This window comes from Sphingobacterium faecale (assembly GCF_016746095.1).
Lineage (GTDB): Bacteria > Bacteroidota > Bacteroidia > Sphingobacteriales > Sphingobacteriaceae > Sphingobacterium > Sphingobacterium faecale.
This window is the reverse complement of the sequence record NZ_JAERTY010000002.1, coordinates 57,672-173,014: the sequence shown is the minus strand read 5'-3', so window position 1 is coordinate 173,014 and position 115,343 is coordinate 57,672. Positions and strand designations below refer to the sequence as shown.

At 40.7% G+C, this 115,343-nt stretch carries 104 protein-coding genes and 1 other RNA gene (2 of these 105 cut by a window edge); 66 read left to right on the top strand and 39 right to left on the bottom strand.

Features of this window, described 5'->3' with window-relative positions:
* The 3 genes in view from JKG61_RS03680 to JKG61_RS03670 are tightly spaced (at most 2 nt apart) and all read left to right on the top strand, a layout consistent with a single transcriptional unit that may run on beyond the window.
* On the top strand, positions 1-256 hold the 3' portion of the coding sequence (locus tag JKG61_RS03680; RefSeq protein WP_202101650.1) for a histidine kinase. The gene continues 1,301 nt to the left of window position 1, outside the view; the window shows 256 of its 1,557 coding nt (coding positions 1,302-1,557); the start codon falls outside the window, past its left edge; the stop codon is at positions 254-256.
* The gene (locus tag JKG61_RS03675; protein WP_202101649.1) at positions 246-2,264 is read left to right on the top strand and encodes a tetratricopeptide repeat-containing sensor histidine kinase; all 2,019 of its coding nucleotides are present in this window, start codon (positions 246-248) and stop codon (positions 2,262-2,264) included. Before JKG61_RS03680 ends, JKG61_RS03675 begins: the two co-directional genes overlap by 11 nt.
* 2 nt (positions 2,265-2,266) lie before the next feature.
* Positions 2,267-3,022 (top strand): LytR/AlgR family response regulator transcription factor, encoded by a 756-nt coding sequence (locus tag JKG61_RS03670; protein WP_202101648.1) that lies wholly within the window; start codon positions 2,267-2,269, stop codon positions 3,020-3,022.
* Here the strand turns inward: JKG61_RS03670 and JKG61_RS03665 are convergent.
* The 4 genes from JKG61_RS03665 to JKG61_RS03650 all read right to left on the bottom strand — a co-directional run bounded on the left by JKG61_RS03665 (position 3,019) and on the right by JKG61_RS03650 (position 6,721).
* On the bottom strand, positions 3,019-3,594 hold the full coding sequence (locus JKG61_RS03665) for a non-canonical purine NTP diphosphatase (RefSeq protein WP_202101647.1): 576 nt from the start codon (positions 3,592-3,594) through the stop codon (positions 3,019-3,021). The genes JKG61_RS03670 and JKG61_RS03665 overlap by 4 nt on opposite strands.
* 118 nt (positions 3,595-3,712) lie before the next feature.
* Positions 3,713-4,246 (bottom strand): hypothetical protein, encoded by a 534-nt coding sequence (locus tag JKG61_RS03660; protein ID WP_202101646.1) that lies wholly within the window; start codon positions 4,244-4,246, stop codon positions 3,713-3,715.
* A 100-nt stretch (positions 4,247-4,346) separates the two neighbouring features.
* Positions 4,347-5,327, bottom strand: a complete 981-nt coding sequence (locus JKG61_RS03655) for a deoxyhypusine synthase family protein (RefSeq protein ID WP_021068774.1) — start codon at positions 5,325-5,327, stop codon at positions 4,347-4,349.
* 296 nt (positions 5,328-5,623) lie between these two features.
* Entirely contained in the window at positions 5,624-6,721 is a 1,098-nt protein-coding gene (locus JKG61_RS03650) for a mandelate racemase/muconate lactonizing enzyme family protein (protein WP_202101645.1), read from the bottom strand.
* A gap of 146 nt (positions 6,722-6,867) precedes the next feature.
* On the opposite strand from JKG61_RS03650, the gene JKG61_RS03645 reads away from it, so the two are divergent.
* Positions 6,868-8,154, top strand: coding sequence for a M64 family metallopeptidase (locus JKG61_RS03645; RefSeq protein ID WP_202101644.1), 1,287 nt, complete (start codon positions 6,868-6,870; stop codon positions 8,152-8,154).
* 128 nt (positions 8,155-8,282) lie between these two features.
* Here the strand turns inward: JKG61_RS03645 and JKG61_RS03640 are convergent, their stop codons facing one another.
* Entirely contained in the window at positions 8,283-9,389 is a 1,107-nt protein-coding gene (locus tag JKG61_RS03640; protein ID WP_202101643.1) for a serine hydrolase domain-containing protein, read from the bottom strand.
* Between the two features lie 165 nt (positions 9,390-9,554).
* Here JKG61_RS03640 and JKG61_RS03635 point away from each other — a divergent pair, with 165 nt between their 5' ends.
* From JKG61_RS03635 to JKG61_RS03610, 6 genes are all read left to right on the top strand, one after another.
* Complete coding sequence (locus tag JKG61_RS03635; protein ID WP_202101642.1) at positions 9,555-11,516, top strand: sensor histidine kinase; 1,962 nt, start codon at positions 9,555-9,557, stop codon at positions 11,514-11,516.
* Entirely contained in the window at positions 11,506-12,138 is a 633-nt protein-coding gene (locus tag JKG61_RS03630; protein WP_202101641.1) for a response regulator, read from the top strand. Before JKG61_RS03635 ends, JKG61_RS03630 begins: the two co-directional genes overlap by 11 nt.
* 149 nt (positions 12,139-12,287) lie before the next feature.
* Positions 12,288-13,298 (top strand): OmpA family protein, encoded by a 1,011-nt coding sequence (locus JKG61_RS03625; protein WP_202101640.1) that lies wholly within the window; start codon positions 12,288-12,290, stop codon positions 13,296-13,298.
* Positions 13,299-13,380: 82 nt separating this feature from the next.
* Positions 13,381-14,073, top strand: coding sequence for a hypothetical protein (locus tag JKG61_RS03620; RefSeq protein WP_202101639.1), 693 nt, complete (start codon positions 13,381-13,383; stop codon positions 14,071-14,073).
* A gap of 5 nt (positions 14,074-14,078) precedes the next feature.
* Positions 14,079-15,023, top strand: a complete 945-nt coding sequence (locus JKG61_RS03615) for a hypothetical protein (RefSeq protein ID WP_202101638.1) — start codon at positions 14,079-14,081, stop codon at positions 15,021-15,023.
* A gap of 125 nt (positions 15,024-15,148) precedes the next feature.
* Positions 15,149-16,153: an OmpA family protein gene (locus JKG61_RS03610; RefSeq protein ID WP_202101637.1), complete on the top strand. Its 1,005-nt coding sequence runs from the start codon at positions 15,149-15,151 to the stop codon at positions 16,151-16,153.
* Positions 16,154-16,650: 497 nt separating this feature from the next.
* On the opposite strand, the gene JKG61_RS03605 is transcribed toward JKG61_RS03610, so the two are convergent.
* Both JKG61_RS03605 and JKG61_RS03600 read right to left on the bottom strand, forming a co-directional pair.
* A complete protein-coding gene (locus JKG61_RS03605) occupies positions 16,651-17,151 on the bottom strand; it encodes a hypothetical protein (protein WP_202101636.1) in 501 nt (166 codons plus the stop codon).
* A 143-nt stretch (positions 17,152-17,294) separates the two neighbouring features.
* Positions 17,295-17,681, bottom strand: a complete 387-nt coding sequence (locus JKG61_RS03600) for a lipocalin-like domain-containing protein (RefSeq protein ID WP_202101635.1) — start codon at positions 17,679-17,681, stop codon at positions 17,295-17,297.
* 249 nt (positions 17,682-17,930) lie between these two features.
* On the opposite strand from JKG61_RS03600, the gene JKG61_RS03595 reads away from it, so the two are divergent.
* Positions 17,931-18,635, top strand: a complete 705-nt coding sequence (locus tag JKG61_RS03595) for a response regulator transcription factor (protein ID WP_202101634.1) — start codon at positions 17,931-17,933, stop codon at positions 18,633-18,635.
* An 11-nt stretch (positions 18,636-18,646) separates the two neighbouring features.
* Positions 18,647-19,426: a LuxR C-terminal-related transcriptional regulator gene (locus JKG61_RS03590; RefSeq protein WP_202101633.1), complete on the top strand. Its 780-nt coding sequence runs from the start codon at positions 18,647-18,649 to the stop codon at positions 19,424-19,426.
* Between the two features lie 115 nt (positions 19,427-19,541).
* Here JKG61_RS03590 and JKG61_RS03585 read toward each other — a convergent pair whose 3' ends face one another.
* The gene (locus tag JKG61_RS03585; RefSeq protein WP_202101632.1) at positions 19,542-19,997 is read right to left on the bottom strand and encodes a hypothetical protein; all 456 of its coding nucleotides are present in this window, start codon (positions 19,995-19,997) and stop codon (positions 19,542-19,544) included.
* Between the two features lie 371 nt (positions 19,998-20,368).
* A complete protein-coding gene (locus tag JKG61_RS03580) occupies positions 20,369-21,061 on the bottom strand; it encodes a LuxR C-terminal-related transcriptional regulator (protein ID WP_202101631.1) in 693 nt (230 codons plus the stop codon).
* Between the two features lie 381 nt (positions 21,062-21,442).
* Between JKG61_RS03580 and gltB the strand changes: the two genes are divergently transcribed.
* From gltB to JKG61_RS03520, 12 genes are all read left to right on the top strand, one after another.
* Positions 21,443-25,945 (top strand): glutamate synthase large subunit, encoded by a 4,503-nt coding sequence (gltB, locus tag JKG61_RS03575; RefSeq protein ID WP_202101630.1) that lies wholly within the window; start codon positions 21,443-21,445, stop codon positions 25,943-25,945.
* A 15-nt stretch (positions 25,946-25,960) separates the two neighbouring features.
* On the top strand, positions 25,961-27,433 hold the full coding sequence (locus JKG61_RS03570; protein ID WP_202101629.1) for a glutamate synthase subunit beta: 1,473 nt from the start codon (positions 25,961-25,963) through the stop codon (positions 27,431-27,433).
* A gap of 203 nt (positions 27,434-27,636) precedes the next feature.
* A complete protein-coding gene (locus JKG61_RS03565) occupies positions 27,637-29,694 on the top strand; it encodes an FUSC family protein (RefSeq protein ID WP_202101628.1) in 2,058 nt (685 codons plus the stop codon).
* A 191-nt stretch (positions 29,695-29,885) separates the two neighbouring features.
* Positions 29,886-30,959 carry a complex I subunit 1/NuoH family protein gene (locus JKG61_RS03560; RefSeq protein ID WP_202101627.1) on the top strand — a complete coding sequence of 358 codons (1,074 nt, stop codon included), beginning with the start codon at positions 29,886-29,888 and terminating at the stop codon, positions 30,957-30,959.
* Positions 30,960-31,123: 164 nt separating this feature from the next.
* Positions 31,124-31,684, top strand: coding sequence for a NuoI/complex I 23 kDa subunit family protein (locus JKG61_RS03555; RefSeq protein ID WP_031301315.1), 561 nt, complete (start codon positions 31,124-31,126; stop codon positions 31,682-31,684).
* A gap of 5 nt (positions 31,685-31,689) precedes the next feature.
* Positions 31,690-32,232 (top strand): NADH-quinone oxidoreductase subunit J family protein, encoded by a 543-nt coding sequence (locus JKG61_RS03550; RefSeq protein WP_202101626.1) that lies wholly within the window; start codon positions 31,690-31,692, stop codon positions 32,230-32,232.
* Entirely contained in the window at positions 32,229-32,534 is a 306-nt protein-coding gene (gene nuoK, locus JKG61_RS03545; RefSeq protein WP_202101625.1) for an NADH-quinone oxidoreductase subunit NuoK, read from the top strand. Before JKG61_RS03550 ends, nuoK begins: the two co-directional genes overlap by 4 nt.
* Positions 32,534-34,618, top strand: a complete 2,085-nt coding sequence (locus JKG61_RS03540) for an NADH-quinone oxidoreductase subunit 5 family protein (RefSeq protein WP_202101624.1) — start codon at positions 32,534-32,536, stop codon at positions 34,616-34,618. Before nuoK ends, JKG61_RS03540 begins: the two co-directional genes overlap by 1 nt.
* Before the next feature lies 1 nt (position 34,619).
* Positions 34,620-36,224: a complex I subunit 4 family protein gene (locus JKG61_RS03535; protein WP_202101623.1), complete on the top strand. Its 1,605-nt coding sequence runs from the start codon at positions 34,620-34,622 to the stop codon at positions 36,222-36,224.
* Positions 36,225-36,229: 5 nt separating this feature from the next.
* Positions 36,230-37,771 (top strand): NADH-quinone oxidoreductase subunit N, encoded by a 1,542-nt coding sequence (locus tag JKG61_RS03530; protein ID WP_202101622.1) that lies wholly within the window; start codon positions 36,230-36,232, stop codon positions 37,769-37,771.
* A gap of 45 nt (positions 37,772-37,816) precedes the next feature.
* Positions 37,817-38,533, top strand: a complete 717-nt coding sequence (locus tag JKG61_RS03525; RefSeq protein ID WP_202101621.1) for a glycosyltransferase family A protein — start codon at positions 37,817-37,819, stop codon at positions 38,531-38,533.
* A 1-nt stretch (position 38,534) separates the two neighbouring features.
* Complete coding sequence (locus JKG61_RS03520; protein WP_202101620.1) at positions 38,535-39,305, top strand: glycosyltransferase family 32 protein; 771 nt, start codon at positions 38,535-38,537, stop codon at positions 39,303-39,305.
* Positions 39,306-39,319: 14 nt separating this feature from the next.
* Here JKG61_RS03520 and JKG61_RS03515 read toward each other — a convergent pair whose 3' ends face one another.
* Together JKG61_RS03515 and JKG61_RS03510 are read right to left on the bottom strand one after the other, a co-directional pair.
* Positions 39,320-40,069 (bottom strand): glycosyltransferase family A protein, encoded by a 750-nt coding sequence (locus tag JKG61_RS03515; protein WP_262896188.1) that lies wholly within the window; start codon positions 40,067-40,069, stop codon positions 39,320-39,322.
* Between the two features lie 2 nt (positions 40,070-40,071).
* Positions 40,072-41,580 (bottom strand): phosphoethanolamine transferase, encoded by a 1,509-nt coding sequence (locus tag JKG61_RS03510; protein WP_202101618.1) that lies wholly within the window; start codon positions 41,578-41,580, stop codon positions 40,072-40,074.
* Between the two features lie 95 nt (positions 41,581-41,675).
* Between JKG61_RS03510 and JKG61_RS03505 the strand changes: the two genes are divergently transcribed.
* Together JKG61_RS03505 and JKG61_RS03500 are read left to right on the top strand one after the other, a co-directional pair.
* A complete protein-coding gene (locus JKG61_RS03505; RefSeq protein WP_202101617.1) occupies positions 41,676-42,509 on the top strand; it encodes a glycosyltransferase family 2 protein in 834 nt (277 codons plus the stop codon).
* Positions 42,510-42,522: 13 nt separating this feature from the next.
* The gene (locus JKG61_RS03500) at positions 42,523-43,536 is read left to right on the top strand and encodes a hypothetical protein (protein ID WP_202101616.1); all 1,014 of its coding nucleotides are present in this window, start codon (positions 42,523-42,525) and stop codon (positions 43,534-43,536) included.
* Here the strand turns inward: JKG61_RS03500 and JKG61_RS03495 are convergent.
* Entirely contained in the window at positions 43,533-44,348 is an 816-nt protein-coding gene (locus tag JKG61_RS03495) for a glycosyltransferase family A protein (protein WP_202101615.1), read from the bottom strand. The genes JKG61_RS03500 and JKG61_RS03495 overlap by 4 nt on opposite strands.
* Positions 44,349-44,368: 20 nt before the next feature.
* Positions 44,369-45,238 (bottom strand): glycosyltransferase family 2 protein, encoded by an 870-nt coding sequence (locus JKG61_RS03490; RefSeq protein WP_202101614.1) that lies wholly within the window; start codon positions 45,236-45,238, stop codon positions 44,369-44,371.
* 99 nt (positions 45,239-45,337) lie between these two features.
* Here JKG61_RS03490 and JKG61_RS03485 point away from each other — a divergent pair, with 99 nt between their 5' ends.
* The 5 genes from JKG61_RS03485 (at position 45,338) to JKG61_RS03465 (ending at position 50,753) form a co-directional block, all read left to right on the top strand.
* Positions 45,338-46,111: a glycosyltransferase family 2 protein gene (locus JKG61_RS03485; protein WP_202101613.1), complete on the top strand. Its 774-nt coding sequence runs from the start codon at positions 45,338-45,340 to the stop codon at positions 46,109-46,111.
* A 464-nt stretch (positions 46,112-46,575) separates the two neighbouring features.
* Entirely contained in the window at positions 46,576-47,319 is a 744-nt protein-coding gene (locus tag JKG61_RS03480) for a hypothetical protein (RefSeq protein ID WP_202101612.1), read from the top strand.
* Positions 47,320-47,329: 10 nt separating this feature from the next.
* The gene (locus JKG61_RS03475; protein WP_202101611.1) at positions 47,330-47,824 is read left to right on the top strand and encodes a SixA phosphatase family protein; all 495 of its coding nucleotides are present in this window, start codon (positions 47,330-47,332) and stop codon (positions 47,822-47,824) included.
* Positions 47,825-48,219: 395 nt separating this feature from the next.
* Positions 48,220-50,232, top strand: coding sequence for a thioredoxin domain-containing protein (locus tag JKG61_RS03470; RefSeq protein ID WP_202101610.1), 2,013 nt, complete (start codon positions 48,220-48,222; stop codon positions 50,230-50,232).
* Positions 50,233-50,252: 20 nt separating this feature from the next.
* Complete coding sequence (locus JKG61_RS03465) at positions 50,253-50,753, top strand: FKBP-type peptidyl-prolyl cis-trans isomerase (RefSeq protein ID WP_202101609.1); 501 nt, start codon at positions 50,253-50,255, stop codon at positions 50,751-50,753.
* 63 nt (positions 50,754-50,816) lie between these two features.
* Here JKG61_RS03465 and mnmD read toward each other — a convergent pair whose 3' ends face one another.
* Together mnmD and JKG61_RS03455 are read right to left on the bottom strand one after the other, a co-directional pair.
* Positions 50,817-51,482 carry a tRNA (5-methylaminomethyl-2-thiouridine)(34)-methyltransferase MnmD gene (gene mnmD, locus JKG61_RS03460; protein ID WP_202101608.1) on the bottom strand — a complete coding sequence of 222 codons (666 nt, stop codon included), beginning with the start codon at positions 51,480-51,482 and terminating at the stop codon, positions 50,817-50,819.
* Positions 51,483-51,559: 77 nt separating this feature from the next.
* Positions 51,560-52,504, bottom strand: coding sequence for a lipid A-modifier LpxR family protein (locus JKG61_RS03455; protein ID WP_202101607.1), 945 nt, complete (start codon positions 52,502-52,504; stop codon positions 51,560-51,562).
* 157 nt (positions 52,505-52,661) lie between these two features.
* Between JKG61_RS03455 and JKG61_RS03450 the strand changes: the two genes are divergently transcribed.
* From JKG61_RS03450 to JKG61_RS03430, 5 genes are all read left to right on the top strand, one after another.
* The gene (locus JKG61_RS03450) at positions 52,662-53,912 is read left to right on the top strand and encodes a dicarboxylate/amino acid:cation symporter (RefSeq protein WP_202101606.1); all 1,251 of its coding nucleotides are present in this window, start codon (positions 52,662-52,664) and stop codon (positions 53,910-53,912) included.
* Between the two features lie 288 nt (positions 53,913-54,200).
* A complete protein-coding gene (locus JKG61_RS03445; protein ID WP_202101605.1) occupies positions 54,201-54,605 on the top strand; it encodes a cytochrome c maturation protein CcmE domain-containing protein in 405 nt (134 codons plus the stop codon).
* A 48-nt stretch (positions 54,606-54,653) separates the two neighbouring features.
* Positions 54,654-57,128 (top strand): heme lyase CcmF/NrfE family subunit, encoded by a 2,475-nt coding sequence (locus JKG61_RS03440; protein ID WP_202101604.1) that lies wholly within the window; start codon positions 54,654-54,656, stop codon positions 57,126-57,128.
* 2 nt (positions 57,129-57,130) lie between these two features.
* A complete protein-coding gene (locus JKG61_RS03435) occupies positions 57,131-57,898 on the top strand; it encodes a Rossmann-like and DUF2520 domain-containing protein (protein ID WP_202101603.1) in 768 nt (255 codons plus the stop codon).
* A gap of 129 nt (positions 57,899-58,027) precedes the next feature.
* Entirely contained in the window at positions 58,028-59,584 is a 1,557-nt protein-coding gene (locus JKG61_RS03430; RefSeq protein ID WP_202101602.1) for an FMN-binding glutamate synthase family protein, read from the top strand.
* Positions 59,585-59,658: 74 nt separating this feature from the next.
* Here the strand turns inward: JKG61_RS03430 and JKG61_RS03425 are convergent, their stop codons facing one another.
* Positions 59,659-60,099, bottom strand: a complete 441-nt coding sequence (locus JKG61_RS03425) for a MarR family winged helix-turn-helix transcriptional regulator (RefSeq protein ID WP_237249363.1) — start codon at positions 60,097-60,099, stop codon at positions 59,659-59,661.
* Positions 60,100-60,210: 111 nt separating this feature from the next.
* On the opposite strand from JKG61_RS03425, the gene JKG61_RS03420 reads away from it, so the two are divergent.
* A complete protein-coding gene (locus JKG61_RS03420) occupies positions 60,211-60,606 on the top strand; it encodes a hypothetical protein (protein WP_202101601.1) in 396 nt (131 codons plus the stop codon).
* Between the two features lie 42 nt (positions 60,607-60,648).
* Here JKG61_RS03420 and JKG61_RS03415 read toward each other — a convergent pair whose 3' ends face one another.
* Together JKG61_RS03415 and JKG61_RS03410 are read right to left on the bottom strand one after the other, a co-directional pair.
* Positions 60,649-61,425 (bottom strand): amidohydrolase, encoded by a 777-nt coding sequence (locus JKG61_RS03415; protein ID WP_202101600.1) that lies wholly within the window; start codon positions 61,423-61,425, stop codon positions 60,649-60,651.
* A gap of 73 nt (positions 61,426-61,498) precedes the next feature.
* On the bottom strand, positions 61,499-62,491 hold the full coding sequence (locus tag JKG61_RS03410; RefSeq protein WP_202101599.1) for a polyprenyl synthetase family protein: 993 nt from the start codon (positions 62,489-62,491) through the stop codon (positions 61,499-61,501).
* 160 nt (positions 62,492-62,651) lie between these two features.
* Between JKG61_RS03410 and JKG61_RS03405 the strand changes: the two genes are divergently transcribed.
* Both JKG61_RS03405 and JKG61_RS03400 read left to right on the top strand, forming a co-directional pair.
* Positions 62,652-63,824, top strand: coding sequence for a glycosyltransferase family 4 protein (locus JKG61_RS03405; RefSeq protein WP_202101598.1), 1,173 nt, complete (start codon positions 62,652-62,654; stop codon positions 63,822-63,824).
* Entirely contained in the window at positions 63,821-64,150 is a 330-nt protein-coding gene (locus JKG61_RS03400) for a metal-sulfur cluster assembly factor (RefSeq protein ID WP_202101597.1), read from the top strand. The genes JKG61_RS03405 and JKG61_RS03400 overlap by 4 nt, the downstream gene beginning before the upstream one ends.
* Here the strand turns inward: JKG61_RS03400 and JKG61_RS03395 are convergent.
* From JKG61_RS03395 to JKG61_RS03385, 3 genes are all read right to left on the bottom strand, one after another.
* Positions 64,147-65,454 carry a cation:proton antiporter gene (locus JKG61_RS03395; RefSeq protein ID WP_202101596.1) on the bottom strand — a complete coding sequence of 436 codons (1,308 nt, stop codon included), beginning with the start codon at positions 65,452-65,454 and terminating at the stop codon, positions 64,147-64,149. The genes JKG61_RS03400 and JKG61_RS03395 overlap by 4 nt on opposite strands.
* Before the next feature lie 5 nt (positions 65,455-65,459).
* Complete coding sequence (locus JKG61_RS03390) at positions 65,460-65,939, bottom strand: cation:proton antiporter regulatory subunit (protein WP_202101595.1); 480 nt, start codon at positions 65,937-65,939, stop codon at positions 65,460-65,462.
* 76 nt (positions 65,940-66,015) lie between these two features.
* Positions 66,016-66,804 (bottom strand): MBL fold metallo-hydrolase, encoded by a 789-nt coding sequence (locus JKG61_RS03385; protein WP_202101594.1) that lies wholly within the window; start codon positions 66,802-66,804, stop codon positions 66,016-66,018.
* 116 nt (positions 66,805-66,920) lie between these two features.
* On the opposite strand from JKG61_RS03385, the gene recJ reads away from it, so the two are divergent.
* The 3 genes from recJ to JKG61_RS03370 all read left to right on the top strand — a co-directional run bounded on the left by recJ (position 66,921) and on the right by JKG61_RS03370 (position 70,969).
* Positions 66,921-68,621 (top strand): single-stranded-DNA-specific exonuclease RecJ, encoded by a 1,701-nt coding sequence (recJ, locus tag JKG61_RS03380; RefSeq protein ID WP_202101593.1) that lies wholly within the window; start codon positions 66,921-66,923, stop codon positions 68,619-68,621.
* A gap of 79 nt (positions 68,622-68,700) precedes the next feature.
* Positions 68,701-69,435 (top strand): LPS export ABC transporter ATP-binding protein, encoded by a 735-nt coding sequence (gene lptB, locus JKG61_RS03375; RefSeq protein ID WP_202101592.1) that lies wholly within the window; start codon positions 68,701-68,703, stop codon positions 69,433-69,435.
* Between the two features lie 16 nt (positions 69,436-69,451).
* Entirely contained in the window at positions 69,452-70,969 is a 1,518-nt protein-coding gene (locus JKG61_RS03370; RefSeq protein ID WP_202101591.1) for a GH3 auxin-responsive promoter family protein, read from the top strand.
* Here JKG61_RS03370 and JKG61_RS03365 read toward each other — a convergent pair.
* Together JKG61_RS03365 and JKG61_RS03360 are read right to left on the bottom strand one after the other, a co-directional pair.
* Positions 70,966-71,685 carry a tetratricopeptide repeat protein gene (locus JKG61_RS03365; protein ID WP_202101590.1) on the bottom strand — a complete coding sequence of 240 codons (720 nt, stop codon included), beginning with the start codon at positions 71,683-71,685 and terminating at the stop codon, positions 70,966-70,968. The two genes, JKG61_RS03370 and JKG61_RS03365, sit on opposite strands and share 4 nt — an antisense overlap.
* Complete coding sequence (locus tag JKG61_RS03360) at positions 71,685-72,251, bottom strand: RNA polymerase sigma factor (RefSeq protein WP_202101589.1); 567 nt, start codon at positions 72,249-72,251, stop codon at positions 71,685-71,687. Before JKG61_RS03360 ends, JKG61_RS03365 begins: the two co-directional genes overlap by 1 nt.
* Before the next feature lie 262 nt (positions 72,252-72,513).
* On the opposite strand from JKG61_RS03360, the gene JKG61_RS03355 reads away from it, so the two are divergent.
* On the top strand, positions 72,514-74,529 hold the full coding sequence (locus JKG61_RS03355; protein WP_202101588.1) for a PKD domain-containing protein: 2,016 nt from the start codon (positions 72,514-72,516) through the stop codon (positions 74,527-74,529).
* A gap of 3 nt (positions 74,530-74,532) precedes the next feature.
* Positions 74,533-77,109 carry a CHAT domain-containing protein gene (locus tag JKG61_RS03350; protein ID WP_202101587.1) on the top strand — a complete coding sequence of 859 codons (2,577 nt, stop codon included), beginning with the start codon at positions 74,533-74,535 and terminating at the stop codon, positions 77,107-77,109.
* 75 nt (positions 77,110-77,184) lie between these two features.
* Here JKG61_RS03350 and JKG61_RS03345 read toward each other — a convergent pair whose 3' ends face one another.
* Entirely contained in the window at positions 77,185-78,951 is a 1,767-nt protein-coding gene (locus tag JKG61_RS03345) for an OmpA family protein (protein WP_202101586.1), read from the bottom strand.
* A 154-nt stretch (positions 78,952-79,105) separates the two neighbouring features.
* On the opposite strand from JKG61_RS03345, the gene JKG61_RS03340 reads away from it, so the two are divergent.
* The 4 genes from JKG61_RS03340 (at position 79,106) to JKG61_RS03325 (ending at position 83,520) form a co-directional block, all read left to right on the top strand.
* The gene (locus tag JKG61_RS03340; RefSeq protein ID WP_202101585.1) at positions 79,106-80,173 is read left to right on the top strand and encodes a branched-chain amino acid aminotransferase; all 1,068 of its coding nucleotides are present in this window, start codon (positions 79,106-79,108) and stop codon (positions 80,171-80,173) included.
* A gap of 351 nt (positions 80,174-80,524) precedes the next feature.
* Positions 80,525-80,920, top strand: coding sequence for a hypothetical protein (locus JKG61_RS03335; RefSeq protein ID WP_202101584.1), 396 nt, complete (start codon positions 80,525-80,527; stop codon positions 80,918-80,920).
* A 27-nt stretch (positions 80,921-80,947) separates the two neighbouring features.
* On the top strand, positions 80,948-81,745 hold the full coding sequence (locus JKG61_RS03330; RefSeq protein ID WP_202101583.1) for a hypothetical protein: 798 nt from the start codon (positions 80,948-80,950) through the stop codon (positions 81,743-81,745).
* Between the two features lie 557 nt (positions 81,746-82,302).
* Positions 82,303-83,520: a TlpA family protein disulfide reductase gene (locus tag JKG61_RS03325; RefSeq protein ID WP_202101582.1), complete on the top strand. Its 1,218-nt coding sequence runs from the start codon at positions 82,303-82,305 to the stop codon at positions 83,518-83,520.
* Between the two features lie 192 nt (positions 83,521-83,712).
* Here JKG61_RS03325 and miaA read toward each other — a convergent pair whose 3' ends face one another.
* The 4 genes from miaA to pdxA form a co-directional block, all read right to left on the bottom strand.
* The gene (gene miaA, locus JKG61_RS03320; protein WP_202101581.1) at positions 83,713-84,624 is read right to left on the bottom strand and encodes a tRNA (adenosine(37)-N6)-dimethylallyltransferase MiaA; all 912 of its coding nucleotides are present in this window, start codon (positions 84,622-84,624) and stop codon (positions 83,713-83,715) included.
* Positions 84,625-84,633: 9 nt separating this feature from the next.
* Positions 84,634-85,215, bottom strand: coding sequence for an IS1096 element passenger TnpR family protein (locus JKG61_RS03315; RefSeq protein WP_202101580.1), 582 nt, complete (start codon positions 85,213-85,215; stop codon positions 84,634-84,636).
* A gap of 49 nt (positions 85,216-85,264) precedes the next feature.
* Positions 85,265-86,695, bottom strand: coding sequence for a CCA tRNA nucleotidyltransferase (locus JKG61_RS03310; protein ID WP_202101579.1), 1,431 nt, complete (start codon positions 86,693-86,695; stop codon positions 85,265-85,267).
* Between the two features lie 97 nt (positions 86,696-86,792).
* A complete protein-coding gene (gene pdxA / locus JKG61_RS03305) occupies positions 86,793-87,848 on the bottom strand; it encodes a 4-hydroxythreonine-4-phosphate dehydrogenase PdxA (RefSeq protein ID WP_202101578.1) in 1,056 nt (351 codons plus the stop codon).
* A 145-nt stretch (positions 87,849-87,993) separates the two neighbouring features.
* On the opposite strand from pdxA, the gene rsmA reads away from it, so the two are divergent.
* Genes rsmA through JKG61_RS03290 form a run of 3 tightly spaced genes read left to right on the top strand, consistent with a single transcriptional unit; the run spans position 87,994 to position 90,880 of the window.
* Positions 87,994-88,773, top strand: coding sequence for a 16S rRNA (adenine(1518)-N(6)/adenine(1519)-N(6))-dimethyltransferase RsmA (gene rsmA / locus JKG61_RS03300; protein WP_202101577.1), 780 nt, complete (start codon positions 87,994-87,996; stop codon positions 88,771-88,773).
* Positions 88,774-88,788: 15 nt separating this feature from the next.
* Entirely contained in the window at positions 88,789-89,949 is a 1,161-nt protein-coding gene (locus tag JKG61_RS03295) for an FAD-dependent monooxygenase (RefSeq protein WP_202101576.1), read from the top strand.
* A 1-nt stretch (position 89,950) separates the two neighbouring features.
* Entirely contained in the window at positions 89,951-90,880 is a 930-nt protein-coding gene (locus JKG61_RS03290) for an NAD(P)-dependent oxidoreductase (RefSeq protein WP_202101575.1), read from the top strand.
* Here the strand turns inward: JKG61_RS03290 and JKG61_RS03285 are convergent.
* Positions 90,863-91,732: a UbiA prenyltransferase family protein gene (locus JKG61_RS03285; RefSeq protein WP_237249362.1), complete on the bottom strand. Its 870-nt coding sequence runs from the start codon at positions 91,730-91,732 to the stop codon at positions 90,863-90,865. The genes JKG61_RS03290 and JKG61_RS03285 overlap by 18 nt on opposite strands.
* A gap of 182 nt (positions 91,733-91,914) precedes the next feature.
* On the opposite strand from JKG61_RS03285, the gene acs reads away from it, so the two are divergent.
* From acs to mnhG, 8 genes are all read left to right on the top strand, one after another.
* Positions 91,915-93,831 (top strand): acetate--CoA ligase, encoded by a 1,917-nt coding sequence (gene acs, locus JKG61_RS03280; RefSeq protein WP_202101574.1) that lies wholly within the window; start codon positions 91,915-91,917, stop codon positions 93,829-93,831.
* A gap of 261 nt (positions 93,832-94,092) precedes the next feature.
* Entirely contained in the window at positions 94,093-96,402 is a 2,310-nt protein-coding gene (gene mbhE / locus JKG61_RS03275) for a hydrogen gas-evolving membrane-bound hydrogenase subunit E (RefSeq protein ID WP_202101573.1), read from the top strand.
* A gap of 1 nt (position 96,403) precedes the next feature.
* Complete coding sequence (locus tag JKG61_RS03270) at positions 96,404-96,829, top strand: Na+/H+ antiporter subunit B (RefSeq protein WP_202101572.1); 426 nt, start codon at positions 96,404-96,406, stop codon at positions 96,827-96,829.
* Positions 96,829-97,185 carry a Na+/H+ antiporter subunit C gene (locus JKG61_RS03265; RefSeq protein WP_021068689.1) on the top strand — a complete coding sequence of 119 codons (357 nt, stop codon included), beginning with the start codon at positions 96,829-96,831 and terminating at the stop codon, positions 97,183-97,185. The genes JKG61_RS03270 and JKG61_RS03265 overlap by 1 nt, the downstream gene beginning before the upstream one ends.
* Positions 97,182-98,690 carry a proton-conducting transporter transmembrane domain-containing protein gene (locus JKG61_RS03260; protein ID WP_202101571.1) on the top strand — a complete coding sequence of 503 codons (1,509 nt, stop codon included), beginning with the start codon at positions 97,182-97,184 and terminating at the stop codon, positions 98,688-98,690. Before JKG61_RS03265 ends, JKG61_RS03260 begins: the two co-directional genes overlap by 4 nt.
* A gap of 4 nt (positions 98,691-98,694) precedes the next feature.
* Positions 98,695-99,171 carry a Na+/H+ antiporter subunit E gene (locus JKG61_RS03255; protein ID WP_202101570.1) on the top strand — a complete coding sequence of 159 codons (477 nt, stop codon included), beginning with the start codon at positions 98,695-98,697 and terminating at the stop codon, positions 99,169-99,171.
* Positions 99,168-99,440: a monovalent cation/H+ antiporter complex subunit F gene (locus tag JKG61_RS03250; protein WP_133585490.1), complete on the top strand. Its 273-nt coding sequence runs from the start codon at positions 99,168-99,170 to the stop codon at positions 99,438-99,440. Before JKG61_RS03255 ends, JKG61_RS03250 begins: the two co-directional genes overlap by 4 nt.
* Entirely contained in the window at positions 99,433-99,852 is a 420-nt protein-coding gene (mnhG, locus tag JKG61_RS03245; protein ID WP_202101569.1) for a monovalent cation/H(+) antiporter subunit G, read from the top strand. Before JKG61_RS03250 ends, mnhG begins: the two co-directional genes overlap by 8 nt.
* A 4-nt stretch (positions 99,853-99,856) precedes the next feature.
* Here mnhG and JKG61_RS03240 read toward each other — a convergent pair whose 3' ends face one another.
* From JKG61_RS03240 to tgt, 3 genes are read right to left on the bottom strand one after another with little or no spacing between them, the layout of a single operon-like run.
* Positions 99,857-100,768: a DMT family transporter gene (locus tag JKG61_RS03240; RefSeq protein WP_202101568.1), complete on the bottom strand. Its 912-nt coding sequence runs from the start codon at positions 100,766-100,768 to the stop codon at positions 99,857-99,859.
* A gap of 12 nt (positions 100,769-100,780) precedes the next feature.
* On the bottom strand, positions 100,781-101,863 hold the full coding sequence (locus JKG61_RS03235) for an LptF/LptG family permease (RefSeq protein WP_202101567.1): 1,083 nt from the start codon (positions 101,861-101,863) through the stop codon (positions 100,781-100,783).
* A gap of 41 nt (positions 101,864-101,904) precedes the next feature.
* Entirely contained in the window at positions 101,905-103,035 is a 1,131-nt protein-coding gene (gene tgt, locus JKG61_RS03230) for a tRNA guanosine(34) transglycosylase Tgt (RefSeq protein ID WP_202101566.1), read from the bottom strand.
* Between the two features lie 114 nt (positions 103,036-103,149).
* Between tgt and JKG61_RS03225 the strand changes: the two genes are divergently transcribed.
* Complete coding sequence (locus tag JKG61_RS03225) at positions 103,150-104,289, top strand: glycosyltransferase (protein ID WP_202101565.1); 1,140 nt, start codon at positions 103,150-103,152, stop codon at positions 104,287-104,289.
* 60 nt (positions 104,290-104,349) lie between these two features.
* Complete coding sequence (rsmG, locus tag JKG61_RS03220) at positions 104,350-104,985, top strand: 16S rRNA (guanine(527)-N(7))-methyltransferase RsmG (protein ID WP_202101564.1); 636 nt, start codon at positions 104,350-104,352, stop codon at positions 104,983-104,985.
* Positions 104,986-105,054: 69 nt separating this feature from the next.
* Here the strand turns inward: rsmG and JKG61_RS03215 are convergent, their stop codons facing one another.
* Positions 105,055-105,288 (bottom strand): hypothetical protein, encoded by a 234-nt coding sequence (locus JKG61_RS03215; RefSeq protein ID WP_202101563.1) that lies wholly within the window; start codon positions 105,286-105,288, stop codon positions 105,055-105,057.
* 113 nt (positions 105,289-105,401) lie between these two features.
* Between JKG61_RS03215 and dprA the strand changes: the two genes are divergently transcribed.
* The 3 genes from dprA (at position 105,402) to accD (ending at position 107,792) form a co-directional block, all read left to right on the top strand.
* Positions 105,402-106,502, top strand: coding sequence for a DNA-processing protein DprA (gene dprA, locus JKG61_RS03210; RefSeq protein WP_202101562.1), 1,101 nt, complete (start codon positions 105,402-105,404; stop codon positions 106,500-106,502).
* Positions 106,503-106,641: 139 nt separating this feature from the next.
* Positions 106,642-106,739, top strand: an RNA gene (gene ffs / locus JKG61_RS03205) — signal recognition particle sRNA small type.
* 210 nt (positions 106,740-106,949) lie between these two features.
* Positions 106,950-107,792, top strand: a complete 843-nt coding sequence (gene accD / locus JKG61_RS03200) for an acetyl-CoA carboxylase, carboxyltransferase subunit beta (protein WP_202101561.1) — start codon at positions 106,950-106,952, stop codon at positions 107,790-107,792.
* Positions 107,793-107,858: 66 nt separating this feature from the next.
* On the opposite strand, the gene JKG61_RS03195 is transcribed toward accD, so the two are convergent.
* Positions 107,859-108,209, bottom strand: coding sequence for a hypothetical protein (locus tag JKG61_RS03195; protein ID WP_202101560.1), 351 nt, complete (start codon positions 108,207-108,209; stop codon positions 107,859-107,861).
* A gap of 89 nt (positions 108,210-108,298) precedes the next feature.
* Between JKG61_RS03195 and JKG61_RS03190 the strand changes: the two genes are divergently transcribed.
* Positions 108,299-108,634 carry a MerR family transcriptional regulator gene (locus JKG61_RS03190; RefSeq protein ID WP_021068675.1) on the top strand — a complete coding sequence of 112 codons (336 nt, stop codon included), beginning with the start codon at positions 108,299-108,301 and terminating at the stop codon, positions 108,632-108,634.
* On the opposite strand, the gene fbp is transcribed toward JKG61_RS03190, so the two are convergent.
* The 3 genes from fbp to JKG61_RS03175 all read right to left on the bottom strand — a co-directional run bounded on the left by fbp (position 108,629) and on the right by JKG61_RS03175 (position 110,941).
* Entirely contained in the window at positions 108,629-109,636 is a 1,008-nt protein-coding gene (gene fbp / locus JKG61_RS03185) for a class 1 fructose-bisphosphatase (protein ID WP_202101559.1), read from the bottom strand. The genes JKG61_RS03190 and fbp overlap by 6 nt on opposite strands.
* A 36-nt stretch (positions 109,637-109,672) precedes the next feature.
* Positions 109,673-110,167, bottom strand: coding sequence for a metallophosphoesterase family protein (locus tag JKG61_RS03180; protein WP_202101558.1), 495 nt, complete (start codon positions 110,165-110,167; stop codon positions 109,673-109,675).
* A 66-nt stretch (positions 110,168-110,233) separates the two neighbouring features.
* The gene (locus tag JKG61_RS03175) at positions 110,234-110,941 is read right to left on the bottom strand and encodes a tRNA1(Val) (adenine(37)-N6)-methyltransferase (RefSeq protein WP_202101557.1); all 708 of its coding nucleotides are present in this window, start codon (positions 110,939-110,941) and stop codon (positions 110,234-110,236) included.
* An 83-nt stretch (positions 110,942-111,024) separates the two neighbouring features.
* Here JKG61_RS03175 and JKG61_RS03170 point away from each other — a divergent pair, with 83 nt between their 5' ends.
* Positions 111,025-112,131: a hypothetical protein gene (locus tag JKG61_RS03170; protein WP_202101556.1), complete on the top strand. Its 1,107-nt coding sequence runs from the start codon at positions 111,025-111,027 to the stop codon at positions 112,129-112,131.
* Here the strand turns inward: JKG61_RS03170 and mutS are convergent.
* Both mutS and JKG61_RS03160 read right to left on the bottom strand, forming a co-directional pair.
* Positions 112,128-114,734 carry a DNA mismatch repair protein MutS gene (mutS, locus tag JKG61_RS03165; protein ID WP_237249361.1) on the bottom strand — a complete coding sequence of 869 codons (2,607 nt, stop codon included), beginning with the start codon at positions 114,732-114,734 and terminating at the stop codon, positions 112,128-112,130. The two genes, JKG61_RS03170 and mutS, sit on opposite strands and share 4 nt — an antisense overlap.
* A 90-nt stretch (positions 114,735-114,824) precedes the next feature.
* Positions 114,825-115,343, bottom strand: the 3' portion of a protein-coding gene (locus JKG61_RS03160; protein WP_237249360.1) for an isoaspartyl peptidase/L-asparaginase family protein. It continues 471 nt past the right edge of the window; 519 of the gene's 990 nt are visible here — the last part of the coding sequence; its start codon lies off the right edge, out of view; it ends in the stop codon at positions 114,825-114,827.

The window sequence follows — 115,343 nt, the reverse complement described above, 5'->3', positions numbered from 1 at the left end:
AATAGTCGAAGATAACGGGGTAGGGCGCCTCTACAAAAACGGACATGTGCCTTCCAAAGAGCGGGGTGGACTCGGTATCAAACTGAGCCTGAAACGGGTAGAATTATTCAACCTAAACCACAAGACACAGCACATCAGTTGTCACATCCATGATCTTAAGGATGATGCGCAACGGCCAAGCGGCACACGGATAGAAATTATCATTAAGACAATCAACGGCCCGACCCCGCAGAAAGGAGTAAATAATGAGGCTTAAACGACACTTAAATATAACCGTACTGACCTTTGCCTTTCTCTTTTTAGCAGTACCCCAGGCCCTAGCATCTTCCCCTATCGACAGCTTGGAGCAGTTGCTTCGCGCCGAGCGGGATATCTCGAAGCGAGTAAGACTTATGGTCGATCTTTCCCGACATTTTCAAAAGCTAAAAGACAAGCAAGATACAGCTATACAGATCGCCACCGAAGCAGTAGAAATCGCCTCATCCAGAGACTCCATTTTATATGCCCACTGCCTCAATAATCTCGGACTATTACTACGGTTTAATGAACAATACAAATCCGCATTAAGCTTTCATACACGTGCATTTCATTTGATCGAACATGAAGATACCGTCACACTCGAAAAGATGATCTATGCCAACAACGCGGGGGTCGCTGCTCGGTACAACGACTCCTATGACGTAGCCGTTAGATACTATCTTCTCGCGCTGCGTATCGCAGAGGCCGAAAACGATATGCGCAATATTGAAATTGCCTGCAATGGTCTAGGTAATGCATATATTGCGATACCAGGAAGAGAGCAGCTAGCTCTGGAATACCTAGAGCGGGCACTGGCTATTGCAAAAAAAGAAGGAAATCAACGTGGTATCGCCATACAGTACCTGACCATAGGTGGGCATTACAATGCCATGCAACAATACGGCAAAGCGAGGGAATACTTTAGACTCCTGTTGGAGATCAACGAGAAGATCGAAGACAAAAAAGGCATAGGGATAAGCTTGAAAGCCCTTGCAAACAGCTATCAAGATGCGGCAGATGATCTTAACTTAGCTGAACAGTATTACGGTCAAGCATTAGCCTTATTTCAAGAAATCAACGACAAATTGCAACAAGCAGGCACCCTTTTACGGTTGGGCCAGCTCAGTTACAAACAAAAGCAATACGCGTTCAGCATAAAAAGGCTAAAACAGGCGACATTGCTAGCCGAACAGATCCACAATAAAGCACTATTACAGGCTACTGCCTCGACCCTAGCATCGGTATACGAAACAATGCAAAATTATCCATTAGCACTGGCTCATTACAAACTCTCCCAGGTGTATCAGGACAGCATTAACTTAGAAAAGCAGAACATAGAGATCGCTTCTATAAACCGTCAATATAATATCGCAAAAAAAGAGTCCGAAATTGAATTGTTGAAAGCCAATCAATCAATTAACGAAGCACAACTCTCTAAACACGCGAACAGCATACGCAACCGCACTATCATCATTCTATTATTTATTGCATTATTCATCACTTTGGCTATTGTATATGTTCTTCAAAACAGATACCGTCTAAATCAGGAAAAAACAAACAAACGCTTACAAGAGGCCGAACGAAAGCATCTCAAAGCAGTATATGAAAAAAACCTCGCAGAAGCAGAGATATTAGCAAGCCAGATGCGTATCACCCCCCACTTCTTGTTCAATTGCCTCAACGCCATAAAAATCCTAATCCAACAAAACCAGAACATAGAAGCTATAAAGTATTTGGTTATGCTTGCCCGCTTTTCTCGTTCGGTGCTGGAGACGACTAATCTACATACACATACACTGGACGAAGAGCTCGATCTAATAAAACACTATATTGAGCTCGAAAAGAACAGATTTGACAATACATTTTTATACGAGATCGACAATACATTAGGCGACAGTATACAAGCCATAGAATTACCTCCTATGCTGCTTCAGCCTTTCGTTGAAAATGCCATATGGCATGGTCTCATTCCCAGTGAAAGTAAGTTTAAGAAGCTTAAATTATCCGTTACCAAAACCGAAGATGGAGCCTGTATACTGATAGATGATACTGGAGTTGGCCGCTTTCAAGCCGCCAAAAGAATAAAAGATCACAAAAGTAGAGGCACAGAGATTACCAACAAACGTATCCAGTTATTTAATAACACACATACTACCTATATTAAATACCATTTTATTGACAAGGAGGACACGCAGGGAACCCCGCTAGGCACCTCTATTCAAATCCATATTAAAAACTACCAATAATTATGAATATAGCAATTCTTGATGATGAGACACATTGCGTTGAAAGCTTAGTAATCCATATCAACAACTTATTTCCCGAAGCGGTTATTATTTATAAAAGTACGAAGCCCCTAGAAGCAGTAGAAGTCCTTAAACGAATTGATGTAAATCTGCTCCTCCTTGATGTGGAAATGCCACTCATGGATGGTTTCGAATTTTTAGAACAGTTTGACAAACTTGACTTTGAAGTGATATTTACAACCGCCTACAGCCAATATGCGATAAAAGCATTCAGAGCTCAGGCTATCAATTACCTATTAAAACCAATAGATGAAGACGAGCTCAATGAAGCTATATTGCTGTGTATGGAGAAAAAACGTCAGACTATCGAACCTTCTTTAGATATAGACCAGCTTTTAGGTCAGCTGAAACAAGAGCACATATTGAAGGACAAGATCGCTATTCCCACCACAGATGGTCTGGAATTTATTGACGTATCAGACATTATCTATTGCAATAGTCAGAGTAACTATACCATGATATTTACACGTTCAAAAAGACCCATCACTATTAGTAAAACACTCAAGGAAATTGAAAAATCTTTAGAAAAGTTCTCTTTTTTAAGAGTTCATCAATCTTATCTGATAAATCCAAATCACATTAAAAAATACATCCGAAATGATGGTGGCTTTTTAATTATGAGCGATGACAGCCGGATTCCGATTAGTCAATCCAAAAAGAACACCGTCGTCGAATTATTTGAAAAATTAAAAAACTAATACTTCTTCAAAAAATCTGCCATCTTAGTCACTGCAATAGAGCGGTGGCTAATCCGGTTTTTTTCCGCTGCTGACATTTCAGCAAACGTACGGGAATATCCGTCTGGAATAAATATAGGATCATAACCAAACCCGCCATCTCCGCGACGCTCTTCGATGATCCGTCCTTCTATAGCCCCTTCAAAAAAGTATTGTCTACCTTCTAAGAAAAGTGAGATAACCGTTTTGAAACGCGCTTTCCTAGACGCTTGTCCATTCAATCGCTCCAATACCAAATCTATATTCTGTTCCATATCACGACTACCAGAATAACGCGCCGAATAAACACCTGGTTCGCCACCTAGTGCATCTATTTCCAAACCCGAATCATCACCAAAACAATTCACATCAAAACGTTTCACCAAGTAGTCCGTCTTTTGTTGCGCATTCTCTTGAAATGTCACTCCTGTTTCAGGAATATCATCGTGGCAACCGATATCCGTCAATGATTTCAAATTGAATTTATTTCCGATAATAGCTTGTACTTCTTCAAGCTTGTGTGCATTATTTGTAGCAAATACGAGTTGTAGCATATATATTATATTTTTGTTATCCTGTATCGAGTGATGTTGTTATCTAGTCCAATTGCCTAGTGAAACGAAGTCCCGACATCATCGGGAATAACTTGTTAACTCGTTCAGCTGATAACTACTAACTTCCGATAAAGTTCTTAAACTCTCCCCAAAAGAGCTTTTTCTTCTCGACATCGACAAACATCTCTTCAAAGGAGAACGTATTGAACACCGTCGCTACCCTACCGCGCATATACGAGTTATGAGCAATTTCAGGCAACTTTAATGAGGCCGGCTCAACCCCCAACAAAGTGATTTTCGTCGGTTTAAAGAATTCCATGATCCGTTTAAATTCGTTCGGGTTTTGAGGATTGGCCAAGTTGACCACTGCCACATTATGTGGTGTCAGTTGCAGGGCACCTATTGTCTTCACAAAAGCCTCCTCTGCCTGTGGTGAGAAATAAGGAAATTCCGGATAGCGAAGAATAAAAAGGACACCTGTACTTTTATCGCCCTGAAAAACAAACTCTTCCGATGAGCTATCAAAAGCAACCTCTTCCGTATTGCCTTGTTGGCTTCCTCCACCCTGACCCGTAGAAAATCCAGTCGAGAAAATCGTTTCCGACATTAGAGCCTGTAGTGCCGCGGGATTATCAGTAAGGAGATTGTTCATGGTTATAGATATGAGACTTGAGAGGTGAGAGACTTAAGATAGTAGATATGAGAAATGAGGCCATCTCAAATCTCACATCCAGTATCTCACATCTAAAATACTATTGTCCTAAAACATAAGCAAAGATCAACGGAGCGACAATTGTTGCATCCGACTCGATCATAAACTTAGGCGTATCGACATCTAACTTACCCCAAGTGATTTTTTCATTTGGAACGGCACCAGAATACGAGCCATATGAAGTTGTAGAATCTGAAATTTGGCAGAAGTACGACCAGAAAGGAACGTCAGTCCATTCTAAATCTTGGTACATCATCGGTACAACACAGATCGGGAAGTCCCCAGAGATACCACCAGCAACCTGGAAGAAACCTACACCTTTACCATCAGAGTTAGCACGGTACCACTCTGTCAAGTAAATCATGTACTCAATACCAGACTTTACTGTAGAAGCTTTCAGGTTACCTTTGATGACATTGGAAGCAAAGATATTACCAGTAGTTGAATCTTCCCATCCTGGGCAGATAATTGGCAAGTTCTTCTTCGCTGCTTCAACGATCCAAGAATTCTTAGGATCAATCTCGTAATATTGTTCTAATACGCCTGAATTCACCACTTGGTACAAGAATTCATGTGGCAAATAACGCTCGCCTTTCTCTTCAGCAGCATGCCATACATCTTCCAAGTGCTTTTGAAGACGACGGAAAGCCTCTTCTTCAGGGATACAAGTATCCGTAACACGGTTGAAGTGTGTATCCAACAATTCGCGCTCTTGCTCTGGAGTCAAATCTCTCCAATTGGGAATACGCTTATAGTGCGAGTGTGCCACCAAGTTCATGACATCCTCTTCCAGGTTGGCACCCGTACAAGAGATAATATGTACTTTATCTTGACGAATCATCTCGGCTAGGGATACACCTAACTCTGCAGTTGACATTGCACCTCCCAAGGAGACCAACATCTTTCCTCCTTCTAATAGGTGTGTTTCATAACCTTTTGCTGCATCTACTAAAGCTGCTGCATTGAAATGACGGTAATTGTGCTCAATAAATTGGCTGATAGGCCCTTTTTGTGTACTCATCTTTTATTGTGTTTTAACAAGTCTAGCAAAGGTACTGAATATAATTTATTTTAGCCCCTCCAGTACCTGCAAAGCCGTGGAGGGAAAGTGTTTTTTAACAAATGATAAAAAAGCTATTTTCTTCGGATAAGTTTCATCACAAAGAAAAATGCGCCTATCAGAATCAGCACCATCACTAGGAGGACAACCACCTCCGACATTCCTATATTCCAAGTCGTGTTATTCATATTCTTTATTTTGTGATCAAGTTATCGAGTGAACTAGTTAACAAGATAACAAGTTCACTCGATAACTCCTTAAATAACCCACTTCTCACACCTATCCAAAAACTCCTGTTTGATATCAGCGCCGATACCAACTTCCTCTGAAATAGAGATGCCATAGCCCTGGTACTGAATTCCACCTTCCACAGGATCTTCGAGATGTCCAACCATACAGGTGTCCAGATCATAAAACTTCACATTCGGTGCTGCATAAGCAAAATGAACCTTAGCAGCCAAGGCGAGCCTCGACTCCAACATACCACCGATCATGCAAGGCACTTCGTATTCTGCGGCCACCGCCTGTATTTTAAGCGCTTCGTGTATACCCGAAGATTTTGAAAATTTGATATTAATATAATCACAGGCATCCGCTTTACATAAGCGTTCGGCATCACGATGCGTGTACACCGACTCATCAGCCATAACAGGGACAATAGTTTGGGTACGCAATTCAGGCAACAAGTGATCATTATACGTGCGCATCGGTTGCTCACAAAACTGTATCTTATAGGCTTCCAATCCCTGCAATGCCTCCACAGCTCCCTCATAAGACCAACCTTGATTGGCATCAATACGGATCGGCAAATCAAAACCCACCGCCTTGCGGATAGCCTTAATCCGAGCGATATCATCAGCTGGCTTCTTGCCCAGCTTTATCTTCAGCGCAAAAGCCCCGCCTTCTTTTAGTTTTAATGCTTTCTCTCCCATCTCCTCTGCCGACGCTATCCCCAGCGTGATATCCGTAGTGATTTCACGTTTCTCCCCTCCCAAAAAACGATATAGAGGTAGTCCAGCATGCTTAGCAGCGATATCATACAGCGCCATATCAAAAGCAGATTTTATCGTAGCATTACCTGCGATATACAGATGCAGCTCCGCCAGACGGTCCTCCAAAGCCAACGCATCTTTTCCTTTCCAAATCTTAGCAAAATCCTGCGCTACCGCAATACAGGTATTCTGTGTTTCTCCAACAATCATCGGAAATGCCGAACATTCGCCGACTCCGTAGATTCCGGCATCGGTATACACCCGTACAAAAGTATTTTGGGCATAATCCATCGTACCTGTTGCAATAACAAAAGGCTCCATAGGAATGCTCAAACGATATATTTCAATGTGCGTAATAATCATTGATATGCTGTTTTAGGTTACTAAATGATGTCTCTATTTTAATGACGAAAGTTAAAGACTTTTGAAACAATAAGCAAGAAACAAAAGCAAACCTGTATTTTTGTCAAAACACAATAAAGAATAATCAATAACACACACACAAAAAAATGACCATACGTAAAACAGGTATTAAAATCATATTTGCACTGACTATTTTTCTATCCTACCTTTCGGTACAGGCACAACAGTTTAATGATTATTTTACGGAGCAAACACTGCGATTAGACTATATCTTCGGAGGGAACAAGGCTCAGCAGCATGCTTATTTAGCTGATTTGGTACAATTAAATCGATGGGACGGCAGAAGGGGCAACCTCAATACAACGCCTATTCAGGGCAATGGTCAGATAAAAGTATACGATGCAGCAACGGACAAACTGATTTACGTCTTACCTTTCAGCAGCCTGTTTCAGGAATGGCTGACCCAAGAGGAATCCAACCAAACGACTAAAAGTTTTGAAAACTCTTATTTAATACCATACCCAAAAGCAAAAGCCAAGGTTCAGGTTTCTTTCTTCGATCCCCAGCGCAAAGAAACAATCCTATTGACACATATTGTCGATCCCCAAGATATCTTAATCCGAAAAGTGACAACAAATGATATTCCTTACGAAACAATCCATAAAGCTACGATAGCCAACCCCATAAAAATAGCCATAGTAGCAGAGGGATACAAGGATACCGAAATGAATGAATTTATGGAGTATGCCAAGAAAACTGTCCATAGCTTATTCCAACACAAGGTCTTTAAGAAACATGAAAATGCATTTGAAATTGTTGCCGTAAAATCGCCTTCCAAAGATTCCAACGTCAGTGTTCCATCCAAGAACATATGGCGATCTACAGCCGTTCAGTCCAATTTTGACACCTTCTATGCCGAGCGGTACTTAACCACATCGCACACCAAATTATTACATACACTCCTAGAAAACATACCTTATCAACATATTATCATCCTCGCCAACACCGATGTATATGGTGGTGGCGGTATATTGAATTCCTATGCACTTACAACGACAAAAAACGAACAGTTTGAACCCGTTGTTGTCCATGAATTCGGACACAGCTTTGCCGGATTAGCTGACGAGTATTTTTATGCAGTCGATGTTTTTCAAAACAAAGCAGTCGATAAAACAGAACCTTGGGAAAAGAACAACACGTCACTGGTTGACTTTCAGAGCAAATGGGCCGATATGGTTACGAAAGGTACACCAATCCCTACTCCTGACAGCATGTTGGGAACGGTCAGGATCGGTGCATTCGAAGGCTTAAAAGGAAATGGACTATACATTCCTTCACACGACTGTCGGATGAAGGCCAATACACCGAAAGACTTTTGTCCGGTCTGTAGCCGGGCACTGGAGGAGATGATTTTGTTTTACACGGGTAAATAATCTTGGAAGGTGCAACGACAGGTTAAAAACTGTATCGTCATCTCGACCCTGTGGAGAGGTCTAGAAGCTATATATTAACCCTATAAAGTTCATAGACCTCTCCACTACGGGTGAGCTGACGTCATAACCTAATACTCCTTCGCCAATCGTACAAACTGCCGGAACCAATTGGCATTCACTTTATGTCCCAAGCGAATCATCACCAAGTTTTTATCCGGATTGACATAGATATACTGCCCCAAGATACCCTGTGCAGCAAAATCACCATTCTCCGTCGGTAGCCACCACTGATATTGGTAGCGCTTATAGCTACCTTCTGTACTGTCTACTTTAGTCGATTCCTTGACCCACTCCGCGGGAACCAGCTGTTGTCCTTCCCAATTTCCTTTATGGAGATACAAACGACCCAGCTTTGCAAAATCCCGTGCTCGTGCATTCAGACAACAAAATGTCTTCTCGATGCCATCGTCTTTTCGATCGATGCTCCAAGAAGCATCATACTCCATACCTATAGGTTTCCAAATTTTCTCGTCCAAGTATTGTGTGATCTTCTTACCATTTAGAACACGCTCCAGTATAAGTCCCAATATTTGCGTATTACCACTGGAATAGGCAAAATCCTTACCCGGTTCAGCTTCTAATTTTAACTTTTGGGTGTCCTTGCGCAAATCAGTCCCATAATAAAATGAAGCCACCTCGCCAAATGGATTGTAATAACCTTCATTGAATTTAATCCCCGATGTCATCTGCAGCACATGTGCTATCTTCACTTTATCAAAACCATTTTTGGCCATTTCGGGCAAATATTTACTCACAGGATCCTGTACCGAACCAATCAACCCATCGGCGATAGCGCATCCGATAAGCATAGAAGTGACCGATTTGGCCATAGAGAATGAAGGCACAATAGAGGCCTTCTCATATTTATCCAGATACCGTTCATATAGGATACTATCATTACGGATGATCAAGAAGGCTACTGATTTTGTCTCTTTCAGGAAATCCTCAAAAGACAGCTCTTTATCCTTGTACGTAGTACCAGTCGGCTTTGTCTCCACATCGAGACGATGGAAAACAAACGGATCGTCTGAAGCCTTTAATTCACGCTTCGGGAAAATTTTGTAATCATTGAGGTCTGCAAAATTATACCAGACAAAGCGCCCATACTTACAGGCGGACAGTAAGCTTGCCACAGCAATAAGCGCCACAACAAATTGAAAACGTATTCTGTTCATATCTACACATTTTAGGCATAACGACGGTTATCTACCCAAGATACAACTTATTTACTACTAATCCTGAATATCAACATTTAAAAGCCACCTCCTATATTTAGGATATTCCGATTTACCTATTTATTATGCATCTTTGATATCTTGTCCAAGCACTTGGCGTAAAACATGAAAAGATTACTTTATTTTCTATTTTTCACTCTACTCAGCAGCAAGCTTTCCTCGCAGATTCAACCTCGTGACCAATCGAAGAATGACAGCTTATTAATTATTCTAAAGGAGGGGAAAACGGACAGCATACGTGCCCGTGCAGCTTTTCACCTCTCCAAAATATGGATAAATATAGATTCAGCACGCGGTTTAAAGTACCTTCAACAGGGCAATACCCTCTCCAAAGGCAACGAATATCTAAATGCCATATATCGTTATCAGGCTATACCATCTTACAGGGACGAAAACGAAGTAAATGCCATTCTTGCCATATTTCGCAAGTACGATCATCCCGACGCGTGGGATTACACCTATCGGGTAGCTATAAATCGGGTTAGGTGGCTTATCAATCAAGCCCTAGCGGACAAAGCATTAGCTATCCTGCAAAGAGACATCATGCCACTCGCCCAGAAACTCAAGAATCCCGCATACGACGCAGAGACTGCACTAGAGATGGGGCGTTCTTTTGTCAATCAAAGCATGTACAACGAAGCGGTCCCTTACCTGGAAAAGGCCGTAGCACGCTACGAATCTATCCAACCCAAGGAGGAAAACCTGTTGTACAATCACATTCATACCTTAGGTTCCTTGGCCAATGTCTATAATCTATTAGAGAGAAGTCCCAAGGCAGATTCGATCATCCGTAGAGCAAACGAGCTACTACTTATACAGCCCAATCTAGCCCAGAAACTACGTATTACCTCATTCGAGGCCATGCATCTCCTACAAAATGGGAACTATCAAAAGGCCGAAAAATTGATCAATCACACCTTAGCTAACGCTAAGGGGGTGCCACCACGTTATCTCCTCAACCTTCACTTTCAAGGATACAAGGCCCGTGCAGGCTTAGGCGACAAACAAGGCGCTTTAAGTCTTCTAAAAAAGAGCCACCCTATCGACAGCATACACCTCAATCCCGAAAAATTCGGAGCGGTAGACCTGAGCGAACTACTACCGACCTATGCATTGGCCTATGAACAAATAGGCGACCATAAACAAGCCACATTTTATTGGAAGCGCTATATCAAACATCGGGACTCCGTCAGTAAAGACCAGATCGTTACACAGATCGCTAACCTCGAAGTTCAACTCCGCACACAAGAGAAAGACGCCGCTATCCAACATTTGAGGGCGGAGCAAAACGAAATCACATTACACCTGAAAAACCAACGTATCTTCACGGGGCTCTTTACCGCAGCCGCCATTCTGCTGTTGACACTATTGGGATTCATCCTATATATTTACAAGAGCAAACAAAAAATCAATGCAAATCGTATACAACAGTTGGAAACCGATAACCAATTAAAGGTTACCAGAGCGCTGCTAGAAGGCGAAGAAAGAGAACGCCAGCGTATAGGCCGGGACCTTCATGATGGGCTTGGTGGAACACTGGCCGGTATCCATATCCAACTTTCGGAATCGCAACAACAGCGACAAGGGCCACCCCTCGACCGTGCTATCACACAACTCGAAGGCTCTATAGCCGAGATACGTCGTATCGCCCGTAACATGGTACCTGAAAACCTCTTCCACCAAGGACTTGACACCGCCTTGCGTGATCTTTGCATAAGCTTTTCAACTACAGAAACTCAGATTGAATACCAGTCTTCCGAACTCTCTGACAATCTCTCCAATAGTATACAAACTAACCTGTACCGGATTGTCCAAGAACTGTTGAACAATGCACTCCGCCACGGCAAAGCAAAAAACATTATTGTACAGTGTATACAAAACGAAGATACCTTACTACTCACTGTGGAGGATGATGGTCTGGGATTTGACACGCAGAATAAACAGAATCTCCAAGGTATAGGACTTAAAAATATACAAAGTCGCGTCAACTATATGCTGGGGCAATATGCCATAGAAAGTGCACCAGATCAAGGCACAACCATTAATATCGAAATACATGTCAGCTAGAAAAATAAACATCGTCATACTGGACGATCACCCTATTGTATTAGAAGGTTTGAAATCTTTGCTCCTGAATCACAGTGCAACTATTGCTGTACAGACTTTCAGCAGTGCATTAAACTTTAACAAGTTCATGGAAGAACGACCTTCCGTTGACATCCTCCTACTGGACATCAACCTGCCTGATGGAAACGGTCTTGATATCTGTAAACACCTCCAAGTCCAACACCCATCGATCAAGGTCATAGCTCTTAGCAATCAAATCGAGCAGAGTATTATCCGCCAGATGTTCGACAACGGGGCTTGTGGCTTCTTACTCAAAAGCACCCCCTCTGAAAAAATAATATCCAGCATACTGGATGCCCTACAAGGGCAAATCGTTATGGATCCCGAGGTCATGCGTATACTTACCACCCCCATACAGACAAAGACATTCCCAGCTCTCACCAAGAGAGAAAAGCAACTGATAGCGCTCCTAGCACAGGGAAAAACAACTTCAACCATAGCTGAAGAACTTTTCCTCAGCAAATTTACCATAGATACCTATCGTAAAAATCTCCTCCAAAAGTTTAAAGTAAAAAATACGTCAGAGCTACTCATGCTTGTTATGCAAGAAAACCTATTGTAATCACCCCCTATTATTAGGAGGGTAAAAACCCCTAATAACGGGTATTCCAAATTATTGCATAGTCAACTACTTTTGTAAAAGAAGATAATTCTATGTATTTTAACAGGATTAATCCATAGAGATCAGTCGGTATTTAAAAACAAAGATCAATGAAAAAGACGACATTATTATTCGCTTCAGCTGCATTGATGATTGCGTGTAACAATTCGCCCAAACAAGGGGAACAAGACAATAACCAAGACAGTCTGAACAATACAGCAACAAGTAGCGCCCCCCCTAACAACGAAGAAGCGGCCACGGCTTTCGATATTTCAAATATCCCAGTCACCACAACAGCTATCGGCGACTTTCCTTTTATTAACCTTCCCAAGGGATTAGAAGAAATGAACAAACCCATGCTGCGTAAATTTGATGTATGTTTTTTCCCTATAGATGGCATCATGACTCCCTTTGAGGGCAGACTATATAAAACTTTTGTATCCCCTATACGCGGTGAAGATTTTTCGCAACACTTCTTCGAAAAGAGCATGGCAGAATACCTGCAATCCATAGGGGCGGTAAAGATATTTGATGGCGAGATCACCAAAGAAGAATACGACAGATACAACAAGCAAGACCCAGATAAGGGTGGTGAAGGTGATATAGGCTATGCAGGGCAAAACATAAAGTTCTGGGCACTTCGTACAAAAGACAAAGGAAACATTTACATACAATACCTGTCAAACAACGCTGGAGCGTCGCTCAACGTTTTACAAGAAGAAGCATTTCAGCAAACCATCACCAAAGTCACAGCCGATGAAATTGCCAAAGATCTAAACGAAAAGGGGAAATCCATTCTTTATATCAATTTTGATATTGATAAAGCTGACCTCACTACAGATGGAAAAGAGGTAACAGACCAAATTGTCGCCGCTTTAAAAAAAGACGCAGTGGTAAAAATCACTATTGAGGGGCATACTGATAATACTGGTGATGCTGCACACAATAAAAAGCTATCCCAAGCACGAGCCGAATCCGTAGTAAAAGCACTGGTTGCAGATGGTATTGATAAGTCACGGCTTACCGCAAAGGGCTTCGGTGCTGATCGTCCCCTAGTTGCTAACGACAGCGAAGAAAACAAATCCAAAAACAGACGAGTCGAACTCATAAAGAACGACTAAATAACAAATCATTTTACGCTTTATATAACCATATCTCTATCTATTTAAAACTAGATGGATAGAGATATCTATTTTAAAAATCATGATAAAAAACACCATTCTTTATTCGCTTTTAGCCATTGTATGCCTATTCACTTCCTGTAGCAAATCCGACGATGGTGCCGAGCCCACTCCCGGAGAAGGCGGCTATGTCAGCGGTACATATTGGCCCTTTGCCATAGGCAACCAATGGAACCTTGTAAACACGGAAGATACTGAAGACACGTATCAATATCTAATCCACAAATCATTAACGCATGAAGGCAAAACATACTTCCAGTTCAAACCTCTTGGAATCGATGCCGACGTAGAATTAAATGACGGCTTTCGTGAAGAAAACGGCGTATTTATCTCCCTCCATGGTGCGACTTCGCAAATGGGGATAAACACCTCAGCAGGTACCGCAACCTATATCAATACCAACCTGAAAGTAGGTGAAATATGGAAAGAAGAAGTAACCTTACAAATCTCGGGGCAAGCTTCTGGCACAATCACACACCATAATGAAGGTCGAATATTAGAAAAAGCCGCTAATACCACCATCAATGGAAAAACATATAAAGATGTTTTAAAATCAGAACTCAAAAAAACTATTTACAACAGCATAACCGGTTACACCGAAAAAATCACCTATGAAACTTGGCTAGCCAAAGGTATCGGTATCATTTTCGAAAAAACAACCTATAACGATTTAGACAGCGAGAGCTACGGTTTGGTCAACTACACGGTTAAATAAGAAAAATGAGATTCAGAAATATAATAAAAAGCGGCATAACAGTTGCCGCTCTCGCCTTATTTGCGCACTGTAGCAAAGACAAGAATGAAGATATCGTCGATCAAAACATCAAAACAGAGACTTTTAACCAAGGAACAATAGAAATGGGCATCTTCTCTCAAGAAGTAGAGTTGAGCAAGCTCGTCGGTAAGGTCGATTTCTCTCAAGCTGATCCCAAGTCGCAATATCAAAATCTATTACAAAAAGACAAAGACGTACAGGCTATTGTTAAAACAGTGGAAGAGATTGCATCCAAAAATCCACTCGCTGGGCTCGCTTTATCCATGAACACAACTTCTTGTACCTACTACGTCAAGGACAACAAAGTGCTCGGCAAAGTGAAAGGATTTGGTTGGGAAATGGACAACTACCACGATGAGCTTCTGGATAAAGGCAGTCTTTATCTCGAAACACTGACAAAAACAAGTGAAATTGCTGAAAGTGATCGAAAAATATATGCACACTACATACCCAGTAAAAATCCTGGTGCAGGAGCAAACAGCAATATTGAGCTCGAGAACTTCAACAGAACCGAGCTTAATAAAACCGAGGTTGTAAATGGCTATCTGTGCAACGTATCTCAACTCACACCAAAAGCCATAGACCCAGACGCCCCTATGAACATGCGGAAACTATTGGTCTACACTTCTCCTCTATTTAATAAAACCATTAATTTTACACATCCATTTTATCTAGAAGAAGAAAACGGCATTCTGCGCATAGACATCTATTTCATTGATGATAAAACCCCTACACTGGTCATGAAACCCAAAAACATTGAACAGCGGATTGTTAAAAACGATGAATTACAAAGCCGTACAGCTCAGCCTGTATACACGGATTTAAGTGCCGAATGGGCTTTCAAAGCATTACCAATCATGATGAGTGGATGGGGAGTATTATCAAAATAGAAGATTCGTCCTATCAAGCGGCATATATAGACCTAGTAGAGGTATCGAGATCTATCAAATTAATAATTTAACTTGGTTTGTCCCATGATTTTACAGAAATTAGAAATCAATTTATATTGAAATCTATGATAAAGACCACACTATTGTTTGCTTCGGCAGCACTACTTATCGCTTGTAATAATCCCCCTAAGCAAGAAAACAACACTATGCAAGATAGCGTATTATTCACGCAAAGTGCCGAGAGTGAAAATGCTCCAGCGAACCTTAACACGACATTGGATATGGGGAGTATCCCTGTAACAACATATGATATAGGAACCTTCCCTTATTTTACGTTACCAAAAGGACTAAAACACAACAACAGACCTTTTCAAAAAGATTTTGGTGTGTGCTTTTTCCCAGTAAATGGTGTGATGACGCCATTCGAAGGGAAGCTTTACAAAATCAACGTTGATGCTGAACAAGGAGAGCAGTTTTCCAAACGCTATTATGAAAAAAGTATAGAAGACTATCTACATTCGGTAGGTGCTGTCAAAGTATTTGACGGAACAATAGGTCGTGAGGAATATGACCGCTATAACAAACAGGATCCAAATAAAGGCGATGAGGGTGACATGGGCTATGCCGACGAAAACATCAAGTTTTATGTAATCCGTACCAAAGATCAAGGCAATATTTATATACAATTCAGTGCCAACAATGCTGCTGGAAAACTAAACATCCTTCAAGAAGGGACAATGACGCAGACGATCACCAAGATTACGGCCGATGAAATTGCAAAAGACCTCAACGAAAAAGGGAAAACAATCCTGTACATCAACTTTGACACCGACAAATCTAACCTGACAACGGACGGGAAGGAAGTCGTACAACAAATCGCGACTGCATTAAAAAAAGAAAGTACACTCACCATAAGCATCGAAGGACATACGGACAATACGGGGGATGCTGCACATAATAAAAAACTTTCCGGAGAACGTGCCAACGCGGTATTGAATGCATTGACTGCTGATGGTATTGACAAGTCTAGACTAAAAGCCCAAGGATTCGGAGCCGATCGCCCACTTGTAGCCAACGACAGTGAGGGCAATAAAGCTAAAAACAGACGTGTCGAATTGGTAAAGAAGTAATTATCTCATTTATATTTAAACACCGATGAGACTGTCTAATAGCAACAAATCATCATCATTGCGAACCTGAGGAATAGCCTGTCCCGAGAATCGGGAATGGTGTGGCAATCTAACTTACTTAAAAACAGATTGGTTTGCTACGCCTATGCCCTCGGCGGTCGTCGTACTTCCTACCAATGACAGATTTGTAAACATGCCGTCCTCCCGACCGTAGTGGAGGGATCTAGAAGCTATATATTAACCCTATACAGTTTGTAGACCTTTCCACAACGTGGGGGTGACGTTTACTTTTACTGTCATTAAAACTACGCTGCTGCAAATCCCCCTAAAGGCCATACTTTCGGCAGCGTAGCTTTATTATCCCAAAAACCAAATAAACACACCTGAAATAAAAATAAATGCAGAAATAACACCTATAATCAAATCTTCGTTAACCTCTTTCTTAATCATATAGTTCCTTCAATTGTTCAAAGATTTCTGTTCTTAACTACAGTGTATCACCTATTTTTCGCATTAGCGATCAGTCGCAATACGTACTCTCGATTTTTAGCTGCACTCACCCACTTGGGCAGTCGGCTCGCGATGCTATTATTCTGATAGGGCATCCCCTTTCGCTCTCGCAAAGAACCTATCACATACGCTTCGATAACCGACAGATGCTCAAGATTATAAGCCCAGAGTACACCTTCATTCGCCTCGATACAATACCACAGCGCGAATCCGAAGAAAGGATCTATTGGTGCATTTCGGTGCAATACTCGAGTATACTTAGGCACTCCACGACTTTCGACGTACACAGCAACCTTTGGCGTACTTCCGTATTTAATAGCGTAACCACAGGATACGCAAGAAAAACGTCCCCTTTCTTCATGTACAGACATCGATTCATAGATATTTGCTCCGATGATCAACGCTCTCTTTTCGCAGCGCGGGCATACCACCTCGATACGGCCAGTAAAGTCCTCATTACAGACTGTATAAGGGTTGGGTATTTTCATAATGGAACTTCTAGCTCGTCTTTAATAGGCTTTGTGGTGTTTAAGACCACCTAGTGTGGGAGCTCTCGAGACTATCATTTCTAGCAAACAACGTGTGACAACCGACCTGATCATCAAAATACTAATAATTCCACTGCCTCACTTTACTTCCTCACCAAAATGGTCACTTCACCTGGCTGTTCCATGGTTAAAATCTTTCCATTGATCTTGAACGTGTAAGTCTCCGTACCAATATCTACACTACGGAGCGTAACCTTATCCCCGTCGATCGAATACGTCCCCTTGTCTACATCTTCTGAACAATCATCTTCGTATACGAAATTCTTCAACTCTCCCCCTAACTTAAACTCAACATAGTCCTTTTTAGAACTGCAAGAGTGTCCGTAATCTTCTTTGACACCATCAAAGGTAGTAGACTGAAATACCCAGCTTCCCAAGAGGCTAGCCTCCGGCTCTACCAGATTTCTATCTTCCTTACAGCCACTAAAACCAAAAATTAAAGCCAAGATAAAAAGGCTTATCGTTTTCATTATTTTCATCAATTTATACTTATTAATATTTATAACAGAGGAGGACATCTAACTACTCCTATTAATCTTTGACAAAATTAAACAGAGTTTATGTTGAAGTAAATACCTAGATCTGGGTATTTACTTCAACATAAACTTGCAAAACCAGTTTTATTTTCTATATTAGCATTGATTTGCAATTAATTATACCAAACAAATATTGTAAACAGGAAAAATAGTAATTTTTACAACCATTTTAGATTAGAAATTATGGATACCTTGGCCACACAATTACATGGCATATCCAAAGGACTCAAATACGGCGACTTCAACATCCCCGACATTGGCGATATCGTTCCGGCCTCGCTCATGATTCAGGACCTGGATGGTCTACGTCCTACCGGTTGTAGCTATATGAACAGTTGGGGCTGTGAACATCTAGGCTCATCAGTAGATGAGGTCAATCAATTAGGAGAAGCATACTACGATCGTTACTTTGTCAAAGAAGAAACCTATGGCATTTTTGAAGGCATGAACAATTATCTGGTATTAGGTGACTTTGACAAGCAATATAACTTCTTTCAACGGGTCAAGCTTTACGGCGATACCGATTACACCTGGTTTTATACCGTATTAAAAGTAGTACAAGTGAAAATGTTCAATCAATTGGAGTATAAAATCATACTGCTTTCTTCGCCCGTTATTGGGATGGATCACCTCATATCACGCGTCAACAAAACCTTGGATCAGGACCAATACATCCGAAATAACTATAGGCGTTTTGCTGAACTCACGACCAGAGAAAAAGAGATTATAACGCTATTAGCAAATGGTAAATCGAGTAATGAAATCGCTGATCAACTTTTTATCTCCCCGCATACCGTATCCACACACCGTAAAAATATCGTTCGTAAAATCGAGTGTAATTCTTTTGCTGATTTATTACGGTTCGCAATGGCTTTTGATTTGATTTAAAAGAAAAGCATATGGATCTATCGAAATATAACCAAGCAAAACAAACCTGGCAGGAAATTGCAAAATATGCACCCGAAGCTGATTTACCTTATTCATTTCAACTCGAAATATATAAAAAGCTATTGGCTAGATTTCATCTGGACGCCTATTATTACTATATCTTCAATGTAGGGAACGTTGAAATGGAATTTGTCAGTGAGAGTCTAAGCACTATTTTGGGATGGTCAATAGATAACTTTTCTACCGAATACTTAGTGACCAATATACATCCTGAAGATCAATCCCGTTTCATCATGTATGAACAAGAGGTTACTGCTTTCTTTTCAAAACTCACACCGGATCAGGTCTTGAAATATAAAGTCAGTTACGACTATCGCTTACGCTGTGCTGACGGCTCATACAAATGGATATTACAGCAAATCAGCACCATACAAACCAACGAAGATGGAGCCGTCGTCAGAGTGCTCGGCGTTCACACCGATATTTCTCACCTTAAAACGGAGGACAAAGGTATTAATCTCTCTTTTATAGGATTAGAGGATCAACCTTCATACTACAGCGCACTAACCCCTTCGGGAAAACGTAACACAAATCCGCCCTCTTTATTTACGGCTCGGGAAAAAGAAATAATCCAATTAGCTCTTTTAGGAAAAACGACTCCCGAAATCGCATCTTCACTCTACATATCCCAACACACCGTAAGTGTACACCGCAAAAACATTCTCAGAAAATCCAACTGTAAATCTTTTGTTGAGTTAGGTTCGAAAGCCTTACGCGAAGGATGGATATAGCATATCAGACAGACACCATAATCAGAATTTTATCTAATGCAACTGTTTTTCGGGACTCCTCAACTAATGAGATAAACCGTCATGTAGGATATTTCTGTATTAACATACAGTATTGCTATTGCCTTCCATAATAGGTTCTAATAATTCTACCGTCCAGAGTTCCCGCTTCATGAGTAAGAACCAAGCCTTCTTTATTTACTTCTGTTATTGTTCTGACAAGCGTCCCTTCTATACCATTGACATTAAGTAAGAGCCTATCAGTTTCTGGCATATAAGTCCAACTCCCTCTCTGAATCTCCCCCCCAGCTGAACACCCCGGAGTGACCAAATGCCAACTCCGATTAGCATTGAACTTTTCAGTTGCACCTAAAGAACATCCTCCAGTATCATCTTTCCAGTCTTGATCCGGCAGTTTAACTTCTATTTTTATCCTAGACCAGTCTCCAATTAACATTTTTTCGGTCAAAGTTAATGTTTCTACGTCTTGCCCCGACTTTTTGTCACATGCTCCAAAAGTCAATACTGTAATCAATGTGGCTACCTTACCAAAAAAAAATATTATTTTCTTCATATCTAAAACATTATGAGCAATTAAAATTCACACCTATCAGTTGAGACGTTTTCTTTTATAAAACCTGTTACATTAAAAAACAAGTGACAAGCCAAAAAAACGGGATTATAGTTTCGTCCCGATTGTCTTCGAATCCAATTTGCTTTCATCAATCCTTGTGTTCAGCAATCGTGGATATTTCATATTTATAATTTACACAACTAGCTATCAGCAATAATATTTTACAAAGAAAGCCCACTTCTCCGTATTGGTAAATACCTAGGGCTAGGTATTTTGACATAATGTCACACCTCGATGCTAATAAAACATTCCTTTTTTAGGTATGTATACGCACGAAAACATCTCCTATTTTCTCTGCTAAGGAATTTTATTTAAATCATATTCAACCGTTGCCTGAGCTCAAGGAAGTTATCCGCATTAGTTTTCGTCAAGATTCTTCTCCTATGCGTATTCACGGTATGTTCACTGATAAAAATAAGCGCTGCAATATCCTTACTGCTTTTCCCCTGAAGAATCAGATCTAACACTTCGACCTCCCGCTTAGAAAGATCATAATGATTTTCTACGTGGACAGGCCTGTTCTTCATGCGATCAATCATTAAAAAATCATTTTCCTTTCTTTGAAAGCCGTCCTCCGCAACGTCATGGAAAACTAAAGAACGCTTCATATGTCCCCGTTCGTCAATTTCGATTGCTTGATAAGATTGTTTAATAAATATATAATCGCCTGTTTTTTTACAGACTCTGTAGGAATATTTAAAATAAAAACGATAATGATCTTCAAAATATAGCTTATCCATCAGTTCGATAGCCTTTCTTTCAGATTCCATACAGTAAGCAACATCATCAGGATGAATAATAGACATCAAAAATTCAGACGTAAACTCAGCAGTTTCGTAGCCTAAAATAGATTTTAATGATGAACTTACAAATTCAAAGTTATTACCAAAACAGTTCATAATAAAATGATAGCGCTTTAGACTAACTACCTCAGTCTTCACAACAGGTCTTTCCGAGAAAAGCTGCCCATGATCAAACCAAAAATCCCAACCTTTATCCACCATGTTATAAATTGGCTTATGTAGCTTCTTTATGCTACAATATCAAAGGTACAAATTATAATCACTGCTTGGTTAAAAAACAACCACAACCAGCTACTGTTCTAAACAGATTATATATACACAACCAGCTTACGGAACTAAATTTCCAATTCTACAACAAAACAAGAAAATAATACAAAAAACAATCTAAAAAACAGAACTAATTACAATAAAAGCAATTAAATCATTTTTTTATTGAATTATTAATAAAACATAAAACATTTTATTTCTATATTTGTAAACGCAATAGCTGATAGCTCAAAAACTATTAACCATTAGGCATCAACCTAGTTCCTATAGCACTAGATTATCACTATAGCACAAACACACTCAACCAAAGAAGCAATGCAACAAAAAGAAGGACTGTACCACCCCGAGTTTGAACACGATGCCTGTGGTGTAGGGTTTGTGGCCCACATCAAAGGACGTAAGTCACATGAACAGGTAAAGGATGCACTAACTATGCTGGAGAACATGGAACACCGTGGTGCTTGTGGATGCGACCCTGAAAGCGGAGATGGCGCCGGAATTATGATCCAATTGCCGCACGAGTTTTTATGGGAAGAGTGTATACAATTAAACATACAGCTTCAAGAACCTGGTTATTACGGCGTAGGAATGGTATTCTTACCTAAAGAAGAACAGTTGAACCAGATTTGCCGTACCGTGATACAGCAAGCGGCCGCCGATCGCAATATGGAATTCTTAGGCTTTCGAACAGTACCAGTAAATCGAGAAGGTATTGGCCCCACTGCACTAGGAGCAGAGCCCGAAATTGTGCAGTTTTTTGTTGCACGCCCTCATGGTGTAAACAATACCGAAGACTTTGAACGCAAACTATATGTACTGCGAAGATTGATCATTCAGAAAATCAAAGCTCACCAAGCCTATCCATTACCGCTCTATATTGCTTCACTATCCTGCAAAACTATTATTTATAAAGGACAGTTAACGACCTATCAAGTCGGCTCCTACTTTGAAGATCTACGGAATCCAAAGGTAGTATCTGCTTTTGGATTGGTACATTCCCGCTTCTCGACCAATACTTTCCCATCCTGGTCATTAGCGCAACCCTTCCGTATGATCGCCCACAATGGAGAGATCAATACGCTGACAGGCAACCTCAACTGGTTCTATGCCGGTGTCCGTTCGCTGTCATCCCCCTACTTCACCGAGGAGGAAATGAAAATACTCCTGCCCGTCGTAGACCGAGGACAATCCGACTCCGCGTGCCTGGACAATGTTGTCGAACTATTATTGCATTCCGGACGGAGCCTGCCTCACGTCATGCTGATGCTGGTACCTGAGGCCTGGGACGGAAATACACAGATGGATCCTTTGAAAAAGGCATTTTACGAATACCATGCCACCTTAATGGAACCTTGGGATGGTCCTGCAGCATTGTGCTTTACCGATGGTAATACTATCGGAGCTACCCTTGATCGCAACGGATTGCGACCATTACGGTATGCAATCACATCCGATGACCGTGTTATCGTGGCATCTGAAGCAGGAGCTTTGCCGATAGAAGAAGCCAGCATCATCAAAAAAGGACGCCAGCAGCCCGGCAAAATCTTCGTTGTCGACATGCAAGAAGGAGTAATACGTTCGGACGAAGAAGTAAAAGGCCAATTGATCCGCCAGCAACCCTATGGCGACTGGATCGACCAATATAAAATAAGACTGGAAGAACTTGCAGAGCCCAGGGTCACCTTTACCTATCTATCCAAAGAGTCCGTATTTAAATACCAGCAGGCTTTTGGTTATTCCCGTGAAGACCTGGAGACGATTTTGACTCCCATGGCGCTGACCGGTTACGAACCTATAGGCTCAATGGGTACCGATGTTCCCTTAGCCGTATTATCGGATCAACCGCAGCACCTTTCTTCCTATTTCAAGCAGTTTTTTGCCCAAGTGACCAATCCACCGATCGACCCAATACGGGAAAGATTGGTAATGAGTTTGGCCACATTTATCGGCAATGCCGGTAACATATTGATTGAAGACAAAAAATTCTGTCACTGCGTAACACTCGAGCATCCGATATTAACGTCCAGTGAACTGGAAAAACTACGCTCCATCGATACAGGAGTATTTCAGGCCAAAACATTACAGGCTTATTTCCGTGCCGATGGCAAATCAGGTTCGTTGGAAGCAGGTATAGAGCGCCTATGCCGTTATGCGGACGATGCCGTACGTGACGGTTTCGAAGTCATCATCCTTTCTGACCGGGCAATAGACTCCCAACATGCAGCTATACCTTCGATATTGGCGGTATCGGCAGTTCACCACCATCTCATAAAAACAGGAAACCGTGGTGCCGTAGGACTTGTCGTAGAAGCCGGTGATGCACTCGAAGTACATCATTTTGCCTGCCTACTGGCCTTTGGCGCTACAGCGATCAATCCGTATCTGGCATTAGCCAGCATCCGTACACTAAAAGCGGAGAACCTGCTTGACACCGAACTGACTTGGGAAGAGCTACGCAAGAATTATGTCAAGGCTGTATGTAATGGTCTGTTGAAAATTTTCTCCAAGATGGGGATATCGACCCTGCAATCGTACCACGGCGCACAGATTTTTGAAGTCCTTGGTATCGACAAATCGGTCGTGGACACCTATTTTTGCGGAGCCGTATCCCGTATAGGAGGTCTGAATCTTGATGATATAGCCAAAGAAGCACTAGCGAAACATGAACGTAGTTTTGGGAACCAACGGACGACCAAAATTTTACTCCCCGAAGGAGGCCTATACCAATGGAAGCGTCGAGGGGAAGGCCACTTGTGGAATCCACAAACGGTACACTTGCTACAACAAGCCTGCCGTACGGGCGATTTCGAAACCTACAAAAAATATTCAGCACTGATCAACAACCAAGATGAACACCTGTTTACACTGAGAGGCCTACTTAATTTTGCCAAGCACCGTACCCCTATTCCTATGGACGAGGTCGAGCCCGCAAGTGAGATCATGAAACGCTTTGCTACAGGTGCCATGTCTTTTGGTTCGATATCACACGAAGCCCATAGCACACTTGCCATTGCCATGAACCGTATCGGAGGAAAATCCAATACCGGAGAAGGTGGTGAAGATGAAATACGATACGAAAAGTTGTCTAATGGAGACTCCATGCGCTCTGCGATCAAACAAGTAGCATCAGCCCGTTTTGGTGTAACCTCCAACTACCTCACGCAAGCCGATGAGATACAGATTAAAATGGCACAAGGCGCCAAACCCGGCGAAGGAGGGCAGCTCCCTGGCCATAAGGTCGACGAGTGGATAGCCAAAGTGCGTCATGCCACACCCGGCGTAGGCCTGATATCACCACCACCGCACCATGACATTTATTCTATCGAAGATCTAGCACAGCTGATATTTGACCTCAAAAATGCCAATCGGAATGCACGGATCAATGTCAAGCTCGTTTCTAAAGCAGGTGTAGGTACCATAGCAGCCGGTGTTGCCAAAGCGCATGCCGATGTCATATTGATCGCCGGCTACGACGGCGGTACAGGAGCCTCACCGATCAGCTCCATCAAACATGCAGGACTACCCTGGGAACTCGGGCTGGCTGAGGCACATCAGACCCTGGTCATCAACAAACTACGGAGCCGCATTGTGCTACAGGCGGACGGACAGATGAAAACAGGTCGGGATCTCGTCATTGCTACACTCCTCGGTGCCGAAGAATGGGGCGTCGCCACAGCGGCTCTAGTAGCAGGAGGCTGCATCATGATGCGCAAATGCCACCTAAACACCTGCCCTGTAGGCGTTGCAACGCAAGACCCTGAATTGCGCAAGCTATTTTCGGGTTCACCCGACGACATCGTCCACCTCTTTCAGTTCTTGGCAGAGGAGATGCGCGAAATCATGGCACAACTGGGCTTCCGTACGATAAACGAAATGGTAGGAAGGGCACAATTCCTGAAAAAACGAGAGAACATCAACCATTGGAAAGCTAACAAAATCGATTTCAAAGACCTACTGCATGTCGCCCGCAACGAAGCAAGCGAAACGCTATACAATACCGAAGAACAAGATCACGGCATGGCCATGATCCTGGACTGGGGGTTATTAAAACAAGCCAAGCCTGCATTGGAAGCCAAGACACCTGTATTTGGCACCTTTCATATCAAGAATACAGATCGCACGATAGGCACACTCCTATCCAACGAAATATCCAAAATATACGGCTCAGAGGGACTTCCGGACAATACCATCAACTATAAATTTGAGGGTTCGGCAGGCCAGTCCTTCGGTGCCTTTAACACAAAAGGAATATCGCTGGAGCTCGAGGGAGAAGCCAATGACTACGTGGGCAAAGGCCTATCTGGTGCGCAACTCGCTATCTATCCAGCAAAAGAAAGTACTTTAATACCTCACGAAAACATTATTATAGGCAATGTCGCATTGTATGGTGCTACCTCCGGCCACTTGTTCATCAACGGGATGGCCGGAGAGCGATTTGCCGTCCGCAACTCGGGAGCCACAGCCGTAGTAGAAGGCATTGGCGACCATGGTTGCGAATATATGACAGGAGGCCGCGCCCTGATACTGGGAGCAACGGGACGAAACTTTGCAGCGGGAATGAGTGGTGGAATAGCCTGGGTATATGATGTCAACGGAACGTTTCGGGACAATTGCAACCAAGAAATGGTAGACCTCGACCCGCTCGAGACCGAAGACGAATCCGCTATCATAGCGCTCTTAAAAAGACATATACACTTAACCAATAGCGATAGAGCTTCTTACATTCTTCAACATTGGATAACAGAAAAAAACAGGTTCATCAAAGTATTCCCAAGGGAATATAAAAATGTAATCCGCAAACAATTGGTTGTAGCTTAAATTAAGTAGTGAAACATGGGAAAAGCGACAGGATTTTTAGAATTTGACAGATCTGCACCTCAAAAGGAGCCAATAGCAAGCAGAACGAAAAATTATCAGGAGTTTGTTCACAGCTATAAGGACGAACAGCTCAACCAGCAAGCAGCACGCTGTATGAATTGCGGCATTCCTTTTTGCCACTCAGGCTGCCCTTTAGGGAATGTAATCCCTGAATTTAACGATGCCGTGTATGACGGAAAATGGGAAGATGCGTACAACATACTGACATCCACCAACAACTTCCCCGAATTTACCGGCCGTATCTGCCCTGCTCCCTGTGAGTCAGCCTGCGTACTGGGGATCAACAAAAGCCCGGTTGCTATTGAGGAAATAGAAAAACATATCATCGAGATAGCTTATAAAAAAGGTTACGTAAAGCCTAATAGATCCTACCTCAAAACTGGAAAGAAAATCGCTGTAGTAGGTTCGGGCCCTGCAGGGCTAGCAGCTGCAGCCCAGCTAAACAAAGCTGGCCATGATGTCGTGGTATACGAAAGAGATGACAAAGTGGGAGGATTGCTACGTTATGGTATACCGGATTTCAAACTCGACAAAACAGTAATCGATCGACGAGTCGCCATCATGGAGGAATCCGGCATCGAGTTTCGTACAAATTCAGAAATAGGCAAAAATACCCCGACATCGGAACTCGACCAATACGATGCCGTAGTGCTGGCTGGAGGTTCTACCATACCCCGTGATCTAAACATTCCAGGGCGGGAACTAAAAGGAGTCCACTACGCTATGGAATTCTTAAAGCAACAAAATAAACGCGTAGGGAATTCTCCACTCACGACAGAGCCTATACATGCAAAGGGCAAAAATGTACTGGTTATTGGCGGTGGCGACACCGGCTCCGATTGTGTCGGCACATCCAATCGTCACGGTGCCAAATCGGTCACGCAATTTGAACTGATGCCACAGCCGCCACAAAGCCGCACCTCGGCTATGCCCTGGCCCACCTACCCCATGCTCCTCAAAACGACAACATCGCACGAGGAAGGATGCCAACGTCATTGGAGCATTAGCACCAAAGCCTTCTTAGGAGATGAGGCAGGCAACCTCCGTGCAGCCCGCATCGTAGATCTAGAGTGGGAAAGTGATACTTTTGGGAGACCTACCAGATTTAAGGAGGTAGAAGGTTCGGAACGGGAAATCCCCTGTGAACTGGTAACACTGGCTATGGGCTTCCTACATCCACAGCAGGAAGGGGTTCTACAGCAACTCCACATCGCCAGCGATGACAGAGGTAATGTCAAAGCCTCAGAAAAAGACTATAGAACCAATGTCGACAAATATTTCACAGCAGGAGACATGCGCCGAGGACAATCTCTCGTCGTATGGGCAATATCCGAAGGCCGGGAGTGCGCTCGTAAGGTAGATGAGTTCTTAATGGGCAGGACCGAACTCGAGAGCAAAGAAGCGGTATCACAGTATGCAACCTATTAGTTACTAATTCATCAATCTATATTTCTTCTATTAGACCTTTCCGAGAAATCGGAAGGGTCTTTTTTAATAACACATATTCTATAAGACACCATAAACACAAAACAATATTCTGAACGAAAAACATTTCATAAAAATATATTTTACATAAGTGATTTTTTCGTACTTTTGCAATCGATTTAAAAGATCAATTGTAAATAGGCTTTATGATTCGTATTGTCAATCAATTTTTCGGCAAAGAGTTTAGCAAGGATGCCTTACGAAACATCCTTGTTATTCTACTCCCTGCTATCTTACTTTTCTATACCATAAGTCTAGATGTCGCCATAGCCTTTGCTGTAGGTGTAATACTCTCTTCCCTTACCGATCTGCCGGGAAACAGACAGGACAAAACAATGACAGCGATCTGGTGCAGCACCTTATTTACGATCACGGCCTTTTCTACAGCCCTGGCCCTGCACCATCTCTCTTGGGGCATATTGCCAATTCTAGGAATATGGGGCTTCCTTTGCACATTATTGATCGCTTTAGGTCCTAGATGGGGTGTCATCGGCAACCTGACCATGATTGTTATTAGCTTTACCATCGGACTCAAACCGCAGGATCCCATTATTTTTGCACTATCCTTTAGCGTAGGAACTGGGTGTTTTTTTGTAATCAGCCTACTACAAGCCTACCTGTCACCTTATCGTTCTTTAAAGTATGCAATGAAAGACGGTTTCGAACAGATGGCAATACTCTTAGAAACGAAGATAAAATGCTATGATGAAAGACTCCCTCTAGAACAGGCATACCGCGAATTGAGTCTACTGCATATCAAAATCAGTGAACAACTCGAGAACATCCGATCGCTGCTGCTTCGCGAAAAAACACTAATCACATCAGAGCATGAGTCTGACCTCATTTGGCTGCGTAAAATCTATCGACTAATAGACCTCTACGAACTCTTGATGGGAATAGACACTGATTATGAAACAATTCGCGAAAAGTTAAAACACTCCGAAGTACTCCCTATTATACGCCATATCCTTCTACTTCTTTCTAACGAAATCAAGGACCTGGAAAATACAAGTTCTATGGAGCTGAATAAAGCCCCTAAAGGTTCTGGTCACTTCGACCTTGTCGAGATGACGGATAAAAATGTCGAAATAAAGACAAAACAGCAGATCAGCGCCGACATAAAAAAACTAGAACAGATACTGAACAGTTCAGACAACGAAAACAAAGCATTGATAAATCCGATTCTGATTCATATCAGACATATCGTAACCATCGTCCAACAGATCCAACAAGCGAACATTGCACCGGATCCCACGTGGGTCAGTACGGCCTCGTACAAAAACTTTGTTCCCACGACAAATAAGCGTCAGGTTATCGCAAAACATATCAAAACGAGGTCCCCCATATTTATCTACTCGATACGTATGGCTACATTACTGATGCTATCGGGACTCGTTGGCTACACGCTGCCAGAATATCGGTACGCCTCTTGGATTATACTGACCGTTATCTTGGTGGCACGTCCGAGCTACGCCACGACACAAAGGAGAAATTACCAACGTATTGTCGGATCCTTAGTTGGCATTGCAGCCAGTCTATTGATTACCTTGGCCACACACGATACCACCATCCTACTACTGATTGCCATGATAAGTTTGTATGGTTTCTTTCTCTTTAACAAACCTGACTATCTGATCTGTGTGATATTCATTACCATTGCAGCAATACTTGCCCTACACCTCTACGAAGGAAATATATGGGATTTACTGGGCAGCCGCTTAGCTTTTACACTACTGGGATCGATCATAGCGCTGATAGGCTGTTTTGCCCTGCCTGTCAACCATCACAAAACAATGAAAAGCCTAACGGAGATACTTATTGGCAATTACCAGAATTACTATCATAAACTACGGGCACGACTATGCGAACACAATGTAGATCATCAGGAGCTGAGACTTGTACGAAAGCACGCACAGACTTCATTGGCACAACTCTATGATAATCTGGATCAGTTCCAAAAGGAACCGCGCTACAAGAAGCAGGATTGGAGTGACATGCTCTCTTTTCAAACGCTAGCTTACCGCATCAATGCACTTTTGGTCGGTATTTCGGTCAGTATCACCAAATCAATCGAGCAAGAAAATGATACAGCATTACTGGAGCGTCTGGATAATATTGAAGCACTCATCCATGAATTACACGAACTTGGCAGGTCAGAAAAACTAGCCCACAAGACACACAAACCTGCGGCAACCCTAAGCTAACAAAATAATACTCTACCAATTCAGTATATTATTTCACAGAAATAGTTTATTTTTGAAATCGGAACAATAAAATGAATCATATTCAGGCATATTAATTTGACGTATGACATGCCTGTGATGGTTTTTCTATCGTTCTTTTGCTACGTTTTGCGTATGTTTGCATCCAATTAAGAATTATTCTAAAGAGCTTTGTGAGCCAACTAATTGTCCATATCATTATACCTATAGCTATCTTTGGCTTTATCGCGCTATTCACGCTGTTTGCGGTATATGCAGAACGTAAGATTGCGGGTTTTGTACAGGACAGGCTCGGTCCAATGGAAACAGGCAAGTACGGCCTTTTACAGACCATCGCTGACATTCTTAAACTTTTGCAAAAAGAATTTATTACGCCCAAAGCCGCAGACAGAATCCTATTTGCTGTAGCACCAATCATTATATTCGGTGCGGTGTATATCGGGTACTCGGTCATCCCCTGGGCACCAGACTGGCTTCCGGCCAATACACACACCGGCTTGTTCTTCATTATGGCGGTCGTGTCCATCGATGCAATAGGTATCCTGATGGCGGGCTGGGGATCGAACAACAAGTATTCGCTTCTTGGAGCTATACGTGCAATTGCGCAGATGGTATCTTACGAAATCCCTGTGGGCCTGTCTCTGATAGCTGCCGTGATGATCACTCAGACATTAAACCTGAACGAGATTGGATATCAACAAGGTATATTGTCTGCCGATCCCATTTTATTTTTAGGCATCTGGGATGTTAGCCACATCGGGGGCATATTTGCCTGGCATGTATTTCAGGCGCCACACCTTATCGTCGTATACCTCATCTTTTTTATCGCGTCGCTGGCAGAATGTAACCGAGCCCCCTTCGATATACCGGAGGCTGAGTCCGAACTGATCGGAGGCTTTCATACAGAATATGGAGGGATTCGTTTCGCTTTTATATTCCTCGCCGAATATGCGATGATGTTTTTGGTAGCGATGCTCGGTGTTGTTATATTTTTAGGAGGATGGAACACTCCCCTACCTAATATAGGTGTTATACGGCTCGCAGACTGGACAACAGGAATCGGATGGGGCATCTTTTGGACACTCCTCAAATCGCTTATTGTGGTAGGCGTGCAGATATGGATCCGATGGACACTGCCCCGTTTTAGAGCAGACCAACTGATGAGCCTGTGCTGGAAAGTAATGATCCCATTGGGATTTTTGTGCATGGCCATATCAGGACTGTGGCGTATTTTGGTGATGGTGTAAGGGTGTAAGGAGTGAACAAGTTATCGAGTGAACGAGTTAACAAGACAGCTCGACAACTGGATAATAGAATAATTAATAAGGAGTGAACAAGTTATCGAGTGAACGAGTTAACAAGGCAACTCGACAACTGGATAACTTGACAACAAGTTAACAACAAGAAATTGATCTTAAAAACAACGATACAGGGTTTTTCTTCGGCCGTCAAAGGATTATTTTTGACGTTCCGGCACCTCTTTGGGGCACGTCGATCCCGCCAATCTGTTGATATACGCAGTAAAGACTACTTCGATCAACAGGAGGGTGTCACGACAGTACAATTCCCGAAAGAGAAAATGCCTATTCCCGAGGTAGCAAGATATCAACTGGATGTGGAGATTGACGATTGTATTGTATGCGACTTATGTGCTAAAGCCTGCCCGGTAGACTGTATCACTATTGAGGCTATCAAATCACCAGAAGCCATAGGCAAAACTTCGGACGGATCGGTCAAAAGACTGTACGCTGCGCAGTTTGATATTGATATGGCGAAGTGTATGTACTGTGGACTATGCACAGTAGTATGCCCTACCGAATGCATCACAATGACCAACCAATACGATCGGAGCACAACACAATTGACCGATTTAATCTACGGTTTTGGAGAGATGTCGGACACCGAAATCGCACAACGCAAGGCCGAATGGACCAAACATCAAGCTGAAAAGGAGGCAGCCAAGAAAAAGTAAGCGATATGGAAGAATTTATATTCTATGCTTTTGCGGCACTCGCTATAGGTTCGGCATTATTGGTCGTCAGCTTAAAAAATACAGCGCGTGCTTTATTCCTATTCTTTGTCACCTTATTTTCTATGGCGGGGCTGTTTATATTTGCCTTGGCAGATTTTGTAGCCATCACACAGATTATGGTTTACGTAGGTGGCGTACTGATCTTGATGCTATTTGCATTCATGCTTTCCAACAAGGAATTACTGAAATCCCTTCAACAGCTGTCCGGTCGCTGGATAAACCTACCCAATTGGCAATCGCTATTATTGGTTCTAGGCTTTCTTGCCGTAATACTGTGGGGAATTATCGAGTGGCAGCAACAGACGCCTGAATGGATCGTACAAAATATCAAACAAGGAAATATCATACAACCGAATGACAACAATGTACAACAGTTGGGCCTGCGGTTCATGACACAGTACGTACTCCCTTTTGAAGTCATTTCGGTTTTTCTGCTCATGGTACTCATAGGTGCCGCTCATCTTTCACGAAAGGAGGAACAAAGATGATTACCTTAACTCATTTTTTGGTCGTGAGCGCATGCATCTTCTGTATAGGCCTCTATGCCGTACTGGCCAAAAGGAATGCAATCCTGATACTGGTAGGTATTGAATTGATGATCAATGCTGCCATACTCAACTTTGTAGCCTTCGGCAAGTATGACAAAATCAACTATTCAGGCCAAGTGTTTGCCCTCTTCGCCATTGTACTAGCGGCAGCATCCGTTGCGGTCGCCCTGGCAATCATACTGCAGGTGTACGGTCATTATAAAACTATTAACCCGGATAATATCACCGATTTGCGTGACTGATGACAGAGCTGTTAAATATATCACCGATTAGTGCCAGTATACTCGTTGTACTGCTCCCTTTTATGGCCTTCCTTATACAGGCTATACGGGGCAAAAAATCGACTTCAGGTATATTCTCTCTTGTAGCGATTGCCTTAAGCGCCCTTCTGTCAGGGATATTTGTCTTTGCAGAAGTCTGGAATAATATGCCAATGCATCATACCTACGATTGGTTCCGTATAGGTGATAAGACATTTACTATCGGCATATTATTAAACAACCTAACGGTATTGATGCTGTTCATTGTCAGTATCGTGGCTCTTCCAGTGCATATCTACTCGAGAGCCTATATGAAAGGTGACCCTGGGATACACCGGTACTGGATGTACCTCAGCCTCTTCTGTTTTGCCATGCTCGGTCTCTGTATTTCCAAAAACATACTGGTATCCTACATTTTTTGGGAATTGGTGGGTTTTGCATCCTACCTATTAATTGGTTTTTGGTTTACCAAAGAATCAGCAGTACAAGCAAATAAAAAGGCCTTTCTGATCAATCGTATTGGAGATCTGGGCTTTTTAATCGGTATAGCGGCGGTATTCACCACGTTCGGCACGCTGGATCTCGTGGATCTGTTCGGCAAGGAAGGGCTGGTTTATTCGGGATTTGATAACAATACTGGGCTGATGACCTTGGCAGGCCTAGGCTTCTTTCTCGGAGCGATGGCCAAATCGGCACAATTTCCGCTGCATGTCTGGCTTCCTGATGCTATGGAAGGCCCCACATCGGTTTCCTCTCTGATACACGCCGCTACGATGGTCGCAGCCGGTGTATTCTTATTATGTACCCTGTTCCCACTTTTCAACGATCATGTACTCCTGTTTATTACCATTATAGGTACCGTGACGGCGACATTGGCAGCTTACTTTGCCTCGGGGCAATATGATATCAAAAGAGTACTGGCATTCTCCACCATATCCCAACTGGGCTATATGATGGCTGCTGTCGGCATTGGCGCATGGGATGCCGCATTATTCCACTTGGCAACACATGCCTTTTTCAAGTGTCTCCTCTTTCTATGTGCAGGAGCTGTCATTCATGAAATTGCACATGCCAAGGATAAGTCAGGGTTAGATTTTGACCCTCAGGATCTACGTCACATGGGTGGCCTACGAAAATATATGCCTAAAACATTTGTGCTCATGAGTATCGCTTCTTTAGCGCTTGCAGGATTTCCCCTTACATCGGGCTTCCTATCCAAAGACGCCATTGTGATCGCAACCTTCGAATGGGCTATGCATAAAGGAGGACTTTATTTTATCGTACCCATTTTATTGGTACTCGTGAGTATATTGACAGCATTCTATATCGGACGATTGATCTTTAAAGCATTTTTGGGTAAGTCTCGTCTCCCTGAACAAGTGAGACCACACCTACATGAAGCCCCAAAACAGATGCTATACCCGATGTACTTTCTAGCAATCTGCTCGTTATTTTTTGTATTCTCCTGGAACCCGGTTTCTTATCACCAGGCAGGCATTTTGGAAGGATTTTCCATAGATTATATCTTTAAGGAAATACACAGCCTACACCTCTTTGTCCCTTTGATCCTGACCATAACAGCACTCATAAGCTGGGTGATAGGCTACAACTGGTATGTATTGGGTAAATACCCTCTAGACGCCAACAGCGGATGGATCAAAGCCGAAACCAATCAACTTGGGATCAACAAGTTTATCAACAGCACTTTTGTCAAGGCAACTTTAGTGATCAGCAAGACAAGCGTATGGCTGGATCAATACATCGTAGAAGGCATGGTCAATAGTACGAGCAGGGGTACCCTATACCTTAGTAACGTTGCCTCTGTACTGGACAGGTACCTGGTAGATGGTTTTGTACGGGTGATCCGCTATATCACCTTACTCTTAAGTCAACTTGCGGCCTGGTGGGACAAACATATAGTCGATGGTATTGTTAATACTATTGCAGGAACAGCTTACTATTTAGGTCACTTGCTGCGATGGATACAGAATGGACGTATACAGAACTACCTGGGATTTGCATTTACCGTTGTTTTAATTGGAATACTTTATTTGATATTACGATAGCATGGGATTACTATCAATACTTATATTTTTGCCCTTGGTGGCAACATTGGTGATACTATCACTCCCCCACAGTCTACAGAAAACGTATAAATACATTGCGCTGGCTATTACTTTAGTTCAGTTTGCACTCGCAGGTTCGCTCTATCTTCAATTTGACCAGACAGCACAGGGGATCAACACCACCAATGGCTATCAATTTGTCGAACAAATCCCCTGGATACGGTTAGCCTTGGGAAACCTGGGCCAGTTGGAAATTGACTATTTCCTAGGAGTCGATGGCGTCTCCATGCCACTGCTCCTTTTATCTGCTTTCGTGATGCTGATGGCTATAGGTGCCTCCTGGAATATCACAAAAAGTCCCAAAGGGTACTTTGCACTGCTGATGCTGCTCAACATGGCCGTGATAGGTATATTCACCGCATTGGATTTCTTCCTGTTCTATATTTTCTACGAGGTAATGTTGTTGCCTCTGTACTTCCTGATCGGTATATGGGGTGGGGCAAACCGCGAATACGCAGCCATGAAGTTCTTTATCTATACGCTCTTCGGATCCGTATTCATGTTACTGATTATCGTTGGTCTTTATTTCTCAGTCATCAACCCGGACACGGGAGCACATACGTTCAACATGTTGCATATGATGAATCCGGACAACTATGTAGACGGTTCTTTCTTTGCCTACCTGAACAACTATAACGAAGTATTGGGTATACCGGCACGCATGATCGGATTTATAGTCCTCTTCATCGCCTTTGCCATCAAAGTCCCCGTAGTTCCCTTGCATACCTGGCTGCCCGATGCCCACGTTGAGGCTCCTACACCGGTATCCATTATTCTGGCAGGTATACTATTAAAGATCGGTGGCTATGGTATCATCCGAGTATGTTACAGTATATTTCCGGATGCTGCTGTCGATGCAAACTGGTGGTTGGGACTGATCGGTATTATTTCCATTCTGTATGGTGCGCTGAATGCACTTGCCCAAAAAGATTTAAAGCGCCTGATCGCCTACTCCTCCGTATCGCATATGGGGTTTGTATTACTCGGCCTAGCCTCTATGACTGCAGAAGGCGTATCCGGAGCAATATTTCAGATGATCAGCCATGGCTTTCTATCAGCTTCCCTCTTTTTCTTGGTCGGTGTGATCTATGACCGGGTTCATGATCGCTATATTTATAATTTCAGAGGCTTAGCATCGCTGATGCCTGCTTATACGGGATTTGTCGCTATCGCCTTCTTTGCCTCGCTTGGTCTGCCCGGCTTTTCAGCGTTCATCGGCGAAGCTTTTGTTATTATAGGCACATTTAATGCGGAAAGTGTAGGTACAGGAATTCCGAGGTGGATGGCTATCGCAGGCTCCTTAGGTATACTCCTCAGTGCGGTCTATTTTTTATGGACACTGCAGCGCATGTTCTTCGGACAGACACGACTTAAGGGAGGAGAGGCATGGACTGCTGCTCTGCACGATGTAAACATAAGAGAACGAATCGTCCTTTTTCCTACTTTGGCATTAGCTTTGGCGCTAGGTATAATGCCCTCTTTAGTATTTGACACGGTCAATAGCAGCGTGCTGAACCTCATCTCGCTATTATCGCCCTACTTTTAATACCTATGGAAGAATTTACGCCACAGATTAGCTCCCTACTGGATCAGATTATACGCTCCATACCTGTATTCAAGCCTGAACTGGTTTTGATAATAGCTTTCCTTTGCTGTATATTTTCCAGTCTGTTTTTAGATCGTTATTGGAGAAACAGTACTTTCAGCATCGCATGCCTCGGAATCGTAGGGACAGCCTATGCCGTGTACAGTCAACTTGGGCAACCACAATCCGGATTCTTTGGTATGCTGCAAGTGGATACCCTTGCTGTATACGGTCGATTGATCATGCTTGTTTTATTGCTTCCCATCTTGGTGCTGATTCGTGAATATGCGAACGATAAAGGGTTAAAAAACGAAGGTGATATATACAGCATCTTATTAGCAGCCACCCTAGGTATGAACCTACTCACCCTCAGCACCAATTGGCTGATGGTATTTATTGCTATAGAGACCGTGTCCATCAGTTCGTATGTGTTGGTAGGGTATTTTACGAACGAAAACAAGCCGGTATTATCCGGTAAAGACGAGCTGCAAACCACAGCATCAATAAACAAAAAACAGTCGGAAGCGACGATGAAATATGTCTTATTTGGTTCGGTCTGTGCCGCAGTCATGCTGTATGGTCTCTCCCTGATATATGGTTTCACGGGGAATCTTGATTTCTCTTCCTCGTCTCATATTCAAGGACTGATTTCTGCTCCCAAAATAATGAGCAGCGTCGCTATACTTTTTGTTTTTGTAGGGATTGGGTTCAAGCTAGGTTTCGTACCTTTTCATCTCTGGACTCCCGATGTCTACGAAGGAGCCCCCACGCCCATCACCACATTTTTAGCAACAGTTCCCAAAATAGCTGCCCTTATACTGTTCCAACGTCTATTCGAATCATGGACATCGACCTTATTTTATTTTAGTGAGCTTACGCTGTTATTCATTACCGTGGTAGCGATAGTCACCATGCTGATGGGAAATCTTATTGCTCTTCGTCAGTCGGATGCCAAGCGCTTGATGGCCTATTCGTCAATCGGTCATACGGGTTTTTTATTGATGGCTATTATCAGCAGTCCCAGTTCGGATTATAAGACGTTACTTTTTTACATTACCGTATATGCTATAATGACCATTGGTGCATTTGCAATCATACAATTCCTAGAAAAGTATATAGGCTCAACAGCGCTCGTGGACTACAGTGGACTGGGCAAACATAAGCCCTTATTATTTACGACCTTTACACTGCTGGGTATATCTCTCATTGGGCTTCCGCCCACGGCAGGTTTTATCGGCAAGCTGTTGGTTTTCACTTCTACATTTGACCGCTATCAAAACACACAGGATGTCGCTCTACTGCTGCTGTTGATTACTGGAGCACTGACTTCGGTCATTTCGTTGTTCTATTATTTCAAAATTCCACTATATGCTTTTCTCCGAAAGGAAGAATCCCTCCCCCCTACTTACACCACAAGATCATGGCCTTATTTAATAGCCATAGTGTGCGGGATCACTATTCTTCTCTTTGGATTATTCCCGCATTTATTGTCGGGATTATTTCAATAGGTAACGGTATTATTATCCGGAATTAATAATAACTTTGTGTCAGATATGAGCATGTATAAAGCTATTGTAGTCACTCCGGTAAAGAATTCATTGGAGAATACGCTAGAAACCATCAAAGCTATTAAAAATAGCGACATAGAACTAATTTACTATGTTTATGACGATTTTAGTGATGATAACATCTCTAAATCCCTATCCGATAACGCTACGGTATTAGGCTATCATTATATACATTTGTCTTCGCTCACAAATACCCCCTCCCCTAACTATTTCACGGTACTGAAAGACGCTCAAGCAAAGGCCCTAAAATGTAATCTTCCCTTAATTATTGTAGAATCTGATGTAGAGGTAAAATCTTCCTCATTAAATACGCTCCTACAATTTACGGAACAAACTCCAGATATCGGAATGGTCGGTGCTGTAACCGTCGACTACGAGGGCGTGGTAAACTTTCCATACCTAAAATTCAAAGGGAAGAAAGGAACTGCGATAGAGACCGAAAGAAGTCTAAGTTTCTGTTGTACCCTATTGAGCCACTCTTTTTTATCCAAATATAGCTTTGAACATCTCGATAAATCGAAAGACTGGTTCGATACTACGATTTCTTATGCTTCTTTAGAGAACGGCTTTAAGAACTATGTACTATTAGATACTCCCGTACTTCATAAACCCCATGGTAGCAGACCCTGGAAACAACTGAAGTATACCAATCCCATAAAATATTACTGGCTTAAGTTTACCAAGAGAAGGGATAAGATATAAAATGCAAACCATTGAAAAACCCGAAGATTTAACCTATGTCAATGGAGTTCCTTTTGTAATTTGGTGTTATTGGGAAGGAGCAGCTATGACAGGTAATAGGAAATTGAGTTTTTCTTATCTAGTCAGACATATCGGTGTTCCTGTGTGCTTAGTTACCCCTCAAAATCTTCAGCTATTTCTTAAAAATGAACATCCCCTGCCGAAGGCCTATTACCATTTAAGCATTGTACATCGCTCCGATTATATTCGAGCATACCTTTTACATCATTATGGGGGCGGATGGCATGATGTGAAAGCAACAGAAGTCTCTTATGCTAAGGTATGGAAAGAGTTTAAAAATCCGGATATATGGATGGTAGGAAGACCTGAACATCCCAATGGAGCCGCCCGTACATACGATACGATGAACCGCTATATGCCAGATTACTACAGGGATCTCATCGCTGTTCCATCTTGGGTCGGACGACCAAATACTCCTTTGAGTAAGCAATTACTATATGGCATTGAGAATATATTAAATAAACACGCGGATACCTTACACCAATACCCGTCCAAACATCCACGAGATAAAAAGATAGTCGGCAGATCTCCAATAAAGAGGCTATTTCAAATGATCAAATTCACTTACCAAGGTCGATCAACCCGATACCCCTTGGAATGGACTTTGTTTGGGAATATATTCCACCCTTGTGTACTGCGGTACCAATCGCACATCTCAAGAAGCCTCCCTGTAGATACGACAAAGAATGCTGGAATATATCATAGGGGATAGTAAAACATCAGACTTCAACTTGAAAAAAAACGGTTGATCCACGGAGACAGCGATCTAGATTTACGTAAGGGCCCCGCTATAGTCTCTTTAAAGAACTCGATATGATGAAGATTTAAATAATCTATTTCGGCATTTTTCTTTGCCTTAGACATACTCCTCCTCCTTGACGAAGAATGTATCCGGTAATAAAAGCCTACAAACGGTAATTTTACAACCTCCCCTCCATCTTTCAACATCTTAATCCAAAACTCCCAGTCTTCGCGGACAAGGACAGCATCCTCCGTATATCCCCCCACTCGAGACCAGTCAGCCTTTCTAAATACGGCGCTCACATAGATCATATTGTCCATCGCAAGGGCTTTCCTTGAATAAGACTTCAACTTCCATAATTTGTTTACGGCGCCAAACTTCTCGGCTTCAGCATATACTACTTTCACCTTGGGCCGGCTTTCCAAAACATCTACTGCCTTACCGATATAATCAGGACTAATTAAGTCATCCGCATCTATAGGCAGTATATATACCCCTTTAGCTTGAGCAATCCCATTATTCCTAGCCGCAGATGGCCCTTGATTCTCTTGATACAGATAACTCACATTTGTAAATTCTTTCACCAAGCGATCAGCAACCAATCTACTATCATCGGTAGATCCATCGTCTACGATAATTATTTCCACATTTTTATAAAAAGACGCTAATATAGAATATATAGTTTCTTTCAAAAAATGACCATGATTAAAACAGGGAACTACAATACTTACCATCGCTAGGGATTTAATTTTTCATAATCTACAACAGACAAGTCCGATTTAAGATATCTAATATTTCCATTTTTGCGGATCCCCGAAGTGTTTACACCGAGCAGCCGAGCTATCTCATAATAATTTATTCTCAAAGACTCCAATGTATCAATTCTTCCTTTATCAACCAATTCGGGCGCAACCAACGGCGAATACCAAATATAATAAGGAATTTCGGTACCTTCCTTTGAATCCGAGTGTATAAAGCGATTATTATGCAGTTTTTCTGCATGATCGGATAAATACACCAATGCAGCATCGTGGTTTTCCAATTTGTCAAAGATACTTCCCAAGATATGATCGGTATACCTTACAGAATTATCATAACAGTCAATTACACTGCTATCGCTACTTAAAACATGATGTTCAGAGGGATATTTGTCACAGGCATTGGAATGAGAGCCATTGATATGGAGAATTATCAGATTATGTTCATCAGCACGTTCTGTTAGTATCTTATCCACTTCATTCAGCAATATTTCATCATAACCTGCAAACCACTTTGTATCATCTGCAAAAGAAGCCATGTTACTCACCGTAGAAACATACATATTTCCCTGTTCTTGCGTACTAAGCCAGTACGTGCGATAGTTCAGGTGATTCGCTAACCTCAGAATATTATCACCAAACTGACTTTTTCCCAAATTGTAGTTATCTTCAGCAACAGTAGATAATAACATCGGCACAGACAATAAAGTTATACCAGCCTGACTAACCAAGTTCCCATACAACTTCATCTCTTGTTTTCTTTTATCCTGATGAGGGGTAGTCAAACGGTGGTACCCGTATAATGACATATTTTGCCTACGCGCGGACTCACCGATTACCATTACAATATTTTTAACCCGCTGTTTTTCAAGAATCATATTTGAATAATCAGCCTTGTAGCTTCTTATTTCACTCAGCTCCAAACGTTCGTCGGCTGCTTGGCTCAACGTCCTGAAATTAAAAAACATCGTATTCCGAAAAAAAGCAGACCACCTACTTTCCACGACGCTACTTTTAGACTGATAGTATACCATCGAACATAGTGGGATCAACAACCATAGAAACATGATATAAACAGTAGATCTAGAGCTTGCTAAGTAATTCGGTATATTGTTAACTACAAAATAATGAAAGGTAAAAAGTACAACAAATAAAAATACCGCCAACATCATTGTAGAGATCATACTCCAAGCTTCACCCCAGTTGGTGTTCAGTAAACTCAACGCCATACCATAAGTAAATTTTGACTGATAGATCAAGGAAGTCGTTATAGCCAAAACTTGGTTAAAAGACAAAAGGATAAGCCCTATCACCACCAGGCATCTCGCTACTATTCCTCCCCGCCGATATAAATATCCTAGGAAAATGTAAAACGTAAACATCACCAGAGAAATGATTAGCAACTCTTCAAAATAGGTTTTCTCCAATGATAAGTAATAGATAAAGCCATTGAAAAATAACGCAAAGTACAATAATAATCCCCTCATGAATAATATTTGGTTAATATGGATAAAAAAAAGTTTGGCACAAATGTAGCATATACAACACTTTTAACGTAGAAATATAAATTATATCTTTGCATATGACAATTACAGTCCTTATTCCCAATTATAATGGAAGAACCCTTTTAGAGAAATTTCTTCCCTCTGTATTTGCATCCTTAGATGTAGCGAGAGCGGAATATGAATTTATTATAGTAGACGACTGCTCTTCAGACTCTTCCGTAGAGTTTTTAAGATCAAATTATCCTGAAATAAAGGTTATTCAAAACGATAAAAACCTTGGCTTTTCCAAAACCTGTAATAGAGGAATAATGGCAGCCCAGGGAGACAGACTGTTACTTCTTAATTCAGACATACAGTTAACACCAAATTATATCAAAGTTTGTCTGGAAAGCTTTGTCGACCAAAATACTTTCGCAATAATGGGACAGGCTATTGATAGTAGTTGTAAACCCCAGACCACCGGAATACTGTACAAGCAACGTATTTTCTCCGTCAAAAAATATGCAAACCATTCCAACAATGAAACTCATTTCGTATCCGGAGCCAACTCTGTTTATGACACCAATAAACTAAAGGAACTTCGTGGTTTCAATCCGATATTCAGTCCTTACTATTTTGAAGACGACGACTTGAGCTTCAGAGCCATGCAGAAAGGGTGGAAAAGCTATTTTATTAAAGAAGCCATATGCTTTCACCTCGGTTCAAGCTCGATCAAGTCTGCTGCTAAAAAACGTAAAATAAAACGAATATACTTCAGAAATAAACTTATATTCAATAGATTACACTGCAAATCATCGACCTCATCTTTCAACAGGAAGGTATTAGCGACAACAGTTCTTCCAAAATACTGTGCTGGCCAATTCTGGATATGGAATAGTTATCGAGATTCTTTAACACTCATGCAGAGTTAAGATAGGATAGTTGATGCGAAAAAAAACAATAATCCTTTGCGCACCATCGGACTTCGGTTTATTCGAAGCCATAAAAAGAGGCCTTGAAGACTTAGAATACACTGTATTGGGTTTTCCGATTGAAGACGGCCAATACAAATATAAGAACCCTATTTCTAGAGTGATTAACACTTTTAGAAAAGTTTTTCTAAACGATAAGGAGTATAAAAATAAGTTGAAATTAAAGGAAAGAAGCCTTTTTTTAAACAAAGAACTTTCAAAAATAAAGACTGCTGACTTGGCACTTTTTATACGACCAGACATGTATCCTGTTGATTTCATACAAAAAATCCAAGGAATCACCTATAAAACTACAGCTTATCATTGGGACAGCATCAATCGGTTTCCCCAGGTAACAAAATATTTAAACCTATTTAATCGTTTTTTCGTATTTGATCATGAAGACTATTTGCTCTATCCGAATACTAAACTAACAACAAATTTTTACTTCCCAAACCTATCACCTGCAGCAACTAACAACAAAAAAACAGCATACTTATTAGGAAGTTGCGACGAAGATAGATTACAACAATCAATTCTATTAAAAAACAAGTTAGAACAGCTTAAATATTGCTGTTGCTTTACTCTAAAAACAAAAAAAAAGAGAGAAATTGAATTGCTCAAGCAAAACAATATCTCTAGTATAAATGAAGCTATTCCTTATGATAAAAACCTCTCAAATGTAAAAGAATCTACTCTTTTGATTGATTTACACAACAAAAGACAATCCGGTTTATCATTCAGAGCATTTGAAAGCCTCAATTATAGCAAGAAATTAATCACCACAAACAAACATATAGCTAAATATGATTTTTATCATCCCAATAATATTTTTATATGGGATGGAGAAAATGAAAATCAACTAGAACAGTTTCTTGATGCAGAATTAGTAGAAATATCTTCTCAAATAAAAATCAAATACAGCCTTCAAAACTGGTTAAATTATCTTTTTGAGGAACAACCTTTCATCGAAATAAAAGCATTCTAATTTTTTCTTTTGAGCCTGTAGAATAGCTTTCGGTACCAAGTATTATAATACTTCTCTTCGTACTTTGACTTTACAAGGAGATCATATATACCAAAGCCATTCTTAAAATAGAACTCATAGTGCTTCTTATAAATGTAACAGTAGCTCATTTCAATATTATTCCCCTCTTCGGTTTTATCGGTTATTGAATCACGCTCTATTCTTTTTCTGTAATGATACAACGGCTCTTTAATCTGACATACAAACGGCCCATATTGAGATATTATCCGAATCCATAACTCCCAATCTTCATGGTTACGAAGGTTTTCATCGAAGCCGCCAACTGCGAGTAAATGAGAGCGCCTTACCATAGCAAATACTGGAATAACGTTAGTCCTCAGAAACCGATTTAGACTAAAATCCCCGAAATAGGAGTCTTTACTCTCCCTGCCAAACTGTCTTACTCCAGAATATACTAGATTTAACGTTGGATTATTCTCAAAATTTATCAAGCATTTCTCTATAAAGCTTGAATCAAGTTTATCGTCTGAGTCTAAAAAAACAACAAACTCACCATTTGCACACCTAAGCCCCTCATTACGAGCAGCCGAAGGTCCTCTATTGGACTGAGAGAACAGTTCAATAGTCATATTAGGGTTCAAACTCTTAAAAGCTAAAGCTGTCTCAAATGTTTTATCAATCGATCCATCATCTATCAATATTACTTCAATATTCTTGTATAGCTGATTTTCGACTGATTGCAAACAGTCTATGATTGTATTTTGTGCGTTATAAGCCGGTATTATAACACTAACAAGTTTCTGACGTAACATATTAATAAATACTCATCGGATTACTTCCACCTAAAAAATGGCGTTTGTTGGGATAACCCCAAATACTTACTTTTATTAAAGTATTTATAAAACAAGCGCTTATACCACACGTTATAGTACTTACTTTTATAAGCACCTAGATGCATAACGTTACCAAAGAAATCCCAGATCCCAAGACCATTCTCCCTATAGAATTCATAATGCTTATTAAAAACATATAAGAAGACGCTATCTACTTCGTCATTCTTTATACTTAGGTCAGATACTGAGTTCTCTTCCAAACGCTTCCTGTAAAAATAGAGAGGTTTAGGTATTTTGACAACTTTACCTTTAAATGTTTTAATCATTCTTATCCAACACTCCCAGTCTTCGTTATTTCGAAGACGTTCATCAAAACCTTCGATTTTCCTTAAATGCTCGACTTTCACCATACAAAAAGCAGGGATACAGTTTTGAATTAAAAATTCCCTTATACGGAAATCATCTAATTTAAAAATGTAGTCATCTCGTTCAAATAACTGCATATCGCTATAAACCATCAAAACGTCATCTTCATTTTCAAATACATTTACACACTCCTCCATATAATTGTTTGCGAGGAGATCATCAGAATCAAGAAAAAACACATATTTCCCTCTAACATGCTTAAGGCCAGTATTTCTTGCGCTAGACTGTCCTTTATTCTCTTGCGAAAATATAGTGACTTTTGGATTATCTCCAAACTGTCTTATTAATCTTAATGTATTGTCGATAGAACCGTCATCCACCATGATAATTTCAAAATCTTCGAAGTTCTGACTAAATACAGAATTTACTGTTTCTAAAATCGTCTTTTCACTGTTGTAACATGGGATAACGACACTAATTAAAGGGGAATGCTCTTGTATCATACGCAAAAATGGCAATTATTTTTTTATATACACTTTATCAAACGTAATCCAAACGATCTTTGTTACATTTGACCTTAAATATACGCTATAACAATAGATATGAAAATTTCGATAATTACGATAAATCTAAATAATAGAGCAGGTTTAGAAAAGACGTTTAAATCAATTTCTGAACAGACATATCAAGACTTTGAATATATTGTTATCGATGGTTGCTCAAATGACGGAAGTAGAGAGCTTATCGGAAATAATACTCGTATCAACTTTTGGAAATCAGAAAAAGATTCAGGGGTATATGACGCTATGAATAAAGGAATCAAAGAAGCAAAAGGAGAATATCTATTATTTCTAAATAGTGGAGACTTCCTAAATGAAATAACAACTATTGAAAACGTTATACCGCAATTAAAAAACGAAGATATAATATATGGAAACCTTATTTTTGCAGAAAAGAAAGGGGCAGTCCTATATAAATATCCTTCAAAATTAACATTCAACTTCTTGTTCACGGCATCGCTAGGACACCCAGCGACTTTTATAAAAAAGGAACTATTCGAAAAATACGGATATTATGATCAACACTATAAAATAATTGCTGATTGGGTTTTTTTTACAAAAGTTATCGCTAAGGAACACGTACTAACAAGACATATAGATCAAACAATAACAATATTTGACACAGATGGAATGAGCTCAGACCCGAAAAATCAATCAAGAATTTTAGATGAAAGAAAACAATTCCTAGAGCAAGAGTTTCCATTATTTTACAATGATTACATTGAACATGTAGAAACTCAGTATATACTCAGAAGGATACAATCTTCCAAAGGTTTTCGAATTTTAAAGAAAATAGGGGTTAAGAAATTTCAGTAAAACACATATCCTAGAATCAAAAAATCCTCTACGTACTCTCAAGAAAACGGTTGAGGAAGTTGTATGTTACAAAAGTAAGCATTACAAGTACCTTAGAATCTTTAAAAAATTTCAGTAACGCTCACGATCTCCTCTACCGTATACCCATAAGAGATTGGAAGACTTAAGCAACATAATCAGACTGCTTGACTACATGTCCTGAAAATGGGTGTTTCCCAAAAACCACCAAAATATATAATATACAACCTGTTGCCTTGCTAAGCTGGGATAAAAAGTAGGATTATTTAAGGCATATAAATCACTTCAAGACATCCTCAAGTGATTTACGACAACAATGACAAAATTTACCTTACTTTGCAGTTATCAAGAATAGATATGAATACCCATTCTTTTTTATGAACAATGTTTTCCCTTAGTATTTATTTAAAATATTATCATTATATTTGACTGAATAACTAAACATTATGAAATCTCTAATTCCTATCCTAGTCCTTCTTTTTGCCGTACTGTCGGTTTCCTGTGAGAAGGAAAACGAAGGCATGACAGCGCAGGAATTAGAGCATGATGATCTTCACAACAGAGACTCCATTTCTTTTACACTGGAAAACACAACATACTCTTCCACCAAACTAAATGGCTTCGGTTTTGCGAATAAACAATCGAACATCAAGCCTTACGCTGATATCTTAAACAATCGAGACGCAGCTTATGTTATTGGAGGGTATTGGTGGTATGGGGAAAAAGACTCGCTTTTATTCGAGCATACCTATTCTTTTGAAGTCCCTGGACTTTCTAATATATCATTTGGAATAAGTCAGAAGTTCGCAACCGATGATCTTACACAGATAAATGATCTATTTGTCCCTATTACCGATGACACTACATTTCGTGTTGGTGCCAAATCCTTTGCTATCGATAGAGATCTTGAAAACACAACGTATGGCGTTAGCCTAGAATTAGCCCCCCTACAGCATATAAAAAGATGGAGCACGTCAGTACCAGCCTCATCCGTTGTCTTGCGTTCCAAATTAAACAAAAACATACAGGACGATTCCTATTTCCACATTGTGAACATTGACAGTTTAGCGGACAACTCGGTAAGGATAGAAGCACATTTTGAAACCAATATTTATGATGAGATGGGGTCTACCTACCGCCTTAAGGATGGGTTTTTACGGTTTAAAACCAAGCTTAATTACTTAAAATAATACTAGCCGAATGTCCGCCAAAAAACTCTTTATTGTCCGTCATGCCAAAGCCGAAATTCCTACTTGGGACAAGAAAGACTTTGACCGGAATATAATGGATAAAGGTGCTGTCAGGGCACAACACATCGCCAACAGCTTAAAAGAAGTCATAACAATAGATGATAATACTGCTGTACTTTCATCTACAGCCAACAGAGCGATACAGACAGCACATATCTTTTGCTCCTCCTTAGAGTTCCCTTTACAGAACATCCTACAGACCAAAGCGATATATGAAGCCTATTATCTGGATATTCTTCATATTATCAACCAGATACCTGCCCATATCAATACACTCGTGGTATTTGGCCACAACCCCGGTTTGTCTGATCTGACAAACTATATTTGCAATAGTTACATAGAGCTAAAAACATCCCATTGCGCTGTTATCAACCTAGAGGATGGGATCGATTTTGCGAGCTTGTCCGGAGGAACCGGTACGCTCATGCAAACAATAACAGAATAACCGCTCCGCTATTAACCAAAAGTTAACAAGGCATCATCCATGAAATACAACTCTTTGTACCATGTGAAAAACAAATGGATTGTAGCCGCTATATGGAGCTCCTACGACACACATCCCTTTAAAGAAATAAAATCCACTACTTTTTCTTCAAAATGACCGCGGTCATTTTAAATTTTGCCTAAGCATTTTTCTAAACTTGCTTAGGCAAGTTTAGAAAAATGCTTAGGCAAGTTCGTAAAATAGGAGGATCAGTAGAAAAAAGCATCGCTTCTAAAGATCAATTATCACTAAACAACAATAAAACCAATCTAAATGAAATTTTATTTACCGCATTAACAGCAAAATATTAAAGTAATGCAAGCTACGGCTAACCAACTTTTGTGTACCTTCGTTATATGGCAAACAAACTTCAGAACGAAACTTCCCCCTACCTCAAACAACACATGAACAACCCCGTACAATGGATGCCATGGGGTGAGGAAGCACTCGCTAAAGCAAAGCAGGAAAATAAGTTGATCGTCATCAGTATTGGTTATTCTGCCTGTCACTGGTGCCACGTTATGGAACGCGAAAGCTTCGAAAATGAAGCTATTGCACAAACCATGAACAAATTTTACGTTTCCATAAAAATAGATCGCGAAGAGCGACCGGACATTGATCAGATCTATATGATCGCAGTACAATTAATGACAAAATCCGGAGGATGGCCTCTAAATGTAATCTGCCTTCCCGATGGTCGTCCCATTTATGGAGGCACCTATTTCAAACCCCAGGATTGGCAGCATATTTTATTACAAATTGCGCAGATGTGGGAAGAAACACCCGAGGTCGCTCTAGATTATGCGAGCAAATTGACCGCAGGTATACAGCAGGCCGAACAGCTGCCTATAGCACAGATCCCCGAACAATATAGTCTAAAAGACCTTAAAACAGTCGTCCTACCATGGAAAGAACATTTTGATTACCGGGATGGAGGCTACCGCAGAGCACCAAAATTCCCGTTACCCAATAACTGGATCTTTCTCTTACGTTATGCCACACTAGCAAAAGACCCAGAGATACTATCTCATGTACACTTTACCCTAGAGCAAATTGCCAACGGAGGAATATACGATCATATCGGAGGAGGCTTTTGCCGATACGCTGTTGATGAACGTTGGCATGTACCTCATTTCGAAAAAATGTTATACGACAACGGACAGTTAATTTCCTTATACAGTGAAGCATACCAACAGAGTCCCACCCCACAATACAAACGGGTAGTACAAGAAACAATCGCTTGGGCTATACGGGAGATGAAAGCTCCAAATGGAGGTTTCTACAGTGCATTGGATGCAGACAGCGAAGGTATAGAAGGAAAATTTTACACGTTTCAGCACAAAGAATTTGACATATTAGGCGCTGATGCCGAAATCGCACGCAACTACTTCAATATCACCGATGAGGGCAATTGGAGTGAAGAGCAGACCAACATCCCATTTGTAAATAGTAAGAATAACCATCTCATTGAGGAGGCCGGCTTTACTGCAGATGATTGGGCAGCGTATTTAACAGAAATCAAATCGAAGCTGCTTCAGTACCGTGCCACAAGAGTTCGCCCAGGATTGGATAACAAACAACTTACGGGCTGGAATGCCCTATTAGCAAAAGGACTCGTAGATGCATATCGTACTTTCGCTGATCCGGAGTATCTATCTACAGCGATAGGTATAGCACACTTTTTAGCTATGGATTGTACTGTGGAAGGTTATTTATTGCACCAGCCCAAAGACCACAACAGAAGCATCGATGGTTTTTTGGACGATTATGCTTTCACCATAGAAGCCTATATCGCACTATACGAAGCAACCTTCGAAGAAATCTGGTTATATAAAGCAAAAAAACTGGCCGACCGTGCTATTACCCTGTTTTATGATAGAGAGACCGCTACATTCTATTATACAGCCAATAATGGTGAAGAACTCATCGCTCGGAAAAGCGAAATTATGGACAATGTCATTCCAGGATCTGCCTCTAGTATCGTACGCCAACTCTATAAACTTGGACTTTTATTTGACGACGATGGTTTTATAGCGATAGCGGATCAGGTGTTCGCAAACGTGTACCCACACATTGCCAGCTACGGATCCGCTTATTCCAACTGGGCCACCCAATTACTGGACTTACACTTTGGAGTTAATGAAATTGCTATAACCGGGCAAAGTGCCACAGAATGGCGCAGTCAACTGGAACAGAAACTATATATCCCCAACAAAATCATGTTGGGAGGAACAAATTCCACACTTCCTTTGTTAGTTAATAAAGGAGAAGTGGAATCAAAAGCATACCTTTGTCGGAACAAGACCTGTAGTCTTCCTCAACCGTCGATTGCACAATTGATTGAATTAATAAATGATAACGAGGCTTAGACCTCTTTAAAGAGTAAAAAATGGCAATAGAAAACAACAACGTAGTAACGTTGAACTACACACTTCACACAATTGAAGAAAACGGAGAACAAACGTTCGTAGAACAAACAACAACAGAAAATCCGCTAACATTTCTATACGGTGTGGGAATGATGTTACCAAAATTCGAAGAAAATATTGCTGGTCTTCAGATTGGTGACAAAACTTCTTTTGCATTAGAAGCTATAGATGCTTACGGAGAAAGAGACGATAAAGCAATGGCTCAACTGCCTGCAGATATGTTTAATGAAACAGGTATGCCTCCTGTTGGAGAAGTACTACCTTTACAAGATAATCAAGGAAACCAGTTCCGTGCTGTAGTAGTTGAAGTCAGCCCTGAGGTTGTTGTCGCAGATTTAAATCACCCTATGGCGGGCAAGAAATTAAACTTCGACATTGAAATTCTTGCGATGCGCCCGGCAACTGAAGAAGAGCTGGCTCATGGTCACTCTCACGGTGCTGACGGAACAGAAGGACACTAAATAGAAAAAGGAGCAAAGATCAAGGATTAAAAACATCCAGCAATCTTTGCTCTTTAATCTTGGCTACAACTTTACAGCACGCAGCATTTCCCTTTTCCCTAGCGCACCCGGAGCCTTTTCTATTTTAAAGCCTAGGGCTTTCATCGAGCGTTTCAGATTACCTGTAATAGCATAGGTGACAAACACACCTCCTACCTTCAAAAACTGACAAATATGAGCTAAGGTCTCATCTGTCCACATCTCAGGCTGGTGGATCGCAGCAAATGCATCAAAATAAACAACATCAAATAATTGATCGCATTTAAAATCGAGAATCTTTTGATGAACTATCCGCCACTCTACGTCAGCATTAAGCCTTACCGCATCCTCCCAAGCATCTTTATACCCATTCTTAAATCCATTCCATATACGCCCATCCACATAGTTATCATATCCCGTCGCAAAAACCACATCAGCAGCCAACGGGTAAGCCTCTACACCACAATACCGCAGTTTCAATCCTTCACGGCAGGCATAATCCGCAGATTGCAAAAAATTAAGCCCTGTACCGAACCCGACTTCTAGGATGGCCACCATATCCACACACTCCTGCTGTACATAATAGGCTAGACCAGAGTGAACAAAAACATGTTTACTCTCCTGCAATGCACCATGTTTTGAATGATAATGCTCACCTACTTCGGCATGGTATAGCGTATTGGAACCATCAGCAGTTACAACAAAACCCATAATAACTTATTAATTTTTAAACAAACTTACATAAATTCAGAGTAAGGATAACAACTAAAATAGTAGAAATGCGGCCCTTAAAATCTAAACCCTACTTTAACGCGGGCAAACTGATGGTTACTGTACATTTCTTTTCCTTCCCTCGTATTAAAAAGTACCGCGGCCTCTATCGCAAACCGTCTTCGCGAATAAGCATAACCGACTTGATGGGAAAAAACATTCTTGGAAATATCGTAACGCTCTTCTCTCCGGCGTGCAAATAATCCGCCCTGTATAGTCGCGTTGTAAAATTGATACATATATCCTGGAACGTAGAAAAAATAAGATTCCTTGTCATCAGAGAAGAAACCACCGTTTCCAACAAAGTTACTCTGCGAATAAGGAGCAAGTCTGCCTGCACGGAAAATAGCCTGACTCGAGATATGTGAAAAATTCATCCCTCCCCTACCTACGAGTTTTCCCGAAACCTCAAAATGTGCCCCCTCACTCCTCCAAAAACTCTTTAAGACCGAAGCTTCCAAATCTAAACCTATAGAGCTCTTCAAATTAGACTCCCAACTTTCCACTTCATACATTTTAAACATCTTATGAATAAAATGTTGGATCTGCTTTCCCTTTCCTGCCTCTCCTACCGTACCCACTTCAGCTTTGACATTCCACAACCAATCGCTTTTGTAAGTCCGCTGAAATTGAGTGTTTATAAAAAAACGACCTGTTGAAGGACGGTCCCAGTGTAGATCATTTTGCTCATATATTAGACTACCATTAAAAAGCTGGTGCCCCAGCTGCACACTCAGGAGATCCACTTGAGACTCAGAATGCCTTAACGGCTTATCAAAAGTTAGAATAAGTCCATTCGTATAATATTGATCCTGCCTTATCATTAGATAGGAATCGTTGTCTGTCTGAAGACTTATTGCATAATTTCTAGCTGTTTGAGAAAAGCCAGAAAAAAGAATCATAAGCAGCAACGCTACGGACAGTAATACCTTTGTAAAAAAAGAGATAAACCGGCCGTTCATTTATTATCTTTAACAGTCAACATTAAACAAAGACATCTAGTGAAACAAAAAAAGAGAAAGCCTCTTTCAAACTTAAGCTTATTTAAACAATAAATTATACATATAGATCACTAAATTGAGAAAAAAATAAACTATTTTAGCTATAGACTAATCGCTTATGCAATCTATTATAAAGAACTATAGCAGTATCATCCTGCTCCTGATAGGTATCACCATCGGTAGCCTCCTGGGCCTATTCCTACCAAATGCCGTTCCTTATATCAAACCGTTAGGAGATATATTTTTGAACCTTTTATTTGTGGCAGTCATCCCACTTCTATTTTTCGCTATTTCCTCTTCTGTCGCTAACATCGAAGGAAACAACCGTCTTGGACGTATCCTAACCACAATGTCATTAGTTTTCATTATCACGATTACTATTGCTGCTATTTTGACGATTCTTGGACTATGGGCTTTCCCAGTTACGGCGGTAAGTGATGGCAAGGGATCCGAAGAAACCCTAATCCAAGCTGTTAATGACAGCTGGGGAGATAAAATTGTCCGCTTCGTAACGGTAGGCGAATTTGTCAATCTACTATCCCGTCAAAACATATTGGCATTTGTTATCTTCTCTTTCTTAGTGGGTATATCTGTTAGAAAAAGTGGTGAACTTGCAACTCCCTTCTTACGCTTTCTTATAGCGGGCAACGAGGTAATGAAAAACATGTTAGATATCGTGATGAAGCTAGGACCGATAGGTTTAGGAGCCTACTTCGCTCACCAAGTTCACGAGCTTGGCCCCGAACTGTTTGGATTTTACGCTAAGCCGCTCTCCTTTTATTATATTTTTGGTACCGTATTTTTCTTTGTTCTATTCTCGGTATACGCATTCATCGCCGGTGGCACAAAAAGTGTCCCTCTGTTTTGGAAAAACAATATTACCCCATCACTGACCGCATTAAGTACCTGTAGCAGCCTCGCCACGTTGCCCTCCAATCTATTGGCAGCAAAACAAATAGGCGTACCCAGCAGCGTTGCCAATGTGGTCATACCGCTGGGCAATACCCTATATAAAAATGGATCAGCAATCTCCTCTATACTAAAGATCTATGTAGCATTCTCTATTTTAGAATGGAATTTTTTTGAACCTACGACATTAGTGATGGCTGTAGGAATTACATTATTAGTCAGCATGGTGGCCGGAGGTATCCCCAATGGCGGATTTATTGGCGAGATGCTGATGATATCCGTATACAGCATCCCTAATGAAGCCATACCCGCCATCATGATTATAGGAGCATTAGTCGACCCATTAGCTACGGTGCTCAATGCAACAGGAGATACCGTAGCCTCTATGCTGGTAACTCGGTTTTCGGGCGAACGATTGACTATACCAGAGAAACAAAACCTACATAATGATAACGCTTGATGAGTTGCAGCCCGATTCTGTACCCTCCAGATTTGTAATATTGATGATGCAATCCCCATAACGGCTGTATTATTAAAAAAGAAGCAGAATAAAAAACAACTGACAACTGAATATCAAGACATTAAACACCAATACACATCTATTTAGATTTGCTCTAAATAACTAGCTGAGCTTGCTAAATTCCTTCTTTCATTTCGCATTTCGTAATTTTGTAGTTGATTTTATCACAACTAGAAAAATAAAATAAATACTTGGTATTTGATCAATTCATTACCATAACGAATACATATGAAAAAGAGTTCAATCATCTTAATTGTCATCATTGCAATAGCTATTGCCATGATTTTGGTTATCTACACAGATTCTAGTACATACTCTACTTTTGCAGAAGCCAAAGAAAAAAACACAGAACTGTACGTGGTCGGCGTATTGAATAAAGAAAAGGACTTACATTACGATCCTGTAAAGGATGCTAATCATTTCTCATTCTATATGTATGACAACGACAGTACAGAGTGTCAGGTGGTATTCAATGGTTCAAAACCACAGGATATAGAAAGGTCCGAACAAATTGTATTGACAGGCAAAATGGAGGGCAATACATTTCACGCCACTAAGATCCTGATGAAGTGTCCATCAAAATACAACAAAGACCAAGTTGAGGTAATCGAAGCAACGACTGCTTCTTTATAATTTTCTGAACACTGACTACTGACTACTGACTACTGACTACTGACTACAATGGATATTACTTACGTAGGCGAGCACCTAATGCCGGGAAAGATAGGGCAATTTTTTGTTATACTATCTTTTGGAGCTTCTTTACTATCAATGATCAGTTACTTCTTTGCGACTAAAAACCCCGAAGAACCGCACTGGAAAAAACTAGGTCGCATCGGCTTTCTACTAAATGCAATCTCGGTCGTCACCATCGGTTCCATACTTTTCTATCTGATATACAACCATTACTTTGAATATCACTATGTTTGGAGCCATTCATCCAAATCCCTGCCTACTCATTACATCATCTCCTCCTTTTGGGAGGGACAGGAAGGTAGCTTTTGGCTATGGATGTTTTGGCAGGTTGTATTAGGAACTATTCTTGTCTTCAGAGCCAAAAGCTGGGAGACACCGGTAATGACATTTGTTATGCTATGTCAGACATTTTTGGCAAGCATGCTCATTGGCGTAGAAATATTTGGGAGCCGTATAGGCAGTTCACCCTTCATCTTATTAAGAGATGCATTAGACATACCCATTCTCAAAGATCCCAACTATCTGTCGATGATTGCAGATGGAACAGGTTTGAATCCACTGCTGCAAAACTATTGGATGGTTATTCATCCGCCAACGCTATTCTTAGGCTTTGCGTCCATGATCGTTCCTTTCGCTTATGCGGCGTCTGGATTATGGCAAAAGCGCTATAAGGAATGGATGACACCAGGATTACCTTGGGCCCTATTTGCGGTAATGATTCTAGGAGGAGGGATCATTATGGGATCATTCTGGGCTTACGAAGCGTTAAACTTTGGCGGTTTTTGGGCTTGGGATCCTGTAGAAAACGTATCTATTATCCCTTGGTTTACCCTTATCGCTGCAGTACACGTTATTTTAGCCTACAAGCATTCTGGTCACGGTTTCTTCACAGCGACATTACTATCCCTTGTAAGTTTTGTACTGGTAATCTATGCCTCATACCTGACACGTTCGGGGATACTTGGAGAGACCTCCGTACACTCATTTACAAGTTTGGGGATGTCGGGACAACTGATCTGGTTCAATACGACCTTCCTATTGATCATGATCTTTCTATTGGTGTGGCGCAAAAAGGACCTACCTCGTACGCAAAAGGAAGAAGATATTTATTCCCGCGAATTCTGGCTTTTTATCGGGGCACTGGTTTTGACCGTAGCTTGCGTACAGATGATTGCAACGACCTCAATCCCGGTATTCAATGCTCTATTTGGAACAAAGGTAGCCCCTCCGATCGATCCTATTGCGCACTATAACAAATGGCAAGGCGCTTTTGCTGTAGTTATACTGTTACTCACCGCTGTAGCTCAATTTTTAAAATACAAGCGTACGGATAGCAAAAAATTTTGGGCGGCTATCTTAGCCTCTTTGATCATAAGTATTTTAATCGCGGCAGCTGTCATTTACTTCACCAAAGTATATAGCAATGTCATGTATATATTGATTACATTCACAGCTATATTTTGTGTTATCGCTAACATCCGCATACTAGGCGATGCATTTAAAGGCAAATGGAAATTAACAGGTTCTGCAGTATCTCACATAGGCTTTGGATTACTTGTATTAGGAGCATTAATTGCAGCAGCGACAAACGAGGTGATATCAATTAATGATAGCGGATATATTGGCGTCCAAAACTTCGGCAAAGAGGGAGATAAGTTTACCGACCCTGGGGAAAATCTATTCCTTACGGAAGGAGAGCCTGTACAGATGGGCGATTATAAAATCACCTATATTGGCGATAGTGTAGCTCCACCAAATGTGTACTACCATATCAAGTACGAGCGCTTGGATGAAGAAAGCGGAAAAGTCAAAGAACATTTTGTTTTGAGTCCATTTGCACAAAACAACCCAGACATGGGTGGATTGATCGGTACACCTGCTACAAAACATTACTTGTCCCACGATATTTATACCTTAATCACTGCCGCAGCAGCAGATTCTCAAGCCCCGATGAGTAAAATCAAAGAAGAGGAGAAAACAGGATTTGAGGAATACGATGAACCCGCCACATACCAAGTCAATATTGGTGATACATTACGATATCGTAACGGAGTGTTTGTCATAGACGGCATCAACAAGAATGCTAAACTCGAAAACATACCGTTAAAACCGACCGATGTTATTGTTGGTCTTAAAATAAAAGTCATCGCTGCAGATCAAAAGACGTATGAAGCGGAACCAACATTTTTATTAAAAGACGGAAATGCTTATGATTTTAATAAAGATGTCAGCGAACAGGGATTGAAATTCAGATTTACGAATATACTGCCTGAAAAAGACAAGCTGGAAATCATGGTCTACCAAAAACCACTTCCGGAGAAGAAATGGATTGTTTTTAAAGCCATAAAATTTCCATACATCAATTTCTTCTGGCTAGGCACCATCGTGATGACTGTCGGATTCTGTATGGCTATCTATAGACGGATCAAAGAAGGAAGAAAGAATACTATAAAAGTGTAGATATGAACATTGTAATAGTAGGTAGTGGAAATGTAGCAACTCATTTTGCGCATACACTCTATCGGAATGGTCACCAGATTTTACAGGTATACAGCAGACAATCAGCCAATGCAAAAGCATTGGCTGATGCCGTTGAAGCGGAGTCGACAACCACTTTTTGTGACCTCTCCATAGATGCCGATCTATATATTATTGCAGTTAGTGACCAAGCAATCCCCAATGTTATCGCAGAAATGCCTGATATCAAAAAAGGAATTGTTGTACACACTTCTGGAGCTACATCACTAGGAGTACTACATCGTTTCTCGAAAAAAGGAGTAATATATCCTGCTCAGAGCATAAGCAAACAGGTCAATATTAACATGAGCCTCATTCCTTTTGGAATTGAAGCCGGATCAGATCAAGTTTATCAAACAATTACTGATCTAATAAGACCGATCTCCCCACACCTATTTCCCTGTAATAGCGAACAGAGAATAGCGCTACACGTTGCTGCAGTACTCGTCAACAACTTCTCAAACGCACTTTTTAATATAGCACAGCAGATATTAGAACGTGAACATCTTGCGTTTGATTTGCTCCGGCCAATCATTTTAGAAACAGCGAATAAGGTTCAAAATCACCTACCTTCAGAGGTGCAGACAGGCCCTGCGGCAAGAAATGACCTAGGTACGATAAACAAACATTTACAATTCTTAAGCTATTCAAATGAGCTAACTGAAATCTATCAACATTTATCTAATTTCATTATTAAAAGCAGACAGAAATAACCCTTTGCTTACGAATAAAGTAAAAGTTTAAACCTATATCATAAACCCCGAATTACTTATTAATTTTGCTTTAAATTAAAACAAACCTAGATAACAAACGTTTGTTTATAGAATAACTTCATATTTATCATGGCAGTTAGAAAATTAATTCTTGTATCCATTATTCTTGTAAACTTAATTATCATTTCATTTGGAATTATTTTTACACCCCGGTGGTTTTGGCTTCTAATTATCCCAATTCCATTATTGATTATTGCAGTCTACCACAGTGTGCAAACAGGCCACGCTATACTGCGTAACTACCCATTGGTCGGTTATTTCAGATATATATTTGAATCGATCCGACCAGAATTAAGACAATATTTCTGGGAGTCAGATACCGATGGCCGCCCCTTCAACAGAAGACAGCGTTCTATTGTCTACCAAAGAGCAAAAAACCAGCGTGAAACTGTCGCTTTCGGAATGCAGAGCGACCCTCAAGCAATTGGCAATGAGTGGATCGCACACTCGATTTTTCCGACACATATCGAAAATCACGACCTTCGTACAGTAGTTGGCAACAGCACCTGTAAGCAACCATACAGCTTGAGTATATTCAATATATCTGCGATGAGCTACGGAGCACTAAGTAAAACAGCAATCACCGCATTAAACAAAGGGGCTGCTTTACAAAACTTTGCGCACAACACAGGTGAAGGTGGAATCAGTAATTACCATATCAACGGAGGAGATTTAATCTGGCAGATCGGTACGGGTTATTTTGGTTGCCGGGATGAGCATGGCTATTTCAATGGAGATTTATTTACCGAAAAAGCCCACAGACCATACGTGAAGATGATCGAGCTAAAAATCTCTCAAGGGGCTAAACCGGGTCACGGCGGAATACTTCCAGCTGCGAAAAACACGCCTGAAGTAGCCGCAATCCGTCACGTCGTTCCAGGAACAGATGTCATGTCCCCTCCAGCGCACAGTGCCTTTTCTACACCGTTGGAAATGATGAATTTTATCCAAAAACTTCGAGATCTATCTGGAGGTAAACCAGTAGGCTTTAAGATATGTATTGGTGACAAACAAGAGTTTATCGAGATTTGTCATGCTATGCAGACCACACAGATATTCCCAGACTTCATATCGGTAGATGGCTCTGAAGGAGGTACGGGAGCTGCTCCATTAGAATTCACAGACAATTTAGGGATGCCGCTCTACGATGCACTTACCTTTATTACGAAAACGCTTATCAACTTCGGATTGAAGAAACACATCAAGATCATCGCTTCAAGTCGTCTTGTTACAGGATTTGATCTTTTGAAAGCGATTGCTTTAGGTGCTGATGCCTGTTACAGTGCTAGAGGAATGATGTTTGCACTAGGATGCATACAAGCTTTGAAATGTAATGAAGACACCTGTCCGGTAGGGGTTGCCACACAACGACCTCACCTATATAAAGGCTTGAATGTAGATGACAAATATGTACGGGTTGCCCAATTCCATAGAAATACCCTTCGTGCCACAGTGGAAATTATGGAAGCTTGCGGTTTCAAGACATTAGATGACGTAACTGCGGACAAATTTTTCCGCAAGACAGACAACATTACCACCTTGAGTTTCCAAGATATATACTTCAAAGACACTGGTAAACTTAATAAAAGAGAAAACTCCTTTGCTAAAGAAGAGTTTTTAAGTTAATCCGTAGAGAGTGGTTGGAAATTAATGCTGACCACTCTCTACTAATTACTAATCACCTGACTACTGACCACTGACTACTTCAAATTTTGAAACACCCTTTCTAGAATCTCTTGCGCTATTTTCAGATCAGTTTCATCCACTCCTTCTAAAGACTCCCTTATAGTAAGAGAAGCCTGTTTCATTCCCGATTCTCTAAGCTTTCTGCCCTCTTTTGTCAGGTAGATCAAATTGGATCGACGGTCCTGCTTGTCATTTACACGTATCACCATACCGAGACGTTCCAAATTGTTAATCAACCTAGTAATACTAGGTTTATCCCTAAACGTAAAATTAGCCAGCTCCTGCTGCGTAAGTCCTTCCTCCAGCCAAAGATAATATAGAATACTCCATTGCTCTGCGGTTATATTCAGCTTAACCTCTTTCAAATTACGCTGCAACCGTCTCGAAATAGCCGTAGACGCTTTACCCGATAGAAAAGAAAAAAACTCCTCCGAAATTACTGTAGATTCATTCATTAGTTAGTTATAATTATAGGTTGTTTATGCAAGTAAGCAATTTCATACTCAATATGCAAATTTTATTTCAACATTATAACTTTAACGTCAAAATTGCCTATATTTATTGGTATGGAAAATCTAGTGGTTGTATTGCTATTTGTAGGCTCAATTGTCTATAAGATTTATTCTAACTATAAAGAAGAAATGGAAAAATCCGCCAAACGGACCCCACAGCGCCCGACTACAGCCCCACATCAACACCCCCACCCTGTCGTAGAACCTTATCGTTCTCCGTCCACTCCCCCACCTATACCACAAAAACAAGTCAATAAATCAACTCAGGACTTTGTAACAAAAAGCAATATGATACAAGATATTCCAGAAGAGGTACAACGTCTGAAGGAATACCGAAAAAAACAGGTTGCTGTAGTAGCTGAAGAAGTTAAAGAAGAACATCAACCAATTGCATTTGACCTCCGTCAGGCTGTCATTCAATCAGCGATATTGGAACGTCCTTATCAATAGCAGAAAAAACACTTCAAAAGAAATTTCCTCAACTAAGAAAAGTTATAACAGAGAAAAATGGTCCCGGTCTTGTAAAAAGGGGAAACGTTCACGTGCACTCTCAAGGTCTTTAGGATTAAGTGTAAACGTATACAAATCTTCGTCCTCAGGCTTGTAATAGATCACATCACCAAGCGGCGAGATACACATTGACCCGCCCGAATAATAAATCTCATTGCCATCATGTCCTACTCTATTTACTCCGATCACAAAAGCTTGGTTCTCAATAGCACGAGCTGGGATAAGCGCTCTCCAATGCCCGGATCGTTTATCCGGCCAACTTGCCGTATATACTAAAAGGTCATACCCTTCTTCTTGATTTCTAGACCACACCGGGAAGCGCAAATCGTAACAAATCATAGGGCAGATCTTCCAGCCTTTAAGCATAGTCACTATACGGGTATTACCCGCTGTAAAAAACTTATCTTCACCTCCCATGGCGAATAAATGTCGTTTATCGTAATGCACATAACTACCGTCCGGAGACATCCAGATAAATCTATTATAATATCGCCCTTCTTCCTCAATAATCAGCGTACCGGCTACCACACAATCAAAAGAAACTGCTGTATCATACATCCATCGCATCGTCATCCCGTCCATACGTTCAGCACATTTTTCAACGTTCATGGTGAAACCCGTGTTAAACATTTCAGGCAATAGGATCAAGTCTGTCTTTTCTTTAAGTGAAGACAGTCGCAATCTTAAATTTTGCAGATTTTTCTCCGCATTCTCCCAAAATAGGTAAGCTTGAAATATGGTGATCTTTATCGGCTCCATAAACGTTTACAACTCTATTATTAAAATAAACAACCAATTTAGTGAAATTACCAACAATTTCCTAAGTAATTTACTAACGGGCCCTATGCATCAAACGGTCAGCAAGGTTATAAAGCTCCTCTTTTCTTTGGCTTTCTACCTCAATTTCCTCCAAATTGGTATAAGCCCGCTTTGTATAATGTTCTTTTAAGGCATTAGCCTTGTTCAAAACATTATATTTTTCGTATAATTTCTTCATTTGCTCGATTTTTAAATCCGAATCTGAGGAAGATAATGCTAAAACAGACTTAAATATCTCAAAGTCTTCCGAATTGAGCTCTTGTTTCAATAGAATATGCAGTATTGTTTTCTTATTTACAATAATGTCACCTCCTATTTGTTTTCCAAAAGTCGCTGGATCACCAAAAGCATCTAAAATATCGTCTTGCAATTGGAAAGCAATTCCTAGATTCTCACCGAAACTATATAATTTAACACGCTCCGAAGATGGTGCTGCAGCAATAATCGCTCCCATTTCCAACGCACCCCCTAATAACACTGACGTTTTCAACCGAATCATATTTACATACTCATCTTCGGATACCTCTTCTGTTGTTTCAAAATCCATATCCATCTGTTGTCCCTCACAAACTTCTAAAGCTACTCGATTAAAGGTTGTCAACAACAACGGAATAAATGCAGCAGGGCATTTAGCCAATTGTTCGTACGCTTTAATGAGCAATGCATCGCCTGAAAGTATAGCAATATCATCGTTCCATTTGTGGTGTACCGTCTCTTTTCCACGGCGTAGCGGCGCCTTGTCCATAATATCATCATGAATTAATGTGAAATTGTGAAAATACTCTATAGCTACCGAAGCTGGCACGACCTCTTCTAACTTTGCATGTCCAAACAGATCTGCTCCTAATATCGCCAACTGCGGGCGGATCCGCTTTCCTGCCAATGAAAGTATATATTTAATCGGTTGATAGAGGTTGATAGGACTTTCGGGAAACTGTACACTTCCTAACGCTTCACTAATTTTATCTGAAAAATCTACGTTGCCAAAAACACTTTTCGAAATCATACGCTAAGATACATAATAATCCGTTCTTAAAGAGACAAACCATAAAAACCTACAGCGCACAAACGACCTCAATAGCCACATGAATACAGCTATTAAACATTTGCATCCAAATCCATAGAATACAGAATGAAAATGATAATTTTGTGTTAATATTTCAATCATGCGTATTCTCATAATCCACAATTTCTATCAACATAAAGGCGGTGAAGATGTAGTCTTTGCACAAGAAACTGCTATCCTAAAAGAAGGAAACCATCAGGTTGAAACGATATCTTTCCATAATAGAAAAGGAATAAAAGGACTCATCCAATTCTTTCTTTATCCCTGGAATATTATTACTGCAAGACGCATAATGAAAATGGTCCGCAAGTTCAAACCCGACGTGGTACACATACACAATACGCATTACGCTATAGGCCCCCTAATATTTAGAAAACTACAACAAGCAAAAATTCCTGTCGTACTGACGCTGCACAATTTTCGACTGTTGGATCCGTCAGCCAATCTATTTCATAATAACGCTGTGTTCACAGACACTATAGATCAAGAGTTTCCCTGGAAATCCATCAAAAATAAAGTACTTGATAATTCCTTGTTAAAAACCTTCTGGACTGCATTTACTGTGTATTTACATAAGAAGCTAGGTACCTGGAGCAATATAGAACAAATACTGACCTTCTCTGAATTTGGCAAGCAGCTTTTTTTACGTTCCACAATTCAGTTCAAAGAGCAACAAATAGCCATAAAACCCAACTTCACGCTGGAAACCTCAGGCCATACCGCGATTGAAAGAAAAGACTACTTCGTCTACATCGGCAGGCTTTCTGAAGAAAAGGGTATTCGGTCCCTACTCGACGCATTTGCGCAGTGCAATCATACGATAAGGATATTTGGTGACGGACCACTGGCTGAGCAGGTCAAACAGGCTGCCCAAAGTTCTTCCAACATCGTATATGGAGGATTCCAGAACCAAGAAGCCCTACATAAATACCTGTCGGAAAGTCAAGCATTAATCATTCCATCAATCTGGTTTGAAGGCATGCCTATGACTGTGCTGGAAGCTTTTGCCTGTGGAACCCCCGTAATCGCTAGTAGGATTGGCATACTGGAGGAAATGGTCGATGAAGGAGAAAACGGCTTTCTGTTTGAACCTAATAACGCAAAAAGCATGAAGAACACCCTTGATACCTGGCAAAACTTAACTCTCGATAAAAAGAAAACAATATCTGAAAAATGTAAAAAAGATTTTTCAGACAAATATTCTTCTCAAAAAAACGTATTATTATTGGAAAGGATATATCAAAAAGCAATTCAACTATCAAAAAACAAATGAGCATTATAATCATGGATGCGCTAGGTTTAGCGCCTCAAATACAAGAAGCATTAGAAAGTGTCTACGACCCTGAATTGAAACCTGCCAACATAGTGGATCTCGGTTTAGTCTATGAAATAATCACCAAAGAAGGAGGTGTAGCTAAAGTAGTGATGACACTGACCGCACCGGGGTGCCCCGTAGCTGGGGAGATTATGGACGAAGTACAACGAAAAGTTGCTGTGATCGAGGGCGTTAACGAATCTTTGGTCGAACTCACCTTTGACCCGCCTTGGAATAGAGATATGATGAGTGAAGAAGCAAAACTAGAGTTAGGTTTTCTCTAATCCTTCTTTGGGGATATACTAGCTTCCAGATCTGCTAAGGTTTTCCGAGGCTTCGATATCCCTTCTTCTTTCCCAAACAAGGCATTCCATAGCCTTCTAGACTCTTTTGTCAACAATGGGGACACGATAGAGAGAATCAAGACATAGACCACCACGAAAGACTGCAATATAGGAAGAAGACCGCCGGCTTTACCTATATTAGCCATAATAATCGAAAACTCACCTCTAGCGGATAAAGTAAAACCAATATCAAAGGAAGCGCGTGGCTTCATTTTAGAAAAATGGGCAGCAAAGTATCCAGAGGCTACATTACACAGCACCGTAATGACCGCTGCAAGTGTTGCCCAGCCAATGGCTCCTCCTAAAGTATAGATATCTATTGATAGGCCAAAACTGAAGAAAAACATAGCCCCGAAGAAGTCCTTATAAGGCAAAACCATAGCTTCAATCTTCTTGATATATTTTGAATCAGCAAATACCAATCCTGCCATCAAGGCTCCAATAGCTTCGGCTACGTGAATAGTTTCGGAAACCCCTGCAATAACAAACAGTAAGCTAAATATAATAAGAATAAAAAGTTCAGAGGATTTTTCCTGAAGCAGACGGTCGATAAAGGGGATCAGTCTCCGGCCTAGAATCAAAAATGCGAGGATAAAGCCTAGCGCCAGCAAAGAGGTACCCAATACGGCCCATACTGATGTGCCTCCAGCTATAATCAGGCCCGATAAGAAAGAAATATGCATAGCGATAAAGAGATCGTCAAACATAATCATTCCCATGATCACCTCTGTTTCTGAATTGGCTGTACGTTTTAGGTCTGTCAGGACCTTCGCGACAATAGCCGTTGAAGAGCTTGTCATCAATCCACTTAACACCATCACTTCCTTAAAAGGAAGCCCCATCAACCAACCAATAAATAGTCCGGAAACGAAATTAAGTGCGACATACAATGAGCCACCTACGATTATAGATTTACCTGATTTTATAAGACGGCCGACAGAAAATTCAAGACCAAGATAAAACAACAAAAACAAAACGCCCAATCGCCCCATAAACTCAATAAAGGGCTTACTTTCGGAAAATGTGAAAAAGCTCCACACTTTCTCGATCCCATGCGTAAGTGCGGTGTTATCACTTTGCTCTAAAAAAGTAACCAAGAAATCAGGATACTCCTTATTGCCTAAAAACATCCCTATAATAATAAAGAAAGGTATGACTGAGAAACGTAGCCTATTGGCCAATAAACCAACAGAGGCAACTAGTAGAACAGCAATTCCTATTTCTAATATTATAATATGCGACATAGGCTCTACAACAGAATTTCTTTTAAAAGCTTTATATTCTTAGATTTTCCTGCGATAACCAATGTCACGCCAGTTGTGATGACATACTCAGGTCCCGGATTAATAACAGTCTCTCCCTCGTGAATAGCGGCGATGATAGAGGCTCCGGTCTTTTGCCGCACTGCCAAATCGCCTATACTTCGATTTGCCCAGTCATCAGAGACATCTACTTTATACCACTCTATACGCAGATCATCCAGAGCAACTTCTATGGTTTCCAACGCTTTGGGTTTGTAAGACAATCCACCGAGAATACCTGCAATCTGCCTAGACTCTTCATCAGAAAGAGTCATCACACACTGCGTATCATTATCTTCCTCATCACGACGGTACAACTCGCGACGACCATCATCGTGAATAACTACAACCATATTGTCACCAGCTTCGGTTTCAATCTGGTATTTCTTGCCAATACCAATAAGATCACTTTCTCTAACTACCGACATGATTACTTTTATTAGTTACAAAATAGACATTAATCAAATTTAACTAAAGTTATACGGATATCCAACTTGATTAGATTTAAGCTGTTTTGCTTGCATCTACCAGTATATAAGCGCCATCTTCTTTTTGTTTAGGTCTACCGATCGCAATCGATTTGCCATGATAAAACATAAACACCCACCCTTCAGCAGCCCCCTCTTGCCAATACTCCTTACGTCTATCACGCGATGCGCGGCCGTCATAATCATACTTGGCAATAAAATTTTTAAACAACTCCTCAGGCTCTGGAAGCACATCACCTCCGAAAAAGAAATGCTCACCAACCGTCTCGATATGGAAAGCCTGATGGAACTCTGTATGTCCACCATTAAGCACATACCGAATCTCATTATTTATAGTACCATCCCCCTCAACAAGAGTTAAATTGCCACTGCGCTGCAGTACATCAAACACTTCGGTGCGATAGGATGAAGATTCCGAGCTATATGCGGTTTCCCATTCACCCCGCTGTACAATATACTCTGCTTCCGGAAAAGCAATCCGTCCTACTCCATTGTTAAAGTCGACCATACCACCTGCATGATCTTTATGGAGATGTGACATCAGCACATATTTAACATCATTAGGCTCAAAACCAAGCTTACGAATATTATCATGTATCAATAACTCATCACTACCTGTCCGAGATCCTAACCCCGTGTCACAGAGGACCAACCCGCAACCAGCAACAATTAAAAAAGGGTGAACATGGACGAAGAGTGAGCCCGGCCGGCTCTTCGGATCATCTTTCAAGGGATCAAAGGGAATAAATTTTTTTGTCCCGTCAACTGAAAAAGAACCTTCAAAAAGGGAATATGCTTGTATCATCTTTTATAATCTTGTAAATATGACAGTTAACGCTAGAGCAAATGAAATACCCTAGCCAATATTAGGTAACCATACCTAGAAAATGTATATTTACATACAAAATATAGTGCAAAGGTATGCAAAAAAGGTGGGTCCTGAAACCAAAAATTGACAGCAATATAATCCATAAATTACAATCTGAACTAGGAGTAAATTCTATCGTTGCTCAATTGTTGGCTAATCGCGGGATTTATACTTTTGAGCAATCCAAGACCTTTTTCAGACCTTCTCTAGAACAATTGCATGATCCTTTCCTGATGAAGGATATGGATACCGCGATCTCCCGTATCGAACGAGCTATTGGCAACAACGAAAAGATTATGATATATGGGGACTATGACGTAGATGGAACCACCGCTGTAGCCGTTGTCTATAGTTTCTTTCGTGCCTTTCATTCTCGGATCGAATATTATATCCCAGATCGCTATGCCGAAGGTTATGGCATCTCCACCCAAGGTATCGACTACGCTGCTGCTAATGACTTTTCCCTCATTATAGCACTCGATTGTGGAATCAAAGCTTTAGAAAAAGTAGAATATGCAAGTCGACATGGCATAGACTTTATTATTGGCGACCACCACTTACCCGGAGACACAATTCCCAATGCTTACGCGGTGCTTGACCCCAAACGTACAGATTGTCCCTATCCTTATAAAGAACTCTCCGGATGTGGAATAGGCTTTAAAATCATCCAAGCATTTATACAGAAAAATGAAATGGATATGGAAGAGGCCTATAAGTACCTGGACCTTGTCGCTGTTAGTATCGCTTCAGACATTGTTCCGATTACTGGCGAGAATAGGATATTAACTCACTTTGGACTCAAGAAACTGAACTCTAATCCATCTGTAGGACTACAGGCACTAATAGAACTGTCGTCCAACAAAACAGGTGTTTTCTCCATAAATGACATTGTTTTTCAGATAGGCCCCCGAATCAATGCTGCAGGGCGCATAGATCATGCAAAAGGAGCAGTCAATCTTCTGATATCGAAATCAAAAGATGAAGCAGCGAACTATTCCGCTGCCGTCGATGACCAGAACAATGTACGAAAGGACTTTGACTTAAGGATAACAGAGGAGGCTCTTTCTATTATAGAAAACAACGAGGCAGACAAACTTAGAAAATCAACCGTACTTTATAAATCGGACTGGCACAAGGGCGTTATAGGTATCGTCGCATCAAGATTGACAGAACGTTATTATCGACCTACCGTTATACTGACGCGGACTAATGGACATATTGCTGGCTCGGCACGATCGGTGATAGGATTTGACCTCTATGAAGCACTCAGCGAATGCAGCGATCTCTTAGACCAATTTGGTGGTCATAAATATGCGGCTGGCCTCACCATGCAAGAAAAGAACATTTCACTGTTCCAAACGAAGTTTGAAGAGGTCGTACAACGCTCCATAAAACCAGAAATGCTCCAACAGGAAGTTTCTATAGAAGCGGAGATAGATCTTAAAGATATTGACACCAAATTTTATAGAATCCTTCGGCAATTCGAACCTTTTGGCCCTCAGAATGAGGCTCCTATATTTATTTCCCGAAAGGTCAATTTACATGGATCGGCATATATCGTAGGTAGCAATCACCTCAAGTTTACCAGCATCCAAGAAGGCTCTCCGAGTTTCGACTGTATAGCCTTTGGACTAGCAGAACATATTAGCCACCTCAATAGTAAAAAATCTTTTGATATCTGCTACAGCATAGAAGAGAACAATTGGCGAGGTAAAAAGAACCTACAACTGAACATCAAAGGAATACGATATTAAAGCAATCACGCTATAACAGCAGAGAGTTTTATATATTTTTTGCTTTTTAATTTTTAATTTTGATTTTTTACTTAGCAGAATGATACTAAGAGCAGAACACCTGGTTAAAAAATACAAACAACGTACGGTAGTAAACGATGTGTCCTTTCACGTCGAACAGGGTGAAATCGTAGGTCTTCTCGGTCCAAACGGAGCTGGAAAGACGACCTCTTTTTATATGATCGTAGGACTAATAAAGCCAAACGACGGTCATGTATTTCTAGATGATGAAGAGATAACAAAAGATGCGATGTATCAACGTGCTCAAAAAGGAATCGGATACCTCGCTCAGGAAGCCTCTGTATTCCGCAAGCTCTCTGTAGAGGACAATATCCTCGCTGTCCTAGAAATACATCACCCGAATAAGGAAGATAGAAAGAACAGACTTGAAGAACTGCTGACTGAGTTCAGTTTACATCGCGTACGTAAAAACAGAGGAGACCTACTCTCCGGAGGTGAGCGTCGCCGTACGGAGATCGCACGTGCATTGGCAGCCAATCCTAATTTCATTTTATTAGATGAGCCGTTTGCCGGTGTAGACCCCATCGCTGTTGAAGAAATACAAACCATTGTTGCTAAGCTAAAAGCAAAAAATATCGGAGTACTGATCACAGATCATAACGTACAGGAGACATTATCTATCACAGATCGAGCCTATCTATTAACGGAGGGCAAAATAATGTTAACAGGTACCCCTGAAGAAATCGCAGATAGCGAAATGGCTAGAAAATTCTATCTTGGTCAAAATTTCGTCTTAAGACGTAAAAAGTTATAACCACAATAAAAGTTTTATGGAAATCCTGAATTCTATCTTCACATGGATCATGAAAAAGCGTATACATCAGATTGAGCTTTTCATGAAATATCCACACGATGTTCAGGAAGAATGGTTCCAAAATCTGATATCTGCAGCTGAAGCAACAGAATGGGGCAAAAAATACGATTATAAAAGTATACTAACTCCAGAGGAATATAAAAGACGAGTACCTATAAGCGATTACGACGACATCAAAGTATATATTGATCGTATGATAAAAGGCGAGCAAAATATCTTATGGCCATCGGATATAAAATGGTTCGCAAAATCTTCTGGAACAACCTCGGATCGTAGTAAATTCATACCTGTAAGCATAGAAGCCTTAGAGGAATGTCATTACCAAGGTGGGAAAGACATGCTATCGATCTACTGCCACAACAAGCCCGAAAACAAGGTATTCACCGGAAAATCAGTCGTAATTGGAGGCTCTTCACAAATCAACAATTTTAGCCCTGACTCCTATTATGGAGATTTATCGTCCATACTGATCCGCAATCTTCCTTTTTGGGCCGAATTCAAACGCACTCCCAATCTGGATGTAACGCTGAATCCCAACTTCGAAGAGAAAATCGAACAGATAGCACAGATTACTATAAAAGAAGATGTAACCAGTCTAGCAGGTGTCCCCACCTGGAATATGGTGATGGCCAATCGTATTTTAGAAATCACCAAAAAAGACAACCTTCTAGAAGTATGGCCTAATCTCGAATTCTATGGCCATGGAGGTGTCAGTTTTAAACCTTACCGGGAGCAGTTTAAGCAATTGATTCCCTCCGAAAACATGTATTATCTCGAGAATTATAATGCCTCGGAGGGGTATTTCGGACTTCAGGACCAATCTGATTCTGACGATCTTTTACTGATGCTCGACTATGGGATATACTATGAGTTCCTACCTATGGAGTTTTTAGAAGATGAAAATCCTAAAACCGTAGGACTCGATGAAGTCATGCTTGGTAAAAACTATGCGCTTATCATATCCACAAATGCTGGACTATGGCGATACAAAATAGGAGATACAATCCGGTTTACATCCCTTTCACCTTATCGTTTTCAGATATCTGGACGAACGAAGCAGTATATAAATACCTTTGGTGAAGAAGTAATAGTAGACAATGCGGAGCAAGCACTCCATGCGGCATGTCTTGCAACTGGAGCCAATATCAGAGATTATACCGCAGGCCCCGTTTATTTCAACGAAGGTAAAGCTGGAGCGCACGAGTGGGTCATAGAATTTGACAAACTTCCTACTAGTTTTGATACTTTTTGCGATACATTGGATCAAAAGCTCCGTGAAATCAATTCAGACTATGACGCCAAGCGTTTTAAAAATATGGCACTTAATAAGCCCATTATTCACCAAGCTCCTCCATCGACATTTTATAACTGGATGAAACACAGGGGTAAGCTTGGTGGACAGAACAAAGTACCTCGCCTATCCAACAGCAGAGAATATTTAGATTCTTTATTAGAAATCATGCGTAATTATTAATCCATTTTCTTACGCAGTCTATCAGCTTTTTCTCCTGTAAAACCTTCTGCAGGAATCTTATTTAAACACATCTTAGCACTATCTGTGTCCCCTTTTTCATAGTAAGCTAATGCCAGATAGTAGTTTGATTCGGTAGAGAATACCGACGGCCCATTCGCTATAGGTACAAGCAGATCAATTGCCTTACTCCACTGTTTACTACCGATGTAACTGAGTCCCAGATAATATTGGTACTGAATCTGTTCGGGGGCACCATCCAGCAATGTGGATAAGATTTCTCCTGCTTCCTCATACTTACCGTTGTTAAATGCCTGCACAGCATTTTCATAAGATATATTCTCTGTCTTGCCACGTACAATTTCGGAACGCATAGTGGGGAGTTCGTATAATTCGTCCGAACGCTGAAAGAAAAACAGACTGCCAACGATGAGCAAACAAGCCGCTGCAACTATAGGCAGCCACCTCTTGATGAAGCCCCTGGAAGAATTAGAGGAATCCCTGTAACGCTGATTAACTTCATCTAAAGTCATCTTTAACTTCACAGAATTATCTTGTATAGGAGTTCTTTTATTAAGAATATCGTATACTTCTTTTTGTAGAGCCACCATATTTCTGAGCTCTTTGTCGACAACCAGCTGGGCTTCAAACATCACGAGCTCTTCTCCTTCTAAAAGTCCCTCAATATAATCCTGTATTTTCTCCGAATGGTTTTCCATTACTTTAAACTTTTGAAAATATTACTTTCTTTAACTCTTTTTATCAGGGTGGACATACATTCACTCTTTTTCTTTCGCAGATAAGCATAGCTGATTCCCAAAGATTCGGCTATTTTCTCCTGTTGTTTCTCTACTAAGCAACGTTTTATAATATCTTGGCAACTCTGCCCCAACGTCCCCAGTACTTCCATAACATGATTTTCCCGTTCTACCTGCAATAACATTTTCTCCCACTCCATGTATGACTTGTCCTCAACATATAATAACTCATCCTCATTATTTGTTACCTGCTCCCGTTGTTTTTTCTTCAACGCATTCAACCACTTACGCTTACACACTAAAGATAAGAAAGATCCAAAACTAGTTGTCAACACAAAATTACGTTCATGAGCCATATGATAAATATCCATAAGAGACTCCTGCAAAATATCATATCCATCATCTTCTGATCCACTATTTTGCTTAATCAAGGTAACAATCTGTTTGGCATATTTATTATATATAAGCTGTATGCCTTTATTGTCATTGTCCTTGAGATACTGAATATATACCTGGTCTATATGCATCTAATTGGCCATTATGCTGTAAATGTAAAAATATTTCGGTGATAATAAAACTTTCATGACAGCATTGGATCATCAACAGCAAAGTTTTAAGAAAAAGTGAATTTCCTACGAACAAGCAGATTATATTGTATATGAAAAGAATTTTAATTATGTTTATATGTCCCTTTAAGAACATGATGAGAGCGAAGCTATATAGCATCGTTTTATTTGAATACAAGTAGATTAATTATTAATGAACCGATATACCTCTAGGTAGACCGCTATGAAAACACCTTGGATTATTACCCTATTTTTTCTCTTAAGTACTTCTCTCGCTCATGCCCAACAAGACAGTAACCTTATACAGGTCGATACCTTTGAAAGTAAAATAGATGTTCAACAGCTTCCGAATGGCGTGTCTTTCAAGCCTATATTACGTCCATTGGTTCAAGTTCCAGGTGGCAGAGCTCCTTATTACAAATACTTATGGGATTTTGGCGACGGGCATTTTAGTACCCAAGCCGAGCCCGTACATCAATACGCCAAGCCAGGAGAATATGAAGTATCTTTATATGCCGTCAATAACTATGACGATGGCCCTAAACCGAAACGCCCCACACGCAAAATAAAAAACACGGCCCCGCCATCGGCATTAGCCAGCATACACGCCAATGGTTTTGAACAGAATTTTTTTGCTTCGAATGGTATATTTCAAATATTCAAACTATCGGACGCAAAGCCTGGAGAGGATATCGCACTGCTTATAGGGGTGCAGACTGCTGGCAAAAAAGGCAAAATATACCTATTATCCAACGAAAAAGCAGCAGGCCTCGATGGATTCAAATATGCCCATCAAACCGCCTATTACCATGAAAACATGGATACCTTGGTCGCTACCAATAACCTTCAGGGGCTGTGGGCTAATGTAAAGCAGTCTACATTTACAAAAACAGGATCACCAGATTATGGGATCAAAGAAGTGTCTACATTCCAGAACCAACAACAAGCGATTAGTTATTTTAAAGATCTATACGGAGCTTACAACTCACTGACCTCCTATGAAATAGAGCCCGCTCAGGGAGATCAGCAGTTTTCCCTAGTCAACCTTGACGTTACCGCTGACATGTTGGTAGATACCAACGCAATTGTCACGATTACGGGCGTATTTATCCCTGAAGATGGCCTCGCAAATGTCCACCAAGTAGATATCCCAGTTGTAAAATCTCATGATCCCAACAAAATGTCTATCAGGCCTGCACGAATGAACTACCGTTTTCAGAAAAAGCGAAAAACGATGACCTATAAAGTTCAATTTCAGAATGATGGAGAGGGAGATGCAAAAAATGTCCGTTTAGAAATGCGCATACCTGATGAAATTGTAAAAAACACCTTCAAACTGAAGGCACTATACCCTCAGTGCGACAGCTGCGAAACAAACGACAGCCGTGGATGCTATCGCTACTACCTAAAAGACGACGGTACGTTAGTTTTTCATTTCAAAGACATAGCGCTTCCGGGGACAGCAGCCAAGGATATAACGGATATGGATAGTACTAAAGGTTTTATTCTATTTGAGGTAGAAACTCAGAAAAAGCTCAAAAACAAGTCCTTTAACGCTTATACCAATATATATTTTGACAACAATCCACCGATAAAAACCAATACGGCTACTACACGCTTTTTGCGGACATTATCACCGTTTGTCACCCTAGGTGCCAGCCATACGTTCGGCACCCCTCAGGAAAACAATCTCCGTCATAAATTTAAAACCGGCTATCAAATAGGTATCGGTATCGCTCCGACGGCTCCCTACCGCAAGCCCTATTGGCAAGTCGAGCTCTATACCAGCTATTTCAAACGGGAAAGCGAATCACCTCGAAGGGAAGAAAAAGGCGAACACTCTTATCTAGTAGACGGCAAGCAAGACTATTTTACGTATAATGCTATCCGGGAGGAAGAAAAACGAGATTACATCACCATTCAAGTACCAATACAACTGCGTTATAATTTCAATGCTTTATTTTCAATGGGCGCAGGCGCTAGTATACGTAAGGATTTTAACACCAAGAGCTCCGGGCAGACAACATATTACTTTCAACGCGATGCTGCCAGCGGTATAGTAGACCTGACCTATACCGACCCTAAAGAGCTATCTAGCACAAACAGTAAAATAAAAATCAACCCTTTTCTCGACCTCAATGTGGGTAGTGTCAATCTAGGGCCAGCATTAGGTCTGCGCTTTGCCTATGACAAAGCGCAACAATGGAATGGCGGGATTTACGGGATTTTTAGGTTTTAAGCAATGCGCGCACTATGGTTACCGCTATATATCCTATTGCTAGCATCCTGCCACAGCCCGTCAGTACCCGTCAGCTCACCCTCAGCAGATGTCTTTACAGAAGACCAATTAGACTCTATCTTCGAAGGTTTTGAAAGCATCGCTTATGAAAAACCAGACTCTTATGCCGACAACCCTGACTCTTTTTTCAACCAAATAACCGTAACTGCTAAAAGCAGCTATCAAAAAGAGATGTATCTCTATGGTCTTATTTTTATGGGGTACGGCCTTTTACAGCACGGAAACAACTTAGAAAGTGTCAAATATTATGAAAAAGCCTACAACTATGTAAAATCAACACCTGTAGAGATCAGAGACGTAAACACAGAGATCATAAAACCCTTGGCTAATCAATACATACGGATAAATGACACGCAAAAATCAATTTCTCTCTTACAAAAAGCACTACTCGAGACCGGAGATCATAATGAGCAGAGCGGTCTATACAACAATCTAGCGAATGCCTACCTATACAATGGTCAGCTAGATAGTGCAAAAACAGTTTTATTCCGGGCAATAAAATCTCCTGCCAGCCCGCTTTCAAATGCATTGCTGTTCAACACACTGGCCTCTGTATATGAAGAAGAACAGCATAAAAAAGAAAGTGCACACTATAACAATCTTGCATTACAATACTTTGAAAAGAGTCAATTACAGGGCGATACTTTACTTTGGTATATTGCTGCATTAGGCCAAAAAGGCTACCTAGAACAAGATAATAGACTCGTCACACGAGCTATCCATCTCGTCGAAAAAGAGTTTCCTAACGAACAGAACAGATTCAAAGCTAAGCTGACCTTGATGAATGGAAACCTCCTACAGGGCAAAGCGCTTTATCAGGAAGCACTCGATGCTTACAACAAAACGCTGTACTACTTCAAACCAGATGGCAAATCCTATGTACTGGATTATACGTATACACAGTCGCTTTTAGGAAAAGCAAAGATCCATGTAGCGATGGAACAACTAGACTCCGCTCTATACTATTATGAATGGGCAATAGAAAATGACTTTCGAACCCAGCAACTGATCGTCAGCAGCAGGGATCAGCTAAGAAACAATATACTCAACAAAGAGACCATTGAAAGCCTAATTGCCCTCATTGAGAATATCCCCGGTCTTAGTCAGCAAAAAGAGGTTGTACAACAACTTCTTTGGTGTATTGAACTCAGTAAGGCCCGCCTATTGATCAACGAAATCAATCGTTCAGAAATTTGGGAAAATGCATCCGAAAGAACAAAATTAGGGATGCAGACAATCCGGGATATCTACCGAAAAATAGACATGGCTGTCGACACCGATGAAAAGAAAAGACTATCCGAACGACTCAAAAAGGTAATGTTGGAATTCGAACTATCGGAACGTTATTTTGAAACCATACAGTTTGAACCTCAAAAAGCAAAGTTTTTAAAGTATCTCAATAGGCCAGACAGTGATTTTTATTCCTATTTCGTACACCGGGACAGTAGCATCACTATCATTCATAAATCAAACCAAGGCTTTAGCTTTAAAAAAACGACTACACCTGATCCGTTACGCAATCTCCTTGCTTTCAAGGCGGAATATTTCGGGGATACACCCAATAACTATAACCGGAATCCTAAAGCGTATAATCAGAAGGCCCAATATCTGACAGGCGAACTACTACCCCAGATCGACGGAGCTCAACATAACCTATTTGTTTCTTTGGATGCCCAATTGTATGGTTTTCCATTTGACGCACTATATAACGATGATTTTTTGGTAAAAAAACACAACTTTGCTTATCTGAACTCCTTTTTACTGTTTGATTTTCTAACCAACAAAACTGTTGATAATTCCAAGATAACCGTCCTTTATCGTTCACAGTACCCACTTCCTCTGCCCAATCTACAGTTTGTAGACAAGGAGGTAGAAAATATTAGCAGTCATTTTTCAACACAGCGTATCGGCCCTGAGCAGCAAAATGACGCTATCATACGCGAGCAATTTGCCCAACCTCATATTGTGCATATAGCCGCACACACCATATTAGATACCGCTGCAGCACCTGTTATCTACATGAACCAGATTATATCGACCAATCAGTTACGCTTTTATGAAATGAAAACACCTTTGGTATTCCTTTCTGCCTGTAACACAGGCTATGGTAGACCTCTGCCATCAGAAGGTACCGAAAGCATACAGCGGGTGTTTTTGAGTAAGAACGTACCCTCGGTCATCTCTACCTTCTGGTTTGCCAACGACCAAACCATGCTGGATTTAACAACCTCATTTTACAAAGAACTGAATGAAACTGCTGATCCCATCTGCGCCCTAGGAGAAGCCAAGCGAGCTTATCTACTAGCCGCAGATCCCACAGAGCAAAACCCATGGTATTGGGCCAACATAAATTATACAGGGATAGGCAATAAAATAGGTTTGAAGAAATCTTCAAACCTACCTTATTATATAATAGGAATAACCACGCTGTTTATACTCCTATTTCTATCTCCAGTTACATCAAGGGTTAATAATATGTTTAAACAGAAAGATAAAAAAACCGATAATAAAACTAAATAGACTGATTTTTTCGAACTCATCCTCATTGTACAATGGGTGTTCCTCTACTTCGTTGTTCATAATCTTTCCTCCGCATTATTTCGTGTAATCCAAAATCTTGATTTCTGTCCTTCTATTCTCCTGATGTTGTTCTTCCGAGCAGTTAACACCATTACCACATCCATTCAGCAGTTTTGACTCCCCATAACCTTTAGCAACTAATCGGTCCTTAGCAATTCCATTGTTGACTAAATATGCGACAGCAGCATCCGCCCGTCGTTGAGACAGCTTTTGGTTATAAATACCGTCACCGCGACTATCGGTATGGCTTGAAAGTTCTATGCGTAGACTTGGGTTTTGTTTCATTATCGCAACGACATTATCCAGTACCAGCGCTGCATCCGAGCGAATGTTACTTTTATCAAAATCATACAAGATATTTTTCAACACCCAGCTACCATCCTTTTCCAGATCACAAACGCCCAGTTTTAAAGTCACATACAACGTTTGTCCACGATCCAGCCCTTTCGTTGTGACAATCTCTGTTTGGGAATACTGACCCTTTTGATTAGCCATGACGGTAAAATCGGAATGAGCATCCAACTGATATATAAATTTACCCTCCGCATCTGATATCTGACTGGAGTTGATCCGGGTACCGCTATTTGTTAAAACTGTGTTGATATTAGGCAAATTACGCTCTAACGTACAGTCAAATGTTTCTCCTATCAATGTAAAGCGAGGGTCATCATGAAATATCTCTTTAAAAATAACACTGCTATTGGTACTAAAATCAGCATCGGTTAAGGTTAAAAGAGGAGTCTTAATCCCGTTCTTTTCACCCACGACCTTATAAACACCGCTCTTTGCCCCCAGTAACTTACTTGCCAACCCATTAGCATCCGTTGTTGATTTTTCATCTGTATTCACCCCTTCTATGGACACAATAACACCACTCAGCGCCAAATCAGTCTGTTTGTCCCTGACCATGATCTGTATATCCTTTACTTCTACTTTGGTTTTAACCACTTCATCATATCGATCCGTGTTAGGTGCGATGAGTGCTACAGGCTCTGGCTTTCGTCTAGAAAAAATATACTTTATACCTACACCCGCCTGCACCGTTTGATGCAGTGTATTCTTGACCACCGGAACTTCCTCATAGTGATCAAGGTATCCTTTTATAGTCGTCGAGGCCGTTATTGGGTTGGCAGTAGCCACGCTCTCTTTTACGGCAAACTGACTAGGTTTATTCCCAAACTTTGTCCCAAAACTCTGTACATAATCGACATGTGCAAATAGGGCAAGATTGGCATTCAACATATAATTGAACCGTAAACCTCCCAGTCCCGCCCAGCTATTTGCTTTGTTGGTCGAGTCATTGGTCGTAGATTTAATGGGATAATCATACGTACCTCGAGTATCGGAATAACTTAAGATACGATCATATTCGGGAAAATACTGCATCATGATCCCTCCCCGCACATAGGCCTCCATATGAAATCTATCCCTTGTAAACTTGTAGCTCGGACCTATGGTAAAAAGGTAATCTTGAAAACGGGCTTTATTTTTATAGTTTGTCGATATATGTCCATTTTCAAAATAGAAGCTGTCCATCTTGGACACATCATTCCGGATATAACGTGCGTCAACACCTAGTCCAAACATATTACCTTTAAAATATTGGTCTATGAACAATCCGGAATAAAATCCTGTTTTTGCTTCGCCAATCTTTTTATAGTTACTAACAGGTAAGCTAGCTCCGCCCTGGACTCCGATCTGGAGATCTCCCTTTTGCCGCTCTTGTGCAAATGCGAAAAATGTAATTCCAAATAACATTAATGCGAGTAAAAATTTTTTCATACTTATCTTTTTTAGTTTACAATCTGTCTTTCCCTCTTTAGGATTCACTTTGTTATTGATATATAATCCCGATTTCTTATTTGTTACCCATTAAATGAAAGAAAACCCACTTTTTTTTTCCTAACTTGCGACTTTCAAAAACTATATCATTGATATGAGCGCGACAGATCAAATTTCAATTCGCGTAGAGCCAACTAAAGAATCAAGACTCTCGCAAGTAGACTTTAACAATTTAAAATTCGGACAGATCATGTCAGACCACATGTTGGTGGCCGAATATAATGATGGAGAATGGACCGATATCAGCATCCAACCATACGGCGATATCGCCGTCAGTCCATCCATGTCTGCATTACACTATGGCCAAGCCATATTTGAAGGAATAAAAGGCTACAAATTCGAAAATGGCACAGTGAGTATCTTCCGCCCTGACAAAAACTGGGAGCGCTTCAATAAGTCAGCTTCGCGTTTACAGATGCCAGAGGTACCTGAAGATATATTCTTGGGTGGATTAAAAAAACTATTGGATATAGACCGTAATTGGATCCCTTCAAAAGAAGGAACGGCTTTATACATACGTCCGTTTATGTTTGCTACAGAGGCAGCATTAGGTGTCCATCCTTCTATCTCTTATAAATTTATCATTATTACCTGTCCGGTAGGTGCTTACTACAGCAAGCCTATATCGCTAAAAGTAGAAACACATTATACACGTGCTGCGGAAGGGGGTGTTGGTTTCTCCAAGAATGCAGGTAATTATGCCCTTTCTTTATACCCAACCCAGTTGGCCAATGACGAAGGCTATGATCAGATCATGTGGACAGATTCCGCCGGGCATAAATACATCGAGGAAGCCGGAACAGCCAATCTAATATTCCGTATAGGTGATACCATCATAACTCCGCACGGTGACACGATCCTGCATGGTGTGACGCGTCGTACTATCATGGAACTCGCTGAAAAATGGGGCTATAAAACCGAACAGCGTAAAGTGTCTGTTGAAGAGCTTATTGAAGGAATTAAAAACGGTACAGTGACCGAAGCTTTTGCCGCAGGTACCGCAGCAACGATTACGCATATCGACCGTATTGGATTCCACGGACAAGACTATACTTTGCCTCCGGTAGAGGGCCGCGAATTTTCGCTAAAAGTGTTAGACTATCTTAATCAGTTGCGTTATGGCAAGATTGAAGATCCATTTGGATGGAACTTCATCGTATAATGCCCTCTTGTTGCCTTCACTTTTCTGCTTCTCCATTAACCGGTGGAGGAGCAGAAAAATCTAGAAAATATATAGGTAACAGAATTATAAAAAATAAGAACAGCGTCCGATTATCTCGGACGCTGTTCTTATTTAGGGTAACGCTCATTTTAATATAAATCCGAACTATCACACATATTTCAAATATATTTCTCCATAAAACAGCGACTTTAAAGCCGTTGCGGCATTTTCAGGAGATTAATGCAGATAGTGTGATAAAAATAATTTGAAACACTAAGACAAAACACGATCTTGTATCCAACTAAGGGAACGGGGCGCCCGATACATGGATAATATTTTAAGTGTAAATACATGATGAAACATATCATAATGTCTTTATTGTCAAGCACAATACTTATAAATGCTTTCGCGCAAAAAAAGCCCGAGTATAATCCGCTGGCCCAAGCTGTTAAAGCGATACAAAAATATGCCGGTCCTGGAGATATTGGTCCTTTTAAAGCAGGTCCGAATCAAGCTACTTATTATCTTAATCACGGTCTAGGCTCTATATCTCCGATCACTTTGGAAGATATCAATAAACTTAACCACTTGGAGTACGACATAAGATTAACATTTGACTTCATATATAAAAACATGCTGTTAAAAAGAGCCATAATCCTAGATCCTGTGTCAAAGGAAAGACAAAAAAAATTACTGGATCTTTACCTTAATGACCCTAGATTCAAAAAGCAGAACACTCAACAGTGACTTGCCATAACCTAAAATGTAAAGAATATGCAGAAGCAAGTTTTCATAAAATTTCCCAGCTTGATAGCTTTACTCTTCTTCGCACTATCCACAAGAGGACAAGAGAAAAAGGACATAAAACTTTTTCTTTCAAAATATCCTGATATTCTAAATTTAAAGCAATATCCTAAAATAAATGAAGTCCTTATAGAGTTCAAAGAAGCAGCACCAGTTTATCTAACGTTAGTGACTGACCATACTATTTCTAATAAAAGCAAAAAATATTATGACCTATCTTTTGATGGAGATCTATATAGACTTAAGAAAACATATAACATTTCTTTTGATAGTCTGTATTTAGACAAAGTTCCTACATGGCATGAAGGCAAAGCGTTAAATATGATAATAAATCGAGACTCAGCTTTTTTTGCAATACGACATACGCTTAACCAATACATCACAGCAACCTATAACAAAGATTGGAAGAATCTAGTAGCAGCCCTAAACAACTTGACAAGCTCAATACGTAGCTTAAGCGATGAAAATATATCCTATTTGTTTCAAGGCATTATTGATATAGATGGAAATTTAGAAACGATTAAGCTGATTGATGGAAAAAAAGACTCTTTTTCAGATTTTACTGCAAAACACTTAAAAGAGGATAGGCAATCTTGGCTTCCATTTACGAAAGACATGAGAAACTATAGGAGCCCAGTGGATATTTTCATAGTACGAAACGGAAATAAGATAATAAAGATGGATTACTCTACAAAAGTCCGCAGACTTGAGATTGAAAACCCTAACACGAACACCTTCATGTTTTCAAATGAGATGTCTCTTAATTAATTTGTGGGTATCCGACACCATCCCGCTAAATATACGTAACAAAAACCAGTATTCACCTCAGCTATAAAACGGTTCGAGTACACAAACAAATCTTCCATTTTTGATTTCATTTATCCAAATATAGCCAAACATGCACTATCACAGTGCAAAAAAGTAAAGAAAACGCACTGTCATAGTGCAAATTAAACTTTTCATACAAAAGAATACTGACTCGCACGCCTCTCTCTAGAGTGTGGTGATATAAAACACAAATATGTTTAAACAAACAGATCAAAGTATTTAATATAATCCTATCAAAATAAAATTCACTACTTAAAACAAAGTAAAAAAAAATTGAATATTCAAAGCCACACCCTATCTTTAAGAAAAAGAACCACTTATAAATACACAAATGGGAATACTGAATATCTCCAATGCCAATAAATTTAAAGGCTTGTCAAATGATGAAATATCGACAAGGGATGAATTAAAAAGAATTCTCGGTGGATTTGGTTCAGATGATAACGTTCAAATGACTGTCCTTATTTTCTAGCAATACATAAAAAAACGACAAACTCATGAAATACTTATTTTTAACAATCTTTACCATCTTAATTTATACCAACAGACTAATAGGTCAAGATTTTTCAGTAAAACTCAGTCTAAACAAAGACATTCCAAATCACTATAAGACTACTTATCGTCCACATATCCTCAACGACACCAAAACTCTGGATAAATTTGTTTACGACAAAAAGGCAAATGATAATATTTCTTTTTTTTATTATCTAATACCTTCGACCAATGTAAGAAACGAACTTGTAACTGATACGATAAATGCAATTGTTTATATATATCCACACGAAACTCGACTGATAATTGATGAAAACAAAGATGATAATTTTCGAAATGATAAAACTTATCTCTTCAATACTCCCGACAACTATTTTGAAACCGATTTAGGTATACAGATTGACAAATATTTGGATTCAAATCTCGATAAAAAGAATTTTTCTATATATCCCGTTCAACCAAAAGATGAATTTGTTGTTACATATCCGGACAAAGAAAATAAAATTCCGACCTTTTCTTTTTCTACCGAAAGAAATGGAGAACCCGCCAAACTGGATAAATTCAAGATCTTAAAAAACTGGGTCTACCAAGGGAATTTCAATTTGGATGAAAAAGTCGAAATAAAGATTACCCTACGTGAAGAGAATCAAAAGCCCTATTTATTTGAAATAAAATACAAAAACATTGTGTCTCCATCCAACAGAATTGGAGATACGGTTCTAATTGAAGGCAACTTATACGCAATGGATGGAGATCAAAGCAACATTGATTTTAAATACATAGAACCTATTGAATATAATATCTTTCCTGCTGTAAATTATATAAATAAAGAACAGCTTAAGGAAGAAAACTTTCGCGGCAAGTATCTACTATTAGATTTCTGGGGAAGCTGGTGCGGCCTGTGTATTAAAGGTATCCCTGATTTAAAAAAAATCAGAGAAAAATATAACCAAAACCTCCAGATAATAAGCATAGCCTACGAAAACAATGAAGATATGTCATCATTAGATAGAGTTCTAAAGGAGCAACAGATGGATTGGCCGCAGGTTTCTTATAATAGGAGCAGTAAAAACCCTAATATCAACGGGAAAAAATTCAAAATCACATTATTCCCGACTTTTGTTTTAATCGATCCAGAGGGAAAAACAATACTGCGAACCCAAGCGTTAAGTGGACTTGATCCTATAGATGAATATTTACAACGAATAAATATAAATGATTAACAACTAATCTGCTAATAAATAAAAAATATCGGAATTAAAATCTCTTAAGGGTGTAGAAACAATAAATCTTAAAACTACAAATGACGAAATCACCCCATATTGGGTGGCCATATTAGAATGTTTAAGAAAAGCAACATCCAATAATGCTCAAATGATTGCTATCGGATATACCGGTCAAATATAGCCCGTTGATCACAATCTGGACTCCACAAATTTAACTATAGAATCAAGTTGACCGGGCTCAAACCAGGTCGTATTTCCGTACTTCTTAAACCAGGTGATCTGTCGCTTGGCATACCTCCTAGAATTTTGCTTAATTTTTTCAATGGCCTCTTCCAACGATATTTCTCCATCAAAATAATCAAACATTTCAGCATAACCGACGGTCAGCAATGCAGGTTGGTTACGATAGCTGGACAAGAATTTTACCTCGTCTTCTAATCCGGCCTCCATCATTTTATCAACACGCCGGTTAATACGCTCATACAGTTGGCTACGTTCCATATTAAGCCCCACCGTGACTACATCAAAGAAGCGTTCGTTAACTTTATTTTTCTGATAATAAGATATAGGGTTACCTGTCGCTTCATAGACCTCCAGTGCACGTATCACACGCTGCGGATTATCTATATCAGCAACTTCATAATAGTCAGGATCCACCTCCAGAAGCCGCTGTTTCAAAAGAGCTAAACCTTCCCGTTCATGCTGTGCATTCAATCGTTCCCGCACTCCCTCAGGTGCCTTGGGCAAATCGTCAAGCCCCTCAGTCAGCGCTCTGATAAATAGACCGGAACCTCCTACTGCAACGACGACATCCTTTTTTTCAAAGAGTCGGTCGAGCAACTGTAACGCATCTCTTTCATAATCTCCGGCAGAGTACTCCTCCGCTATCGAATGTGAATTCACAAAATGGTGTACCGCAGCCTGCAGCTCCGCCGCATCGGGCTTGGCGGTACCTATCGACATCTCTCGATAAAACTGCCTTGAATCGGCAGATAATATCTCGGTAGCAAAATGTTGTGCCAAAAAAATAGCCGTAGCTGTCTTACCTACTGCTGTAGGCCCTACCACTACGACCAAAGTCTTTTTATTTTGTGTATCCACCACTATAGGCTAATAATCTTCTTCACCACCACCGAATTCTTCTTGATCAGCACCTTCTTCTTCGTCATCCCCATCCATAGTATCATAGTCATCATCTTCATCGACACCATACTCCTCTGCAGCTTCTGCTTCTACATATTCATCCTCATCCTCTTCGCTGGCAACCGGAAAATTAGCTGCGGCAATCATCTTTGGTGCCTGGCCGACCGATTTAAAAATCGCCGGATATTCTTTACCGTCTTCTTCCTTAAGGATCTTTATTAATTCGACATGAAAATCGTAAGGACGATCAAAATTATAGATGTAATAAAACTTCTGATGCGGGTCGTCAATAAACTTACTCAGTCGGATATCCTCCATCAAAAGCACACCGGCATCAACTTTACGAGGAGACGGCATAAGAGCGATTTCGGTTCCCTTTTTCCATTGATCATTACTTACATAAAATGAAGAGGATGCGTCGGCCTGATAGCCTGTACTTTTATGGATTTCCTGATGCAAGTCCATGAATGTACTTTTTGAAGGCATATCGATGTCCCGATATACATCTTCATAATCCTCAAATGTTACTCTAAATCTATAAATAGCCATAATCAAAATTGAAAATAAGCTGACGCTTATCCAAATGTAAAAATATAATTTATTTTGATGCCGCTAAGGACAATGTTTCTTTTGGTTCTAAGTCAAGTTTCTTAGCACGGGCCACCATAAACTGATAGGCTGCTTTCCGTTCATTAGGGATGTCGCCCTCTAATATAGCTTCTCTAATAGCATTCTTTATGATCCCCACCTGCTTTCCTGGCTTTAAGCCAAAAACATGCATAATATCCTCCCCTGTAACAGGTGGCTGCCAATTCCGCAGATGATCTCTTTCTTCAACATCTTTAAGTTTCTGTTTGACCAATTCGAAATTGTCTCTATACTTCTTTTTCTTAAACTCGTTCTTTGTCGTTACATCAGCATGGCATAAAAGCATCAACGCATCGATATCATCTCCTGCTTCAAATAATAGCCGCCTCACAGCCGAATCAGTCACGATATCCTGTGCCAATACAATAGGTCGAAGGTGCAATTGTACTAATTTCTGAACGAATTTCATCTTCTCATTCAAAGGAAGCTTCAGTTCGGCAAAAAGCTTGGGGACCATACGTGCACCTTTATCTTCATGTCCATGGAAAGTCCATCCCACTTTTTTATCGAATCGCTTAGTCGCGGGTTTAGCAATATCATGCATGATAGCTGCCCATCTCAACCATAGATCGTCAGACAATTCGGCAACATTATCCAATACCTCCAAGGTATGATAAAAGTTATCTTTGTGTGCTCGGCCATCAATCACCTCTACACCATACAGCTGCTGCATAGCTGGAAATATCAGTTCTAATAAGCCGGTGTCAAACAGATAGCGAAAGCCAACAGATGGCTTGGTCGACAAGATGATCTTGTTAAGCTCATCGGCAATACGCTCTTTGGAGATAATCTTGATGCGTTCCTTGTTGTCAACAATGGCCTGGATAGCCTGAATATCTATACGAAAGTTCAACTGGGTGGCAAATCGTATCGCCCGCATCATGCGCAAAGGATCATCAGAAAAAGTCTCGTTAGGATCCAATGGGGTACGTATGGTTCGACTCTGTATATCTTCTAAACCATTAAAAGGATCCAGCAACTGCCCGAAAGTAGCCCCATTCAAGGAATAAGCCATCGCATTAATAGTGAAGTCGCGTCTATTTTGATCATCTTCCAATGTCCCGTCTTCCACAATCGGTTTCCTAGAATCCCTACGGTACGATTCTTTCCGCGCTCCTACAAACTCTACGTCAAGCCCATCGTATAAAAGCATAGCAGTCCCAAACGATTTATAAAGAGCGACCTTAGTATGCAATTGTTCTCCCAATAAGGTGGCAAACTCAATCCCCGAACCAATTACAAGAATATCCACATCATACTTAAAAGGCCTACCCATCAGCCTATCTCTGACGTACCCGCCAATGACATAGCAGGCTGTATCCGTTTTATCGGCCAAATCTCTAATAATGGAAAATATAGGGTGTTGCAATTGTTCTATCATAGCTTGCGCATACAGACCTAGGGGTCTAACAAGTTACAAAAGTACTTATTTTAAAAGAATATTCTGAACTATTAACCTAGTAAATTATGTCACTGATCTAGTCTCGATCTCGAGACAGCTTACGAAATGCCAGCGGACTAGCACTCAGCTCGCTCTGCTCCCTACGATTCCTGACAATATGTACAGCCGTAAAAATAGCCTCGAGAAACGATTCATGTGACGCTAAATTTTTACCCGCGATATCATATCCTGTGCCATGGTCAGGAGAAGTCCGTACGATAGGCAGTCCTGCCGTATAATTTACTCCCTTACGGTCAGCAATATGCTTGAAAGGAATAAGTCCCTGATCGTGATACATCGCCAGCACTGCATCAAATTTGAGATAAGTATCCGAGGCAAAGAATCCGTCTGCAGGATAAGGACCAAAACAAAGAATCCCCTCCGCATTAGCTTTTTCAAGGGCAGGCCGGATGATTTCTTCATCCTCTGTACCGATTACGCCATTATCTCCAGCATGAGGATTCAAGCCTAACACAGCAATCTTTGGCTTTTGAATCCAGAAGTCCTTTTTCAAACTATTGTTCATCAACCGTAGTTTTTTCAAAATTGCATCCTCTGTAATCTGAACGGCAACATCTTTGATCGGCACATGTCCAGTAACGACACCGACACGCAAATCATCACAAAGCATAAACATCAGGACATCGTCTGCACCCACTTTTTCCTGTAAATACTCCGTATGTCCGGGGAACCTAAATCCCTCTTGTTGTATATTATGTTTATTGATTGGCGCGGTGACCAACGCATCCAGCTTTCCTGCAGTCAAATCTTCAACAGCTTTATCCAAAGAAATAAAAGCATACTTGCCTCCTATCTCGTTCTCTTCTCCCAATGTAATCTTGACATCTTCCTGCCAACAATTAATAATATTGGCACGTTTAGGATTAGCCTGTTCTGGACTTTGTATGACATTAAAGCTAAAATCGTTGATATTATTTGCTTTACGATGAAATGACGCATTTTTAGTATTACCATATACTATAGGCGTAAAATATTCTAAAACGCGATTGTCCATCAGTGATTTAATAATCACTTCCATTCCGACTCCGTTTAAATCACCTATACTGATACCTACTTTTAATTTTTCACTCATTTCAATAAAGCTTTTTATACTCAAAAGTAACAAAAATTAGGCAAGGAAAAACACTCTGCTCCTTTATTTTAAAGATTGATGGCGGTTTTCTTCTTTTTACTTTTTACTTTTGGACTTTAGGACATTTCACTTTTTGACATTTTACATGAGTACAGTACGCGCAAAAAAACATCTCGGCCAACATTTCCTAAACGACAAAAATGCTGCACAGCGTATCGTGGAGGCTCTAACTCCTTCCTTAGGCTTTACACAGGTATTGGAAGTAGGACCAGGCATGGGTGTCCTTTCTGATTTTCTACTACAAAAAACAGAATACGAAACATTTCTTATCGATGTAGACGACGAGTCTATTGCTTTCCTAGCAGATAAATATAGCGAACTGGGGGATCGTCTGATTCATGGAGATTTTCTAGCACTGGATTTTTCCAAATATTTTGGAGCCAAAATGGCCATTATCGGCAACTTCCCGTATAATATTTCATCACAGATTCTTTTTAAGATTCTAGAGGAAAGGCACCGGGTGGTACAGATGGCAGGCATGTTTCAGAAAGAAGTAGCAGAGCGCTGCGTTGCCAAACCGGGTAGTAAGGAATACGGTATACTTAGTGTTTTCTTACAAGCCTACTACGATGTGGAATATCTATTCACTGTCAAAGCAGGAGCTTTCAACCCTCCTCCTAAAGTGCTTTCGGGTGTGATGCGTATGACTCGTAATCAGGTAGAAAAATTAGATTGTGACGAACAACTTTTCTGGAAAGTGGTAAAAGCAGGATTCAACCAACGTCGAAAGACATTACGCAACTCCTTATCGGCAGTAATACAAAAGGATAAAATGAGTGACAATCCGTTATACGAGCTGCGCGCAGAACGCCTTACAGTAGCGGACTTTGTACAGCTTACCAACGAAATCGCACACGCTAGATAACCTATTAAATATGCTATGGACAGCGAATTTCTAATTATAGGTGGGGGTGTTGCTGGTCTCACTGCCGCTATAGCCCTTCAGTCGATTGGCCGCGATTTTAGGTTGTTTGAGCAGAGCCAGCTCCTACAGGGGATCGGCGCCGGATTCGGCTTGGCAGCTAATGCCATGCAAGCGTTAGAAATACTGGATTTAAAAGCAGAAATCGAACAATTAGGCTACTATATTGACAATTATAATATACGCAGCGAAAAAGGGGAAATACTCTTCAGTCCGGACACCAAACGTATCTCCGAACAATACAGCCAAAAGAATTTTGCCATACACCGGGCAGATCTTCACGCTTATCTCCTTTCTAAGATACAGCGAGACCATATTATTTTAGGAAAAAGAGCGCAAAAATTAGAACAAGAGGAAAATGTCGTCCGGGTTTTCTTTGAGGACGGGAGCGTCTATACGGCAAAATACTTAATAATAGCCGATGGTGTCAAATCGCGTTTACGTCAACAGCTTGTCCCATCTTCCACACCAAGATATGCGGGATATACCTGTTGGAGAGCAACAATAGACAACAGTGACATACAACTGGATACCGGTTTCGAAACATGGGGCAGAGCTGGTCGATTTGGCGTTACCCCTTTAGTGGACAATAGAATATATTGGTACGCTTGTGTCAACGGGAAGCCGAATAGCCCGGCATTCAAAAACACCACTACCAATGATTTGTGGAAACGGTTTCAACATTATCACGCACCGATACCAAAAATATTGGCAGCAACACAAGATAAAAATCTGATCTGGAGTGACATTATTGACATCGAGCCCCTGCAGCACCTCGCTTATCACAATATCTTGATAATTGGGGACGCAGGACATGCCACCACTCCCAATATGGGGCAAGGAGCCTGTCAGGCTATAGAAGATGTAGCGGTACTGATCGATGAGCTAAAACGAGATAAAACAACTGTAGAAGCTTTTCGTTCTTTTGAAAAAAGGAGGTTAGCCCGCACCCGATATATCACCGAAACTTCTCAACAGATCGGACACATCGCCCAATGGGAAAATCCTTATCTAATCACACTGCGCAATACCTTAGCCAAGATCTTACCCAACCGGATAAAGCAACATAGTTTGTCCAAACTATTATCAAAAGACTTTATGCAGATAAACACACCATAACATGAACATTCTAATCGTCGACGACATACACCACATACTACTGGAGAAGCTGAATCAAAACAATATCGCCTATAATTACCAACCTGATATTACACGAGAAGAAGCTGAACAGCAAATCGGCTCCTATGAAGGCTTAATCATTCGTTCCAAGTTTCAAGTAGATCAAGATTTTATAGAGCTCGGCTCCAAGCTTCAATTTATAGGTCGCTCAGGGGCGGGAATGGACAATATTGACGAGGCTTATGCAACCTCCAAAGGAATTGTTTTGTTATCGGCCAATGAAGGAAATAGAGACGCTGTGGGCGAACATATGATAGGCATGCTCCTAAACCTGATGAACAACCTTAACAGAGGAGATAAGGAAATCCGGAATGGAACGTGGAAAAGGGAAGAAAACCGAGGGTATGAGCTTATGGGCCGTACAGTAGCACTCATTGGTTATGGAAATAACGGGCAGGCTATGGCAAAAAAACTTTCCGGTTTCGGCGTTACCGTCCTAGCTTATGACAAATATAAAACCGGCTTCTCCGATGAATATGCCACCGAAGCCTCGATGGAAGAAGTCGTAAAAATGGCGGATGTATTAAGCTTCCATATACCACTGACTAGAGAAACCAAAGGTATGGTGGACGACGAATACCTTTTCCATTTTCGTAAACCTATTTTCTTTTTAATGGGGGCCCGTGGTGGAATCGCCCATATCCCAGCTGTATTAAAAAACCTCGACAGTGGCAAAATCTTAGGAGCGGCATTTGACGTACTACCGGTCGAGAAATTTCCAGCATTGTCCCAAGCGGAATGGTATGCAGAGCTCATCCGTAGAGACAATGTATTACTCAGTCCACATGTCGCAGGTTGGACTTTTGAAAGCTATTACAAACTATCCGATGTCCTTGCTGACAAAATATTAACTTTACTGCACCAACAATAAGACACAGAAATATTGTACCAATAGGGCTATGTCAAGTAAATATACTTGATGGTAGCCCACACTTTTTTTAAACAGGACGACATACAAAGCTATTCCAATCAGCATATCGGTCAGAATCAGACCTAGTTTGACTGGACTATTAAAGGGTACGATCCACAACAGACAGATATGTACGGCTATAAGAACATAACAGAGTAGCTTAGCTCTTTGCTCTCCGATAAGATGTGGTATAGTTTTTAAATGATAATACGAATCTTGTTTCATATCCCTAATATCGAAAGGGAGCGTACAGATCAGTAAAAATAATATTTTCAATAATCCAAGTATATTTGCCTGTGCCCAATCGATCGGAACAGCGGCTGCCCATGCCTCCACCACAGGAAGTCCCACACTGCTCAATGACCATACAAGAGCGATATGAAATAATTTAAGCCCTGGAATCTGCCGCAGGCCACCAGGCTTTCCATAAAAACGAAAAATAGGTAAACTATAACCCACGCTGACCATACCTACTAAAGCCAAAAAAAGCCAGGTATAAAAGTGGACATGGAATAAACAAAAGACAAGCCCTCCTAAAGCAAGTATTGTATTGATCCAAAATATACGCTGATGTCCAAAGACCCACCTTGTGCGCAGATAAGGTGATTCCTGAGGTTTTTTGGGCCTGGATAAAAACAGACTGAAATTGTACAGCAACAGCGTCGCAGTTCCTTCGATTCCGACCACATACCAACTGGATGGAAGTCCTAATACGATATAAGTCAAAAGGCACTGTGCGACTGCGGCTGATGCTATTAAAACATTACTAAAAATGATAAAGTAGTATATTTTTTTCAGTGGATGTATCTCCATCTTTCTCAACTATTATTACAACAAATTAAAGCGCTTCTGGTGATAAAAATTAGTTTTTAATTATAAAAAAAATTAAATTAGCCTTACAACAGGCTCTTTTACAGTTCCAAATAAATTGATGTCTGTTTTGAATAACAAAATTATAATAATAATAGACCTATACTAAAAATTAGAAGTAAGAAATGAGTTTTCAAATTAAAAACTTTGAGGAGTATCAGGATGCTTATAAGAGAAGCGTCGACAATCCCGAACAATTTTGGGGAGAAATAGCGGATAACTTTTTCTGGAAAAGGAAATGGAACAATGTCCTTAACTGGAATTTTACAGAACCGAACATCAAGTGGTTTGATGGCGGCAAACTTAATATCACGGAGAACTGTCTAGATCGTCATATTTACAAGAACGGGGATACGCCTGCCATTATCTGGGAGCCAAACGATCCATCGGAAGCACACCGGATTCTGACCTATAAACAGCTTTTGGCCAAAGTAGAACAATTCGCAAACGTACTGAAGAACAACAACGTACGCAAGGGGGATCGTGTATGTATCTATTTGCCAATGGTTCCTGAATTGGTAATTGCAGTATTGGCCTGTGCGCGCATCGGAGCCATCCACTCGGTCGTCTTTGGCGGCTTCTCCGCTCAATCCATAGCAGATCGTATCAATGATGCCGAGTGTAAACTAGTCATCACATCCGACGGGGGCTTCCGTGGCACAAAGACACTGGAGCTTAAATCTATCGTAGACGATGCCTTGATGCAGTGTAAATCTGTTGAGAAGGTGATTGTGCTAACGCGTACGCGCACACCAGTATCTATGATCAAAGGCCGAGACGTATGGTGGGAAGACGAGATTAAAAAAGTAGAAACTCAAGGTAACCCGGCCTGTCCGGCAGAAGAAATGGACGCTGAAGACACACTGTTCATTTTATATACTTCCGGATCTACAGGAAAACCAAAAGGTGTGGTACACACCACTGCTGGATATATGGTATATACGGGTTATACTTTTGCCAATACTTTCCAATACAAGCCCGGAGATGTTTATTTCTGTACGGCAGATATTGGCTGGATTACAGGACATAGTTATATCGTATACGGCCCATTGTCACAAGGGGCAACTTCTCTCATGTTTGAAGGCATACCCACCTTCCCTGATGCCGGCAGATATTGGGATATCGTTGACAAATACAAGGTCAACACCATTTATACGGCGCCCACCGCCATACGGTCGTTAATGGCTTTTGGAGATTCGTATGTAGAAAACAAAGATCTCTCCTCTCTCCGTGTTTTAGGATCTGTAGGCGAGCCGATCAACGAAGAAGCGTGGAACTGGTATAATGAAAAGGTGGGAAAAGGTAAATGTCCTATCGTCGATACCTGGTGGCAAACAGAAAATGGCGGACATCTTATCACTCCTATTGCCGGTATAACACCGCAAATCCCAGGCTATGCCATGCTTCCTCTTCCAGGGGTGCAGCCTTGTCTGATGGATGAAAACGGCAACGAGATTGAAGGAAATGATGTTTCAGGAAATCTGTGTATCAAGTTTCCTTGGCCGGGTATGTTACGGACCACATGGGGGGACCATGAACGCTGCCGACAGACCTATTTTGCCACCTACAAAGATATGTATTTTACCGGTGACGGCTGTTATCGTAGCCCTGAAGGATATTACCGTATCACGGGCCGTGTAGATGATGTCTTGAATGTATCAGGTCACCGCATCGGTACAGCAGAGGTAGAAAATGCTATTAATATGCACGCTGACGTCGTAGAATCGGCCATCGTAGGTTATCCGCATCCGGTAAAAGGTCAGGGTATCTATGCTTATGTAATTGCTAACCATCATATCGATGCAGAAAAAACACGACAGGATATCTTACAGACTGTTACCCGTCTAATCGGGGCTATAGCAAAACCTGATATTATCCAATTCGTAACCGATCTTCCAAAGACAAGATCTGGAAAAATAATGCGCCGTATATTACGTAAGGTAGCCGAAGGCGAGTTATCTAGCTTAGGTGATACTTCTACATTACAGGACCCTACTGTAGTAGAGGCCATCATAAAAGGTTCGAAAGAATTCAAAAAATAAGCAATAAGGGAGTCTATAACAGGCTCCCTTATCCTTTATCCCCCATGTTTTTATTCAAAAACATAAAAAAATCCAAGGTATTTTTACTATTTTTATGACTTTCCATTAATGTGCATAAACTTTGACACTCCCTCGGAGTGAAGTCAAAGACATGAAGGGCCTTAATGACATTGAAGTAGCTAGCTCAGCTAATGAGCGGACTTTGGTGCCATTGATTTATAAAAAATCAATAAAATAGACACTTTCAGAAAAAGGGGATAAATGCTATTAACTATATTATCGGGATTATTTTCATCATGTTTAATTGTCTTTGCTGGCAAACATTTAAAATCCAGGTGGAGCTTTCTTCTGCCTATTTTACCTGCTCTTCTTTTCATCTTTTTTGCAATACAGACTCCTTGGATCGCCAGTGGTGAGCAACTGGTACAGCATTTTGATTGGGTTCCATCCTTAGGCGTCAATTTTGACCTGAAACTTGATGGGCTTTCTCTTTTGTTTGCATTGTTGATTACCGGGATCGGTACTGCTATTTTCACCTACGCCCGTTCTTATCTAAAAGGTCACATCTATTTTGACCGTTTCTTTGGCTATCTGTTTTTGTTTATGTCTGCCATGCTGGGTGTTGTGCTATCCGACAACATTATACTGCTCTTCATTTTTTGGGAGTTGACCAGTATTTCTTCTTTCTTCCTTATCGGTTTTAACAACGATAATGCAGAGTCGCGAAAGAGTGCACTGACCGCGCTTAGCATAACAGGCTTAGGGGGCTTCTTCCTACTAGCGGCACTAATACTTGCTGCCAATATAACGGGCACATTCAGTATATCTACTATGATCGCCAATAGATCGCTCATTCTAGATCATGATCTGTACCCTCTTGTGATTTCTTTATTATTCATCGGTGCCTTTACAAAGTCAGCTCAATTCCCATTTCATTTTTGGCTGCCCGGCGCCATGAAAGCTCCTACACCAGTTTCGGCCTATCTCCATTCTGCAACCATGGTAAAAGCAGGTATTTACGTATTAGCTCGTTTTACGCCGGTCTTAGGTGGTACTGATTATTGGAACTACACGTTAATGGTCGTTGGTGGGGTTACCATGCTTTATGCAGCTATACATGCACTCTTCCGTATTGATCTGAAAGGTATACTAGCCTATTCCACAATCTCCGCATTAGGAATACTGACATTTTTGATTGGGATAGGTACACAAGATGCGTTTATTGCCGCTATGGTTTTCCTGCTCGCACATGCGTTGTACAAAGCCACATTATTTATGGTTACAGGCATCATTGATCATGAAACCGGCACACGGGATACCACCGTATTGGCGGGTTTAAAAAAAGTCATGCCTCCTGTTGCTCTAGCGGCCCTACTTGCTGCTTTATCTAGTGCAGGGCTTCCTTTTACATTTGGTTTTATTGGGAAAGACCTGATCTACGAAGCGACATTACATAGTCCATTAGATGATTATATCTGGGTGCTTACCGCTCTAGCCATTGTGACCAACATTGGCTTAGTCGCTGCTGGTTTTATGGCCGGTATCAAGCCGTTTGTTGGTAAACTGCCCGCTCACCTCGCGCATGTTCACCTTCCAGCCAAATCATTATGGATTCCACCACTTATACTCGCCTTTTTAGGCGTCGTATTTGGTATGTTTCCTTCTTTTGCAGGGGACTATTTAAGTATTCCAGCGGCGGGTTCTCTCACTGCGTCTTTCTTTGCCAAACATCTCCAGATTTGGCACTTTAACATCATCTTAGTCCTGAGCATTACGACATTGTTTTTAGGCACCTTGGTTTACATCATCAATAAGCCCAGTATAGCCAGGCTCAATAAATTGACAAAATTTGATAACATTTCACCGCAACGTATCATAACAGGCTACGCCAACGACATTGTTCGCTTTGCAACATGGTTTACCAACCTGTTCCATAACGGTTACCTGCGATCCTATCATCTTAAGATCATCTTATTTGCCGAAGCGTTACTGGCATACAAGCTATGGGTCAGCGGACCGATCCAGCTGGATGTATGGATGCTGACATACCCCGACATTTATGAAGTCGTTATCGTAGCTGTATTAATTGGTGCTCTTTATATTATTGTAACGACGCCTTCTCGCCTCACTTCGGTTGTATCCATGAGTGTGATAGGCTATTGTATCTGTTTAATATTCGTCATCTATAGCGCTCCGGATCTAGCGATGACACAATTTACAATCGATACATTGTCTACGGTCTTATTTGTACTCGTACTCTACAAACTACCAGGTTTCATTAACTTCGCCAGCAAAAAGATCCTTTATCGAGATGCTATAATCTCCCTTGGATTCGGTGTGACTTTGTCTTTAATCGCCTTGAAAGCTTGGTCGGAGCCTATATCCAGGGAAGTCTCCAATTTTTATGGAGAAAATGCCTATCTCCTTGCGAAAGGAAAAAACGTGGTCAATGTCATCCTCGTAGACTTCAGGGGAATAGACACGATGTTTGAAACAGTAGTATTGAGTATAGCAGCCCTGGGCGTATATAGTTTGATCCGTTTACGCTTAAAATCGTCTGAAAGAGAATAATATGAAAAGTCCGATTCTACAATCTGCAAGCAAATATCTGCTTCCGATATTACTACTATTCTCCTTTTTCCTGCTACTGCGGGGGCATTATTATCCCGGAGGAGGATTTGTCGGTGGACTAGTCGCTTCTATTGCTTTTGTATTGCACAGTTTTGCTAATGGAACCGCCCAAACCATGAAGCTTCTAAAGCGAAAACCACTATCATTAATCCCCATTGGACTAGGGCTATCTACAGTGAGCATGGTTATGCCTATGGCATTTGGCCTTCCTCCTATGACCGGACTATGGTTTGAACAACCGATACCAGTTATTGGAATGGTAGGATCTTCCCTGTTTTTTGACCTGGGTGTATATTTGGTTGTGATCGGCGTCGTATTGACTATCCTATTTACCATCGCACTAAACAACGAGGAGGAAAACAGCTAATGGAACTATTGCTCATTATATTAATTGGTCTTCTCTATGCAGCAGGAGTCTATTTGATTCTCCGCAGGAGCATGGTCAAGCTCTTGCTAGGGATCATGTTACTGGGTAGCGGAGCTAATATTTTGATTTTTTTACTTGCTGGAATTACGAAGGGTAAACCTCCCGTAATTGATGAAGATGCAAAACTATTTCAAGATGTATTTGCAGATCCTATCCCTCAAGCTTTGATATTAACTGCTATCGTAATTAGCTTTGCTCTAACAGCTTTCGCAATTGTACTGTTAAAAAGAGTCTATGCCTTAGTAGATTCAGATGATTTAGATGATTTAAATACCCCTGAGGAAGAAGATATATGATAGACAACCACATATTAGCTCCAGTTTTCATACATCTATTTACGGCTATCCTACAGCTTATCGCTTGGCGAAAAACCGTAACACAGCGCTTCATGAGTGTCATAGGGAGTATTCTGGCTGTCGTCCTGTCTCTACGCCTCCTGAACCGTGTGGACGAGACTGGAATTTTGACGCTAAATGCTTCGAATTGGGAATCCCCATTTGGAATCGTATTTGTGGCCGATTTACTCAGTAGTTCACTGGTACTCATTACGTCCTTGGCGGGCCTTGCCGTATCCCTATTTTCGTCTACCGGGCTGAACCGACAACGGATGAATTACGGTTATTTTCCGATTTTCCATTTCTTGGTTATGGGGTTAAACGGTGCTTTCCTGACTGGAGATATCTTTAACCTTTATGTATGGTTTGAGGTCATTATTATTTCTTCCTTTGTATTGATGACCTTAGGAGGACGTAAAACTCAACTCGAAGGTGCCGTAAAATACATGGCGATGAATATCCTGGCCTCGACGTTCTTTTTAACAGGTATTGGTATATTATACGGGATGACAGGTGCGCTGAATATGGCTGACCTGGCTATTAAAATTAAAGAGGTAGAAAACTCACCGCTCGTCGGTATCACTGCCTGTTTCTTTTTACTTGGTTTTGGAATCAAATCTGCCGTGTTCCCTTTGTATTATTGGCTTCCTTCCTCTTACCACACACCACCGTCTGCTGTAGCCGCGACATTTGGAGGATTATTGACTAAAGTTGGAATTTATGCCATGATACGCGTGTTCAGCCTGATATTTATTCCAGATCAATTTACCAAAGACCTGTTAATATGGCTTGCTGTATTCACGATACTCACAGGTAGCTTTGGGGCTCTTATAAAAACCAATGTACGTCGACTTTTCTCCTATCTGATCGTCTGCCATATCGGCTTTATGATTGGCGGTATAGGTATGTTTACAAAAGTCGCTCTAATGGGAACTGTCTTCTATCTATTCCATGATATCTTAGTAAAAACAAACATGTTCTTAATTGCGGGTTTAATCGGACAATTACGGGGTAGTATGGACATGAAGAAGAATGGAGGACTATATGCGGAATACCCCAAACTATCGTTACTGATTGCCATCGTCCTGTTTTCCTTAGTTGGAATTCCTCCACTGTCTGGGTTTTGGCCTAAAATATTCTTATTTCAGGAAGCCTTTACCCAATCACAGTATGTTTTCATTGGCGCATTAATAGCGGGCAGTTTCGTCACGCTGTACGTCATTGCAAAAATGTGGGCCGAAGTATTTTGGAAGGACGTGCCGAATGAAGTAATAATAGAAAATAAATTTGAACCCTTACCTTTGGTACGCAAGATATTACTTGTATTACCTATAGGGATATTGGGATTAGCAACATTATATATCGGTTTAAATTCGGAAATAGTCATTCAGCTGGTCGATAAAATAACCGACCAACTCATGAATACACAACCGTACATAGACGCGGTATTAGGTAAAAGGAAATAAGCATATGATTAAGCAGTTTTTAATGAACCTTCTGCTTTCCTTCATCTGGGTAGCACTCACAGGTTCGATGTATTATACCAACTTTCTATTTGGTTTCTTACTTGGTTTTGCCATCTTGTGGATCATGAGTCGCAACGATGGCGACCGGAGATACTTTTATAAAGTACCGCGTATTGTCAGTTTTGTGTTTTACTTTTTATTTCAGATGATTAAAGCCAACATTCAGGTAGCATATGATGTGATGACCCCACGTTATTTTATGCGACCAGGAGTAGTAAGGTATCCCATGAATGCACGAACCGAGATGGAGATTAACCTTTTGTCCATGATGATTTCGTTGACACCCGGTACCTTGATTTTGGATATCAGTGAAGACAGAAAAACGCTGTATATACATGTCATGTACCTTGACGACCCCAAGAAGTTTGTACAGGAGACAAAAACAGGATTAGAACGTAGATTATTAGAAGCTTTAAGATGACACTAGCCACGTACTTCGATTATTTCATACTACCGATCCTTACCATATCGGTGATTTTGGTTTTCATCCGCTTGGTAAAGGGACCAAAAGTTGTAGACCGTGTAATTGCACTTGATCTGATCATCACTATAGGAATTGGGATTATCACGATTTTTACAATCAGGTCTAATCAGAAGGTACTTCTTGATGTCGCCATTATTTTGGCACTCATTGCCTTCTTAAGCACTGTAGCTTTTTCGTTTTACATTGAAAAGAGAGAAGATGATTGATATATTAATTGCCATACTGAGCACCATTGGTGCATTTGCTATTTTCTTTGCATCTCTAGGTATCCTGAGAATGCCCGATTTTTACCTGCGCCTATCGGTCACCGTAAAAGCCGCCACCATGGGGGTCGGTTTGTTATTGCTGTGTGCTGCTATTTTATTTCCCGATATCTCCGTCAGCACCAAAGCGATTGCTATTATTTTCTTTCTGATCATCACCTCGCCTATTGCCGCTCATATGATAGGTCGTGCAGCCTATCTAACGGGCACGCCACTTTGGAAGGGCACCATTATAGACGAGCTGGCCGGCAGATATGATAAGGAGACTGGTGTATTGAATAATGAAGAATCCGAAGAACAACAAGGTGATCCGGCAAAAGGACAGATTGCAGAAAGTGAAGAAGAAACGAAATAATACCTTACAATTCTTCTTTAGCAAGCTTTCCATATCGTCGGTTCGCTATAGCGCTCTTTAACATTGGATATAGAAACACAGCCCCTAGTATAATTATTGCTCCTGAGTAAAAGCCCACACTCATCGTTTCTTTATGCCCTAAGATCGCAATAGCCAGCAATATCCCATAGACAGGTTCCAAATTGGTTGTCAGCGCAACCGTAAATGCACTCAGCTCTTTCATCACAGCGACACCTAAAACATACGCAAAGGCCGTACAGATACTTCCCAATACAAATAGGTATCCCCAATCCGAAAACGAAAGATTCATCTCTGCTGTAAATTGCCCCGAAAATAGCATAATAATAGATACACCTATAAAAGCTCCTATCATTTCATAAAAAGTAATAATGGTAGGACTATCTTTTTTTACCATTCTCGAGTTAAGAATAGAAAACAAGCTCGCACATAATGCTGCAGACAAACCGAAAACTATTCCCTGCCAATAGCGGAACTCAAACTTAAAGATGAGATAAATGCCCAAAATAATGACCAACCCGACGATGACATCCCCTATAGCAATGGACTTACGGTTAAATAAAGGCTCTAAAATTGCTGTAAATAATGTCAGAGAGGAGAGCGTTACCAAAGTAACAGAAACGGTTGATATCTTGATAGCATGGAAGAAACAGACCCAATGTAGGCCGACAATCATCCCTACAGCCAAGAATTTCGTCATTTTACGCCATGGAACAATGACCCGTTGCTTACTTAGCTTAAAATAAACAAGTAATGTCAGAGCTGCAATCAAGACCCGATACCATACCAAATGAAGGGCTGATACGGTAATCAAATCTCCGAGCACTCCTGTAAATCCCCAAATAAGGACCGTAAAATGCAGAATCAACAGATTGCGATAGCGTGTTATAAAATGCATAGGAGTAGGTTGCTATTTCGGCGCTTTTTTAAGCAATACGAAGGCCAATATCAGGAATGTCAAGCTGGGGATCAATACTGCCAATAAAGGAGGCAGTCCCCCTTTTAAAGAAAACATCGTAGAGAACTGATTGAACACCAAGAAAGCAAAGCTCAGACCGATACCTATACCGAGACTCAAACCTATTCCTCCACGGACTTTCTTCGAGGAGAGCGCCACCCCCATTAATGTTAAAATATATGCCGCAAAGGGGTTTACAATCCTTCTGTATTTCTCCAACAACAGATCATTCATCATCCCTGTACCGCGGGTCTCTTCTTTAAAAATACGCTCATTCAGTTCGTTCGTACTCATTGCTGTAAAGATATTATCATACGTTTCGAAATCCTGAGGCTTCATATCCAAGGTTGTATCACGTTTCTCTCCTTTCAACATTTCTTCCTTCAATCCATCAATAACACGATTCGTATAATTCTCTATCCTCCATTTTGTGGTTACTGAATCCCAAACTACACGGTCGGCCATGAGTTTTTCCTTTAACTCCCGACCGTCGAACTTCTCCATAACAAAGTTGTATCCTATAGCCTGTTTTGTATCAAAGTTGTCAATATACACATAGGTATTGCTATCGATCTGCATATGTGTAGACGAGGTGGTAGTATTGATTTTATGTGGTTTTACATAAACGTTTTCAAACTGAACCTTCAGCTTATTAGTCAACGGTAATATATACAGATTGGATATTAATGTAAAAGCAAAAATCAGTGATGCCGCAAACATATAAGGCCGAAGCAACCTGTTAAAGCTCATACCGCCATTCAGTATAGGGACAATTTCTGTCTGATCAGCCATCTTTGAGGTGAAAAAGATCACCGCGATAAAGTTGATCAGCGGGGTGAGCATATTCAGAAAAAAAGGAACCGACCCCAATGCATAATATTGAAATAAAACCTGCGTAAAAGAAGCTTTATTCTTCAAGAAATCATCCAGCTTTTCGGAGATATCAAATATCACAATAACCACAATGAAAATACCTACTGTAAATAAGAAAGTAGTCAGGTATTTGCGGATAATATAGCGGTCTATGATATTCATTTTTTCAAAATAAAAAGTAAAAATGCAAAAGTCAAAAAAAATTATAATCGTTGTCCCAAGACCTTCACCATTTTTTCTTTCCAATCATAGAATGTGCCCTCTATTATCTTTTCGCGGGCTTGTTTTACCAACCACAGATAAAAATGCAGATTGTGTAATGAAGCTATCTGGGCGCCTAGGATTTCCTGGGATCGGATCAGGTGTCTAAGGTATGCTTTGGTATAGAACCTGTCCATCATGAGATCAGACTCGGCTTCGATAGGTGAAAAATCGGCTTTCCACTTTTCATTTTTGATATTGATGATACCATTACGCGTAAATAACATGCCGTTACGGGCATTGCGTGTCGGCATCACACAATCGAACATATCGATACCAAGGGCTATATTTTCCAAAATATTAATTGGTGTACCTACCCCCATTAAATATCTTGGTTTCTCTTTCGGCAAAATAGCGGTTACAACCTCTGTCATGGCATACATTTCTTCAGCCGGCTCTCCTACAGACAATCCTCCGATAGCATTACCTTCACGCTCGAACGATGCAATTACCTCAGCGGACTTGGCTCTCAGATCTTTATAGACAGATCCCTGTACAATCGGAAACAACGTCTGATCATAACCATATAAAGGCTCAGTGGAGTCAAAACGGTCACAGCATCTCTTCAGCCAACGGTGTGTCATATCTAAAGAACGACGGGCATAATTATAATCGCAGGGATAAGGCGTGCACTCGTCAAAAGCCATAATAATATCAGCTCCTATGACACGTTGTGTATCCATTACATTTTCGGGCGTAAATAAGTGCTTCGATCCATCTACGTGCGAACGAAAGGTAACCCCCTCTTCTCTAATCTTCCGTACCTCGGTCAGCGAATATACCTGATAGCCTCCTGAATCCGTAAGAATAGGCTTGTCCCAACCATTGAATTTGTGCAAACCGCCTGCTTTATTTAGGACATCCAAACCCGGCCGTAAATAAAGGTGGTAAGTATTCCCTAATATAATCTGCGCTTGGATATCATTGACCAATTCATGTTGGTGAACAGCCTTGACAGTTCCAGCTGTGCCAACTGGCATAAAAATAGGTGTTTCAATCTTTCCATGAGCAGTCTCCATCACTCCTGCACGTGCTTGGGAAAGTTTATCCTGAGCTTGAAGCGTAAATTTCATCCCGCAAAAATACTATAAAATTTTGAGCTCGCGACACCTTTGCTATTTAATTAGCAATTCTTAACTACTAATGTTATAACTATTAAAAAGAACGCCTTATCTTTGGGTCTTCATATGCATCTTTACAACTATATCATCCCCAATATTGCCTATATCATTTATGGAATTTTAGGTATATTACTAGTGTTCCAACTCTACTATATTCTATTTGTTTATAGCAGATTGGCAACGCATAAAGTAAAAAGCTATAAAAATTCTGAGGTTTTACCCCCACTGTCGGTAATTATCTGCGCACATAACGAACAGGGCAATCTAGAAGCCTTTCTACCCAAAATACTAAATCAAGATTATCCGGAATATGAGGTGATCGTTGTTGATGATTATTCCACAGACGAAAGCCAATGGGTATTGCAGGCTTTTAAAACTGAATATCCTCACCTACGCGTCGTACAGATCAAAGAGCACATACAACTCAAACACAGTAAAAAATTTGCCTTAACGCTTGGCATTAAAGCTGCAAAATACGAGCACTTAGTAATGACAGATGCAGATTGTGAACCACAATCCAGCGAATGGCTCAAAGAGATTGGAGGAGCATACAGTTCTTCTAAAGAAATTATTTTAGGTTACTCGCCTTACTTCAAAAAGAAAGGCTTTCTCAATAAGCTGATCCGATTTGAAACGACACACACAGCCATGAGTTATTTTGCATACGCTTTAAAAAAGGATCCTTACATGGGAGTGGGCCGCAACCTATCTTATTTAAAAAGTCTCTTCTTTAGAGGCAAGGGGTTTAATGCACACATGCATATTAAATCTGGAGACGATGACTTGTTTGTGAATCAAAATGCAACCAAACAGAACACCCATATTGCCATAGTGCCAGAGGCTCATGTATACTCTGTCCCAAAAGATAACTGGAGCTCCTACTACAAACAAAAAGCAAGACACTCGGGAGCCTCCATAGCTTACAAAAGAAGACATCAGTTCATGTTAGCAGCCCAATTGATAACTGCATTTCTTTTTTATATCGTCCTTTTTCTAGCCCTAGCTATTTTTCCTAGCCTGTGGTACGTTGGAACAGCGGCGTTCTTTTTACGCTACCTATGCCAAGTCATCGTCTTTCGACCAATCTTTCTCAAACTAAAGGTAAAGGATCTTCTATTTTGGCTTCCCCTACTGGATCTGTTTTTCTATTTCTATATCTGTTTAAATGGACTGTTCAATCGAAAGAAAAAACAAAGAAGCTGGTAATATTTTAAACATTTTAATACGACAAACGTATTTTATAACACCCTATAACTCTAATAAGACGTGAACCCAACAGTAGATATCATATTCAAATACTTCCCAAACCTGACAGCAACTCAGAAATCACAATTTGAAAAGCTTGCCGAGGTATACCCTTTCTGGAACGATCAGATCAATGTCATCTCGCGCAAGGACATTGAAAGCCTTTACCTGAAGCACGTGCTGCATTCATTGGCAATCGCCAAATTTGTTCACGACTTTGCACCAGGAACGCGGGTTCTTGATGTAGGAACAGGAGGGGGATTCCCAGGGATACCGTTAGCTATATTGTTTCCCGAAGTTAAATTTCACCTCGTGGATTCGATTGGTAAAAAGATAAAAGTGGTGCGTGGCGTCGCAGATGCTATTGGTCTGACCAATGTAGAAGCAGACCATATCCGCGCCGAACAATTGGATTACACTTACGACTTTGTCGTCTCCAGAGCGGTGACCCGACTCGCTGACTTTACTCCTTGGATTAGAAATAAATTTGAAAAGAAAGACAAAAACGGAATACCAAACGGGATTCTCTACCTCAAAGGGGGAGATTTAAAAGAGGAAATCAAAGAGGCAAGATTAAAAGCAGAACTGCACCCCATATCTTCCTATTTCGAAGAAGATTTTTTTGACACGAAGTATGTGGTATATATACCGATGTAATAACTTTTCAAGAAAAACCAAAAGGCACTCTCCAACAAAAAGATAGCGCCTTTTGGTTTTAGATTTAACTTACTCTCCAAGTTCGGAAAGGATCTTCTGACCTATAAGATTAACCTCTTCGTCCATCCCAAACAAAGGTAAACCAGTCTCTGGATGCAACTTCAGCCAACTGGTCTCCGTATCCTTGATGATTTGAATATACTCCTGTCCATCCTTAAAAATGGTATATGTATCTTTTTCATCCGGGAAAACCGAATATATAATATCTCCTATCTCGATGTCGAAAGGTTCTTGCAATTCCATGATTTTATACTTTTAAACATCAAAGTTAATAATATCCCCAAGTACGAACAATACCCCCTTAATAAATAGTATTGGATATGTAACAGAATATCATTAAGTTTATACTACCGATTATGAACATACTTGACAAAATTGCCTTAACGAAAATAAAGGGCATAGGCCCCAAATTGAGCCGTATCCTACTGACGCATTGCGGTTCTGTGGAGGCTGTATTCAATAGCTCTAAAAAAGACCTATTATCGATACCGGGAATAGGACCTTCTGCTGTAGAGAGCATTTTATCAAAAACCTACCTTAAAGAGGCGGAAGCCGAAATAGAATTCATCCAAAGGCATCAGATTGAAGCAATCTGGATAGAAGATGACAACTACCCATCTAGACTCCGGCATTGCGAAGATGCCCCTATTCTTTTATACTACAAAGGCAGTACGGGACTGAATCCTCAACGTGTAGTGAGTATTGTCGGCTCTAGAAACTCGACCCGATATGGACAGCGTATCTGCGAAAAATTGGTTGAAGGGCTTGCAGCACTCGATATACACGTCGTTAGTGGACTTGCTTATGGTATTGATGTCTTGGCACACCAATACGCAGTCCGGCACCAGATCCCCACAATTGGGATACTAGGTCATGGATTAGACCGCATATACCCTGCTAGCCATCGAGAGATCGCTACTAAAATGTTGGAAAATGGTGGACTACTCACAGAGTTTCCATCGGGTACGAATCCGGATCGACAAAATTTCCCTATGCGTAATCGTATCATAGCTGGGCTTGCTGATGTTACTATCGTTGTAGAAGCAGCTATGAAAGGAGGTGCATTAATTACCGCAGAAATAGCGAACAGTTACAACCGTGATGTTTGTGCATTTCCGGGGTCTATCGAGCAGGAGTATTCTTCGGGATGTAACTACTTGATTAAAACGAATAGAGCACACCTCATCCGAAACGCAGAAGATCTATGCTATCTTATGAATTGGGAGGTATTACCAAACAAGCCAGAAAAACAGCTTGTACTATTGCCTAAAAGCCTAAGCCGTGACGAACAGAAGGTATATAGCTTCCTATCGGAACAAGAGATAGAGCAGGCTACAATAGACCAAATCGCCATTTATTGTGATTGGCCGCAGAGTAAATTGGCTATTATACTGCTTGAAATGGAGCTTGAAGGGCATATAATCTCTTTACCGGGTAAAGTTTTCAAACTCATTTAATTCCTTTTCATCACAATAGTTACTGATATATCCTTAAAATCGGAATAAAATATATTTTTTTACAAACTGGCTATCAACCAAGTACAACTTAAACACACAATAGTTCTTGTTAAATAGATTTTTTTTCTATTTTTGCGGTGGGTAAGTCCTTTACGACCAGCTCCCATTGACTCCCCCAGGTTGGGAACAAAGCAAGGGTATTTGGTTGAGCGGTGCGATAAAGGGAGCTTACCCATTTTTTATGCCTAAAATTTTATCCTCTAAGCGTATATTTACCTTATCAAAGCCCCTCTCAAATCCGTGAAAGCCAGCTATAGCCATGCTATTACAGTTGCATTCCAAACGTCAAACGATAGCGTTCACTGCCCTATTACAACTTTACCGGTCATTAACTTTTAAGTTTTAAGTTTCTTTTCGTTTATTTGTAGTTCGAATTAACACGAGTATATGAGTTGGTTTAAACGAAACAAAGCTGGTATCAATACCGCAACAGAAAATAAAAAAGAAGCTCCGGATGGTATGTGGAACAAATGTCCTTCATGCAAAAAGCCTCTTTTAAACTTAGAGCAAATAGAAAACAACTACGTTTGTCAATATTGTGGTTACCATATCCGTATTGGATCGGCAGCTTATTTCTCTATTTTATTTGATGACAATGCCTTTACAGAATTATTTCCAAATCTAACCGCAGGCGATCCTTTGCATTTCGTCGACAGCAAACCTTATAGCGAACGTTTGGTGGAAAGCCAAGCAAAAACAGGCTTAAAAGATGCGCTTAGAAGCGCACATGGTAAAATGGATGGCCGGGATATTGTAATCGCATGTATGGATTTCAATTTTATCGGTGGTTCTATGGGATCTGTTGTTGGGGAAAAGATAGCGCGCTCTATCGATTATTGCATCGAACATAAGTTACCTTTTATGCTGATTTCCAAATCAGGCGGAGCCCGTATGATGGAAGCTGCATTTTCATTAATGCAGATGGCCAAGACATCAGCAAAATTGGCTCTTCTCAGCCAAGCGAAACTCCCTTACATCTGCTTGCTTACCGATCCTACGACAGGTGGGGTTACCGCATCTTATGCCATGTTGGGCGACATCAATATCGCCGAACCCGGAGCACTTATTGGATTCGCCGGACCAAGGGTTATTAAGGAAACGATTAAAAAAGACCTTCCTAAAGGCTTCCAGACATCTGAATTTGTTCTAGAACATGGCTTTTTAGATTTCATCGTCGACCGGAGACAACTTAAAGAAAAGGTTTCAACGTTCCTGAAGCTTGTTCAGTAACGGGAAAAGCCTTATTACCGCCATCGCACTTAATGACATTAGGTGCGATTGTGGTATAATATAAGGCTAGCGAGCGTAATACTTAATAAAGCTCCATCTTTTCCTAGTTTTTAAATAATGTAAGTCCGTTTCACGTGCATAAGCTTCACGTTCAAAACTTATATTTCTATATGCATTATTAAAATTTCTATCATGCAGCAGATGTATTAAGAACTCTAAAGCATAGAGTATATAGAAAGGTAGAACGAATAACTCCAGGGCTTGCTGTAAATGTATCCTCTCATGATTCATCAACACTTTATCCTGCGTCATCTTTACAGTACGGACAAATATAAATGGAAATACGGTTACAGCATCAGCCCTACCTGCTGAAAAAAGATATGTTAACAACGGACTAATAACTGCCTTCCCTTTCATGATACAAAATTATACTATTTTTTATTCATGCATTCTTTAATGCCAAGCATTTTGTCTAAGTTTGTTATGGTACAAACAGATTATTAAGTATGCCTTACAAAGAACGCGAAATTAACAAGTTGTATTATACAATGGGCGAGGTCACCAAAATGTTTGATGTGAACGCTTCGCAGATCCGTTTTTATGAACGCGAATTTGATATCCTACAACCCAAAAAGAATAAAAAAGGCAATAGATTGTTTACACAAAATGATATCGCCAATCTTAAAATTATCTTCAATCTGGTTAAAGACAAAGGGTATACTTTACAGGGAGCCCGTGATTACCTCCGTACGAATAAGACCGAAGCAAAAGAGAACCAACGTGTCATTGATTCTCTAGAGCGACTTAAGTCATTTTTAGTGGAGGTAAGGGATAGTCTATGATTTCTCTAAAAACTCCAACACTTTATTAACCATATCTGTACTACCCAATATTGCCGGTACACGTTGATGCAACTCCTCTGGCTCAATTTCTAATATTCTTTCGGTTCCAGTAGTGGCTTTTCCGCCTGCTTGTTCGATAATGAACGCTATGGGGTTACACTCATACATCAACCGTAACTTTCCTTTAGGCTGTAAAGCTGTTTGCGGATAAATGAAGACTCCACCTAACAATAGATTTCTATGGATATCAGCAACCATTGAACCTATATATCTTGAAGTGTAAGGCCGATGTGTTGCCACATCCTCTTCCTGGCAATATTTAATATAGTTTTTTATCCCTTGCGGAAATTTGAGGTAGTTTCCTTCATTTACCGAATAGATATGTCCTTGCTGCGGAATTTTCATATTTGGATGCGATAAGCAGAACTCACCTATAGATGGATCTAACGTAAATCCATTCACTCCCTTTCCTGTCGTATAGACAAGCATCGTAGAAGAGCCATAGATAATGTAGCCCGCTGCGACTTGCCGTAATCCCGTTTGTAATAAGTCTTGCTGGGTCAGAGCCTCTCCTACCTGACTGATTCTACGGTAGATTGAAAATATAGTTCCTACAGAGACATTGACTTCTATATTGGAGCTACCATCCAATGGATCTATACACACGATATACTTGGCATTTTTAGAAATCCCCGTATCGGTCAACTCCACCCCCTCTTCTTGTTCTTCAGAGGCTACAAAACAGCACTCCCCTCCATCTTTTAGTGCTGCTATAAACTGTTCATCGGCATAAACGTCAAGTTTTTTTTGATTTTCGCCAAATACGTTGGTATCACCCACCGTACCCAAAATATCTACCAAGCCTGCTTTGTTGACCTCACGGTTGACAATCTTAGCTGCGATTCCGATATCGCGTAACAATCGGGACAATTCTCCTTTAGCGTAAGGAAAATCCGTTTGTTTTTCAATAATAAACTGACCTAAAGTTTTTAAGGATTTCATAATTTATTTTTATAAAAAACAAAAATATGAAAATATTTACCGATTAAACAACTCTATTATTTCCAAATTTTTAATTTCACCTAAATCAAGATCGAAACGCATCAATGTTCTTACCTTATGCCAGCCTTGTTTTCCCGCTGCACCGGGGTTTAAATGCAGTAAAGCCAGCTTAGGATCATATTGTACCTTTAAAATATGGGAGTGTCCACAAATAAATAATTTAGGAGGATTCTTAATAAGATCGGCCTTTATCACTGGAGCGTATCGACCAGGATATCCTCCGATATGCGTCATCCACACATCTACACCTTCGCAATCGAAACGTAAGTGCTCCGGACATTCTGTTCGAATATCCTTTCCATCTATATTTCCATACACGCCTCTAAATGGTTTAAACTTCTTTAGCTTATCCAGTACTTCCACACTTCCAAAATCTCCCGCATGCCAGACTTCATCACAGTGTTCAAAGTGATTAAAAACAGCATCATCTAGGTAACTATGTGTATCGGACAACAATCCTATCTTTTTCATCGCTCAATGATTCGTTTATGCATTCCGTGTATGCTATGATTAACATACCCATGGCCTCTAATATTTTTAAAACGCAATAAAAAAAGGTTTCAATATATCCCGGTATCCATCCGAGTAAATTCCCTTCTCTTGGTAAATAACAAAATCTATACTTTCTTCTGTCTGACGATTCGCATTACTAAAAACCATAATTTTGCGAATTGGTTCACTATAGTCAAATGAGCGAATACAGACCTCCTTTACCAGGAATAATCCTTCGCTGTCCGTATAGGGTAAAATATCCTTACTTACATCGATAGGAACAATCAGCTGAAGGGTGCCTCTTGGAGAAAGGTTTCTGCTAGCAAAGGCTATGAGGCGTTTAAAAAAATCTAAATCCGTATGCCTAGCAAGACGCTTTCGCGTATCAGGATTATGCAAGGCATTAATATAGAAGGGAGGATTAGCAACAATCAGATCATATATCTCCTGTTCACCATCTATTTCAAAGTCCCCATATCGAGCAGACATGCGTGCCGCAAATGGAGATACCTGGAAGTTCTCGAGGGTCCGCCTGTAAGCCGTCTGATCAATATCTACTGCATCGACCATAGCGTTTGGAAATCGTTGAGCCAGCATTAAGGCAATCACACCTGTCCCGGAGCCGACATCTAAAATACGAGAGGGCTTGTCACTATCTACCATTGCACCCAATAAAACACCATCCGTATTTATTTTCATTGCGCAACCTTCCTGATTGACCTCGAATTCTTTAAATTTGAATACTTCCCCCATGAAGGGCAAAGGTAGCTCTTTTTTGAATTGATGATACTGAAAAATATCAGTACTTTGGCTGAGATATTTATAAACTTCAAATTATGCGTTTTATCCTTTTTATCATCATTTTAGTTTATAGTCCCTATTGTCTAGCGCAGCAGGGATGTGAGACGCTGGTAACGGCATCACTTCAACGGCTTCTAAGTGTATTGGTCAAAAACGACTTTAACCAACTTCAAACCATTATAAACACGCTAAAAGGTGGCTGTGATAAAAATGAACTCGCCCTTAGATTGGAAATCACACAACAGCTGGTATTACAACAGAATACAGACCTATCGATCAAAGCCTATCTTGATGGCCGTTATGATGATATACTGGTACAGCGCTTTGACGATGCTGCTTCAAAGAAGGCGAATGAGCAGTATAGACGGAATCCCGAAAAGTATCAGTACTTTCCGCTGAATCATAAGGTCGATTCTCTTTTAAAGCTTAAGGCACAGGCGCTACTATCCTCAGAAAGCTATACATTGAACCCTCGTGAAACCGCAATTGTTTATCTTTTTGCAGATTATATTGACAATTTCTATGACGAACTGGACAAAACACCAAAAAAGCGTCCGATTATAGATAAAATCAAAGAAGCTGATAAAATGAAAGATGCCCCCACGATCGGTGTCCACGCAGGGATCTTTTCGCCGCTGCAGCGTAATACTGCATATGGTGTTGCTCCGGCTTTTGGCCTATCTTTAATGGGACCTTTCAGTAATTTGTTCATCCCGGAGCTAAGCTATAAATTCAGAGTTCATGAAGCGGCTCCTTTTGACATGAAATATAAGGGTGAAATTCGCGAAGTAAGCCCTCGTTCCAGTCATTTTATAAGTCTTGGTATAGGTTATAAAGTCTACGACAGTGGAAAGATCATTGTTTTACCTAAACTCAATAGCGGTTTGGGATTTATTTGGACCGGACTATCGGAAAGCTATTACCAAGAGGATGAGTACGGCAACGAAGAACGCAATACTTCGTATAAAAACATCAATACCTGGCAGAATTCGATTGGTGTTGCTAGCATGCTCCATATCAAACGCAAAACCTATATTGGCCTAGAGACGAATTACCATTTCATACCCTATAGTTGGGATAGTCGATTGAAATCAAATATCCCAAGCCATTATGTTAGTCTAGATCTCTTTATCCGTTTTTAATTCTTTAAAAGACGCTGTATCTCGTCCAGCTTCATCAGTGCTTCCACAGGTGTCAAGGTGTTTACATCTAGATTATTCAACATATCCCTTATTTTCTCTAAAATAGGATCATCTATGGAAAACATCTGTAGTTGATAAGCCTGTTTTTGAATCTTACGCATACTATCTTTTATTTTCTCTCCACCGGTACGTTCCTGTTCCAGTCTTTTCAAAATCTCCGAAGCACGACCGATCAATTTTGGGGGCATGCCTGCCAATTTGGCGACGTGTATACCAAAACTATGCTCAGATCCTCCTGGGACAAGTTTGCGTAAGAAAATGACCTTATTATTAACCTCTTTAACAGATACATTGAAGTTTTTGATCCGAGACATCGAGTTACTCAGCTCGTTCAGCTCGTGATAATGTGTCGCAAACAAAGTCTTTGCCCTAGCAGTAGGATGAAGATGTAGAAACTCCGCAATGGCCCACGCAATGGAAATACCATCGTAGGTACTCGTCCCTCTTCCGATTTCATCTAATAAAATTAAGCTCCTATCGGAAAGATTATTCATAATACTGGCCGTCTCATTCATCTCTACCATAAATGTGGACTCTCCTGATGAAAGATTATCCGACGCCCCTACCCGGGTAAATATCTTGTCCACAAGTCCAATATGTGCTTCCTTAGCTGGAACGAAACATCCGATTTGTGCCATAAGGACAATCAATCCTGTCTGTCGCAATAAAGCTGACTTACCAGCCATATTGGGACCGGTTATAATAATAATCTGTTGGGTATCCGGATCAAGAAAGGTATCATTCGTAATGTAATCTTCTCCTAAAGGAAGGTTCTTTTCAATAACAGGATGACGCCCCCCTTTTATATCTAGAATTTTGGAGTCGCTGATCTCGGGTTTTATATAATAGTTCTTTTCAGCAATTATCGCAAAATTGAGGAGTACATCCAATTTTGCAATCAGCTGTGCATTCAACTGTACTGGTTTTATATACTCGCTGATAGCGACCAATAGTTCGGCATAGATTCGATTTTCTATAGCCTGTATTTTCTCTTCAGCTCCGAGTATCTGCTCTTCGTATTCTTTAAGCTCTTCTGTTATGTACCGCTCGGCATTGACCAGGGTTTGCTTACGGATCCATCCCGTTGGTACTTTATCTTTGTGGGTGTTGGTAACTTCCAGATAGTATCCAAATACGTTATTAAACGCAATTTTCAGTGAAGGTATACCCGTAATTTCAGACTCTCTACGCTGTATTTCCAACAGATAATCTTTGCCACCAAAAGCAACCTTGCGCAATTTATCGAGGTCTGCATCAATCCCATCAGCGATCACGTTTCCTTTGTTCAATGCTACCGGAGGTTCGGCCTGAAGTGTCTTTTCAATTTTTTCCCGGATCAGTACACAAGGATTCAACTGCTCGGATATCACAGATAAGGATTCTGACGCCTTAACATCTGTCAGTCCCTTCAACTTCTCTACCGCATATAATGCCCGCTTTAATTGAGAAATCTCCCTTGGATTAGCTTTTTGTAAACCTATTTTACTAATTAGTCTTTCTAAATCTCCGACCTGCTTTATCTCACGTATCAGCTCATCCCGTAGCTCCTTATGCTGATGAAAATAATCGACTACATGAAGACGTTCTTGTATAGACTTGATATCTTTCAAGGGCATTACAATCCATCGTTTTAACAAGCGCGCTCCCATGGGAGAGGAAGTTTCATCCAATACGTCAGACAGGGTTATTGCATTTTCATTGGCAGAACCAATAAGCTCCAAATTACGTATAGTAAATCGATCCAGCCACATATAGCGGTCTTCTTCTATACGCGCGATGTGAGAGATATGTTGAAGATTTCGATGCTCCGTCTCATTAAGGTAGTGTAATGCAACCCCTGCCGCTATAATAGCAGTAGACATCCGATCCACACCAAAGCCTTTCAGCGAGTTTACTTCAAAATGCTTCAACAGGTTCTCTTCCGCATAATCTCCGGTATAGGGCCACTCGTCTAACGAATAAGTGTAATACTGACTTCCAAAACTCGTTGTGAATTCTTTTGCCTGTTTTCGGGGCATGATAATTTCTGTAGGTTTAAAACCTTGGAGCAGTTTATCAATGTATCCTGCGTTTCCCTGAGCAACGAGAAACTCTCCCGTCGAAATATCAAGAAAAGAGATGCCGATGGACCCCTTATCAAAAAAAACAGAGGCGAGATAATTGTTGGATTTTTGCTGTACAATATTATCGTTGTACGATACTCCTGGTGTAACCAATTCCGTAACACCGCGCTTCACGATTGTCTTCGTCTGTTTCGGATCTTCCAATTGATCACAGATGGCCACACGCTGTCCTGCCCTAACCAACTTTGGAAGGTAAGTCTCCAACGAATGATGCGGAAAACCTGCTAGAGCAGTCTCCGATTCAGATCCATTTCCTCGTTTGGTCAAGACAATGCCCAGGATTCCCGCTGCTTTGATCGCATCTTCTCCGAAAGTCTCATAAAAATCACCAACACGAAATAATAATAATGCCCCGGGGTACTTCGCTTTAATCGTATTGTACTGCTGCATTAACGGGGTTTCTTTCTTTACTTTTGCCAATGGATATCTGTTTTTTGTTGAGGTGTAAAAATAAGAGAATTGCCGGGATTTGGCAAGCCAAATATCCGCCTGTTAAAGCATCAAGGTATGTTATTTGTAAATTTCTACCTTAACTTCTCCCGACTCGGTAATATACCCGCGATACATCCCTGCAGTATTGAATGGCATAGCTACATTCCCATCTTTATCCAAGACGATCATTCCACCATCCCCTCCCATTTCACCTATCTTTCGAATCACTTCTTTAGAAGCCTCTAAAACAGAGAGCGATCTGTACTGCATCAAGGCTGCCACATCATACGCAGCTACATTACGGATAAAATACTCGCCCCATCCCGTACAGGAGACGCCTACTTGTTGGTTGGCATAGGTACCGGCACCTATAACAGGTGAATCTCCCACACGACCAAATTTTTTGTTTGTCATTCCTCCGGTAGATGTGCCCGCTGTAATTTCTCCCTGATCATCCAAAGCAACACATCCTACTGTTCCAAATTTTTCGTCCTTCCATTCCGGTTTTGTGACTGTCTGTTTATCGTTGTGGTCCAGCTCCACGGCTTTACTATTTTCTTTTAATATCCGCTGTAAGGCATCCCAACGTTCTTGCGT

Bases quoted from the DNA above. Each gene is read 5' to 3' on its own strand.
- JKG61_RS03675 (WP_202101649.1), top strand. From the start codon at position 246: ATGAGGCTTAAACGACACTTAAATATAACCGTACTGACCTTTGCCTTT.
- JKG61_RS03670 (WP_202101648.1), top strand. From the start codon at position 2,267: ATGAATATAGCAATTCTTGATGATGAGACACATTGCGTTGAAAGCTTA.
- JKG61_RS03665 (WP_202101647.1), bottom strand. From the start codon at position 3,594: ATGCTACAACTCGTATTTGCTACAAATAATGCACACAAGCTTGAAGAA.
- JKG61_RS03660 (WP_202101646.1), bottom strand. From the start codon at position 4,246: ATGAACAATCTCCTTACTGATAATCCCGCGGCACTACAGGCTCTAATG.
- JKG61_RS03655 (WP_021068774.1), bottom strand. From the start codon at position 5,327: ATGAGTACACAAAAAGGGCCTATCAGCCAATTTATTGAGCACAATTAC.
- JKG61_RS03650 (WP_202101645.1), bottom strand. From the start codon at position 6,721: ATGATTATTACGCACATTGAAATATATCGTTTGAGCATTCCTATGGAG.
- JKG61_RS03645 (WP_202101644.1), top strand. From the start codon at position 6,868: ATGACCATACGTAAAACAGGTATTAAAATCATATTTGCACTGACTATT.
- JKG61_RS03640 (WP_202101643.1), bottom strand. From the start codon at position 9,389: ATGAACAGAATACGTTTTCAATTTGTTGTGGCGCTTATTGCTGTGGCA.
- JKG61_RS03635 (WP_202101642.1), top strand. From the start codon at position 9,555: ATGAAAAGATTACTTTATTTTCTATTTTTCACTCTACTCAGCAGCAAG.
- JKG61_RS03630 (WP_202101641.1), top strand. From the start codon at position 11,506: ATGTCAGCTAGAAAAATAAACATCGTCATACTGGACGATCACCCTATT.
- JKG61_RS03625 (WP_202101640.1), top strand. From the start codon at position 12,288: ATGAAAAAGACGACATTATTATTCGCTTCAGCTGCATTGATGATTGCG.
- JKG61_RS03620 (WP_202101639.1), top strand. From the start codon at position 13,381: ATGATAAAAAACACCATTCTTTATTCGCTTTTAGCCATTGTATGCCTA.
- JKG61_RS03615 (WP_202101638.1), top strand. From the start codon at position 14,079: ATGAGATTCAGAAATATAATAAAAAGCGGCATAACAGTTGCCGCTCTC.
- JKG61_RS03610 (WP_202101637.1), top strand. From the start codon at position 15,149: ATGATAAAGACCACACTATTGTTTGCTTCGGCAGCACTACTTATCGCT.
- JKG61_RS03605 (WP_202101636.1), bottom strand. From the start codon at position 17,151: ATGAAAATACCCAACCCTTATACAGTCTGTAATGAGGACTTTACTGGC.
- JKG61_RS03600 (WP_202101635.1), bottom strand. From the start codon at position 17,681: ATGAAAACGATAAGCCTTTTTATCTTGGCTTTAATTTTTGGTTTTAGT.
- JKG61_RS03595 (WP_202101634.1), top strand. From the start codon at position 17,931: ATGGATACCTTGGCCACACAATTACATGGCATATCCAAAGGACTCAAA.
- JKG61_RS03590 (WP_202101633.1), top strand. From the start codon at position 18,647: ATGGATCTATCGAAATATAACCAAGCAAAACAAACCTGGCAGGAAATT.
- JKG61_RS03585 (WP_202101632.1), bottom strand. From the start codon at position 19,997: ATGAAGAAAATAATATTTTTTTTTGGTAAGGTAGCCACATTGATTACA.
- JKG61_RS03580 (WP_202101631.1), bottom strand. From the start codon at position 21,061: ATGGTGGATAAAGGTTGGGATTTTTGGTTTGATCATGGGCAGCTTTTC.
- gltB (WP_202101630.1), top strand. From the start codon at position 21,443: ATGCAACAAAAAGAAGGACTGTACCACCCCGAGTTTGAACACGATGCC.
- JKG61_RS03570 (WP_202101629.1), top strand. From the start codon at position 25,961: ATGGGAAAAGCGACAGGATTTTTAGAATTTGACAGATCTGCACCTCAA.
- JKG61_RS03565 (WP_202101628.1), top strand. From the start codon at position 27,637: ATGATTCGTATTGTCAATCAATTTTTCGGCAAAGAGTTTAGCAAGGAT.
- JKG61_RS03550 (WP_202101626.1), top strand. From the start codon at position 31,690: ATGGAAGAATTTATATTCTATGCTTTTGCGGCACTCGCTATAGGTTCG.
- nuoK (WP_202101625.1), top strand. From the start codon at position 32,229: ATGATTACCTTAACTCATTTTTTGGTCGTGAGCGCATGCATCTTCTGT.
- JKG61_RS03540 (WP_202101624.1), top strand. From the start codon at position 32,534: ATGACAGAGCTGTTAAATATATCACCGATTAGTGCCAGTATACTCGTT.
- JKG61_RS03535 (WP_202101623.1), top strand. From the start codon at position 34,620: ATGGGATTACTATCAATACTTATATTTTTGCCCTTGGTGGCAACATTG.
- JKG61_RS03530 (WP_202101622.1), top strand. From the start codon at position 36,230: ATGGAAGAATTTACGCCACAGATTAGCTCCCTACTGGATCAGATTATA.
- JKG61_RS03525 (WP_202101621.1), top strand. From the start codon at position 37,817: ATGAGCATGTATAAAGCTATTGTAGTCACTCCGGTAAAGAATTCATTG.
- JKG61_RS03520 (WP_202101620.1), top strand. From the start codon at position 38,535: ATGCAAACCATTGAAAAACCCGAAGATTTAACCTATGTCAATGGAGTT.
- JKG61_RS03515 (WP_262896188.1), bottom strand. From the start codon at position 40,069: ATGGTAAGTATTGTAGTTCCCTGTTTTAATCATGGTCATTTTTTGAAA.
- JKG61_RS03510 (WP_202101618.1), bottom strand. From the start codon at position 41,580: ATGAGGGGATTATTATTGTACTTTGCGTTATTTTTCAATGGCTTTATC.
- JKG61_RS03505 (WP_202101617.1), top strand. From the start codon at position 41,676: ATGACAATTACAGTCCTTATTCCCAATTATAATGGAAGAACCCTTTTA.
- JKG61_RS03500 (WP_202101616.1), top strand. From the start codon at position 42,523: ATGCGAAAAAAAACAATAATCCTTTGCGCACCATCGGACTTCGGTTTA.
- JKG61_RS03495 (WP_202101615.1), bottom strand. From the start codon at position 44,348: ATGTTACGTCAGAAACTTGTTAGTGTTATAATACCGGCTTATAACGCA.
- JKG61_RS03490 (WP_202101614.1), bottom strand. From the start codon at position 45,238: ATGATACAAGAGCATTCCCCTTTAATTAGTGTCGTTATCCCATGTTAC.
- JKG61_RS03485 (WP_202101613.1), top strand. From the start codon at position 45,338: ATGAAAATTTCGATAATTACGATAAATCTAAATAATAGAGCAGGTTTA.
- JKG61_RS03480 (WP_202101612.1), top strand. From the start codon at position 46,576: ATGAAATCTCTAATTCCTATCCTAGTCCTTCTTTTTGCCGTACTGTCG.
- JKG61_RS03475 (WP_202101611.1), top strand. From the start codon at position 47,330: ATGTCCGCCAAAAAACTCTTTATTGTCCGTCATGCCAAAGCCGAAATT.
- JKG61_RS03470 (WP_202101610.1), top strand. From the start codon at position 48,220: ATGGCAAACAAACTTCAGAACGAAACTTCCCCCTACCTCAAACAACAC.
- JKG61_RS03465 (WP_202101609.1), top strand. From the start codon at position 50,253: ATGGCAATAGAAAACAACAACGTAGTAACGTTGAACTACACACTTCAC.
- mnmD (WP_202101608.1), bottom strand. From the start codon at position 51,482: ATGGGTTTTGTTGTAACTGCTGATGGTTCCAATACGCTATACCATGCC.
- JKG61_RS03455 (WP_202101607.1), bottom strand. From the start codon at position 52,504: ATGAACGGCCGGTTTATCTCTTTTTTTACAAAGGTATTACTGTCCGTA.
- JKG61_RS03450 (WP_202101606.1), top strand. From the start codon at position 52,662: ATGCAATCTATTATAAAGAACTATAGCAGTATCATCCTGCTCCTGATA.
- JKG61_RS03445 (WP_202101605.1), top strand. From the start codon at position 54,201: ATGAAAAAGAGTTCAATCATCTTAATTGTCATCATTGCAATAGCTATT.
- JKG61_RS03440 (WP_202101604.1), top strand. From the start codon at position 54,654: ATGGATATTACTTACGTAGGCGAGCACCTAATGCCGGGAAAGATAGGG.
- JKG61_RS03435 (WP_202101603.1), top strand. From the start codon at position 57,131: ATGAACATTGTAATAGTAGGTAGTGGAAATGTAGCAACTCATTTTGCG.
- JKG61_RS03430 (WP_202101602.1), top strand. From the start codon at position 58,028: ATGGCAGTTAGAAAATTAATTCTTGTATCCATTATTCTTGTAAACTTA.
- JKG61_RS03425 (WP_237249363.1), bottom strand. From the start codon at position 60,099: ATGAATGAATCTACAGTAATTTCGGAGGAGTTTTTTTCTTTTCTATCG.
- JKG61_RS03420 (WP_202101601.1), top strand. From the start codon at position 60,211: ATGGAAAATCTAGTGGTTGTATTGCTATTTGTAGGCTCAATTGTCTAT.
- JKG61_RS03415 (WP_202101600.1), bottom strand. From the start codon at position 61,425: ATGGAGCCGATAAAGATCACCATATTTCAAGCTTACCTATTTTGGGAG.
- JKG61_RS03410 (WP_202101599.1), bottom strand. From the start codon at position 62,491: ATGATTTCGAAAAGTGTTTTTGGCAACGTAGATTTTTCAGATAAAATT.
- JKG61_RS03405 (WP_202101598.1), top strand. From the start codon at position 62,652: ATGCGTATTCTCATAATCCACAATTTCTATCAACATAAAGGCGGTGAA.
- JKG61_RS03400 (WP_202101597.1), top strand. From the start codon at position 63,821: ATGAGCATTATAATCATGGATGCGCTAGGTTTAGCGCCTCAAATACAA.
- JKG61_RS03395 (WP_202101596.1), bottom strand. From the start codon at position 65,454: ATGTCGCATATTATAATATTAGAAATAGGAATTGCTGTTCTACTAGTT.
- JKG61_RS03390 (WP_202101595.1), bottom strand. From the start codon at position 65,939: ATGTCGGTAGTTAGAGAAAGTGATCTTATTGGTATTGGCAAGAAATAC.
- JKG61_RS03385 (WP_202101594.1), bottom strand. From the start codon at position 66,804: ATGATACAAGCATATTCCCTTTTTGAAGGTTCTTTTTCAGTTGACGGG.
- recJ (WP_202101593.1), top strand. From the start codon at position 66,921: ATGCAAAAAAGGTGGGTCCTGAAACCAAAAATTGACAGCAATATAATC.
- lptB (WP_202101592.1), top strand. From the start codon at position 68,701: ATGATACTAAGAGCAGAACACCTGGTTAAAAAATACAAACAACGTACG.
- JKG61_RS03370 (WP_202101591.1), top strand. From the start codon at position 69,452: ATGGAAATCCTGAATTCTATCTTCACATGGATCATGAAAAAGCGTATA.
- JKG61_RS03365 (WP_202101590.1), bottom strand. From the start codon at position 71,685: ATGGAAAACCATTCGGAGAAAATACAGGATTATATTGAGGGACTTTTA.
- JKG61_RS03360 (WP_202101589.1), bottom strand. From the start codon at position 72,251: ATGCATATAGACCAGGTATATATTCAGTATCTCAAGGACAATGACAAT.
- JKG61_RS03355 (WP_202101588.1), top strand. From the start codon at position 72,514: ATGAAAACACCTTGGATTATTACCCTATTTTTTCTCTTAAGTACTTCT.
- JKG61_RS03350 (WP_202101587.1), top strand. From the start codon at position 74,533: ATGCGCGCACTATGGTTACCGCTATATATCCTATTGCTAGCATCCTGC.
- JKG61_RS03345 (WP_202101586.1), bottom strand. From the start codon at position 78,951: ATGAAAAAATTTTTACTCGCATTAATGTTATTTGGAATTACATTTTTC.
- JKG61_RS03340 (WP_202101585.1), top strand. From the start codon at position 79,106: ATGAGCGCGACAGATCAAATTTCAATTCGCGTAGAGCCAACTAAAGAA.
- JKG61_RS03335 (WP_202101584.1), top strand. From the start codon at position 80,525: ATGATGAAACATATCATAATGTCTTTATTGTCAAGCACAATACTTATA.
- JKG61_RS03330 (WP_202101583.1), top strand. From the start codon at position 80,948: ATGCAGAAGCAAGTTTTCATAAAATTTCCCAGCTTGATAGCTTTACTC.
- JKG61_RS03325 (WP_202101582.1), top strand. From the start codon at position 82,303: ATGAAATACTTATTTTTAACAATCTTTACCATCTTAATTTATACCAAC.
- JKG61_RS03315 (WP_202101580.1), bottom strand. From the start codon at position 85,215: ATGGCTATTTATAGATTTAGAGTAACATTTGAGGATTATGAAGATGTA.
- JKG61_RS03310 (WP_202101579.1), bottom strand. From the start codon at position 86,695: ATGATAGAACAATTGCAACACCCTATATTTTCCATTATTAGAGATTTG.
- pdxA (WP_202101578.1), bottom strand. From the start codon at position 87,848: ATGAGTGAAAAATTAAAAGTAGGTATCAGTATAGGTGATTTAAACGGA.
- rsmA (WP_202101577.1), top strand. From the start codon at position 87,994: ATGAGTACAGTACGCGCAAAAAAACATCTCGGCCAACATTTCCTAAAC.
- JKG61_RS03295 (WP_202101576.1), top strand. From the start codon at position 88,789: ATGGACAGCGAATTTCTAATTATAGGTGGGGGTGTTGCTGGTCTCACT.
- JKG61_RS03290 (WP_202101575.1), top strand. From the start codon at position 89,951: ATGAACATTCTAATCGTCGACGACATACACCACATACTACTGGAGAAG.
- JKG61_RS03285 (WP_237249362.1), bottom strand. From the start codon at position 91,732: ATGGAGATACATCCACTGAAAAAAATATACTACTTTATCATTTTTAGT.
- acs (WP_202101574.1), top strand. From the start codon at position 91,915: ATGAGTTTTCAAATTAAAAACTTTGAGGAGTATCAGGATGCTTATAAG.
- mbhE (WP_202101573.1), top strand. From the start codon at position 94,093: ATGCTATTAACTATATTATCGGGATTATTTTCATCATGTTTAATTGTC.
- JKG61_RS03270 (WP_202101572.1), top strand. From the start codon at position 96,404: ATGAAAAGTCCGATTCTACAATCTGCAAGCAAATATCTGCTTCCGATA.
- JKG61_RS03265 (WP_021068689.1), top strand. From the start codon at position 96,829: ATGGAACTATTGCTCATTATATTAATTGGTCTTCTCTATGCAGCAGGA.
- JKG61_RS03260 (WP_202101571.1), top strand. From the start codon at position 97,182: ATGATAGACAACCACATATTAGCTCCAGTTTTCATACATCTATTTACG.
- JKG61_RS03255 (WP_202101570.1), top strand. From the start codon at position 98,695: ATGATTAAGCAGTTTTTAATGAACCTTCTGCTTTCCTTCATCTGGGTA.
- JKG61_RS03250 (WP_133585490.1), top strand. From the start codon at position 99,168: ATGACACTAGCCACGTACTTCGATTATTTCATACTACCGATCCTTACC.
- mnhG (WP_202101569.1), top strand. From the start codon at position 99,433: ATGATTGATATATTAATTGCCATACTGAGCACCATTGGTGCATTTGCT.
- JKG61_RS03240 (WP_202101568.1), bottom strand. From the start codon at position 100,768: ATGCATTTTATAACACGCTATCGCAATCTGTTGATTCTGCATTTTACG.
- JKG61_RS03235 (WP_202101567.1), bottom strand. From the start codon at position 101,863: ATGAATATCATAGACCGCTATATTATCCGCAAATACCTGACTACTTTC.
- tgt (WP_202101566.1), bottom strand. From the start codon at position 103,035: ATGAAATTTACGCTTCAAGCTCAGGATAAACTTTCCCAAGCACGTGCA.
- JKG61_RS03225 (WP_202101565.1), top strand. From the start codon at position 103,150: ATGCATCTTTACAACTATATCATCCCCAATATTGCCTATATCATTTAT.
- JKG61_RS03215 (WP_202101563.1), bottom strand. From the start codon at position 105,288: ATGGAATTGCAAGAACCTTTCGACATCGAGATAGGAGATATTATATAT.
- dprA (WP_202101562.1), top strand. From the start codon at position 105,402: ATGAACATACTTGACAAAATTGCCTTAACGAAAATAAAGGGCATAGGC.
- accD (WP_202101561.1), top strand. From the start codon at position 106,950: ATGAGTTGGTTTAAACGAAACAAAGCTGGTATCAATACCGCAACAGAA.
- JKG61_RS03195 (WP_202101560.1), bottom strand. From the start codon at position 108,209: ATGAAAGGGAAGGCAGTTATTAGTCCGTTGTTAACATATCTTTTTTCA.
- JKG61_RS03190 (WP_021068675.1), top strand. From the start codon at position 108,299: ATGCCTTACAAAGAACGCGAAATTAACAAGTTGTATTATACAATGGGC.
- fbp (WP_202101559.1), bottom strand. From the start codon at position 109,636: ATGAAATCCTTAAAAACTTTAGGTCAGTTTATTATTGAAAAACAAACG.
- JKG61_RS03180 (WP_202101558.1), bottom strand. From the start codon at position 110,167: ATGAAAAAGATAGGATTGTTGTCCGATACACATAGTTACCTAGATGAT.
- JKG61_RS03175 (WP_202101557.1), bottom strand. From the start codon at position 110,941: ATGGGGGAAGTATTCAAATTTAAAGAATTCGAGGTCAATCAGGAAGGT.
- JKG61_RS03170 (WP_202101556.1), top strand. From the start codon at position 111,025: ATGCGTTTTATCCTTTTTATCATCATTTTAGTTTATAGTCCCTATTGT.